Annotated in this window: 81 protein-coding genes and 5 pseudogenes; 34 read left to right on the top strand and 52 right to left on the bottom strand. The window is 69.4% G+C overall.

From position 1 onward, the window contains the following. Positions 1-51 precede the first annotated feature (51 nt). From ACYVO6_RS15635 to ACYVO6_RS15625, 3 genes are all read right to left on the bottom strand, one after another. Positions 52-1,023, bottom strand: a complete 972-nt coding sequence (locus ACYVO6_RS15635) for a pirin family protein (protein ID WP_461061559.1) — start codon at positions 1,021-1,023, stop codon at positions 52-54. 40 nt (positions 1,024-1,063) lie between these two features. Next, a complete protein-coding gene (locus ACYVO6_RS15630; protein ID WP_461061557.1) occupies positions 1,064-1,444 on the bottom strand; it encodes a DoxX family protein in 381 nt (126 codons plus the stop codon). Between the two features lie 140 nt (positions 1,445-1,584). After that, positions 1,585-2,529, bottom strand: a complete 945-nt coding sequence (locus ACYVO6_RS15625; RefSeq protein ID WP_461061555.1) for an NmrA/HSCARG family protein — start codon at positions 2,527-2,529, stop codon at positions 1,585-1,587. 156 nt (positions 2,530-2,685) lie between these two features. Here ACYVO6_RS15625 and ACYVO6_RS15620 point away from each other — a divergent pair, with 156 nt between their 5' ends. Continuing rightward, complete coding sequence (locus ACYVO6_RS15620) at positions 2,686-3,147, top strand: MarR family winged helix-turn-helix transcriptional regulator (protein ID WP_461061553.1); 462 nt, start codon at positions 2,686-2,688, stop codon at positions 3,145-3,147. A gap of 434 nt (positions 3,148-3,581) precedes the next feature. Here the strand turns inward: ACYVO6_RS15620 and ACYVO6_RS15615 are convergent. After that, positions 3,582-3,791, bottom strand: a pseudogene (locus tag ACYVO6_RS15615) (M55 family metallopeptidase); the annotation flags it as partial. Between the two features lie 662 nt (positions 3,792-4,453). Between ACYVO6_RS15615 and ACYVO6_RS15610 the strand changes: the two are divergent. Continuing rightward, a complete protein-coding gene (locus tag ACYVO6_RS15610; RefSeq protein WP_461061884.1) occupies positions 4,454-4,729 on the top strand; it encodes a MarR family winged helix-turn-helix transcriptional regulator in 276 nt (91 codons plus the stop codon). 303 nt (positions 4,730-5,032) lie between these two features. On the opposite strand, the gene ACYVO6_RS15605 is transcribed toward ACYVO6_RS15610, so the two are convergent. Further along, positions 5,033-6,157 carry an amidohydrolase family protein gene (locus ACYVO6_RS15605; protein WP_461061551.1) on the bottom strand — a complete coding sequence of 375 codons (1,125 nt, stop codon included), beginning with the start codon at positions 6,155-6,157 and terminating at the stop codon, positions 5,033-5,035. Between the two features lie 208 nt (positions 6,158-6,365). On the opposite strand from ACYVO6_RS15605, the gene ACYVO6_RS15600 reads away from it, so the two are divergent. After that, a complete protein-coding gene (locus ACYVO6_RS15600) occupies positions 6,366-6,842 on the top strand; it encodes a MarR family winged helix-turn-helix transcriptional regulator (protein ID WP_461061549.1) in 477 nt (158 codons plus the stop codon). Here ACYVO6_RS15600 and ACYVO6_RS15595 read toward each other — a convergent pair. The 3 genes from ACYVO6_RS15595 to ACYVO6_RS15585 form a co-directional block, all read right to left on the bottom strand. Continuing rightward, entirely contained in the window at positions 6,757-7,311 is a 555-nt protein-coding gene (locus tag ACYVO6_RS15595) for an alpha/beta hydrolase fold domain-containing protein (RefSeq protein WP_461061882.1), read from the bottom strand. The two genes, ACYVO6_RS15600 and ACYVO6_RS15595, sit on opposite strands and share 86 nt — an antisense overlap. Positions 7,312-7,452: 141 nt before the next feature. Continuing rightward, on the bottom strand, positions 7,453-7,626 hold the full coding sequence (locus ACYVO6_RS15590) for a hypothetical protein (protein WP_461061547.1): 174 nt from the start codon (positions 7,624-7,626) through the stop codon (positions 7,453-7,455). Between the two features lie 141 nt (positions 7,627-7,767). After that, positions 7,768-9,306 (bottom strand): carboxylesterase/lipase family protein, encoded by a 1,539-nt coding sequence (locus tag ACYVO6_RS15585; protein WP_461061545.1) that lies wholly within the window; start codon positions 9,304-9,306, stop codon positions 7,768-7,770. Positions 9,307-9,403: 97 nt separating this feature from the next. On the opposite strand from ACYVO6_RS15585, the pseudogene ACYVO6_RS15580 reads away from it, so the two are divergent. After that, positions 9,404-10,371: pseudogene (locus ACYVO6_RS15580) on the top strand (helix-turn-helix transcriptional regulator). 545 nt (positions 10,372-10,916) lie between these two features. Here the strand turns inward: ACYVO6_RS15580 and ACYVO6_RS15575 are convergent. The 3 genes from ACYVO6_RS15575 to ACYVO6_RS15565 all read right to left on the bottom strand — a co-directional run bounded on the left by ACYVO6_RS15575 (position 10,917) and on the right by ACYVO6_RS15565 (position 15,112). Continuing rightward, positions 10,917-12,377, bottom strand: coding sequence for an aldehyde dehydrogenase family protein (locus ACYVO6_RS15575; RefSeq protein WP_461061543.1), 1,461 nt, complete (start codon positions 12,375-12,377; stop codon positions 10,917-10,919). Then, on the bottom strand, positions 12,374-13,894 hold the full coding sequence (locus tag ACYVO6_RS15570; RefSeq protein WP_461061541.1) for a GMC family oxidoreductase: 1,521 nt from the start codon (positions 13,892-13,894) through the stop codon (positions 12,374-12,376). Before ACYVO6_RS15570 ends, ACYVO6_RS15575 begins: the two co-directional genes overlap by 4 nt. A 501-nt stretch (positions 13,895-14,395) precedes the next feature. Next, positions 14,396-15,112: an IclR family transcriptional regulator gene (locus tag ACYVO6_RS15565; RefSeq protein ID WP_461061539.1), complete on the bottom strand. Its 717-nt coding sequence runs from the start codon at positions 15,110-15,112 to the stop codon at positions 14,396-14,398. Positions 15,113-15,296: 184 nt separating this feature from the next. On the opposite strand from ACYVO6_RS15565, the gene ACYVO6_RS15560 reads away from it, so the two are divergent. The 6 genes from ACYVO6_RS15560 (at position 15,297) to ACYVO6_RS15535 (ending at position 20,984) form a co-directional block, all read left to right on the top strand. Beyond that, a complete protein-coding gene (locus tag ACYVO6_RS15560; protein ID WP_461061537.1) occupies positions 15,297-16,460 on the top strand; it encodes a homogentisate 1,2-dioxygenase in 1,164 nt (387 codons plus the stop codon). Further along, positions 16,457-17,599, top strand: coding sequence for an alpha/beta hydrolase (locus ACYVO6_RS15555; protein ID WP_461061535.1), 1,143 nt, complete (start codon positions 16,457-16,459; stop codon positions 17,597-17,599). The genes ACYVO6_RS15560 and ACYVO6_RS15555 overlap by 4 nt, the downstream gene beginning before the upstream one ends. Before the next feature lie 79 nt (positions 17,600-17,678). Then, complete coding sequence (locus ACYVO6_RS15550; RefSeq protein WP_461061533.1) at positions 17,679-19,364, top strand: FAD-dependent monooxygenase; 1,686 nt, start codon at positions 17,679-17,681, stop codon at positions 19,362-19,364. Next, positions 19,361-19,540, top strand: a complete 180-nt coding sequence (locus ACYVO6_RS15545; protein ID WP_351054851.1) for a hypothetical protein — start codon at positions 19,361-19,363, stop codon at positions 19,538-19,540. Before ACYVO6_RS15550 ends, ACYVO6_RS15545 begins: the two co-directional genes overlap by 4 nt. A gap of 32 nt (positions 19,541-19,572) precedes the next feature. After that, positions 19,573-20,355 carry a CoA transferase subunit A gene (locus ACYVO6_RS15540; protein WP_461061531.1) on the top strand — a complete coding sequence of 261 codons (783 nt, stop codon included), beginning with the start codon at positions 19,573-19,575 and terminating at the stop codon, positions 20,353-20,355. Then, the gene (locus ACYVO6_RS15535; protein WP_461061529.1) at positions 20,352-20,984 is read left to right on the top strand and encodes a CoA transferase subunit B; all 633 of its coding nucleotides are present in this window, start codon (positions 20,352-20,354) and stop codon (positions 20,982-20,984) included. Before ACYVO6_RS15540 ends, ACYVO6_RS15535 begins: the two co-directional genes overlap by 4 nt. Before the next feature lie 362 nt (positions 20,985-21,346). Here ACYVO6_RS15535 and ACYVO6_RS15530 read toward each other — a convergent pair. After that, positions 21,347-21,457 (bottom strand): annotated as a pseudogene (locus ACYVO6_RS15530) (purine-nucleoside phosphorylase); the annotation flags it as partial. A 1-nt stretch (position 21,458) separates the two neighbouring features. On the opposite strand from ACYVO6_RS15530, the gene ACYVO6_RS15525 reads away from it, so the two are divergent. Then, on the top strand, positions 21,459-22,034 hold the full coding sequence (locus ACYVO6_RS15525; RefSeq protein WP_461061900.1) for a hypothetical protein: 576 nt from the start codon (positions 21,459-21,461) through the stop codon (positions 22,032-22,034). 126 nt (positions 22,035-22,160) lie between these two features. On the opposite strand, the gene ACYVO6_RS15520 is transcribed toward ACYVO6_RS15525, so the two are convergent. After that, positions 22,161-22,379 carry a restriction endonuclease gene (locus tag ACYVO6_RS15520; protein WP_461061528.1) on the bottom strand — a complete coding sequence of 73 codons (219 nt, stop codon included), beginning with the start codon at positions 22,377-22,379 and terminating at the stop codon, positions 22,161-22,163. Beyond that, a complete protein-coding gene (locus ACYVO6_RS15515; protein WP_461061526.1) occupies positions 22,333-22,818 on the bottom strand; it encodes a restriction endonuclease in 486 nt (161 codons plus the stop codon). Before ACYVO6_RS15515 ends, ACYVO6_RS15520 begins: the two co-directional genes overlap by 47 nt. Between ACYVO6_RS15515 and ACYVO6_RS15510 the strand changes: the two genes are divergently transcribed. Further along, positions 22,790-23,170, top strand: a complete 381-nt coding sequence (locus tag ACYVO6_RS15510) for a glutamate ligase domain-containing protein (RefSeq protein WP_461061524.1) — start codon at positions 22,790-22,792, stop codon at positions 23,168-23,170. The two genes, ACYVO6_RS15515 and ACYVO6_RS15510, sit on opposite strands and share 29 nt — an antisense overlap. On the opposite strand, the gene ACYVO6_RS15505 is transcribed toward ACYVO6_RS15510, so the two are convergent. The 7 genes from ACYVO6_RS15505 to ACYVO6_RS15475 form a co-directional block, all read right to left on the bottom strand. Next, complete coding sequence (locus ACYVO6_RS15505; RefSeq protein WP_461061522.1) at positions 23,167-24,564, bottom strand: UDP-N-acetylmuramoyl-tripeptide--D-alanyl-D-alanine ligase; 1,398 nt, start codon at positions 24,562-24,564, stop codon at positions 23,167-23,169. The two genes, ACYVO6_RS15510 and ACYVO6_RS15505, sit on opposite strands and share 4 nt — an antisense overlap. A gap of 23 nt (positions 24,565-24,587) precedes the next feature. Beyond that, positions 24,588-25,268 (bottom strand): C39 family peptidase, encoded by a 681-nt coding sequence (locus ACYVO6_RS15500; protein ID WP_461061520.1) that lies wholly within the window; start codon positions 25,266-25,268, stop codon positions 24,588-24,590. 31 nt (positions 25,269-25,299) lie between these two features. Further along, complete coding sequence (locus ACYVO6_RS15495) at positions 25,300-26,298, bottom strand: pyridoxal-phosphate dependent enzyme (RefSeq protein ID WP_461061518.1); 999 nt, start codon at positions 26,296-26,298, stop codon at positions 25,300-25,302. Positions 26,299-26,321: 23 nt separating this feature from the next. Continuing rightward, a complete protein-coding gene (locus ACYVO6_RS15490; protein WP_461061517.1) occupies positions 26,322-27,410 on the bottom strand; it encodes a D-alanine--D-alanine ligase family protein in 1,089 nt (362 codons plus the stop codon). A 5-nt stretch (positions 27,411-27,415) separates the two neighbouring features. Next, positions 27,416-28,342 carry a zinc-dependent metalloprotease gene (locus ACYVO6_RS15485; RefSeq protein ID WP_461061515.1) on the bottom strand — a complete coding sequence of 309 codons (927 nt, stop codon included), beginning with the start codon at positions 28,340-28,342 and terminating at the stop codon, positions 27,416-27,418. Between the two features lie 213 nt (positions 28,343-28,555). After that, positions 28,556-28,933 carry a hypothetical protein gene (locus tag ACYVO6_RS15480; protein ID WP_461061513.1) on the bottom strand — a complete coding sequence of 126 codons (378 nt, stop codon included), beginning with the start codon at positions 28,931-28,933 and terminating at the stop codon, positions 28,556-28,558. Between the two features lie 109 nt (positions 28,934-29,042). Then, on the bottom strand, positions 29,043-29,738 hold the full coding sequence (locus ACYVO6_RS15475) for a LysR family transcriptional regulator (protein ID WP_461061511.1): 696 nt from the start codon (positions 29,736-29,738) through the stop codon (positions 29,043-29,045). Positions 29,739-30,151: 413 nt separating this feature from the next. Between ACYVO6_RS15475 and ACYVO6_RS15470 the strand changes: the two genes are divergently transcribed. The 5 genes from ACYVO6_RS15470 (at position 30,152) to ACYVO6_RS15450 (ending at position 34,962) form a co-directional block, all read left to right on the top strand. Next, complete coding sequence (locus ACYVO6_RS15470; RefSeq protein WP_461061509.1) at positions 30,152-31,237, top strand: S-(hydroxymethyl)mycothiol dehydrogenase; 1,086 nt, start codon at positions 30,152-30,154, stop codon at positions 31,235-31,237. Beyond that, positions 31,234-31,869, top strand: a complete 636-nt coding sequence (locus tag ACYVO6_RS15465) for an MBL fold metallo-hydrolase (RefSeq protein WP_461061507.1) — start codon at positions 31,234-31,236, stop codon at positions 31,867-31,869. Before ACYVO6_RS15470 ends, ACYVO6_RS15465 begins: the two co-directional genes overlap by 4 nt. A gap of 307 nt (positions 31,870-32,176) precedes the next feature. Then, the gene (locus ACYVO6_RS15460; protein WP_461061505.1) at positions 32,177-32,539 is read left to right on the top strand and encodes a bifunctional 3-phenylpropionate/cinnamic acid dioxygenase ferredoxin subunit; all 363 of its coding nucleotides are present in this window, start codon (positions 32,177-32,179) and stop codon (positions 32,537-32,539) included. Continuing rightward, on the top strand, positions 32,536-33,699 hold the full coding sequence (locus tag ACYVO6_RS15455) for an NAD(P)/FAD-dependent oxidoreductase (RefSeq protein ID WP_461061503.1): 1,164 nt from the start codon (positions 32,536-32,538) through the stop codon (positions 33,697-33,699). Before ACYVO6_RS15460 ends, ACYVO6_RS15455 begins: the two co-directional genes overlap by 4 nt. Positions 33,700-33,828: 129 nt before the next feature. Beyond that, positions 33,829-34,962, top strand: coding sequence for an aromatic ring-hydroxylating oxygenase subunit alpha (locus ACYVO6_RS15450; RefSeq protein ID WP_461061501.1), 1,134 nt, complete (start codon positions 33,829-33,831; stop codon positions 34,960-34,962). Between the two features lie 73 nt (positions 34,963-35,035). Here the strand turns inward: ACYVO6_RS15450 and ACYVO6_RS15445 are convergent, their stop codons facing one another. Then, positions 35,036-35,782, bottom strand: coding sequence for an IclR family transcriptional regulator (locus ACYVO6_RS15445; RefSeq protein ID WP_461061499.1), 747 nt, complete (start codon positions 35,780-35,782; stop codon positions 35,036-35,038). 201 nt (positions 35,783-35,983) lie between these two features. Between ACYVO6_RS15445 and betA the strand changes: the two genes are divergently transcribed. The 11 genes from betA (at position 35,984) to ACYVO6_RS15390 (ending at position 53,220) form a co-directional block, all read left to right on the top strand. Next, positions 35,984-37,654, top strand: coding sequence for a choline dehydrogenase (betA, locus tag ACYVO6_RS15440; protein ID WP_461061497.1), 1,671 nt, complete (start codon positions 35,984-35,986; stop codon positions 37,652-37,654). Positions 37,655-37,657: 3 nt separating this feature from the next. Further along, positions 37,658-38,494, top strand: a complete 837-nt coding sequence (locus tag ACYVO6_RS15435) for a methylenetetrahydrofolate reductase (RefSeq protein WP_461061495.1) — start codon at positions 37,658-37,660, stop codon at positions 38,492-38,494. Between the two features lie 405 nt (positions 38,495-38,899). After that, positions 38,900-40,369, top strand: coding sequence for an aldehyde dehydrogenase family protein (locus tag ACYVO6_RS15430; protein WP_461061493.1), 1,470 nt, complete (start codon positions 38,900-38,902; stop codon positions 40,367-40,369). A gap of 20 nt (positions 40,370-40,389) precedes the next feature. Next, entirely contained in the window at positions 40,390-41,478 is a 1,089-nt protein-coding gene (locus ACYVO6_RS15425; RefSeq protein WP_461061491.1) for a quaternary amine ABC transporter ATP-binding protein, read from the top strand. After that, positions 41,478-43,481: an ABC transporter permease gene (locus tag ACYVO6_RS15420; protein WP_461061489.1), complete on the top strand. Its 2,004-nt coding sequence runs from the start codon at positions 41,478-41,480 to the stop codon at positions 43,479-43,481. The genes ACYVO6_RS15425 and ACYVO6_RS15420 overlap by 1 nt, the downstream gene beginning before the upstream one ends. A 13-nt stretch (positions 43,482-43,494) precedes the next feature. After that, positions 43,495-44,472, top strand: coding sequence for an ABC transporter substrate-binding protein (locus ACYVO6_RS15415; protein ID WP_461061487.1), 978 nt, complete (start codon positions 43,495-43,497; stop codon positions 44,470-44,472). Between the two features lie 223 nt (positions 44,473-44,695). Then, entirely contained in the window at positions 44,696-47,134 is a 2,439-nt protein-coding gene (locus tag ACYVO6_RS15410; RefSeq protein WP_461061485.1) for a GcvT family protein, read from the top strand. A gap of 22 nt (positions 47,135-47,156) precedes the next feature. Further along, the gene (locus ACYVO6_RS15405; RefSeq protein WP_461061483.1) at positions 47,157-48,017 is read left to right on the top strand and encodes a bifunctional methylenetetrahydrofolate dehydrogenase/methenyltetrahydrofolate cyclohydrolase; all 861 of its coding nucleotides are present in this window, start codon (positions 47,157-47,159) and stop codon (positions 48,015-48,017) included. Between the two features lie 22 nt (positions 48,018-48,039). Then, entirely contained in the window at positions 48,040-49,272 is a 1,233-nt protein-coding gene (locus tag ACYVO6_RS15400) for a sarcosine oxidase subunit beta family protein (protein ID WP_461061481.1), read from the top strand. Between the two features lie 11 nt (positions 49,273-49,283). After that, positions 49,284-52,625 carry a sarcosine oxidase subunit alpha family protein gene (locus ACYVO6_RS15395; protein ID WP_461061479.1) on the top strand — a complete coding sequence of 1,114 codons (3,342 nt, stop codon included), beginning with the start codon at positions 49,284-49,286 and terminating at the stop codon, positions 52,623-52,625. Further along, complete coding sequence (locus tag ACYVO6_RS15390; RefSeq protein ID WP_461061477.1) at positions 52,618-53,220, top strand: sarcosine oxidase subunit gamma; 603 nt, start codon at positions 52,618-52,620, stop codon at positions 53,218-53,220. The genes ACYVO6_RS15395 and ACYVO6_RS15390 overlap by 8 nt, the downstream gene beginning before the upstream one ends. Positions 53,221-53,388: 168 nt before the next feature. On the opposite strand, the gene mshA is transcribed toward ACYVO6_RS15390, so the two are convergent. From mshA to purU, 5 genes are all read right to left on the bottom strand, one after another. After that, a complete protein-coding gene (gene mshA, locus ACYVO6_RS15385; protein WP_461061880.1) occupies positions 53,389-54,711 on the bottom strand; it encodes a D-inositol-3-phosphate glycosyltransferase in 1,323 nt (440 codons plus the stop codon). Positions 54,712-54,746: 35 nt separating this feature from the next. Beyond that, on the bottom strand, positions 54,747-55,670 hold the full coding sequence (gene fdhD, locus ACYVO6_RS15380) for a formate dehydrogenase accessory sulfurtransferase FdhD (protein ID WP_461061475.1): 924 nt from the start codon (positions 55,668-55,670) through the stop codon (positions 54,747-54,749). A gap of 13 nt (positions 55,671-55,683) precedes the next feature. Next, positions 55,684-57,066: an L-serine ammonia-lyase gene (locus ACYVO6_RS15375; protein WP_461061473.1), complete on the bottom strand. Its 1,383-nt coding sequence runs from the start codon at positions 57,064-57,066 to the stop codon at positions 55,684-55,686. 2 nt (positions 57,067-57,068) lie between these two features. Beyond that, positions 57,069-58,355 carry a serine hydroxymethyltransferase gene (glyA, locus tag ACYVO6_RS15370; protein ID WP_461061471.1) on the bottom strand — a complete coding sequence of 429 codons (1,287 nt, stop codon included), beginning with the start codon at positions 58,353-58,355 and terminating at the stop codon, positions 57,069-57,071. 142 nt (positions 58,356-58,497) lie between these two features. Next, entirely contained in the window at positions 58,498-59,370 is an 873-nt protein-coding gene (gene purU / locus ACYVO6_RS15365; protein WP_461061469.1) for a formyltetrahydrofolate deformylase, read from the bottom strand. Between the two features lie 275 nt (positions 59,371-59,645). Between purU and ACYVO6_RS15360 the strand changes: the two genes are divergently transcribed. Next, entirely contained in the window at positions 59,646-61,979 is a 2,334-nt protein-coding gene (locus ACYVO6_RS15360; RefSeq protein ID WP_461061467.1) for an FdhF/YdeP family oxidoreductase, read from the top strand. Between the two features lie 57 nt (positions 61,980-62,036). On the opposite strand, the gene ACYVO6_RS15355 is transcribed toward ACYVO6_RS15360, so the two are convergent. From ACYVO6_RS15355 to ACYVO6_RS15345, 3 genes are all read right to left on the bottom strand, one after another. Continuing rightward, the gene (locus tag ACYVO6_RS15355) at positions 62,037-62,747 is read right to left on the bottom strand and encodes an IclR family transcriptional regulator (RefSeq protein ID WP_461061465.1); all 711 of its coding nucleotides are present in this window, start codon (positions 62,745-62,747) and stop codon (positions 62,037-62,039) included. Between the two features lie 14 nt (positions 62,748-62,761). Then, on the bottom strand, positions 62,762-63,166 hold the full coding sequence (locus ACYVO6_RS15350; protein WP_461061463.1) for a hypothetical protein: 405 nt from the start codon (positions 63,164-63,166) through the stop codon (positions 62,762-62,764). A 2,032-nt stretch (positions 63,167-65,198) separates the two neighbouring features. Next, the gene (locus ACYVO6_RS15345; RefSeq protein WP_461061461.1) at positions 65,199-65,450 is read right to left on the bottom strand and encodes a hypothetical protein; all 252 of its coding nucleotides are present in this window, start codon (positions 65,448-65,450) and stop codon (positions 65,199-65,201) included. Positions 65,451-65,457: 7 nt separating this feature from the next. Here ACYVO6_RS15345 and ACYVO6_RS15340 point away from each other — a divergent pair, with 7 nt between their 5' ends. Continuing rightward, entirely contained in the window at positions 65,458-65,673 is a 216-nt protein-coding gene (locus ACYVO6_RS15340) for a hypothetical protein (protein ID WP_461061459.1), read from the top strand. A 209-nt stretch (positions 65,674-65,882) separates the two neighbouring features. Here the strand turns inward: ACYVO6_RS15340 and ACYVO6_RS15335 are convergent, their stop codons facing one another. From ACYVO6_RS15335 to ACYVO6_RS15320, 4 genes are all read right to left on the bottom strand, one after another. Then, positions 65,883-68,948, bottom strand: coding sequence for an alpha-mannosidase (locus ACYVO6_RS15335; RefSeq protein ID WP_461061457.1), 3,066 nt, complete (start codon positions 68,946-68,948; stop codon positions 65,883-65,885). Between the two features lie 79 nt (positions 68,949-69,027). Beyond that, positions 69,028-69,897 carry a carbohydrate ABC transporter permease gene (locus ACYVO6_RS15330; RefSeq protein WP_461061455.1) on the bottom strand — a complete coding sequence of 290 codons (870 nt, stop codon included), beginning with the start codon at positions 69,895-69,897 and terminating at the stop codon, positions 69,028-69,030. Between the two features lie 92 nt (positions 69,898-69,989). Then, the gene (locus ACYVO6_RS15325) at positions 69,990-70,826 is read right to left on the bottom strand and encodes a carbohydrate ABC transporter permease (protein WP_461061878.1); all 837 of its coding nucleotides are present in this window, start codon (positions 70,824-70,826) and stop codon (positions 69,990-69,992) included. Positions 70,827-70,936: 110 nt separating this feature from the next. After that, positions 70,937-72,313, bottom strand: coding sequence for an extracellular solute-binding protein (locus tag ACYVO6_RS15320; protein ID WP_461061453.1), 1,377 nt, complete (start codon positions 72,311-72,313; stop codon positions 70,937-70,939). Positions 72,314-72,555: 242 nt separating this feature from the next. Here ACYVO6_RS15320 and ACYVO6_RS15315 point away from each other — a divergent pair, with 242 nt between their 5' ends. Continuing rightward, on the top strand, positions 72,556-73,815 hold the full coding sequence (locus ACYVO6_RS15315; protein ID WP_461061451.1) for an ROK family transcriptional regulator: 1,260 nt from the start codon (positions 72,556-72,558) through the stop codon (positions 73,813-73,815). Positions 73,816-73,950: 135 nt separating this feature from the next. On the opposite strand, the pseudogene ACYVO6_RS15310 reads toward ACYVO6_RS15315, so the two are convergent. After that, positions 73,951-74,335: pseudogene (locus tag ACYVO6_RS15310) on the bottom strand (transposase); the annotation flags it as partial. Here ACYVO6_RS15310 and ACYVO6_RS15305 point away from each other — a divergent pair. Further along, positions 74,335-74,612 (top strand): annotated as a pseudogene (locus ACYVO6_RS15305) (helix-turn-helix transcriptional regulator); the annotation flags it as partial. The pseudogenes ACYVO6_RS15310 and ACYVO6_RS15305 sit on opposite strands and share 1 nt — an antisense overlap. 70 nt (positions 74,613-74,682) lie before the next feature. Continuing rightward, a complete protein-coding gene (locus ACYVO6_RS15300; RefSeq protein ID WP_033318157.1) occupies positions 74,683-74,958 on the top strand; it encodes a hypothetical protein in 276 nt (91 codons plus the stop codon). Positions 74,959-75,131: 173 nt separating this feature from the next. Here ACYVO6_RS15300 and ACYVO6_RS15295 read toward each other — a convergent pair whose 3' ends face one another. The 4 genes from ACYVO6_RS15295 to ACYVO6_RS15280 form a co-directional block, all read right to left on the bottom strand. Further along, entirely contained in the window at positions 75,132-75,383 is a 252-nt protein-coding gene (locus tag ACYVO6_RS15295; RefSeq protein WP_461061449.1) for a hypothetical protein, read from the bottom strand. A 144-nt stretch (positions 75,384-75,527) separates the two neighbouring features. Next, positions 75,528-75,698: a hypothetical protein gene (locus ACYVO6_RS15290; RefSeq protein ID WP_461061447.1), complete on the bottom strand. Its 171-nt coding sequence runs from the start codon at positions 75,696-75,698 to the stop codon at positions 75,528-75,530. Continuing rightward, complete coding sequence (locus tag ACYVO6_RS15285) at positions 75,695-78,370, bottom strand: discoidin domain-containing protein (RefSeq protein WP_461061445.1); 2,676 nt, start codon at positions 78,368-78,370, stop codon at positions 75,695-75,697. The genes ACYVO6_RS15290 and ACYVO6_RS15285 overlap by 4 nt, the downstream gene beginning before the upstream one ends. Next, positions 78,367-80,115 (bottom strand): DUF2264 domain-containing protein, encoded by a 1,749-nt coding sequence (locus ACYVO6_RS15280; protein WP_461061443.1) that lies wholly within the window; start codon positions 80,113-80,115, stop codon positions 78,367-78,369. The genes ACYVO6_RS15285 and ACYVO6_RS15280 overlap by 4 nt, the downstream gene beginning before the upstream one ends. An 86-nt stretch (positions 80,116-80,201) precedes the next feature. On the opposite strand from ACYVO6_RS15280, the gene ACYVO6_RS15275 reads away from it, so the two are divergent. Further along, positions 80,202-81,254, top strand: coding sequence for a LacI family DNA-binding transcriptional regulator (locus ACYVO6_RS15275; protein WP_461061441.1), 1,053 nt, complete (start codon positions 80,202-80,204; stop codon positions 81,252-81,254). Positions 81,255-81,460: 206 nt separating this feature from the next. Here the strand turns inward: ACYVO6_RS15275 and ACYVO6_RS15270 are convergent, their stop codons facing one another. The 13 genes from ACYVO6_RS15270 to ACYVO6_RS15210 all read right to left on the bottom strand — a co-directional run bounded on the left by ACYVO6_RS15270 (position 81,461) and on the right by ACYVO6_RS15210 (position 100,077). Continuing rightward, positions 81,461-82,300 (bottom strand): helix-turn-helix transcriptional regulator, encoded by an 840-nt coding sequence (locus tag ACYVO6_RS15270; RefSeq protein WP_461061439.1) that lies wholly within the window; start codon positions 82,298-82,300, stop codon positions 81,461-81,463. Positions 82,301-82,653: 353 nt separating this feature from the next. After that, positions 82,654-83,403, bottom strand: coding sequence for an SDR family oxidoreductase (locus ACYVO6_RS15265; protein ID WP_461061876.1), 750 nt, complete (start codon positions 83,401-83,403; stop codon positions 82,654-82,656). A gap of 824 nt (positions 83,404-84,227) precedes the next feature. After that, complete coding sequence (locus ACYVO6_RS15260; RefSeq protein WP_461061437.1) at positions 84,228-85,202, bottom strand: Lrp/AsnC family transcriptional regulator; 975 nt, start codon at positions 85,200-85,202, stop codon at positions 84,228-84,230. A 205-nt stretch (positions 85,203-85,407) separates the two neighbouring features. Beyond that, a complete protein-coding gene (locus ACYVO6_RS15255) occupies positions 85,408-87,051 on the bottom strand; it encodes an MFS transporter (protein ID WP_461061435.1) in 1,644 nt (547 codons plus the stop codon). Positions 87,052-87,709: 658 nt separating this feature from the next. Further along, positions 87,710-88,864, bottom strand: coding sequence for an XdhC family protein (locus ACYVO6_RS15250; RefSeq protein ID WP_461061433.1), 1,155 nt, complete (start codon positions 88,862-88,864; stop codon positions 87,710-87,712). 344 nt (positions 88,865-89,208) lie between these two features. Further along, complete coding sequence (locus tag ACYVO6_RS15245; protein ID WP_461061431.1) at positions 89,209-91,383, bottom strand: xanthine dehydrogenase family protein molybdopterin-binding subunit; 2,175 nt, start codon at positions 91,381-91,383, stop codon at positions 89,209-89,211. Continuing rightward, complete coding sequence (locus ACYVO6_RS15240) at positions 91,380-92,381, bottom strand: FAD binding domain-containing protein (protein ID WP_461061429.1); 1,002 nt, start codon at positions 92,379-92,381, stop codon at positions 91,380-91,382. The genes ACYVO6_RS15245 and ACYVO6_RS15240 overlap by 4 nt, the downstream gene beginning before the upstream one ends. A gap of 3 nt (positions 92,382-92,384) precedes the next feature. Continuing rightward, a complete protein-coding gene (locus tag ACYVO6_RS15235; RefSeq protein WP_461061427.1) occupies positions 92,385-92,903 on the bottom strand; it encodes a (2Fe-2S)-binding protein in 519 nt (172 codons plus the stop codon). A gap of 974 nt (positions 92,904-93,877) precedes the next feature. Further along, positions 93,878-94,567: a TetR/AcrR family transcriptional regulator gene (locus ACYVO6_RS15230; RefSeq protein WP_461061425.1), complete on the bottom strand. Its 690-nt coding sequence runs from the start codon at positions 94,565-94,567 to the stop codon at positions 93,878-93,880. A 578-nt stretch (positions 94,568-95,145) separates the two neighbouring features. After that, complete coding sequence (locus ACYVO6_RS15225) at positions 95,146-95,904, bottom strand: SDR family oxidoreductase (RefSeq protein ID WP_461061423.1); 759 nt, start codon at positions 95,902-95,904, stop codon at positions 95,146-95,148. Beyond that, positions 95,901-96,692 (bottom strand): enoyl-CoA hydratase/isomerase family protein, encoded by a 792-nt coding sequence (locus ACYVO6_RS15220; protein ID WP_461061421.1) that lies wholly within the window; start codon positions 96,690-96,692, stop codon positions 95,901-95,903. The genes ACYVO6_RS15225 and ACYVO6_RS15220 overlap by 4 nt, the downstream gene beginning before the upstream one ends. Beyond that, positions 96,689-98,335 (bottom strand): AMP-binding protein, encoded by a 1,647-nt coding sequence (locus ACYVO6_RS15215; protein WP_461061419.1) that lies wholly within the window; start codon positions 98,333-98,335, stop codon positions 96,689-96,691. Before ACYVO6_RS15215 ends, ACYVO6_RS15220 begins: the two co-directional genes overlap by 4 nt. After that, entirely contained in the window at positions 98,332-100,077 is a 1,746-nt protein-coding gene (locus ACYVO6_RS15210) for a CocE/NonD family hydrolase (RefSeq protein ID WP_461061417.1), read from the bottom strand. The genes ACYVO6_RS15215 and ACYVO6_RS15210 overlap by 4 nt, the downstream gene beginning before the upstream one ends. Positions 100,078-100,410: the final 333 nt, after the last annotated feature.

Here is a 100,410-nt window from a genome sequence, read left to right as displayed (position 1 = left end):
ACAGGACCCGGCGTGCGGTCGGAGCCGGGGCCCGGGAGATTCGGTGGCCGGCTATCCGGTGTGCGGCAGTCGGGTGGCGGGGATGACGCCGAGCCGGCCGGCCTGGTAGTCCTCGAAGGCCTGGACCAGTTCGTCGCGGGTGTTCATGACGAACGGGCCGTAGTGGGCGACCGGTTCACGAATCGGCTGCCCGCCCATGACATACAGCTCCAGCTTCGGGGTGTGTGAGGCCTGCCGCGGCGCGGCGGTGAGGCGCAGGCCGTCCCCGGGCCCGTGCACGACGAGTTGACCGACCTGGATCGGCCTGTTCTCGGCGCCGACGGTGCCGACGCCGGCCAGGGCGTAGACCAGCGCGTTGTGTCCGGGGTGCCAGGGCAGGTCGACCTGGGCGCCGGGCTCGACCGTGATGTGCGCCAGTGTGATCGGCGTGTGTGTGACCCCCGGTCCGGCGTGTCCGACGATGTCGCCGGCGATGACCCGGATGAGCGCGCCGCCGTCCGGTGTGGTCAGCAGCGCCGCCTGGCTGCCGCGGATGTCCTGGTATCGGGGCGGGACCAGCTTCTTCGCCCGGGGCAGGTTGACCCACAGCTGGGTGCCGTGGATCACGCCTCCGCTCATCACCAGGCTCTCCGGCGGCGCCTCGATGTGCAGGATGCCCGCCCCGGCGGTCATCCACTGGGTGTCGCCGTCGGCGATCCGCCCACGGCCACCGTTGGAGTCCTGGTGGTCCACGATGCCGTCGATGACGTACGTGACGGTCTCGAAGCCGCGGTGCGGATGCCACGGGGTCCCCTTGGGCTCACCGGGGCCCAGGTCCACTTCGCCGAGATGATCGAAGTGGACGAAAGGATCCAGTTCGGACAGGGGCACATCGGCGAACCCGCGGCGCACCGGGAAGCCCTCACCCTCGTAGCCGCGCGGTGCGGTGACCAGCCGGCGCACCGCGCGGATCCGGGTCCTGGCAGGGGCGAGTCCGGGCAGGCGGGGCAGGACGAGGACGTCCTCGACGGTGATGGCGGGCATGGTGCTCCTCCCTGGACGGACGCTGCCGGCGATCAGGCGATCAGGCGAAGGAGTACGGGCCGAAGCGGCCCCACACCACCGCACCGGCCAGCACGATCAGCACAAGGTTCGGCACGATCGCGCTGGACTCCTTGCGCCTGGCGTGGGTTGTCGCCGCCGCGGCCATCAGCAGCACGAGGCCGACGGCGGCCAGCGGCACCAGGACGGGGATGATGTCCAGCGCGGCGGGCAGGATCAACCCGACCGCGGCCAGCACCTCCAGGGCGCCGATCAGCTTGAGCATGCCGGGAGAGAAGTCCTCGGCCCACGCCATGTTCGGCGAGGCGGCGAGCTTCTCCTTCGGCTGGGCCAGCTTCGCGCCGCCGGCGGCCAGGAAGAGCGCGGCGAGCAGGCCGGCCAGAATCCACAAAGCGATGTTCATGAGTTGACCAATCAAGGGGGGCAGACAGGGCCCCGGCGTTCTCGTGATGCGTCCCGATGTGCGGGATGAAAGCGGCATTTCGCGAGAACGCCGGGGCCCTGGGGATTAGATGCGTGGAATAAGATCCGCCGGGTCGCCCGTCAGGAGCCGGCGAAGGCGGACTTGTGCGCGTTCAGCCACTGCTGGAACGTCTGGAGTTGCGGGTTCAGACCGCGGACGGCGTCGAGGTCGCGGACCGCGTTGAACTGCGGCACCTCCGCGTAGAACTGGAACATGTTCCCCGACTCGGCCGCGGCGGGGAACGGCTGCGCCCGCATCGCGTCGAAGGGCACCGGCACGTACGCCACGTCTTCACCCAGGGCCGCGCTGAGCTGCTCGGCCATCTGCTTGCCGGTCAGGTGCTCGCCGGCGATGGACACGGTGCGGCCCACGAGGTCACCGCCGCGGCGGAAGATGCCGTAAGCGGTCTTGCCGATGTCCTCGGCGGCGATGCCGGCGAGCGCACTGTCGGCCATCGGCATGGCCAGCACGAGCCGGCCGTCGTCTCCCCGTCGCGGCGCCATCGGGCCGAGCAGGTTCTCCCAGTAGAAAGTGGTCTGCAGGAAGGTGGTCGGCACCCCGGCATCGGTGAAGAACTGGTTGGCCTCGGCCTTGGCGTCGAAGTGCGGGACCTTGTAGCTGCCCATCAGCGTGGGCATGCGCTCGTCGTCGAGCGGGATGTAGTCGCGGGTGTCCTCCAGCGTCGACCAGATCACATGGGCCACGCCCGCGGCCTTGGCGGCCCGGGCCATGGTCGCCGCCTCCTGCTTCTCCCGCTCGGGCGACATGTCCGCCCAGAAGTTGGTCACCAGGAACGCCCCATGCGCCCCGTCGAACGCCTCCGTCAGGCTCCGCAGGTCGCCGATGTCGGCCTTCACCACCTCGGCGCTCAGCGCCGTGAGTTCGCGTGCGGTGTCCGAGTCGGGGCTGCGGGTCAGTGCACGTACCGCGAACTCACCACCGGCGTCGGCCAGGATCGCCCTGGCCAGCCCGCCGCCTTGGGCACCGGTCGCGCCGACCACCGCGATGACCTTCTTCTCCGCCACGGCCTTCTCCTTCTTGTTGGGTCAGGGGCAGCACACCCCCACTGCATGACGCATCATGTACCTCCACATCCGAAAGTGCATGACGTGTCATGTGATGTGTCATGGACGTTAGATGCAGGTGTATGACATGTCAAGCGCCCAGTAAACTCGTTGCGTATGAACGACACACCCGCGTGGCTGAGCCCCGCCGAGCAGCACGCCTGGCGTGCCTTCATCCGCCTGCACCAGAAGCTCTGGGCCACGCTGGAGCGTGACCTGAAGGCGCACAAGCTGTCCGGCGCCGACTTCCAGATCCTCGTCGCCCTCACCGACACCCCCGACGGTCGGCAACGATTCCAGGACCTCGCCAGCACCATCGAGTGGGAACAGAGCCGCCTGTCCCACCAGATCGCCAGGATGACCAAACGCGGCCTGGTGACCCGGGAAGAATGCGCCGAGGACGGACGCGGTGCCTTCGTCGCCATCACACCGGCCGGCCGCCAAATCATCGAGGCCGCCGCACCCCACCATGTCGCCATGGTCCGCCGCCTGGTCATCGACGCCCTCAGCGACGAACTCGACACCTTCGCACGGCTCTCCAACCGCATCCTGGAACAACTAGACAACGAGCCACGGTGACTCTCGCCGCGGTCCTCGCACTGGTGACACCGCCGACTCCTGACTTCGCTCGTCTCGGAGGGCCCATGGGGCAGTCGGAAATGCTTGCCCTGATGCAGCTGCTCCCAGTCGACCTCGGGGTGCGCGTCGACCGACGCCGTGGTGAAGATCGGCACGTCGACCGTCCCGGCCCGGAGGTGCCGTACCCCACCTCTCGCCACTCCGTGGGCTTGATCCATCCCCGGTCCGCATGTGGTCGAACTCAACTCGCCTCACCCCGAGACGTTCGGCGGCCTGGTCGGGACCGAGTGGGGTGGCGGCTGCGACCAGGTCGGCCGGGTCCTCGCGCCGGCCCGCGGCGTCGACCTGGGTGGGTTGAGGAGTGAGCCGTCCGGGTTGCCGCTGAGCTCGGTCAGCAGGCCGCGCGCGATGAGCCGGCGGACCACGAACGCGGTCACGTTCGCCCGCTCATCGAGCGGTTCGAGGAGCAGGTTGCGCATGGTCCAGTGGGGGCGCGCCGCCGTCGAAGAAACCGAGCACGGCGGCGTTGACGTTCGAGGTGAGCATCGCCCGGCACCGCTCCCACTGCGGGGTCCCGGCAGCACGCCGGCCGGTGAGGTCACCCTCGTGGCGCTCTCCGTGTCGCCGCCGATGAGGATCTTCATGCTGCCTCAGGTTGCGCGCCGGCGAGGGAACCTTGAAGGAGAGAGTGCTCATGCGGGGCCTCCTGGAGGCCTGAACACGTCAGTCACGGGCTGCCAGAACACCGCCCCGGTGCACGGACAGGCAGGGAAGCGGAAGATCCGGATATTGTCGTTGGATGCCGACGACATCACGTCCCGCGTGGCGGGCTTGATCCAGCAGCACTAGGGCGCACACCTTGGCCCACACCTGCCGGGTGATTCCGGACCCTGCCTCGTACCGAGCCGCCGCCCTACGCGTCGGTGGCGCCGGGGCGGCACAGTGCCATTCTCGTCGGCCCCGTCGGCGGCCGACTGAAGTGCCCTGCCCAGGGCGGTCGCCGCACCTTGGGCTCGGCGACTCCAGTGACTCCACCCGTGCAGGCGAAGCGAGAGCGGTGGGCCCTTCACATCGGCCCTGTTCGCGTCACCTTGACCCTGCCGGTCAGCGTGACGTCGAAACGGACGCCGTGGAGAGACGTCCGTCAGTACGTGACGGTGATGCGGTGACGGATCGCGGTGCTCTTCTCGGCCTCGTCGACCAGGGCGACCGCGTAGTCCTCGGCGCTGATGAAGCTGGTGCCGTCCCATGCGATGAGCAGGTCGTCGCCGCCGAGGCGGAAGGTGCCGGTGCGCTCGCCGGGGGCATGACGGACCTGGCGGAGGCCGTGTCCTTCAGCTCGGGCGGCTTCACCCCGCTCGCCGACCGCATGGCGAAGGATGAGTTGATCCGCCGCGATCCCGACCCTGTCGACCGACGAGCCGCACTCGCCGCATTGACCGACCAGGGCGCCGAGGCGCTCGACCGCGCCCTGACCGCCCACGTCTCCCAGCTCCGCAGCCACGTCACCGGACCGCTCTCATCCGAGGATCGCCGCCACCTCGAGCGCATCCTGCGCACGCTCCGCGACGCCAACGAATGAAGTTCCGCGCGGACGCGCAGACTCTCAGTGCCGGATGGGCGCCGTAACCGCATGGCCACCTGCAGCCAGTCGCCCGGACCGAAAGACAATCGCCCTCGCCGTCATCGCAGAGACCATGGGCCCGCCCCCTTCCGCCGGGACGGTACGGCGCGGGTGGTGCGCGTGCCCTGGCGCTCGCGGTCGCCGTCCGCCCCCTGGCGGTGGCCGGTGCCTTGCCTCTGGCTCAGGACCGAGCATCCGGTGCCGGTGCTCGCGGTGCTGGGCCGTCGGCCCAGCCGCATTCCCCACCTGCTGCTGTCTTGGTCAGAGGTTCAGCAGGTGTGCCGCGTTGCGGTGTGCGATGCGTTTGAGGTCGGCGCGGGAGAACGGCGCTGTGCGGAGGAACTCGACTGCCTCGGCCGTTGATTCGTAGGGGTAGTCGACGGCGAACAGCAGCCGGTCGACGCCGATGGCCTGGACGGCTCCGAGGAGGGCCGCGTGGGAGAAGACGCCGCTGGTGGTCGCGTAGAGGTTGTGCCGCAGGTAGTGGGAGGGCAGTTGTCGTGGCCTGCTCTTGGGGTCGGCCTGGTGGTAGCGGCTGTCGAGCCGGGCCAGCTGGAAAGGCAGCAGTTCTCCCATGTGCCCCAGCGTCACCGAGGCCCCGGGGAACTCGTCGAACACTCCACCGTAGATCAGGCGCAGTGCGTGGGCGCCGACCTGCGCTGTCCATCCCCAGGACGGCCCGCTCAGCACGGGATGCCCCTGGAACACCCGCCACTGATCGGCGGGGAAGAGCGCGGGATGGAGGTAGAGCGTCACGCCGAGCCGTTCAAGCTCGGCCCACACGGGCCGGAACTGCGGCTCGTCGAGGTAGTGGCCCTGGACGTGGTCGTTGTGCAGGACCCCCTTGAGGCCCAGTTGCTCCACCGCCCGGCGCAGCTCCACCACCGCGGCCTTCGGATCCTGCAACGGCAGGGCGGCGAAGCCGGCGAACCGTGTCGGGTGGGCGGCGACCACGTCGGCCAGGCGGTCGTTGACCCGGCGGGCCGTGGCCACGGCCTCGGAGGGGTCCTCGATGGCCTCCACGCCGGGTGAGGTGAGCGACAGGACTTGCACGTCCACCCCGTGCTCGTCCATGTCCGCCAGCCGCAGCTCCGTGAAGTCGGCGAGCCGGCGCCCCCACTCTTCCCCCCAGCCGGGGGGCATACGGGCCTCGCCCGGCCATGGGATCAGCTCCGGAACGGAGAACGCCTCTTCGACTGCGATCACCTTCATGCCGCGCCCCGGGCGGCCGACGGCGGTCCCGGCCGACGTGGAGGTGACGGCCTGGGCGGCGGCGGGCGGGGCCGTGAGGCCTGCTGTGCCTGCGGTGGCGCCGGCCGCGGCGGCCAGCAGGCGCCGCCGCGAGGTGCCCGCGGCGAGGGGGGATACAGACGATCCTGTCGTCATCGTCCTGCCTTCCATCGGTTTGACGGGAATCGGGGGCATGAGTCGGAGGGGTGGGATCGATCTGAGTCCACTATTAGGTAACCTAATCATAGGCTACCTAATGAATGCTGATCTCGGAAGCTCCCGGTGATGTGGGGCACCAGACCTGACCGGCCTACGATCGGCAGACCGCGCCGGACCGACCGCCTCACCGTGAAAGCAGAACCCCATGGCCTCCTCCCCGTCTGAATCCGAGCCGCTCATCCGGCTGCTGTGGCGCGCACACAACTGGTTCCGAGCCGCCCTGACCACTGCGTTCGAGGCCCAGGAAGACGGGCCGGCCGTCAGTGCGGCACACGTGACCCTGCTCAGTCAGCTCCCGTCAGAGGGGGCGAGCATCGCCGAGCTGGCCCGGCGTCTGGGCGTCAGCGCCCCGACCGCGCACCAATGGGTCCATGAACTTGTCGCCCTGGGCGTGGTGACCGTGGAGAGCGATCCGCACTCCGCCCGGTCGAAGCTCGTGCGCCTCACGGTGGCCGGTGTCCGGCGCCGCGCCGAGACGATGCAGATACTGGCCGGACTCGAAGCCGCAATCGCCGAACGCGTCGGCGCGGATACCGTCACCGCACTACGGGCCGCACTGGAGGAACCGTGGGGATCTCCGGAATCGGCAGCGGCGGACCTCCCCGACCTTTCCACCCGGTAACGCTGTTTGCTCCCGGGGGCAGTGGCCGACTTCCACGCCGACAAGGGCGACGAACTACGACCACCTGCGTCGTCGGCTCAGCAAACGCGGCCTGCGGCTGTCCGCCCGCCGTGGATTGGATTAGTGGCTCCAGCGGATCTCGGAGGTGGGGCGGTTCCACACCGGGGTGTCGGTGAAGCCCGCATCGACGGTGTCTCCAGCCGGTCGTCCAACATCGGAATGCCCAGGTACTGCATACGTAGCGCCGGGCCGCCGCGGTCCCGGACCAGCAGGGCCACGCCGTGGCGACGCCGCCGACGGCGCTGTCGCCGCCGACAGCCAGCCGTGCCGGGTCGATGCCCAGCTCCGCTGAGTGTCCGGCCGTCCAGGCCGGCGCAGCGTAGGAGTCCTCCAGTCCGGTCGGGAAGGGGTACTCGGGCGCGAGCCGGTAGTCCACCGAGACCCCCACCGCGCCGACCTGGTCGGCGATAGCAGCAGGTCGGAGTGGCAGAAGTCCGGACTGCCGAGCACATAGCCGCCGCCGTGCAGGTACACCAGGCCGGGCAGGCCGGTGTCCGCTGCCTCGGTGCCGGCCGGGGTGTAGATCCGGACCGGGACCTGCGGTGCGCCCTCAGGGGCCCGGAACAAGAGTGTCGCGGACGTCGACCTGCCGGGCCGGCTCGTAGACGGGCAGGTGCGCCGTCATCTCCTTCTCGGCCGCGCGGGCGGCGGCGATGTCGGTGAACGGCAGATCGTTGATCATCAGGACAACATGGGCCAGCTCGGGATCGAAGGCGTAGGACATGGGTGCTCTGCTCCTCGGAAGCGTCTCGCTCGCGCGATCTTCGGGACTGCAGACACCATTCCGCGCCATACGTGACATCCCGCGTCAGGGATCTCACGGCGCTTCCGTAAAGCAGGCCGGCCGCTTTCGATCCCGGGCGCGTCAGGATGGCCGGGTGGGCCAGAGTGCGGTGACGTCGTCGGCCGGGGGTTCGGTGATCATGCGGTCGGCTTCGGCGGGGGAGCCGCCGATGGCGCGGGAGTTGCCCGTGGCCTCCGGGGCGTACGGCGGCCAGCCTGGGGATCCGGTGGCGGCGAAGGCGGCCCAGGCGCCGACGAGGGTGTCGCGGGCGGTGAGGTGTTCGGGGGTGTCGGCGCCGACGAGGGACAGTTTGTCGAAGACGAGGAGCAGGTCGGCGCCGTGGAAGGCGCCCATGGCCGGTCCGCACGGTTCGTCGACGAGGAGGTAGTGGTAGGCGCGGCCTCCCGCCCCTGCCTGGGCCCGGGCCAGACGCGTGGCCGGGATCCGGTAGAGGGCGTCGGTGAGGAAGGCACCGCGCAGGGCCGACAGGTCGTCGGGGTCGGCGGTGCGGCTCCGGTAGGCGTCGAGGAGCTTCTCCGGTTCCGTGATACCGGCGCACCGCATCTCGGTGTATAGGGTGGTTTCGCCCTCGGGGCGGAAGGAGTCGCCGCCGATCATCTGGAAGACGCGGGCTTCGTCGCGGGTGGCGCCGACGAGCAGGGGGATGTCTGCGGCGGCGCCGTCGGCGACGGCCTGCTGCGGGGCGACGGGCAGCACGCCGCCGTCGAGTACGGCACCCCAGGAGCGGCCGCCGGGCAGGTTGCGCTGTCCGATGTCGCCGGTGACGACGGTGCTCTGCGCGTCCAGGATCCGCCGGCAGGTGACGGTGAGCAGGTCCTCTGGGCCGTCGAGGCGGAGTGCGGTGATCAGATCCTCGGCCATGGTGGTGGCGGTGGCCCGGTCGAAGATCCGGGACGTACTGCCGCTCTGCAGGATCGCCTTGTGGAAGAGGCCGGCGGCTGCGGGTGCGGCCAGCAGGGCTCCGACGGAGAAGGCACCGGCGGACTGCCCCGCCACGGTGATGTTGCCGTGGTCACCGCCGAAGGAGGTGATGTTGTCCCGTACCCAGCGCAGGGCGGCCATCTGGTCCTGGAGGGCGAGGTTGGTGGACCCGGCCCACTGGCTGCCGAGGTCGGCCAGGTGCAGGAAACCGAGGGCTCCCAGGCGGTAGTTGGCGGTGACGACGACCGTGCCGGTCTGCCGGGCGAGAGCGGCCCCGTCGCTGTACGGGGGTGCGGCGGAGCCGGCGTCGTATCCGCCGCCGTAGATCCACACGATGACAGGCCGGCGGGCGTCCTCGGCCGTCGTCGTGGGCGTCCAGACGTTGAGATACAGGCAGTCCTCGGACGTCTCCCGGATCTCCGCCGTGGGGAAGGCGGGGAAGGTGGACGTCTGGCTCGCCCCCGGCACCAGGGAGGACGCGCCCTGTGCGGGCGCCGGTGCGAAGCGGTCGGCCCGGCGGACACCCTGCCACGGCCGGGGCGGCTGGGGCGGACGGAACCGCAACTCCCCCACCGGGGGTGCGGCGAAGGGGATACCGGCGAAGAGACGACCCCCGCCGGGAAGTGCACATCCGCGAACGGTTCCCGCGGCGGTATCGGTCAGAAGTGCGTCTGTCATGGCGTGAGCCTGTCTTCCCATGGTGCGAGGTCAGCTGGGCGGAAGTGAGCATTCCACCCCTACGTGACACCGGCCGTCAGGATTTACGCTCACTCGTGTGAAAGCCGACCGACTGCTGTCCATCTGCTGCTCCTGCAGACCCGCGAACGGATCTCCCACGTCGAGCTCGCCGAGCACCTGGAGGTCTCCGTCCGCACCGTCTACCGCGACGTCGAAGCACTGTCCGCCGCCGGCGTCCCGGTGTGGAAGGAGCGCGGACGCAGCGGCGGGGTGCGGCTGCTGCCCGGCTACCGCACCGATGTCATCGGGCTGACCAACGACGAGGCACGCGCCCTGTTCGTCCTCGCCACCGAGGGCACGCACGATGCCCTCGGCCTCGGGGAGGCGTTCCGCTCGGCGCTACGGAAGGTCATGGCCGCGCTGCCCGCCCCGCACCGCGGCGACGCGGCACGCACCAGCGAGCGCGTCCTCGTCGACCCCGTCCGCTGGATGCACGGCACCGAAACGGCCTCCGACGCCCATCTCGCAGAGCTCCAGCACGCCGCCTTCACTGACCGCCGGCTCCGGCTGACCTACCGCAGCGGCGACGCCCGCGAGCCGCGCCGCTACACGGTGGACCCGTACGGGCTGGTCAGCAAGGCAGGTGTCTGGTATCTGGTCGCCGACCGGGACGGTGCGTCCCGGCTGTTCCGCGCCGACCGGGTCAAGGCCGCCGAGGTTACCGACGAACCCGTCCACCGTCGTCCCGGCCAGACCCTGGCAACCCTCTGGGCCCTGCTGCGCGAACGCTTCGAGAGCCTGCCGGACGGCATCCGGGTCCGCTGCCGGGTACGCCGCGAGCAACTGGAGATCTTCCAGCGTCTTTTCGCCTCCCAGATGGTCGCCCCGCCCCTCCCCGTGGATGACGGCTGGGCCCGTGCCGAACTCGCCTTCCGCGAACTTCCCGACGTACGCGGCCTGCTCTCCCTGGGCGCCGCTGTCGAGGTCCTCGACCCGCCCGAGGCCCGCGCCGAAATCGCCGCCGTGTCCGCCGAACTCACCGCGCTCTACGGTGCGCGGGCCTGACCGCACCTACCGACCTGTGCCGAATGGCAGGTCTGCATCGAGACCGCCATCGCATTCGTCGGGTTGCGCCAACCGGTCTTGCCGCCCGTCTGCCTGCCGGGCCGTCCTGTTCGCGGCGATCTACGTAACGGTCGAATGCGCCCTGCGGCCGCCCAGGCCGGTACCACAGGGCCTGGCTCTCCGGCCCGCGGGCGGTGACTGCGCCCGACAGGTCCAGGCCACGCTGGCGCACCACAAGGGACTGCCCGGTCGAGGCCAGCGCCATGATCGCGGCGAAGGGCAGCATGCCTGCGATCGCGCTCCGCGACAGGCTCCCCGGAGCCGGAGCCGGAGCCGGGCTCAGGGTGAACAAACGATCGTGGCCAGGCAGATCGTCATCGTCGGCCTACCGGCAAGCGCCCGCAGGCGGCCGTGCGGCGACCCGCCGGCCGTCTGCGTCTCCGCCCCTCGTCGCGGCTAGGGGCTTGCCGGATCTGTGCCGCGTGCTTCGGGAGTGGTCGGGCTGGACGGGCTGGCCCCGGACGTCGTCGGCTGGGGGCGGCCGGTCAAGATAGGTTCGTCCAGATGCCCTTGACTTCGGTGTAGGCCTCGATGGCCTGCCACCCCATCTCGCGGCCGATGCCGGAGGCCTTGCGTCCGCCCCACGGCGCTGCCGGATCCTGCACGGGCAGGGAGTTGATGTACACCGCGCCGGCCTTCAGCCGCCGCGCGAGCCGGTTGGCGCGGCCGACATCGCGGGTCCAGACGCTGGCCACCAGGCCGTACGGCGTGTCGTTGGCGCGTGCGACGACGTCGTCCTCGTCCTCGTAGGACAGGATCGACAGCACCGGGCCGAAGATCTCCTCCTTGGCGATCGTCATCGAGTCGGCCACGTCGGTGAAGATGGCCGGCCGGAGGAAGAACCCCTTCGCGAGGTCACCTGAGGTGGCCCGCTCACCACCCGTCAGCAAGGTCGCGCCTTGGTCGACGCCGAGTTGGACATAGCGCATCACGCGCTCCAGCTGCTCGGCGGAGACAAGCGGACCGAGCTGGGTGGCCGGGTCCATGCCGTTGCCCAGGCCCATGCCGGAGACGGCGGCAGTGATCTTCGTGGCGAACTCGTCGATGCGGCTGGCATGGACGTACATCCGCGCGTACTGCGCGCAGATCTGGCCGGCGTTGAACAGCCCGCCCAGCAGATTGCCCATGACCGCGGCGTCGATGTCCGCGTCTGCGGCGATGATGCTGGGCGCCTTGCCACCGAGCTCCAGCGACACGCGCGTCAGACGGTCCGCGCTGGCGCGGAGGATCTCCTTGCCGACCTCGGTGGAGCCGGTGAAGGAGATCTTCGCGACCCCGGGGTGCCGGACCAGGGCCGCCCCTGTCGAACCGTCGCCGGTGAGCACGTTGACCACCCCGGGCGGGAAGCCGGCTCTGGTTGCCAACCCGGCGAGGCGCAATGTGGACAGCGGTGCCTGTTCCGCGGGCTTGATCACCACGGTGTTGCCGGTGGCCAGCGCTGGGGCGAGTTTCCAGGCCAGGATCATCAGCGGCGCGTTCCACGGCGTGATCAGTCCACAGACACCCAGTGGCTCCCGCAGGGTGTGGTGGGCGAAGCCGGGCACCGACACCGGCGAGGTGACACCGGTGATCTTGGTGGTCCAACCGGCGTAGTACCGCAGGACGCTGATCACGTTGGGGAGGACGAACTGTTCGTTGAGCGTGACCGGCATCCCGTTGTCGAGGGTCTCGACCTCGGCCAGCTCGCGCGCGTTCTCTTCGACCAGGTCGGCCAGCCGCCACAAGAGCCGGCCCCGCTCGTCGGGCATCATGTCGGCCCACTCCGCGGATTCGAACGCACGTCCCGCCGCGTCAACCGCCGCGTCGACCTCAGAGGAGCCCGCGAGCGCGAGGTCACCGATGGTCTCACCGGTCGCCGGATTGATCGTCTCGAATCGCTCGCCGGAGGAGCCGACCCATTCCCCGCCGATGAGCAGTTGGCCCTTCTCGTACATGTCGGTACTCACTTCCCGATGAGCAGGTCAGCGGCCCGCTCGGCGATCATGACGGTGGGGGCATGGGTGTTCCCGGACGGGATGTCAGGCATGACGGAGGCGTCCACCACTCGCAGCCCCTCGACGCCGTGGACGCGCAGTTGCGGATCCACGACCGCCTCCCGGTCGACGCCCATCCGGCAGGTACCGACCTGGTGGTGATAGGTCTGCACGCGGTTGCGGACGTAGTCGCGCACGGCATCCCGGCTGGTGACGTGGGTGCCCGGAGCCCACTCGTCCTTGCGCCACTCGCCCAGAGCAGGCTGGCGGCCGATCTCGCGGACCAGTTCGACGGAGTCGACCATCACTTCGAGGTCGTGGGGCTCGGCGAACACCTGCGGGTCCAGCGCGGGCGGCGTCGTCGGGTCGGCCGACCGCAGCCACAGGCGCCCCCGGCTGAGCGGGCGTACGAGCCCGCCCAAGCACGTGAACCCGTTCTGCGGCACGTTCGGGTCATCTCCGAGGTAGGGCGCATGAACCAGCAACGGCTGGGTGTCCGGTGCGGTCAGATCGGGGTGGCTCTTCCAGAAGATGTTCACCTCAAGGCCCTGCGCCGAAGGCTGCGGCAGCGGCTGCGTGGTCTCCCACAGGACCGGGCAGATCAGGTGGTCGTGCAGATTGCCACCGACACCGGGAAGATCCGCGAGCACGTCGATGCCCAGAGCCCGCAACTGATCGGCCGGCCCGATGCCGGAGAGCAGCAGGAGCTGAGGCGACCCGATCGCACCGCCGCTGACCACGACCTCGTTCTCCGCCCGCGCCTGCTCGGTACGCCCGTCGAGGACGTACTCCACCCCCACGCAGCGCTCGCCGTCGAACAGCAGACGCGACACGACGGCGCCGGTCACCACGGTCAGCGCGGGGTTGCCGAGGACAGGCTCGACGAAACTCGCCCAGGCGCTGCGGCGACGTCCGTCCCGCACGTTGAGCTGGGTATAGCTCACTCCGAGGTATTCGGGGCTGTTCGGGTCGGAGATGAAGGGCAGCCCGGCCTGGGTCGCCGCCGCGACGAATGCTGCGGCCAGGGGGTTCGGGTTCTTGATCCGGCCGACCGGCAGCGGTCCGCCGTGGCCGTGCAGCTCCGACGCGCCCTCCTCGTGGTCCTCGGACCGCTTGAAGTAGGGAAGAACCGAGTCCCAGTCCCAGCCGTAGCAGCCGCGGTACGCCCAGCTGTTGTAGTCCTCGGGAACCCCGCGGGCGTAGATCATGCCGTTGATCGAGCTGCATCCGCCCACGACCTTGCCCCGCGGCCATCCCAGACGTCGTCCGGCGGCATGCTCCTGCGGTTCGGTCACGTAGGCGTAGTCGACCTCGGTGTGCCACAGCGCGAGCGAGCTCGCGGGGTCATGGATCTCGGGCCGTGTATCCAGCGGGCCGGCTTCGACGAGCAGGACACGTCGGCCCGCGTCGACGAGCCGACGAGCGAGCACCGAGCCCGCTGAACCGGCGCCGACGACTACGTCGTCATAGGTGGATGTTCCCTCGGTCATGCGTACTCCCGTACCGATCAAGACGGCTTCCCGCCCTGGAGAACCATTGGGATAGCGTTCGTTTGTCGAACTTGCGTGTTCGGAATATTGCGGCGTGGTTGCAGCGGTGTCAAGAGTCGCAACGCGGACGGATCTCCCCGCCGAGAACGCGCTGCCCCATCCGCCAGGGCAGTCACAGGGCACCGGTATTCGGTCAGGTTGATTCGAGGTGGTTCGATTCGGTGCGGCAGGACCCATTTGCTGGCGGACGGTCAGCGGATCGAACTCACGGCGACCGAAAAGTGCGACGCACTCGTGCGACGGCAGGGCGGCGCGATGGGAAAGAACTGCGGCAGGCAGCCGCGCGGCAGCGGTTCCTTGGGACGCCCTGACGTCCGACCTTGCCGGTGGAGTTGCTGAGCCGACTGCTTGGCTCGACATCCATGGGGCCCTCGCTGGGGACGGCGCGCCGCAGGCACCGTGAACTGCGCCCCGGGAGCCGGTCTGCGAACGATCCCCGTTCTACTCGTCCGCCGTTCCGGCGAGCAGCTCGGTGATCCGTTCGGCGGCCGTGGTCAGCGGATGCGCGTAGTCGGCGAAGCCCGGCGTTCGGGTGGTCGGCACGATGACCGCCAGGCTGGCGATCACCGAACCGTCGCCGTCGCGGACCGGCACCGCCAGCCCGTAGGCGCCGACCCGGAGTTCGTCGTGGGTGACCGCGTAGCCCAGCGTCTGGACCTCCGACAGGCGCCGGTGGATCCGCTCCGGTTCCTCGACGCGAGCGAGGACGGCCTCGCGCTCCGGCGCGTCGAGGAAGGCGAGCAGTGCCAGCCCGCTGGCGCCGAGTGTGATCGGATGGCGGTAGCCGAGGTCGTACTGGACGCGTACGAGGTGGTGCGAGCCGGTCACCTGCTCGACGATCACCACCTGGTCGTCCTCGCGGACGGCGAGCACCAGCGTTTCCTTCAGTTTGTCGGCGAGAGCGGTCATGACCTCCCGCGCCACCGCCCGGAACTCGGGTTCGAACTGACCCGCCATGCGCATCAGTACGGCGCCGAGAGCGTAGCGGTCGCCGCGCTTGAGCACGAACCCCCGCCCCTGCAGCGTGGCCAGCAGGCGGTGCACGACGGTGCGGTTCAGGCCCGTTGCCCGGGCGAGTTCGACCGGGGTCTGTGCACCCTGATCGGCGATCCGCAGCAACAGGACCAATGCCTGGTCGGCGGTCTTGGAGATCTCCACCCTAGCCCCCTCGAACTTGGTGAGTCGCAAAACGAACGATAGCGCGGAGCATCATCTCGCCCTGCGCCAGAAGCTCTTGCGCCTGGGCCATGTGCGTTGACAAAGCCTTGGTTGCAGAGCCACGATGAGTCAAGAATCGAACTTGTATGTTCGTTTAACGAACCATAGGGGAGAGTTGGATCACGTGCCTTACTTCCTGCACCTGGGCGAGACACCCCGCACCCGGCACACCCAGTTCCGTCGGCCTGACGGTGTTCTCTACCGCGAGGAGCTGATGGGCGAGGAGGGCTTCGTCTCGGATTCCTCGCTCCTGTACCACCGGGAGGCACCGACCGACGTGGTCACGGTGGAGGCGGTCGAAGGAGCCCGGCCACCGCTGGTCGCGAACTTCCCGCTCAAGCCGTGGCACCTGCGCCCGCACAACCTCGCCGGCAAGGGCGACCTGGTCCGTGACCGGCACGTGCTGCTGGGCAATGACGACGTGGTCATGACCTACGCGGTCGCGAACGTACCGTCCCTGCTCTACCGCAACGCCATCGGCGACGAGCTGGTGTACATCGAGGCGGGCAGCGGACGGCTGGAGTCGGTGTTCGGCACCCTGGATGTCGGCAGGGGCGACTACGTGATCGTGCCCACCGCCACCACCCACCGCTGGGTCCCGGCCGACGGCGACGCACTGCACGCGGTGGTGTTCGAAGCCTCCGGACACGTGCGGCCGCCCAAGCGCTTCCTCTCCGAAACCGGGCAGTTCCTGGAGAGCGCGCCCTACTGCGAGATGGACCTGCGGCGCCCCGAAGGCCCGTTGCTCGCCGAAGGCACCGACATCGAGGTCCTGGTGCGCAACCGGGACGGCGTCACCCGCTACGTGCACGCGACGCATCCGTTCGACGTGGTGGGCTGGTTCGGCTGCCTGTACCCGTACGCCTTCAACATCGCCGACTTCTCGCCCGTCACCGGCTCCCTGCACCGGCCGCCGCCGGTGCACCAGACCTTCGAGGGCCCGGGCTTCGTCATCTGCTCCTTCGTGCCCCGCCTGTTCGACTACCACCCCGACGCGGTGCCCGTCCCGCCGTTCCACGCCAACGTCGACTCCGACGAGGTGCTGTTCTACGCCGACGGCAGCTTCATGAGCCGCAAGGGCACGGGCATCGGCCAGGGCTCGGTCTCACTGCACCCCGCCGGATTCATCCACGGCCCGCACCCGGGCAGCATCGAGGCCGCGCTCGGCGCCCGGCGGACCGAGGAGACCGCCGTCATGCTCGACACCTACCGGCCACTGCGCCTCGGCACGGCCGCCATGGACTGTGAGGACCCCGAATACCTGAGCAGCTGGCGGGTCCGGCGATGAACACACCCGACCGGGAGCTGCTGGCGGTGCCCATGCGCACCCCCGCCTCCGCGAACGAGATCTACTCCGGCGTGGCCCGGATGGCGGGGACGCTGTGGTGCACCCGGCACCGGGCACGGCCGGGGAAGATCGCCCCCACCGCGGTGGTCGCCGTCCACCCGTCCTCGAACTTCCTCGGGCACTACGCGCTGGGCGCCTTCGCCCGCGCGGGCGTGGACGCGATCGGCATGACCACCCGTTACATCGGCAACGACACCGCCCTGTTGCTGGAGAACTGTGTCGTCGACATCGGGTCGGTCGTCCGGCACCTGCGGGAGGAGGGCTACGAGCGGGTCGTGCTCTTCGGCAACTCGGGGGGCGGGGGCCTCGTCTCGCTGTACCAGAACCAGGCCGAACACCCCACGATCACGGCGGCCCCGGCAGGCGGAGGACCCGACCTGACCCAGGCCGACCTGCCCCCCGCCGACGCGCTCGTCCTCGCGATGGCCCACCCCGGCCGGGCCCAGTTGCTCGCCGAGTGGCTCGACCCGGCGGTCCGCAGCGAGCAGGACCCGTTCGACCGCGACCCCGACCTGGACCTGTTCGACGCCCGGAACGGACCGCCGTACACACCGGAGTTCCTGCACCGCTACCGCGCCGCGCAGGTCGCACGCAGCGAGGCGATCACCGCCTGGGCCGAGAAGAAGCTGGCCCACCTGGACGAGCGCGGGATCGCGGACATGCCGTTCCTGGTGCACGGCGTCTGCGCGGACCCCCGGTTCCTGGACCTGTCGCTGGACCCGTCCGACCGCGAGCCGGGGACGCTGTGGGGCGACGCGTGGAACGCGAACTTCCAGCCGGCCGCGCTCGGGCACTACACGACCCTGCGCTCATGGCTGTCCCAATGGTCCCTGAGCCGTTCCCGCGGCGACGGCCCGGCCAGGCTGCGCACCGTCGACACCCCCGTGCACGTCGTGTACGGCACCGCCGACCAGGGCTGTTTCCCCTCCCACGCCCGGGCCCTGTACGACGCGGTCCAGCACGACCGCAAGGCGCTGACACCCATCAAGGGCGGCAAGCACTACCTGGTCGGCCAGCCGGAGCTCACCGCCCTCATGGTGGACACGCTCCTGGACTGGCTGGACGACGTGCCGGCATGACCTCCACGTCACCCCTTCCACCACACTGGGCGACGGGACGGCCGACGTCCCGGGGCGTACGCAGGAAAGGCCCTCACCGATGTACTTCGACTACGTCACCCATCCCGTCCACCTCCCTGGACCGACCGGCGGGAAAGACCCCGTGCGCCATCGAGTCGTCATCGCCGGCGGCGGCCCCACCGGTCTGGCCCTCGCCCTGGGACTGGCCCGGTACGGAGTGCCCTCGGTGGTGCTGGAGTCCGACCGTACCGTCTGCGTCGGCAGCCGGGCCGCGTGCCTGTCGCGGCGCACGCTGGAGATCATGGAACAGCTCGGCGCGGCGGACGCCTACCTGGCCAAGGGTCTGGCCTGGTCCGGTGGCGTGAGCTACTACCGCGACACCGAGGTGCTGCGGTTCGCCATGCCGCACGACGAGAACCAGAAGTTCCCGCCGATGATCAACCTTCAGCAGTGCTACGCCGAGCAGTACCTGCTCGACGCCGCCGACCGGTACGGCGACGGCCTGGTCGAGGTCCGCTGGGGCAGTCGCGTCGAGGCCCTGCGGCAAAACCCGGACGGGGTCGACCTGGAGGTGCGCACCGATGACGGCGACACCTACACGATGACCGCCGACTGGCTGGTGGGCTGCGACGGCGCCCGCAGCACCGTGCGCGAGCAGCTCGGCCTGCGCCTCGCGGGGACCGCGTACGAGGGCCGGTACGTCATCGTCGACGTCGAGCTGAAGACCGACCGGCCCGCGCTGCGCTACGCCTGGTTCGACCCGCCGTCCAACCCCGGTTCCACGCTGCTCATGCACCGGCAGCCCGACGACATCTGGCGCCTGGACTACCAGCTGCGGCCGGACGAGGATCCCCAAGAGGCGGTGCGGCCGGAGAACGTGATGCCGCGGGTGCGCAGCCACCTGCGGATGATCGGCGAACGCGACGACGTCGAACCGGTGTGGATCTCGGTCTACAAGGCCAACGCCCTCACGCTCGACTCCTACCGGCACGGCCGTGTCCTGTTCGCCGGGGACGCCGCGCACCTGGTCCCGATCTTCGGCGTGCGGGGCATGAACTCCGCCATCGACGACACCCACAACCTCGCCTGGAAGCTGGCGTTCGTGGTGAGCGGCCACTCGCCGGTCGAACTGCTGGACACCTACTCGACGGAGCGGGTGCACGCGGGGCGGGAGAACATCCGGTACGCCTCCAAGAGCACCGAGTTCATGGCGCCGCCCTCCTTCGCGTTCGACACCATGCGCACGGCCGTACTCGGCCTGACCGCCGAGGGACACACCTGGGCCTCCTCGCTGATCAACCCGCGGCAGACACAGCCGATCTCCTACGGGGGCTGCGGATTCACGGGGCCCGCCGACGCTTTCGACGACAGCCCGCGCCCAGGCGACGTACTGCCCGAATGCCCACTCACCCTCACGGGCGGCAAGACGGGCCACCTCACCGACCTGCTCGGCTCGCGGATCACGGTGCTCGCCTTCACCGCCGACGGCGAACTCGCCCCCGGCCTGCGGGCGGAGCTGGACGCGCTGGCCGCCGGACCAGTGCCGCTGACCACGGCCGTGATCTCCGCCGCGCCGACGCGGATCGCGTCCCACGACCACACCGGGCGCCTGTTCCCCCTCTACGGCGCCCAGCCGGGAACCGTCTGTCTGATCCGCCCGGACGGGCACCTGTACGCACGCCGACAGCACCCGAGGCCCGGCGAGGTCCGGGCCTGGACGGAGGCCATGACCGCCGGACGCGGCATCGGAAGGGACACGCGGTGAACGCCGAACAACTGGACGAGATCTACTCGGAGATCTGCCACCGGATGACCGCGGCGGGCGAGGACGGGGCGCTGCTCTACCTGAGCCGGCTCGCCCTGCTGCTCGCCCACGAGGTGGACGACGCCGAACGCGTCCGCACGGCCGTCGAGGCGGCCGCGACACCCGACGGCCGGTAACCCCCTGTCCGCTGCGCGCTTCTGGAGGAAACGTGCGAATCGACAAGACCATCGACGACTCCGCACTCGCACAGGTGCTCGCCGCGATACGCCCGGGATCGACGCTCGCCGTCGGCGGTTTCGGCCTCTGCGGCACCCCCATGTCCCTGATCCAGGCGCTGCACGCCACGGGCGTGGACGACCTGCGTGTGGTGTCCAACAACTGCGGCGTGGACGACTGGGGCCTGGGCATCCTGCTGCGCGACCGTCGGCTCTCCCGCGTCACCGCCTCCTACGTCGGCGAGAACAAGGAGTTCGCCCGCCAGTACCTCACCGGCGAGTTGGAGGTCGAACTCATCCCGCAGGGCACCCTCGCGGAGAAACTCCGCGCCGGAGGCTGCGGCATTCCCGCCTTCTACACACCCGCCGGCGTCGGAACTCCGCTCGCCGACGGCGGCCTGCCCTGGCGCCACCACCCCGACGGCACGGTCGCCGTCGCCTCACCTCCCAAGGAGACACGCACCTTCGGCGAACGGGAGCACATCCTGGAGGAGGCCCTCACCGCCGACGTCGCCCTGGTGCACGCCGCGCGGGGGGACCGGCACGGCAACCTCGTCTACGCGTCCTCGGCGCACAACTTCAACCCCCTGTGCGCGATGGCGGCCAGGGTCACCATCGCGCAGGTCGAGGAGCTCGTCGAGCCTGGGGAGCTGGACCCAGCCCGCATTCACACCCCCGGCATCTTCGTCGACCACGTCCTGCCCCTGCACGGCCCGGCCGCCAAGCGAATCGAGCGCCTCACCGTCCGCCCCCGACCCGGAAGCGTGCCCGCATGAGCCTGACCCGCGACCAGCTCGCCGCCCGTGCCGCCCGGGAACTGTGCCCCGGCGACCACGTGAACCTCGGCATCGGCCTGCCCACCCTGGTGCCCGGCCACCTGCCGGACGGCGTCGAGGTCGTCCTGCACTCCGAGAACGGCATCCTGGGCGTCGGCCCCTATCCGTACCAGGGCGGGGAGGACCCCGACCTGATCAACGCCGGCAAGGAGACGGTGACGGTCCGCCCAGGCGCCTCGTTCTTCGACTCCGCCCTGAGCTTCGGCATGATCCGCGGCGGCCACATCGACGTCGCTCTCCTGGGCGCCATGCAGGTATCCGCCCACGGCGACCTGGCCAACTGGATGATCCCCGGCAGGATGGTCAAGGGGATGGGCGGCGCCATGGACCTCGTGCACGGCGCCCGGCGCGTCATCGTCGTCATGGAGCACACCACCCGGGACGGCGACCCCAAGATCCTCCAGGACTGCTCGTTGCCGCTGACCGGGCGCGCGGTCGTCGACCGGATCATCACCGACCTGGCCGTCATCGATGTCACCGACGACGGCCTCGTCCTGCGCGAACTCGCGCCCGACGTCACGTTCGAGCAGGTCCAGCGGGCAACCGAACCGGCCCTGACGGCCGGTTGACCGGGTCAGCGAGGCAGATTCGGGGAACGTCATGGACGCTCGGGCCCGGGCATAAGCCCCGACGCCCGGCCGTCCCCATCCCACTGCACATCCAGGACGCGCTCGACGGCGTCGCGGTTGATCGGTCCGACTACGAGCGGAAACAGACACCCCCGGTGGCCCCGGAGGCGGGGCGGGAACCGCGGCCTCGAAGACGCACTTCGCGGTGATCCAGTCCCCGTCGATGAGCACCGTCGGCAGCGCCTCGGCAGAAGGCGTTGACGACGGCCGGCGTGGTCGTCCTGTCGGTGAAGCAGTGGACGCACCCGTCCTCGGCGAGGGAAGCGGGCCATGCGTGAATGGCGGGGCGGCAGAGTAATTCTCTACTCTGCGGCCCGGCCAAGTACGCCGGCCAACAGGGATCCGATCCTCGCGGCGGAATCCCGCCCCGGCTGGAGAACCTCTTCGTGATTGAGGGGCTCGCCCGATGAACCCGTGCACCGCCGTCCCGGCCAGAACCTGGCAACCGCCTGGGCCCTACTGCGAGAACGCTTCGAGAGCCTGCCGGACGGCATCCGCGTCCACCGCGAGCAACAGGAGATCTTCCAGCGTCTCTTCGCCTCCCAGATGGTCGCCCCACCCCGCCCCATGGATGACGGCTGGGCCCGTGCCGAACTCGTCTTCCACGAACTTTCCGACGTACGCGGCCTGCTCTCCCTGGAAAAGCTCTTCTTCATCCACCTCGTTCTCGCCGCTCTCCTGGCAGCTCCTCACACCCAAGGCCGAGTGCTCGTCCTGGACGAACTAGGCGACTCCCTGGGCCAAGAACACCGCCGCGAAGTGCTCAGCGCGATCACCAAAGTCGCCACGGCCCACGGCATCACCGTCCTGGGCACGTGCCAAGGCACACTGATGCGAGACGTAGCCCCCGTGCGCGGGCAGATCCTCTACTTCCATTACCCGTCACAGTCCGAGTACCTCAACCGACCCACACGCATGTTCGGATATGACCCGCAAACCGGCCGAGTGGAGCTCACCGCCGACCAGCTGCCCCGGCGACTGACCTGCTGAGACCGACCGGCAGCAACACAACACTGCTGCCGGGCACAGCGAAGACCGCTCCGCCCCGCGTGGAGCCAGGTTGGGCGCGTGGTGGTGCTATCCACCCGTGCCAGAGCAGCGTGATCAGGCTGAGCCTCAAGGGCGCTTCCCCGAGAGGCCCACGACCTCGTACAGGGAGTCTCCCCACGTAGCCCAGTGCTCCAGTTCCGTTGCACCGATCAAGTGGATCGCGTGATCGTTGGCGAAGTCGCGCGCCGGTTCGGAGAAAGTGCCGTTGGTGACCATCAGAGCGATGTCGGCCTTGTGCTCAAGGCGAGCGGTTCCATTGAATGTCTGGACGTTCGTACTGGTCACAGTCTGCTTGGCTGCCCTGCTGGCACTGCACCACCACACGTCGGCCGTCTGGCGTCTGAGAGATGACGTCCGCACCCCGGTCTCCGGTACCGCCATGCTGCCGGATCACCTTCAGTCCGTCGCGCTGGGTGAGCCACGCGACGAGAACCTCGAAGTCCTTGCCATCGAACTCCCGGATGTGCCGGAGGGTGTAGCTACGCTGGCTCTGGGCGAAGATGTTCCTTCGGTCGTCAACGGCTGCGAGACGTTCGATCTCTGCGAGTGCCCGGTCATTCATTGCCGCGAAGCGTTCTGTGCTGGGGGCGATCTCGTCCCACTGTTCGGCGATGGTGTTCAGCGGAGAGTCGACACGGCCGGCAGCGTAGCGTGTGGGCAGGTCCTCTACGGGCAGCGTGCTGAGCCCCGACGAGGTGACCGCGGATGTCGCGGCCGCGCGCACCCTCGTCGGCGGGCAGGGCCGGGTGCTCGCGGTGTTCCAGCCCTCCGGCGAGGCCCGGCTCGACGCGTTCGGGGCCGAGTTCGGGACGGCGCTGGCCGGCTGCGACGAGGTGGTGCTGACGGGCAGCGCCCGCAGCGTCCGGGAGAGGTCGCTGCGGGCGCTGTCCGGGTTCGTCAGCGAGGCCGGGGGCACGGTCCGGGCGGTGGAGATGGCGCGGGCCGAGGCGGCGGTGTGGGCGGCTGACGCGGCACGGCCGGGTGACGTGGTGGTGCTCATCGGCACCGGTGACCTGATCGAGTCCGGTCCGGTGCTCAGAGCCGCGCTGGTAGAGCTGGCCGCCGCGGCTGTCTAGGCGCCCGCGGTCCCGGGGTCCGGTTGCAGCAGTGCTTGGGCGAGCTGCTGCAACTGGACCCCGCGGCTTGCCTTGACGAGGACGACGTCGCCGGGCTGGAGGGTGGAGTGCAGTAGTTGCAGCGCGGTCTCCTGGTCGGGCAGGTGTACGGCGTGAGCCCCGGCATCGCTGGCGGCCTGCTGCATCCATCCGGCCTCGTCCCCTCCCACCACGATGACCTGGTCCAGGTTGAGCGTGGCCGCGTGGCGGCCGATGTCCTCGTGCGCGGTCCGTGCGTCGTCGCCGAGCTCGTTCATCCGGCCAAGCACGGCGATCGCGCGTTGGTCGCGGCCGCGGGCCATGGCGGCGAGGGCGTCGAGTGAGGAGCGCATCGAGTCGGGGTTGGCGTTGTAGGCGTCGTTGACGATGGTGACGTGGTCGGCCCGGGTGTGGGTCTCCATCCGCCAGGGTGACTGGGTGGTGGCGGCGGAGAGGAGTTCGGCGATCTGGCTTACAGGGAGTCCGGCGTCGCGGGCGACGGCGGCTGCGGCGAGGCTGTTGTGGACCTGCGGTCGGCCGACGAACTTCAGGTGCACGTCGGCGGTGCCCTCGGGGGTGTGCAGGGTGTAGGTGGGTTGTCCTTGCTCGTTGAGGGTGACGTCGGCGGCCCGGACGGTCGCTTCCGGGGCCAGGCCGTAGGTGACGATGCGGGCGCGGGTGCGGTTGGCCATCGCGCGCACCAGCGGGTCGTCAGCGTTGAGGACGGCAAGCCCACCTGCGGGGAGGGCTTCGATGATCTCGCCCTTGGCCTGGGCGATGTTGTCGCGGCTGCCGAACTCGCCGACGTGGGCGGTGCCGACGTTGGTGACCACGCTGATGTGGGGCGGGGTGATGCGGGTGAGGTCGCGGATGTGGCCGATGCCGCGTGCGCCCATTTCCAGGACCAGGTAGCGGGTGGTGGGGTCGGCCATGGTGATGGTCAGCGGCAGGCCGATCTCGTTGTTGAAGGACTGCGGCGTGGCCACCGTCGGCCCCGCGGCGGGAAGGAGCTGGGCGATGAGGTCCTTGGTGGAGGTCTTGCCCGCGGACCCGGTGATCGCCACAACCTGTGTGTTCGTGAGGGTGTGGCGCACGAGGTAGCGGCCCAGCCGCCCGAAGGCGGCCAGGACGTCGCCGTCGACGACGACGGCGGGGACGCCGACCGGGCGGGTGGTCAGCGCCGCGACGGCGCCGTTCTTGACGGCGGCATGCGCGTAGTCGTGGCCGTCGGCGGTGTTTCCCGACAAGGCGATGAACAGCGCCCCTGGCCGCGCTTCGCGCGAGTCGAACACGGCAGGCTGGTCGACGACCACATGAGGGTCGGGGGCGTCCGCGAGCCGTCCCTCGACGGCCTCGGCGATGGTCGACAAGAGCATGGGCTGCACAGTGTTCTCCCTGGTCAAGTGATCTGTGTGGACGCTACCGGTCCGGTGGACGCAATGCCGGTTACGGCCGGGGCGTGTGCCGAGGCGTGCCATGGGGAGCGGCGCACGTCGAGCGAGAGGCCACGGCCGCCGAAGAAGTCACCGAACCGGCCCAGGGGCAGGGTGGCTTCGCGGGCTAGCGGGGTGTGGCCGGAGGGGTTGCGGAAGGCGATCCCGTCCTTCTGGCGGCCGATGGCGAGGACGAGGTGGCCGCCGCGCCGTGCGGGTTCGTACTGGGGGCGGCGGATCTCCTTGGAGACCGAGGCCATCACCATGCGCCCGGAATCGAGCAGGTCGACGAGTTCGCCCATGTCGAGCGTGCCGTGCACGGTCACCGGCAGGTTGTGGGTGTCGTGCGCGTACGTCGCGAACGGCGCGTAGATCAGACCCTTCACCGTGCCGTCGTCTTGCTTGACGTACGCGCCGTACTGGCGGGCGCCGGCCAGGAGTTGGAAGAGGTTCGGTGCCTGGCCATCGCGATGCAGGAGTGCCATGCGCAGGCAGGCGATACCGCACATGTGGCGGCACCAGCGGCCATACGCAGGCTGGGAGGGTGCGCCGGTCGTCTGCCAGTTCGGGTCATCGGCGGGGTCGTACCCGTCGTAGGCGATCGGGCCGATCAAATCGGCGGTGGCGTACTGGGTGACGATCGGCACCGGATCGTGGATGGGAGCGGGGGTGTGCGGGTCAGCGCAGCACAGCGGCGGCATGGGGCGGGGTCTCCATTCGGTTCATGGCGATGTCCAACAGGGTGCGGTACGTGGTCCAGCCGACGTTGCCACCGGAGACGACCACGCCGATCGAGCCATCCGGAAAGCGGTCGGTGGCCTGAAACAGTCCGGCGAGCGCGACCGCACCGGACGGCTCGGCCACCAGGCGGAAGTGGTGCCACAGGTACGCCATCGCCTCGGATATCGCGTCCTCGGGGACGGTGATGATGTCGGTGAGCAGGCGCTGGTTGACCTCGAAGGGGATGCGGGCGGGCTCCGCGTGGCCGAGCCCGTCGGCGATGGTGACCGGCGGCGGGATGGGGATGCGGCGGCCGACGCGCAGGGAGCGGTGGGTGTCGTCGGCGACGGCCGGCTCGACCCCGAACACCTGGAGGTGCGGGTCGTGGCCGGTTGCGGCGAGCGCGGTGCCCGCCGCGAGTCCGCCCCCGCCCACGGGTACGAGAATCGCCACCAGGTTGGGGACTTCCTGGAGCATCTCCCAGGCGACCGTGCCCGCCCCGGCGATGACCCGTTCGTCGTTTGCGGAGGGCACGATCGCCAGGCCGTGACGGCGGGCGAGCTCGTGGACCAGGGCTTCCCGACGGCCGGTGTACCGGTTGTAGGTGACGATGCGCGCGCCGAGGGCCTCGATCGCCTGCCTCTTCACGGCGGGCACGTCCTCGGGGACGACCACGGTGGCCGGCACCTCGTACAGGTGGGCAGCCATCGCGAGGGCGGCGGCGTGGTTGCCGGAGGAGGCGCCGATGACACCGCGACGCCGGTCCTTGGCGCCCAGGGCAGTCAGCGCGTTGTACGCGCCACGCACCTTGAAACTGCCGGTGAGCTGTTGGTTTTCCGCCTTCACCCACACCCTGCGGCCCACCTGCTGGTCCAGGGCCGTCGAGGTGAGCATGGGCGTGCGTACGGTCACACCGCGCAGGGACTCAACGGCGTACAGGACGTGAGTGAGCGTCATCGTCACGGAAGGGGCCTCGTCTTCTACGGGCGCGCGCGGCGGTCGATGTTCGCGCCGCGCAGGATGTGAAGCAGCAGTTCCTCGTACGAGATGCCGTCGGCGAGCGCCATGCGGGCCAAGTTCCCTTCACGCGACAGGCCGGGCAGGGTGTTGACCTCCAGCCACCACGCCTGACCGTCATCGCTGACGACGAAGTCGTGCCGCGAGTGCGAGGAGCAGTGCAGTCCTCGGTGAGCAGTCTCGGCCTGGCGCTGTAGATCCTTCAGAGCCTCGGGGCTGACCCGCGCCGGGCAGTGGTAGTCGCACGCGGTGGTGCCACGTTTCGCGGCGTACGAGTACACGCCGTTGGGTGTCTGGGCCTCCAGGGGCGGCAGCACGTGGACAGCCCCGAGGGGATCCTCCAGCACGCCGACGCTCACGGACCGCCCCGGGTGGAACGCTTCCGCCATCAGCTCTCCCTCGGCGACGTCCAGGAGCGCGACGGCGAGACTTTCCACGGTCGTGGCCACCTGCAGCCCGATCGAGCCGCCTTCACTGACCGGTTTCACGATCACTGGCAGGCCGACGAGTTGCTCGATGCGTGCGGCTTCGTCTTCGGCCGTAGCCGTAGGGGCGATCCTGACCCCTCTGGGGACACGGACACCGGCGGCCGCGGCTAACGTCTTCGAGTGGAGCTTGTTCATGCCGACGGCGGAGGCCAGAACCCCGGAGCCGGTGTAGGGGACGCCGAGCGTCTCCAACAGCCCTTGCAGACGGCCGTCTTCCGCTCCGCGGCCTGCAATGGCGAGGAACGCCACGCCGACGCTGTCCAGACCGTCGAGCAGTTCCTCGCGTTCCGCGAGGTCGAGGGAGCGGGTCTTGATGCCCATGTCCGTCAGGGCGTCGGTGACCGTGGTGCCGGACAGGAGAGAACGATCGCGCTCCTGTGACCAGCCACCGGTGACCACTGCGACGGGTTGGGCGAACTCGTCTGGGCGAAGGGGGGCGATGCACATGGTGATCTCCAGGTTCTGTTCGGCGAACGCTGCCGCGTCGGGGCCGAGATAGCGGCTGAGGGGGTCGATCTGCCGTCCGGCAGGCTCGACGCAGAGCCCCGGGTCCGGGCGGGACACACGACTTACATCAGGCCGTGGCGATTCGGGTCGGTACAGCCACCCGTGGTGGTGCCACAGTGGACACAGCCCTGACCACCGGATCCGTTTTGCTCCGTCCCGATGCGTTCCTGTCGTCCGGAGAGGCGGTCGGTCCAGGCATCGGGGTCGGCGATCTCCCCGTCGGTGGGCAGCAGCGTTGCGTCCTTCCACACCCGATTGACCAGGTCGGTGCCGCCCACTTCGACGGTGCGTGCGATGAGGCGGGCTCCCTGCTCGTACAGTGCGCGGGGCGGGCCGAGTCGGCGGACGCGCGGGATGCGCTCGTGGAGCCGGTAGCGCAAGGACCGCCGGGCCTGCTTGTGGTGATCGGCCGGCTCACCGAATAACCGCTCCGTGACCTGCTGGTCGGTCCATTGAGCGTGTCCCTCGGCGATGGCTACGACGGCGTTCGGCCTGATCTCCCTCAGGTGGGGGAAGTAGGTCCGCCACACCACGCCGCTGCGGGCCTCGGCCTGCAACTGGTGGACCAGCTCATGAGCAACCACCTGGTGGAGAAAGGGCTCGTCAGCCACCCCGCCGTGGCGCAGGGCCCGGGGCGCGAGGATCGTCTCGCTCTGGCCGTCGGCAGCCTCCACGGTGATGGCGAGCATCAAGGGCCAGACTAGGACCGGGACAACACTGGTGACCTTGAGCGCGGCACGTACGCGGCCGATCTCCTCGGGCTTGAGGTCCACCAGGTCGGCGATGTCACGAGCCAGGATGCGTTCCCGGTTCTGCCGGAACTCGTCCCGCCACATCGTCGGGGGCAGCAGGCGGAAACGGACCTCCGGCGGGAGGTAGAGGCTGGTGGTCTTCTCCACTATCGGGGCCACCGTATGCAGGATCTCGGAGATCCGTTCGCCCAGGTCGGAGTGGCGGCGGGTGCCGTCGAGAACGGTGAATGCGGTCACTGGTGGTCCTGTCCAGAATTGATTGGTCCGGTCGGTGTGGTCGGGCCCTTCGCTCCCCGGGCCACCGTCATGCCCCGGGGAGCGAAGGGGGTCTTGTGCTGCATGTCCCGCCCCCGCCGCCGAGAGGGGAGCCAGGACTTGGCCTCGACGGCGGGGTGTGGCGCCCGCGCGCGACGGCGGGTCCGAGGCGATCACCGCCGTCGCGCGCGGAGATCAGAGGGTCGCGCTCGACGCCGCCCCGAAGAGCCTGTCGTGAGGCACGGGCCCGGGCCGGAAATGGTCGAGCAGCTCCCGCAGGGAAGCCGGAGGCACAATCCGGTCGCTCCGAAACGGCCGCAGCCAGTACCCGCCGGGCGGTCTCGTCTTGTCCAGCGGCGGCAACACGATCTGGCGAGGCCGGCCCAGACACGCGGCGTACCGGTGCGGCTGCCACCGGTCACTCGTGCCAGGCGCGACCAGCCATACAAACAACGACCGTGCGGGGTCCTCGAAGACCGGGCCGCAGGCATCGACCGGGCCGCCGTCTTCGCGCTGCACTTCGTCCAGAACGTTCACGACCGAGCACGCGTCGGGGCCGTTCGCGGTGATCACAGCATCGAACAGGTTCCCGCCCAGCGGGAGTTGAAGGGGGCGCCCATGCTGCAGGTCCTGGAGGCCTCTGACACGAGTGCCGAGATCAGCGAATTCGTGGTTGACCTCGTCAGGCCGGATCGTGAAGGCGCGAGGCTCGAACCGAGCTGCCTCCGCGGGCGGTATCTCCCGGCCTGGGCCAACGTCGCGGCGGGGGAGCTGTGTCGCCATCACTCCGGCACCGCCTGAGTGGGCGGGAGCAGGGCTGTGACGGACTTGCCCGGGAGCGTCCCTCCGTCGTTGTCCGTTGCGGGGGCGGTACGACGTGCATCTCCTGCTCCGGCAGGTCGAGCCCGCGGAGGTCCGCTGTGGCTACCGAAGCGTCCACCAGTCCGAGTTCGCACTGGCCGGCCGCGACCATGAGCGCCACGTCAGGTCCCCGCTCCGGGTCGACCACGCGCACGGAAACCTTCGGATGCTCGCGATGAAAGCGCCCCAGCATGCCGGCGAGCGGATCGACCGAAAGGGTTGTCTGCGCAACGATGTCGAGCCGGCCACCACTGAGCCCGAGGACTTCACGGACCAGGGAACTGGCCGTGGACAGATCCCGCAGGACCTGCTGCGTCGGCTGGACCAGCGCCTCACCCGCCGCGGTGAGTGCGACGCCGTGTGGGAGGCGGTGAAACAGGCTTCCGCCGAATTTACGCTCCAGAGCCCGGATCGCATGGGACAGCGAGGGCTGTGCAACATGGAGCGCAATGGCCGCGGCTGTGAATCCGCCGTGCTCGACCACGACGATGAAATGTTCCAGCTGGCGTCGTTCCATCGGATCTCCGTTAATTCCAGGTGACACTATCGTCGGTCGGTCGGTCGGAATCTCGGGATCGCAGGGCTGCCGACCCGCGGCCCGTGGGGAACTGACGAGTACTGCCGACAGGAAGTGCACCGTGCGGCACGTCGACGACGCTCACCACGGCGCCGGCACCGCGCACAGCGACGACATCTTCGAGCACGGTGGGTTCGTCGTGCACTCCCTCCCCTGAGACCTGGTGGATTTCCTGGCCGAGGGCTGGCCAGGCGGTCTCGGTCGGAGGTATCAGCCGCGGTGCTCGATGGGGGATCCCTGTCGAAGCCGAGATCCTTGACCCCCCGGTCGGCATTCCACGATGCTGTGTTGCGGCACATGAAGTGTGTGCCGTAATGGGCAACACATGATTCAGTACCAGCCAAGGAGTGGCCATGACTCACCAGGTACGTGCTGTCGTCGCGCGGGGGAAGGGCGCCCCCGTCAGCCTGGAAACGATCACCGTGCCCGACCCGGGCCCGGGAGAGGCGCTGGTGAAGATCGAAGCCTGCGGGGTCTGTCACACCGATCTGCACTATCGCGAGGGCGGTATCAACGACGACTTCCCCTTCCTGCTGGGCCACGAAGCCGCGGGTGTCGTGGAGTCGGTGGGAGAAGGGGTCACCGACGTCGCCCCCGGTGACTTCGTCATCCTCAACTGGCGTGCGGTGTGCGGGCAGTGCCGGGCCTGCCTGCGCGGACGGCCCTGGTACTGCTTCAGCACCCACAACGCGAAGCAGAAGATGACCTTGGCCGATGGCACGGAGCTGTCGCCTGCGCTGGGCATTGGTGCGTTCGCGGAGAAGACGCTGGTGGCGGCGGGGCAGTGCACAAAGGTGGACCGGGCCGCGTCGGCGGCCGCCGCCGGTCTGCTGGGGTGTGGCGTGATGGCGGGTATCGGCGCGGCCATCAACACCGGCAATGTCGGGCGCGGTGACAGCGTGGCGGTCATCGGCTGTGGCGGCGTCGGGGCCGCGGCGGTCGTCGGGTCGAACCTGGCGGGCGCGGCGAAGATCATCGCGGTGGACATCGACGACCTCAAGCTGGACAACGCCAAGAAGCTGGGCGCGACCCACACCGTCAACTCCAAGGACGCCGACCCGGTCGAGGCGATCCGTGACCTGACCGGCGGCTTCGGCGCCGACGTGGTCATCGAGGCGGTAGGCCGCCCGGAGACGTACAAGCAGGCCTTCTACGCCCGCGACCTGGCAGGCACGGTCGTCCTCGTCGGCGTGCCGACCCCGGAGATGAAGCTGGAACTGCCACTGCTGGACGTCTTCGGCCGGGGTGGCGCGCTGAAGTCCTCCTGGTACGGCGACTGCCTGCCGAGCCGGGACTTCCCGATGCTCATCGACCTCTATCTGCAGGGCCGTCTGGACCTGGACGCCTTCGTCACGGAGACCATCGCGCTGGACGAGGTCGAGAAGGCATTCGAGCGGATGCACCGTGGTGACGTGCTGCGCTCGGTGGTGATCCTGTGACGTCCGTCGCCCGCATTGAACATCTCGTCACTTCGGGCCAGTTCACGCTCGACGGCGGCACCTGGGATGTCGACAACAACGTGTGGATCATCGGCGACGACAGCGAGGCGGTCGTCATCGACGCCGCCCACGACGCCGAGGCGATCGCCGAAGCCCTCGGTGGGCGCACCCTGCGCGCCATCGTGTGCACCCACGCCCACAACGACCACATCGACGCCGCGCCCGAACTCGCGGCGCGCACCGGCGCCCCGATCCTGCTCCACGGCGACGACCTGCCGCTGTGGAAGCAGACCCACCCGGACCGGATGCCCGACGGCGACCTGGCCCACGGCCAGATCCTCACGGTGGCCGGTGTCGAGCTGACCGTGCTGCACACCCCCGGCCATGCCCCCGGTGCGGTGTGCCTGTACGCGCCGGCCCTCGCGGCCCTCTTCAGCGGTGACACTCTCTTCGCGGGCGGCCCGGGGGCAACGGGAAGGTCGTACAGCGACTTCCCGACCATCGTCGATTCCATCCGGTACCGGCTGCTGCCTCTGCCGGACGCCACCGTCGTGCACACCGGCCACGGGGAGACGACGACCATCGTCGCCGAGGCCCCGCACCTTCAGGAGTGGATCGACCGCGGGTTCTGACCACCGCCCGTCGAACGGCGCACGCCCGCTCTCGGCCATCCCGGCCGAGAGCGGGCGTGCGTGCATCTGTCCAACGCGGGAGGGGATCCGACGGCTGGGCCACCCCCCCTTTGACCGGGGCGAAGGCGGTGGTTCCGGCGTTGCGCCCCTTCTCGCGCTTGTTTCTTATCGCGTGTGAAGTTGTGTGATGGGCAACTCAGATCGGCGGCTCAAACGGCCCTCGGAACGCCTTGACAAGGGTTCTGGCCGACTTCAGACTGATGTTGCGCTTACCGCAATCCGTTTCGCTATACGCACCGAGGTGGTCATGATGATTCCCGTGTGCCGTCTCGCGGATCTCCCGCGAGGAGAGGCCTTCCGGCTCGACATCGACCCGCCGGTCTCGGTGTTCCACACCGATGACGGCGAGCTCTTCGCCATCGACGACACGTGCACCCACCAGGACGCCTCGCTCGCCGACGGCTGGCTGGAGGGCTGCGAGGTGGAATGCCCGCTGCACGCCTCGAAGTTCAATCTGAAGACCGGTGCCGTCGATGCCCCGCCGGCCAAGCGTCCCGTCCGGACCCATGAGGTCCTCGTCGAGGACGGCATGATCTACGTCCGGCTGTCCACGGCTGCCCCGAACCTGCCGCCCTGTGTCGCAGCCCGGCTCGCCGGGGCTCCCGCGTGAGGACGGTGGCCGTGGTGGGCGCCTCGCTGGCCGGGCTGTCAGCGGCGCGCTCGCTGCGGAAACAGGGCTACGACGGGCGGCTGGTCGTCATCGGAGACGAACTCCACCGCCCGTACGACAGGCCACCGCTGTCCAAGGAGTTCCTGGCCGGAACCATCGGCGAAGCGGAACTCGTGCTGGAGGCGGACGACGAGGACCTGCGGGCGGAGTGGCTGCTCGGCGTCCGCGCCACCGGACTCGACCGCACGAACCGCGCCATCCGGCTCGCCGACGGCCGGGAGGTCCGCGCCGACGGCATCGTCGTCGCGACCGGCGCCGCCGCGTGCACCCTGCCCGGCTCCGAGGGCCTGGCCGGAGTGCACGTCCTGCGCACCCTGGACGACGCCCGCTCGCTACGGGACGAACTGGCCGGCGGCGGACGGCTGGTGGTGATCGGCGGCGGATTCGTCGGTGCCGAGGTCGCCTCCACCGCCTACGCCCTCGGACTCGACGTGACGGTCATCGAGGCGGCCTCGACGCCGCTCGCCGGACCGCTCGGCGAGACCATGGGTGCCATCGTCTCCGCTCTCCACGCGGACCACGGCGTACGGCTGTTGTGCGGCGTGGGCGTCAAGGGGCTGAGCGGGGAGCGCCGTGTGGATGCCGTCCTGCTTGAGGACGGCCGCAGCGTCTCCGCCGACATCGTCGTGGTCGGTGTGGGCGCACGGCCGTGCGTCGAGTGGCTGGAAGGATCCGGCATCGAACTCGACAACGGCGTCAAGTGCGGTGCGGACGGCCGCACCAGCCTGGCCGGTGTGGTCGCGGTCGGTGACTGCGCCAACTGGTACGACCCCCGTGCGGGTGTCCATCGTCGCGTCGAACACTGGACCGGTGCCAGGGAGCGCCCCGACGCCGCCGTCGCCACGCTGCTGGCGGGCGGCGCGGTGGAACCGGGCGTGCCCCGGCCGCCGTACTTCTGGTCGGACCAGTACGGCGTGAAGATCCAGTTCGCCGGTCATGCGGCCGGAGCCGACAGCGTGACGATCGAGGAAGGCGCGGCGGACGAGCGCAACGTCCTGGCCGTCTACCGGCGTGCCGGTCAGCCGGTCGCCGCGCTCGGGATGAACCAGCCGCGGCTGTTCACCCGCTGGCGCAAGGAACTCGCCCGCACCACCTCTTGACACCGCCCCTGAGGCATCCCATGCTGCGGTTTCACATGGCACGCAGCGTTGCTCCATACACAACGCCGTCCGGAGTGGCTCTTCCCGGCGCGTGAATGACCCCTCCACGACGTCCCCGAGGAGTGCACCGTGACCTCGACCAGCCTGCCAAACAGCCTGATCGCCACCCTCCCCGGCTCCGCCTACACCGATCCCGAGGTCTTCGCCCAAGAGCAGGAGCACATCTTCGAGACCATGTGGTTCTGCGTCGCGCGCGCGTCAGACCTGGCGAAGCCCGGCGCCTTCCGGACCGTCGACGTGGGCCGCGAGAGCATCCTGGTCACCCGCGCCAGGGACCTCTCCATCCGGGCCTACTTCAACGTCTGCCGGCACCGCGGAGCCAGGCTCTGCACGGAGCAGAGCGGCGAGGTCAAGCGGGCCTTCCAGTGCCCGTACCACGCCTGGACCTACGGCCTCGACGGCAAGCTCGTCGCGGCGCCCAACCTCACCAAGATGCCCGACATAGGCCGTACCGAGTACGGCCTGGTGAGCGTCGCCGTCCGTGAATGGCTCGGCTACGTCTGGGTCTGCCTGGCGGAGAACCCGCCCTCCTTCGAGGAGGACGTCATCGGTGATGTCGTCAGCCGCCTCGGCGACGCCGAGGCGATCGGGCGCTACGACATCGCGGCCCTCTCGGTCGGCAAGCGGATCGTGTACGACGTCAAGGCCAACTGGAAGCTCATCATCGAGAACTTCATGGAGTGCTACCACTGCGCCACCATCCACCCCGAACTGACCGAGGTGCTCCCCGAGTTCGCCGACGGCTTCGCCGCTCAGTACTACGTCGGTCACGGCGCCGAGTTCGGTGCGGAGGTCCAGGGTTTCACCGTCGACGGCAGCGAGGGCCTGGACCGCATTCCGGGCGTCGCCGAGGACCAGGACCGCCGCTACTACGCGATCACCGTCAGGCCGCAGGTCTTCATCAACCTCGTCCCCGACCATGTGATCTTCCACCGCATGTACCCGGTGGCCGTCGACCGCACCATCGTGGAGTGCGACTGGCTCTACCTCCCCCATGTCGTCGAGAGCGGCAAGGACGTCAGCCGGTCCGTGGAGCTCTTCGACCGGGTCAACCGGCAGGACTTCGACGCCTGCGAGCGCACCCAGCCCGCGATGAACTCCCGGATGTACGCCAAGGGGGGCGTGCTGGTGCCCAGCGAGCACCACATCGGTGCCTTCCACGACTGGGTGCACGAGCGACTGGGTACCCAGCAGTCGCAGTAGCGGCGGTCGCATGCGCGGCCCGCGTCTGACCGTACGTCAGCGATGCGGGCGGTGCCGGTGGCGGACGGGCCGCTCAGCCCAGGTACCCCATGCGGTGGCTGATCTCGTCCGCGCCCTTCATCAGCACGGGAGCGAGCTCGTGCAGGCGCTCCTTGGTGAGCCGGTACCCGGGCCCGGAGGCGCTCAGTGCCGCGACGACCTCTCCGTCCCGGTTGCGGATCGGAGCGGCCATGGCGTGGAGGCCGAGCTCCAGCTCCTCCAGGGCCCAGGCGTAGCCACTCTCCCGGATGTCGGTGAGGTTCTTCTCGAGCTTCGTCTTCGCGGTGATGGTGTGCTTGGTGACCTTCTTCAGGCCGGAGGTGGCCAGCACCGCGGCGCGTTCCTTGGCGGGGAGGTAGGCCAGCAGGATCTTGCCGCTCGAGGTGGCGTGCAGCGGGGTCAGTTGGCCGACCCAGTTCTGTGCGGTGACGGCCCCCGGGCCGCGCACCTGGTAGAGGTTGACGGCGTAATGCTCCTGCAGCACGGCGATGTTGACGGTCTCGCCGATCTCCTCGGCCAGGTCCTCGCAGACCGGGCGGCCCTGCTGGGTGATGTCGATGCGTCCCGTGACCGCTCCGGCCAGCCGTACGATGCCGAAGCCGAGACGGTACTTGCCACGCTCGCCCGCCTGCTCCACCAGGCCGCGCGCCTCCAGGGCGCCGAGCAGGCGGAACGCGGTGGACTTGTGAACATCGATCTCGGCCGCCACCTCGCTCACTCCTGTCTCGCCGCGGCGGGCCAGGATCTCTAGGACGCTGATGGCGCGGTCGACCGACTGCACTCCGCCAGCATGTGAATTTGAGGTTCCGGTATCAATGTCGTAGTTGCTCACAACGCAACTATACCCAGAGTAAACAACGCTACTGCAAGTAATGACGGCGAAACAAAGTCCTTGCAAGTTGCGCTCAGCGCAACCTGGTGCGTATAGCGATACTGAGGCTAGCATGCTCGCGTATCTATGGCGCGAGCGAGACGAGGCACCATGGCTCCCTTCCACTACGACTTCGTCATCGTCGGCGGCGGATCGGCCGGCAGCGCACTGGCGAACAGACTCTCCGCGGACCCGGCGAACCGGGTGCTGGTTCTGGAGGCCGGCCGGTCTGACTACCCGTGGGATGTCTTCATTCAGATGCCCGCGGCGCTGACCTACCCGATCGGCAGCCGGTTCTACGACTGGAAGTACGAGTCCGAGCCCGAACCTCACATGGGCGGCAGGCGCGTCTATCACGCGCGAGGCAAGGTGCTGGGCGGCTCCAGCAGCATCAACGGCATGATCTTCCAGCGCGGCAACCCCATGGACTACGAACGCTGGGCGGCCGACCCCGGGATGGAGTCCTGGGACTACGCGCACTGTCTGCCGTACTTCCAGCGGATGGAGAACTGCCTTGCCGCCGACCCGGACGACGAGTTCCGTGGTCACAGCGGGCCGCTCGTCCTCGAACGCGGCCCGGCGACCAACCCGCTCTTCGGCGCCTTCCTCAAGGCCACCGAGGAGGCGGGCTACGCGCCCACGGACGACGTCAACGGCTACCGGCAGGAAGGCTTCGCCAAGTTCGACCGCAACGTCCACCGCGGACGTCGTCTGTCGGCCTCGAAGGCGTACCTCAAGCCCGCGATGAAGCGAACCAACCTCACGGTCAGGACCCGCGCCCTCGTCACCCGCGTCCTCTTCGAGGGCAAGCGCGCCGTCGGCGTCGAGTACCGGCGCGGCCGGGGCGCGCTCCAGCTGGTCCGCGCCAAGGAAGTCATCCTGTGCGGCGGCGCGATCAACTCCCCGCAGCTGCTGCAGCTTTCCGGCGTCGGCAACGCCGAGGAGCTGTCGGCCCTCGACATCGACATCGTGCACGACCTCCCGGGCGTCGGCGAGAACATGCAGGACCACCTGGAGGTCTACATCCAGTACGGCTGCAAGCAGCCGGTGTCCATGCAGCCGTACATGGCGAAGTGGCGCGCCCCCTTCATCGGGCTGCAGTGGCTCTTCCGTAAGGGTCCGGCCGCCACCAACCACTTCGAGGCCGGCGGCTTCGCCCGCAGCAACGAGGACGTGGACTACCCCAACCTGATGTTCCACTTCCTGCCCGTCGCGGTCCGCTACGACGGCTCATCCCCCTCGGGCGGTCACGGCTATCAGGTGCACGTGGGCCCGATGTACTCCGACGCCATCGGCTCGGTGAAGATCAAGAGCGGGGACCCGCGCGAGCACCCCGCCCTGCGCTTCAACTACCTGTCCACCGAGCAGGACCGCCGCGAGTGGGTCGAGGCGATCCGCGTGGCGCGCAGGCTCCTCAACCAGCCCGCGCTCGCTCCCTACAACGCCGGTGAGATCTCGCCCGGTCCGACGGTGGAGACGGACGAGGAGATCCTCGCCTGGGTCGCGAAGGAGGGCGAGACCGCCCTGCACCCCTCCTGCACCTGCAAGATGGGCACCGACGAGATGTCCGTCGTCGACCCGGCCAGCATGCGGGTGCACGGGTTGGAGGGCCTGCGGGTGGTGGACGCCTCCGTCATGCCCTACGTCACCAACGGCAACATCTACGCGCCGGTGATGATGATCGCCGAGAAGGCCGCCGACCTGATCCTCGGCAAGGAACCGCCGGCGCCGTCCAAGGCCGCGTACTACCGCCACCGCGACGCACAGAAGCAGGCGGGGTAGACGTTGGGTACCGCAGGACTTCGGACGCTGCTGCGCAGCGTCCGCTACGAGGTGCTGCCCGCGAAGGCGACCGAGGACAAGGTCCTCGCCAATGTCCCGCGCGATGTCGTCGTCACCGTGACGGCGTCGCCGGGCAAGGGCCTGGAACCGACGCTCGGCCTCGCTACCCGGCTCGCGGCATACGGCTACCGTGTGGTCCCGCACGTCCCGGCGCGCCTGGTCCGGGACGACGGGCATCTGAAGGAAGTCGTCGACCGGCTCCGCGAGGCGGGTGTGGACGACGTCTTCGTGCCGGCGGGCGACGCGGACCCGCCCGCCGGGGCCTACGACGGGTCGCTGCCGGTGCTGCGCAGGCTGGGCGAGCTGGGCAGGCCTTTCACACACGTCGGGGTCACCGGTTATCCCGAGAGCCATCCGCTCATCCATGACGACGTCACCGTCCAGGCGATGTGGGACAAGCGCGAACACGCCACCTACATCGTGAGCAACCTGTGCTTCGACTCGCGTGTGCTGGGGGAGTGGATCGCCCGGATACGGCGTCGGGACGTCACCCTGCCGGTCCATGTGGGCATTGCGGGGCCTGTACAGCGGGCGAAGCTGCTGTCGATGGCCACGAAGATCGGGGTGGGGGAGTCGACGCGCTTCTTGACGAAGCACGCCTCGTGGTTCGTGCGTTTCGCGGCACCCGGAGGGTATTCCCCCGAGAGGCTGCTGGCCCGCACGGAGGAGGCCCTCACCGCACCCTCGGCGGGGGTGGCCGGTCTGCACCTGTTCACGTTCAACCAGATCGCCGAAACGGAGCGGTGGCGCCGCGTGCTGCTGGACCGGCTGGGCGGCTGAAGGCTCCTCGTATGTCTGGCGTGCCGTCGCCCGCTCGCCAGCGGGCCAGGATGCGTCCCTGGCCGCCCAATCCGCTCTGACCGAGGGACAGTGCGCCGGAGGCCGTATACGGCAACAGCGGTCGACTGCGGTGGGTCTGGTCGACGGGACGCAACCGGTAACGCAGATTTTCCATATCCGCGTTCGGATCGGAAACCATCGGTGCGTTTTGTGCAACTTGGTGAGCGATGTGCAACCTGACGCAGGTTGGCAGGGGGCCTCGGCCAAGAGAGAAGGGCCTGGTGGCCCCTTGCAGAATCGTCATCCGTCAGCCCCTTGACGCGTGTGTGCGCATTCGCCATGGTGTTCCATCACGAGCAATTGGATGCATGATGCGCAACGATTTGCGGCTGAAGGGCTGGGCGCGTGGCAGATCTGTACGTGGACGGTGAGTGGCGGGAACCCCTGGCCGGAGGCCACCGCGAGATCCGCTGTCCCGCTGACGGCACGCTCACCGCGACCGTTTCGGAAGGGAGTCGTCCCGACACCGAGGAGGCTGTCGCCGCGGCCCGCTGTGCCTTCGACGAGGGGCCCTGGCCGCGTACCCCGGAGCGGGAGCGCGGCGCGCTGCTGCTGCGCACCGCCGACCTCATCGAGCGCGACGCCAAGGAGTTCGCCCGCGCCGAATCGCTGGACACCGGCAAGCGGCTGGTGGAGAGCGAGTACGACATCGCCGACGTCGTCTCCTGTTTCCGCTACTACGGCGGGCTCGGGGGCACCGATGCCGGCCGCGTGATCGACACCGGCCGCGACGACGCCGTAAGTCGCGTCGTATACGAGCCGATCGGCGTGTGCGGACTGATCACTCCCTGGAACTACCCATTGCTGCAGGCTAGTTGGAAGGTCGCCCCGGCCCTCCTCGCGGGCAACACCATCGTCCTCAAACCCAGCGAGCTCACCCCATCCACCTCGATCCTGCTGATGAAGGCACTTCAGGAGGCCGGTCTCCCCGCCGGCGCCGCCAACCTCGTTCTGGGCGCCGGGCCCGAAGTGGGCGCACCACTCTCCGAAGACCCCGCTGTCGACATGGTCTCCTTCACCGGAGGCCTGCAGACCGGGAAGCGGATCATGGCCACGGCCGCGGCGACCGTGAAAAAGGTGGCGCTGGAGCTGGGTGGCAAGAACCCCAACGTCGTCTTCGCCGACGCCGACTTCGAGACGGCCGTGGACTTTGCCCTCACGGCCGTCTTTCTGCACTCCGGACAGGTCTGCTCGGCCGGTGCCCGCCTGATTGTCGAGGACTCCCTGCACGACGCCTTCGTCGACGAGGTCGTCCGCCGCGCCCGGCAGATCCGCCTCGGTGGCCCCTTCGACCCCGAGGCCGAGACCGGAGCGCTGATCTCCGCCCAGCATCTGGGGAAGGTCGAGGCGTACGTGGCGGCAGGCCTCGCCGAGGGCGCCGTACTGCGCTGCGGCGGTGAACGGCCGGACGACCCCGCCCTGGCGAACGGCTACTACTACCCGCCGACCGTCCTCGACGAGTGCCGACAGGGCATGCGCGTGGTGCACGAGGAGTCCTTCGGGCCCGTGCTCACCGTGGAGCGCTTCACCGACGAGGACGACGCCGTACGCATCGCCAACGACACCGAGTACGGACTCGCGGGAGCCGTCTGGACGCAGGACGGCGGCAAGGCCCAGCGGGTCGCCCGGCGGTTGCGTCACGGCACGGTGTGGATCAACGACTACCACCCCTATGTGCCGCAAGCGGAATGGGGTGGCTTCGGGCACTCGGGCGTGGGCCGGGAGCTGGGACCGACCGGCCTGGACGAGTACCGAGAGCCCAAGCACATCTGGCAGAACATCCAACCCCGGCCGCAGCACTGGTTCCGCGGCTGAACGCCGAAGAGAGGTCGATCGTGACCCCAACACAGACCGAGGCGCCGCAGCGGCGCGGCACGCCCCAGGACTCGGACAGCACGCCGGTCATATCCGTGCGCAAGCTGTGGAAGGTGTTCGGACCGAAAGCCGAGCAGGTACCGGAGTCGGAGGAGCTGTGCGGGCTCACCCGCCGCGAGCTCATGGACCGCACCGGAAACACGGCCGCCGTACGCGACGTGAACTTCGAGGTCTCGCCCGGCGAGGTCTTCGTCGTCATGGGCCTGTCCGGCTCCGGCAAGTCCACGCTGGTGCGATGTCTGACCCGGTTGATCGAACCCACTGCCGGTGAGGTCGTCTTCGAGGGCGAGGACATCCGCGGCGCGGACGACAAGCGTCTGCGCGAGCTGCGCCGCCGCAAGTTTTCCATGGTCTTCCAGCACTTCGGTCTGCTGCCCCACCGTCGCGTCGTCGACAACGTGGCGTTCGGGCTGGAGATCCGCGGCATGGGCAAGGCCGAGCGCACCAAGCGGGCCCTGGAGGTCGTCGAATTGGTCGGCCTTGCCGGCTACGAGCACTCCTACCCCGACCAGCTCTCCGGCGGTATGCAGCAGCGCGTGGGCCTCGCCCGGGCCCTGGCCGGCGATCCAGACGTGCTCTTCTTCGACGAGCCGTTCTCTGCACTCGACCCGCTGATCCGCCGTGACATGCAGAACGAGGTCATCCGTCTGCATCACGAGGTCGGCAAGACGATGGTGTTCATCACCCACGACCTCTCCGAGGCGCTCAAGCTGGGTGACCGCATCCTGATCATGCGCGACGGCAAGACGGTCCAGTGCGGCACGGGCGACGAACTGGTCGGCGCCCCTGCCGACGACTACGTGCGCGAGTTCGTCAAGGACGTGCCGCGCGGCGATGTGCTCACCCTGCGATGGATCATGCGGCCGCCGGCGGACGGCGACGCCCTGGACGGCCCCGAGATGGGCCCGGACGTCGTGGTGAAGGAGGCCACCCGGGCAGTGCTGGTGGCCGAGAAGCCGGTCAAGGTCGTCGAGAACGGCAAGCTGCTCGGCATCGTCGGCGACGAGGAGATCCTCGCGGTGGTCGCCGGGCAGGAAGGCGACATGTGATGACCGTCGTCGTGGAGAAACCCGAGAAGACGGAGGCCGTGGAATCCACCGCGCCCGTCGTGGCCGTACGCAGGGTCAGCCGGCGCATGGTGGTCGCCGCGATCCTGGTCGTCTGGCTGGTGCTGTTCGCCGTGCTGCGCGGCAAGCACACCCTGACCCTGGCGGCGGCGGACCTCACCGATCTGCACCGCTGGTTCAACGACGTCAACGACTCGATCGGCGCCAACCGCAACTCCAACCCCCTGTTCCTCTACTTCTTCAACGAGATCCGCCTGGTCATCGACAACCTGGTGACCTTCATCCAGGGGCTGATCTCCCAGCCGCCCGAGGGCCGCCCGGTTCCGCAGATCGGCTGGCTGGGCGTCGTAGGCATCGCCGGCTATGTCTCCTGGGCCGTCGGCAACTGGCGGGTCGCACTGCTGGCCGTGGCCGGCTTCACCTTCCTCGGGCTGCAGGGCCTGTGGCAGGAGAGCATGGACACCCTGGCGCTCACCCTCTCCGCGGTGTTCGTGGCGCTGCTGTTCGCGATCCCGCTGGGCGTGTGGGCGGGGCTGTCCGACCGGGTCAACCGGATCATCACGCCCTTCCTGGACTTCATGCAGACGATGCCGACCTTCGTCTACCTGGCGCCCCTGACCCTGTTCTTCCTCATCGGTCCGGCCTCCGCCACCATCGCCACCCTGATCTACGCGGCACCGCCGGCCATCCGCATCACCGCGCACGCCATCCGCTCCGTACCGGAGACGACCGTCGAGGCGGCCGACTCGCTGGGTGCGACACGATGGCAGGCGCTGCTCAAGGTCCTGCTGCCGATGTCCAAGCGGACCGTGGTGATGGGCGTCAACCAGACCATCATGGCCGCCCTGGCCATGGTGACCATCGCGGCCCTGATCGACGCGCCCGGCCTCGGCAAGACCGTCGTCCAAGCCTTGCAGTCGCTCGACGTCGGTACGGCCTTCAACGCGGGGCTCGCCATCGTCGTCATGGCCATCGTCCTGGACCGGGTCACGACCGCGGCGAGCGGACGAGAGGATCCGGCCCGGCGCTCCGGCAGCCGCTTCCTCACCTGGCGGCGGCCACTGCTGGGAGCGGGAGCGGTGGCCACCGCAGTCCTGATCTACATGTCGCACACCTATCTGTGGGCGGCGGAGTTCCCCGGCGAGGGCGACATCGGCAGCTCCATCGCCCGGGCCGCCGACACCGCGACCACCTGGACGCAGGACAACCTGTCAGGCCTCACCAACGCCTTCCGCGACGTCCTCACCAACGGCCTGCTCAACCCCTTCCAGACACTGCTCACCGACTCCCCGTGGTGGCTGGTCGGCGCGGCGCTGATCGGGCTCGGAGTGGTTCTCGGCGGCTGGCGCGCCGGGCTCACCGCGGCGATCTGTGTGGGCCTGCTGGTCGGCACGGGCCTGTGGTCGGACAGCATGACCACGCTGGCGTCGACCGTCGTCGCCACCGTGCTGGTGATGGCGTTCGGCATCGGCTTCGGGGTGTGGATGGGACGCAGCCTGCGGGTGGACCGGGTACTGCGGCCCACGCTCGACGCGGCCCAGGTCATGCCGCCGTTCGTCTATCTGGTGCCGTTCCTCGCGCTGTTCGGCGCCACCCGCTTCACCGCGATCGTCGCCGCAGTGGTCTACGCGACACCCGTCGCGATCAAGATCGTCGCGGACGGGGTGCGGAACGTCCCCGAGACCACCGTGGAGGCGGCCACCTCCGCCGGGTGCAACACCTGGCAGATCATTACCAAGGTTCAACTCCCGATGGCACGCAGCGCCCTGACCCTCGCCACCAACCAGGGCCTGATCTATGTGCTGTCGATGGTTGTTGTGGGCGGCCTGGTAGGCGCGGGCGCCCTCGGCTACGACGTCGTGGCCGGCTTCTCGCAGGGACAGCTGTACGGGAAAGGGCTCGCCGCAGGGCTGGCCATCGTCCTTCTCGGAGTCATGTTCGACCGGATCACTCAGGCAGCGGCGCGGCGTACCAGCGGCGCATAAGGAGCAACTGACCATGGCAAGGCAAGCAAGCAAGTGGAGAGTCGGCGCGGCCGGCATAGCGGCCCTCGGCCTCACCCTCACCGCCTGCGGCGGTGCGACGGTCGAGGACAGCTCCTCGGGGTCCGACAGTTCTGGCGGCTCCGGCAAGTGCGGCACCTTCAACCTCGCGGTCAACCCGTGGGTGGGTTACGAGGCGAACGCGGCGGTCGTCGCCTACGTCGCGGAGCAGGACCTCGGCTGCAAGGTGGTCCAGAAGGACCTGAAGGAAGAGATCGCCTGGCAGGGCTTCGGGACGGGCGAGGTCGACGCCGTCATCGAGAACTGGGGTCACGACGACCTGAAGAAGAAGTACATCACCGACCAGAAGACCGCCGTCGACGCCGGCCCGACCGGCAACGAAGGCCTCATCGGCTGGTACGTGCCGCCATGGCTGGCCAAGGAGCACCCGGAAGTCACCGACTGGAAGAACCTCAACAAGTACGCGGCCGAGTTCAAGACCTCCGAGTCGGGAGGCAAGGGGCAACTCCTCGACGGTGACCCGTCGTTCGTCACCAACGACGAGGCCCTGGTGAAGAACCTGAAGCTGGACTTCAAGGTCGTGTACGCGGGCAGCGAGACCGCGCTCATCCAGGCCTTCCGCAAGGCGGAGAAGGACAAGGAATGGATGATCGGCTACTTCTACGAGCCGCAGTGGTTCATGTCCGAGGTGCCGCTCGTCAAGGTCAAGCTGCCCGAGTACAAGGAGGGCTGCGACGCCGACGCGGAGAAGGTCGCATGCGACTACCCCGTGTACAAGCTCGACAAGATCGTCAGCAAGAAGTTCGCCGAGTCGGGCAGCCCGGCCTATGACCTGGTGAAGAACTTCACCTGGACGAACGATGACCAGAACGTCGTGGCGAAGTACATCGCGGTGGACAAGATGACCCCCGAGGCGGCGGCGAAGAAGTGGGTCGAGGCCAACCGCGACAAGGTGGATACCTGGCTCAAGTAACCCCGGAAGGCGGAGTCGGAAGCCGGTCGAACGTGCCCGGTGGGCGGAGCGCACCTGTGTGCTCCGCCCACCGGGCATTGCCGTGTTCCGGCCCGTTTTCCGACGTCCCGGACCCTCTTGACACCCACCTGCACGCCAGGCACATTGAGTTGCGCAACTTGGAGCATGTTGCGTAGACAGCAACTAAACCGGCTGGACTGGTTTTCACACCGGAGGTGCGGCGATGGCGGGACCCCGAGTGGTCATCATCGGAGCGGGCGTCGTTGGCGCGGCACTCGCGGACGAGATCTCCGCGCGAGGCTGGACCGAAGTGACCGTGGTCGACCAGGGCCCGCTGCCCGTCACCGGGGGCTCCAGCTCGCACGCCCCGGGCCTGGTCTTCCAGACGAACGCCTCCAAGACCATGACCGAACTGGCCCGCTACACCGTCGAGAAGTTCTGCTCCCTCGACGTCGACGGCAAGCCCTGCTTCCTGCAGGTCGGCGGCCTCGAAGTGGCGACCACCCCCGAGCGCCTCGCGGAACTGCGCCGCCGCCACGGCTGGATCACCGCCTGGGGCATCAACGCCCGGCTGCTGAGCGCCGACGAGTGCGTCGAACAGCACCCATTGGTGAACCGGGACAGGGTCCTCGGCGGCCTCCTGGTCCCCACGGACGGCCTCGCCAAGGCCGTCCTCGCCGTCGAGGCGCAGATCCGCCGGGCCACCGAGCGCGGCGTGCGCTTCCTCGCCCGCCACGAGGTCCTGGACGTCCAGCAGAGCGAGGGCCGCGTCACCGGCGTCCTGACCGACCAGGGCGAGATCCCCGCCGACATCGTCGTGTGCTGCGCCGGCATCTGGGGCCCGAAGATCGCCCGCATGGCCGGCATGAACCTCCCGCTCACCCCGCTCGCCCACCAGCTCGCCTGGACCGGCCCGGTACCGGCCCTCGCCGGCCAGACCGAGGAGGCGGTGCGCCCGATCCTGCGTCACCAGGACGCCGACCTCTACTACCGCGACCGCTTCGACGGCATCGGCATCGGCTACTACGGCCACCGCCCGTTGCCCATCTCGGCCGACGACATCCTCTCCGTCGACGAGGCCGAGGAGATGCCCTCGGTCCTGAAGTTCACGGAAGAGGACTTCGAGGACGCCTGGATCGAGACCCAGTCGCTGCTCCCCGTGACGAAGGAGGCCAAGGTCGAGGAGGGCATCAACGGCCTGTTCTCCTTCACCACCGACGGCAATCCGCTCCTCGGTGAGTCCCCCGATGTCAAGGGCTTCTGGGTCGCCGAGGCGGTCTGGGTCACCCACTCCGCGGGTGTGGGCCGGGCCATGGCCGAATGGCTGGTCGACGGCTACTGCTCCTCCTTCGACCTGCACGAGTGCGACGTCAATCGCTTCGAGCCGCACCAGCTGTCCCCGGAGTACGTCCTGGCCCGCGACTGCCAGAACTTCGTCGAGGTCTACGACATCCTGCACCCGCTGCAGCCGTCGGGGGACCCACGCCCGATCCGCACCAGCCCGTTCTATGCCCGCCAGCAGGAGCTGGGTGCCTTCTTCCTGGAGGCGAACGGCTGGGAGCGCCCGCAGTGGTACGAGGCCAACGCGGGGCTGGTCGAAGGCCGTTCCATCGCCACCCCCAACGACTGGGCGGCGCAGTACTGGTCGCCCATTGTCGGTGCCGAGGCGCAGGTCACCCGCGAGACCGTCGCGATGTACGACATGACGGCCCTCAAGCGGCTGGAGGTCAGCGGCCCTGGTGCCGCCGCGTTCCTGGAGCGGCTGGTCACCGGCAAGGTGGCCAAGTCCGTCGGCTCGGTGACGTACACCCTGCTCCTCGACCACGACGGCGGCATCCGCAGCGATATCACCGTCGCCCGCCTCGCCCGCGACCTCTTCCAGGTCGGCGCCAACGGCAACCTGGACCTCGACTGGTTCACCCGCCACCTCCCCGCCGACGGCACGGTCCAGGTACGCGACATCACCCCCGGCACCTGCTGCGTCGGCCTGTGGGGACCGCTCGCCCGCGAGGTCCTGCAGCCCCTGACCGACCAGGACTTCTCGAACGACGGCCTGAAATACTTCCGCGCCAAGCGCGCCCACATCGGGAGCGTCCCCGTCACCGCCATGCGCCTGTCGTACGTCGGTGAACTCGGCTGGGAGCTGTACACCACCGCCGACCTCGGCCAGAAGCTGTGGGACACGCTGTGGCGGGCGGCCGAGCCGCTCGGCGGCATCATCGCCGGCCGCGGCGCCTTCAGCAGCCTCCGCCTGGAGAAGGGTTACCGCTCCTTCGGCACCGACATGACCTACGAGCACGACCCCTACGAGGCCGGCGTCGGCTTCGCCGTCAAGCTCGACAAGGACGACTTCATCGGCAAGGCCGCGCTGGAACGCCGAAAGGCCGACGTACGGCGGAAGCTGACCTGCCTCACCATCGACGACCCCCAGTCGGTCGTCATGGGCAAGGAACCGGTGTACGACGGCGACCGCGCGGTCGGCTACGTCACCAGCGCCGCCTACGGCTACACGATCGGCAAGGGCATCGCCTACGCGTGGCTCCCCGCGGAGCTCGCCACCCCCGGCACCACCGTGCACATCGGCTACTTCGACCAGCGCGTCGAGGCGGTCGTCGCCGAGGAGCCCCTGTTCGACCCGACCATGTCCCGCCTCCGTGGCTGACTGTGGAGAAGAGGTACCGCCGGTGACCGCACAACTCCTCGACGGCAAGGCCACCGCCGCCGAGATCCGCCGCGAACTCGCGGAGCGCGTGGCCAAGTTGACCGCAAACGGCGGCCGCCCGCCGGGGCTCGGCACGGTCCTCGTCGGCGACGACCCCGGCAGTCGTGCCTACGTGGCAGGCAAGCACAGGGACTGCGCGCAGGTGGGCATCGCCTCGCTCCGCCGGGAACTGCCCGCCGACGCCACCCAGCGGCAGGTCGAGGACGTCATCGACGAACTCAACGCCGCCCCGGCCTGCACCGGCTACATCGTCCAGCTCCCGCTCCCGCGCCACCTGGACGCGGGCGCCGTACTGGAACGCATGGACCCGGCCAAGGACGCCGACGGCCTGCATCCCGTCAACCTCGGCCGACTCGTCCTCGGCGTCGATGCCCCACTGCCGTGCACCCCGCGCGGAGTCGTCGAACTGCTCCGCCGCCACGACGTGCCCCTCGCCGGAGCACGGGTGTGCGTGATCGGCCGCGGCATCACCGTCGGACGTCCCATCGGACTGCTGCTCACCCGCAGGTCCGAGAACGCCACTGTCACCCTGTGCCATACCGGCACCAAGGGCCTGGCCTGGCACGTACGCGAGGCGGAGATTGTGGTCGCGGCCGCCGGTTCGCCGGGGCTGATCACCAAGGACATGCTGCGCCCCGGCGCGGCGGTCCTGGACGTCGGCATCACCCGCACCGGCCACGGGCTGGTCGGCGACGTGCACCCTGACGCCGCCCAGGTCGCCGGATGGCTCGCGCCCATGCCCGGGGGCGTGGGACCCATGACGCGGGCCATGCTGCTCGCCAATGTCGTCGAGGCCGCCGAGAGAAACGCGAACACCGTATGAACGCGCTGAACGGAGACATCCGATGAGCCCCCGCATCCCCGGCGCCGAGCTCCCCGAGCACCCCGACTGGCTATGGCGCACGCCCGAGCCGAAGCGGTCGTACGACGTCGTCATCGTGGGCGGCGGCGGACACGGCCTCGCCACCGCCCACTACCTGGCGAAGAACCACGGCATTACCAACGTCGCCGTACTGGAGAAGGGCTGGCTCGCGGGCGGCAACATGGCCCGCAACACCACCATCATCCGCTCCAACTACCTGTGGGACGAGAGCGCCGGCATCTACGAGCACGCCCTCAAGCTGTGGGAGGGACTGGCGGACGAACTCGACTACCCGATCCTGTTCTCCCAGCGCGGCGTGCTGAACCTGGCCCACAGCCTCCAGGACGTCCGCGACAGCGTGCGCCGGGTGGAGGCGAACCGCCTGAACGGCGTGGACGCGGAGTGGCTGGACGCGGATGGCGTCAAGGAAGTCTGCCCGATCGTCAACATCTCCCCGGACGTGCGCTATCCGGTCCTGGGCGCCACCTACCAGCCACGGGCCGGCATCGCCAAGCACGACCACGTGGCGTGGGGCCTGGCCCGCTCAGCGGACGCCGCCGGCATCGACATCATCCAGAACTGCGAGGTCACCGGACTGGATCTGGTCGGCGGCCGGGTGGTCGGCGTACAGACCACGCTCGGCCCGATCGCCGCCGGCAAGGTGGCGCTCTGCTCGGCAGGCCACACCTCGGTCCTCGCCGCCATGGCAGGTATCGAACTGCCGCTGCAGAGCCACCCGTTGCAGGCCCTGGTCTCCGAACTCCTGGAGCCGGTGCACCCGACGGTCGTCATGTCCAACGCGGTCCATGTGTACGTCAGCCAGGCGCACAAGGGCGAGTTGGTGATGGGCGCAGGCATCGACGCGTACAACTCCTACACCCAGCGCGGTGCCTTCCACATCATCGAAGAGCAGATGTCGGCCGCCCTGGAGCTCTTCCCGGTCTTCGCCCGCGCCCACGTGCTGCGCACCTGGGGCGGCATCGTCGACGTCAGCCCTGACGCCTCGCCGATCGTCGGACTCACTCCCGTCGACAACCTCTACCTCAACTGCGGCTGGGGCACGGGCGGGTTCAAGGCCACCCCGGGCGTCGGCTGGGTCTACGCCCACACCATCGCCCACGACACCCCTCACCCCCTCAATGCCCCCTTCTCGCTCGATCGTTTCACCACCGGCGCGCTCGTCGATGAGCACGGCGCGGCCGCGGTGGCCCACTAGGGAGCCGAACCATGTTGCTGATCCCCTGTCCGTGGTGCGGGCCCCGCGACGAGGCCGAGTTTCACTACGGCGGCCAGGCCCACGTGCCGTATCCGGAGGACCCGTCGGCTCTGACCGACGAGGAGTGGGCCCGGTATTTGTTCTTCCGCGACAACCCGAAGGGCCCGTTCGCCGAGCGGTGGAGCCATGCGGCGGGCTGCCGCAAGTGGTTCAACGCGGTGCGGGACACGGCGACGAACGAGATCCTGGCGGTGTACCGGACGGGGGAGGAACGCCCGGAAACGGTCGAGTCACGTCCGGTCACTTCTCATCCGCGCACTTTTCAGCCGAGTCCGGCACAACCAGCCCGTCGTGGGGGTCCCCCCGCTCATGGGGGTCCCCCCGCTCGAGCGAAGCCGAGAGTGGGGGAGAAGCCGAGAGTGGGGGAGTTTGAGGACGAGGCCGTTCAGGCCGATACGGGGGGTCTGGGGGCGGAGCCCCCAGCGGGGTCCAGGGGCGGGCCCCTGGTTACGGGAAGGGGCGGGGTGGGGAAGGAAACCCAGCCGTTCCGCCACCCCACCCGCGGCCGAGTCCACCGCGACGCCCCCCTCACCTTCACCTTCGACGGCACCAAGTACGAGGGCTACAAGGGCGACACCCTCGCCTCCGCCCTCCTCGCCAACGGCGCCATCCAGGCCGGCACCAGCATCAAGCTCGGCCGCCCCCGCGGCATCTTCTCGGCCGGCGTCGAGGAACCCAACGCGGTCGTCCAGATCGAGGCCCCGTTCCCCGAGCCGATGCTCCCCGCGACAACGGTCGAGCTCTACGACGGCCTGGTCGCGAGCAGCCTGCCCGGCCAGGGCCGTCTCGCCAACGAGCCGGACCCGGCCCGCTACGACGCCGTACACGCGCACTGCGACCTGCTCGTGGTCGGCGCAGGCCCGGCCGGCCTCGCGGCCGCAGCGGCGGCAGCGAAAAGCGGCGCACGCGTCATCCTCGCCGACGACCAACCGGAGCCGGGCGGTAGCCTCCTCGGCACGGGCGAACAGTTCGACTGGGTGCAGGAGGCCACCGGGCGACTGGAAGCCGGACCCGAGGTGCGCGTGCTGCGCCGGACCACCGTCTTCGGCTACTACGACGACAACCACCTCCTCGCCGTCGAGCGCCGTACCAACCACCTCGGCGCCGAGGCCCCCGAGAACGTCTCCCGCGAACGTGTCTGGCGCATCCGGGCCCGTCGCGTCGTCCTTGCCACCGGCGCCCACGAGCGCTCGCTGGCCTTCGCGGACAACGACCGCCCCGGAGTGATGCTGGCCGCCTCGGCCCGCACCTACGTCAACCGCCACGGTGTCCTGCCCGGCCGCCACGCGGTCGTCTTCACCACCAATGACAGCGCCTACGCGGCAGCGCTGGACCTCCACGCCGCGGGCGTGGACATCACGGCGATCGTCGACACGCGCCCCGAACCGGGGGAGTGGGCGGAGCGTGCCCGGGCGGCCGGCATCGAGGTGCTGGCCGGGCATGCCGTCACCGGCACGGAAGGCGACGCGCGCCTCACCACCGTGACCGTCGCCCCGTACAGAGAGTCCACAGGACAGCGGGAGTTCGCCGCCGACCTCCTGCTGGTCTCCGGCGGCTGGAACCCGGTGGCACACCTGTTCAGCCAGGCGGGCGGCAAACTGCGCTACGACGAGGCGCTGGGCTCCTTCGTCCCCGACACCTGCCGCCAGGCGGTCGAGGTCGTGGGCAGCGCGAGCGGCGTCCTCGACCTGGCCGCGGTCCTGGCACAGGGCGCGGCCGCCGGTGCCCGCGCCATCGAGGCCGAGGGCTACACCCCCGAGGCACCTCGCCTCCCAGAGGTGGCCGCACAGCCGCAGACGCCACCCATGCACGTGTACGTCGTGCCCGGCGCCCCGGACGCCCCCCGTTTCGTCGACCTCCAACGAGATGTCACCGTCGACGATCTGGCCCGCGCGACCGGTGCCGGTATGCGCTCGGTCGAGCACACCAAGCGCTACACCACGGCTGGCACCGCCAACGACCAGGGCAAGACCTCCGGCGTCCTGGCCAGTGGTGTCGTCGCCGAACTGCTCGGCGTGGACATCTCGGCGCTCGGCACGACGACCTTCCGGCCGCCCTACACACCCGTCTCCTTCGCCTCCCTCGCGGGCCGCGACCGCGGAGCGCTGCACGACCCGATCCGGACGACCGCCCTGCACGAGTGGCATGTCGAGCACGGCGCCCTGTTCGAGAACGTCGGCCAGTGGAAGCGGCCCTGGTACTACCCGCAGGACGGCGAGGACATGGAGGCCGCGGTGCTGCGCGAGTGCCGGGCGGCCCGCGAGAGCGTGGCCTTCATGGACGCCTCCACCCTCGGCAAGATTGACGTACAGGGCCCCGACGCCGCCATCTTCCTCGACCGGCTCTACACCAACATGATGAGCACCCTGAAGGTCGGCATGATCCGCTACGGCGTCATGTGCCGCCCGGACGGCATGCTCTTCGACGACGGCACCGTCATCCGCCTCGCCCAGGACCGCTTCCTGGTCACCACGACGACGGGCAACGCCGCCGCCGTACTCGACTGGATGGAGGAGTGGCTGCAGACCGAGTGGCCCGAACTGCGCGTCCGCTGCACCTCGGTCACCGAGCAGTGGGCGACCGTCGCCCTGGTGGGCCCCCGTTCCCGCGACGTCCTGGGCGCACTCGCGCCCCAACTGGCCGTCACCAACGACGACTTCCCGTTCATGGCGTGGCGGGAGACGACCGTCGCGGGCATCGAGGCCAGGGTGTGCCGGATCAGCTTCTCCGGCGAACTGGCCTACGAGATCAACGTGTCACCCTGGGAGGCCCTCGCCCTGTGGGAGGCCCTGTACGAGGCCGGCGCTCCGTACGGCATCGCCCCGTACGGCACGGAGACCATGCACGTCCTGCGCGCGGAGAAGGGCTACCCGATCATCGGGCAGGACACGGACGGCACCGTCACTCCTCAGGACCTCGGGATGGGCTGGGCGGTGTCGAAGAAGAAGCCCGACTTCATCGGCAAGCGTTCGTACGCGCGTGCCGACAGCGTCCGCCCCGACCGCAAGCACCTGGTGGGCCTGCTCCCCGAGGACCCGGGAACCTTCCTCCCCGAGGGCACCCACCTGGTCGCCGACGGCGTGCTGCCCGCGCCGCCCGTCCCGATGCTCGGCCATGTCACCTCCAGCTACCGCAGCGCCGCCCTCGGCCGGACCTTCGCGCTCGCCCTGATCAAGGGCGGCCGGGACCGTGTCGGCGAGAGGCTGTATGCCCCCTTGGGCGACCGGCTGGTTCCGGTGACCGTGGCAAGCCCCGTCCTCTACGACCCCGAGGGAGCCCGCCGCGATGGCTGACACCGCCCTTACCGCCCCGCTCCGTAGCCCCTTGTCGCACGCCGCCGACCGCCTGGCCGCCGCGACGCGTACGTCCGGGGGCGCGATCCGGCTGGCCGAACTCCCCTTCCTGACTCAGATCAACGTGCGCCTCGACGCCAAGGGAACAGCGGCGGACGCCGTCGGGCTCGCGCTGGACCTCCCACTGCCCCTCGAACCGAACACCGTCGTACGTGCCGGGGAGCTGACCGCGTTGTGGCTGGGCCCGGACGAATGGCTGCTGGTGGGCCCGCCCGGCAGCGAACGGGACCTGGAAAGCCGGATCCGGGAGGCCGCGGGGGACGAGCCCGTCTCCGTCACCGACGTCTCCGCCCAGCGCACCACGCTCCTCATCACGGGCCGTCGCGCCCGCGACCTGCTGGCCCACGGCTGTTCGCTGGACCTGCATCCGCGTGCCTTCGGCCCCGGACGCTGCGCCCAGACGACCCTGGGCCGCACCCAGATCGTCCTGGTCGCCCGGGACGAGCCCAGGGCCGGGTTCTGGGTACTGGTCCGCTCGTCCTTCGCCGGCTATCTGGCGGACTGGCTGCTTGACGCGGCGACGGAATACGTCTGAACCCTCACCTCGACGGGGGTGGGCACCGTCCATGCTGTGGGCGCTGCTCGGGGGCTCCCACAGCGCTCTGTGCGCTCGCCCGGGAACAGGGGCCGAGTGACCGGGGGTACTTTGTGCGGCCGACCAGACCTCTGGCAGGTCGCATCGCGCCTCAACGGTCCGGCAGGTTCACACCGCGTGCGCATGCCCGGTACCGCGGCCGGTGACACCGGCATGCGGGTCGCCGGTGGCATCGAACAGCGGGCGTGAACGCGGTCGTTGATACATCGCCGCTGTATACACGTCCACGGTCGCGGAGGCCGCCGCGTCCCAGCCGAAGGATCCGGCGTGCCGGACGGCCGCCTCACCCATACGGGCCGAGATCGCCGGATCGGCAGCGAAGCGGCCCAGGGCCCGCGCGTAGTCGGCGGGGTGGTGCCCTGAAACGAGCACACCGCTCACCTCGTTCCGCACGGCCACCGGCAGACCTCCCACCTCGGCCGCGATCACCGGCGTGCCGCAGGCCTGAGCCTCCAGGGCCACCAGGCCGAAGGATTCGCTGTAGGACGGCATGACGAGGACGGACGCCGCCCGGTACCAGTCCACGAGTCGGCCCTGTCCGACCGGCGGACGGAACAGGACGACGTCACAGATGCCGAGCCGTGCCGCCAGCTTCTGCAGGCTCTCCGGCTCGGTCACACCTGATCCGCTGGGTCCGCCCACCACCGGCACGACGAGCCGCTCGCGCAGCTGTGGACGCTCTTCCAGGAGCCGGGCGACCGCGAGCAGCAGGACGTCCGGCGCCTTCAGGGGCTGAATACGGCCCGCGAACAGCGGGATCAGCGCGTCGGGCGGCAGCCCGAGGCGCATACGGGCCGCGGCCCGGCCGGCCTCGACGCCAGCGGCGTCCGGCCGGAAGCGGTCCAGGTTCACGCCCGGTTGGACGACGGTGACCCGCGCGGGGTCGGCGTCGTAGTGGCGGATCAGCTCGGCCGCCTCGTTGCCGGTATTGGCGATGAGCCGATCGGCGGCCCTTACGATCTGCGCCTCGCCTGTCACGCGGGCCGCCGGCTCGGGGCTGTCGCCCACGGCAAGGGAGGCGTTCTTGACCTTGGCCATGGTGTGCATGGTGTGCACGAGCGGGACGCCGCAGCGCGCGGCAGCGAGCCGGCCGACGTGGCCGGACAGCCAGTAGTGCGAGTGGAGCAGGTCGTAGTGCCCGGGGCGCCGGTTGGCCCACGCCCGCATCAGACCGTCCATGAAGGCGCACAGGTGCGCGGGCAGGTCTTCCTTGGCCAAGCCCTCGTAAGGGCCCGCGTCCACATGCCGGACGAGAACGCCGGGCGCGAGATCGACGACGGACGGGAGCGCGGCGGAGGTGGCCCGGGTGAAGATCTCCACCTCGACGTCGGCGGCGGCCAGGCGCTTGGCCAGCTCGACGACATAGACGTTCATCCCGCCCGCATCGCCGGTGCCGGGCAGGTGCAGCGGCGAGGTGTGCACGCTGAGCATCGCCACGCGGCGGGGACAGCGTCGGCGGTACTGGCTCACCTCGCGAGTCCCTCCTGTGCTCGCAGGACCAGGCGATGCTCGCCCGCGTAGACGTTCATGGACGTGCCGCGCAGGAAGCCGACGAGCGTGAGTCCGGTCTCCGCCGCCAGGTCCACGGCGAGGGAGGATGGAGCCGAGACCGCGGCCAGCACCGGGATGCCCGCCATGACCGCCTTCTGGGCCAGCTCGAACGACGCCCGTCCGGACACCATCAGGATGGTCTGAGACAGGGGCAGTTCGCCGGACTGGAGCGCGCGTCCGATCAGCTTGTCCACGGCGTTGTGTCGGCCGACGTCCTCACGCAGGTCCAGCAGTTCGCCGTCAGGTGAGAACAGTCCGGCGGCATGCAGACCCCCAGTCCGGTCGAACACCCGCTGCGCGGACCGCAGCCGGTCGGGGAGGGCAGCCAGCAGATCGGGTCCGACCCGCACCGGCGGAGTGTCGACGATCGGCCAGCGGGCGGTGGTCCGCACGGCGTCCAGGCTCGCTTTGCCGCACAGACCGCAGGAGGACGTGGTGTACACGTTCCGCTCGAGCGTGATGTCGGGCACCACCACACCGGGGGCGAGCCGCACGTCGACGACGTTGTAGGTGTTCGATCCTCCCCCACTCTCGGCTCCTCCCCCACTCTCGGCTTCGCTCAAGCGGGGGGACCCCCATGAGCGGGCGGTGCCCCCACCCGTTGCACCCGCGCAATACACGATGCCCGCGAGCTCCTCGGCCCGGCCGAGGACACCCTCACTCACCAGGAAACCGGCCGCCAACGCGAAGTCGTCACCGGGCGTCCGCATGGTGATGGCCAGCGGTCTGCCGCCAAGCCGGATCTCCAGCGGTTCCTCGGCGACCAGCGTGTCCGGTCGGGCGCTGACAGCACCCTCCCGGATCCGCAGCACACGCCGACGCTCGGTGACTCGTCCCATGCCGGGGCTCCGCTCAGCACTCGATGATGTTGACGGCGAGCCCGCCCCGCGCGGTCTCCTTGTACTTCACGCTCATGTCGGCGCCGGTGTCCTTCATGGTCTTGATGACCTTGTCGAGGGACACCTTGTGGGAGCCGTCCCCGCGCATGGCCATCTTTGCCGCTGTGACGGCCTTCACCGCGGCCATGCCGTTGCGTTCGATGCAGGGGATCTGGACTAGGCCGCCGACGGGGTCGCAGGTGAGGCCGAGGTTGTGTTCCATGCCGATCTCGGCGGCGTTCTCGACCTGTTCGGGGGAGCCGCCCAGGACCTCGGCGAGTGCGCCCGCCGCCATGGAACAGGCGGAGCCGACCTCGCCCTGGCAGCCGACCTCGGCGCCGGAGATGGAGGCGTTCTCCTTGAAGAGCATGCCGATGGCTCCGGCGGCGAGCAGGAAGCGGACCACCCCGTCCTCGTCGGCGCCCGGCACGAAGTTGATGTAGTAGTGCAGGACCGCCGGGATGATGCCGGCCGCGCCGTTGGTCGGGGCGGTCACGACTCGGCCGCCTGCCGCGTTCTCCTCGTTCACGGCCATCGCGTACAGCGTGATCCACTCCATCGCGTGGGCCAACGGGTCGCCCTCCGCCCGGAGTTGGCGTGCGGAGACGGCGGCCCTGCGGCGGACCTTCAGGCCGCCGGGCAGGATGCCCTCGCGGGACATGCCGCGTGCGACGCACGCCTGCATCACCCGCCAGATGGCGAGAAGCCCCTCGCGGATCTCCTCCTCCGTGCGCCACGCCCGCTCGTTCTCCAGCATCAGCGCGGAGATCGACAGGCCCGTCTCCCGCGTCAGGCGCAGCAGCTCGTCGCCCGTGCGGAAGGGGTACTTGAGCGCCGTGTCGTCGAGCTTGATCCGGTCCGCGCCGACCGCGTCCTCGTCGACGACGAAGCCGCCGCCGACGGAGTAGTACGTCTTGGAGAGGAGTTCGGCGCCGGACGCGTCGTACGCCCAGAGCGTCATGCCGTTCGCGTGGTACGGCAGCGTCTTGCGGCGGTGCAGGACGAGGTCCTTGTCGAAGTCGAAGGCGATCTCCTGAGCATCGCCGATCTCGACGCCCAACAGCCACAGCCTTCCGGTCGACTTGATCCGCTCGACCTCGTGCTCGGCCTGGAGGACGTCGACGGTGTGCGGCTCGTTGCCCTCCAGGCCGAGCAGTACAGCCTTCGGGGTGCCGTGGCCGTGGCCGGTCGCGCCCAGGGAGCCGTACAACTCGGCGTGGACCGTGGTGGTCTCGGCGAGTACGCCGTCCTCCTTCAGCCGGGCGGCGAACATGCGTGCCGCGCGCATCGGGCCGACCGTGTGGGAGCTGGACGGGCCGATGCCGATCGAGAACAGGTCGAAGACCGAGATGGCCACGGTCACTCCTTACTGTTCAGACCGGGGTACAGCGGGTGCTTGTCCGCGAGCGCCTTGACTCGGGCCTTCAGCGCCTCCGCGTCGGCCTCCCCGAAGGGAGAAGCCGCCTTGAGCGCCTGCGCGATGACGTCCGCGACCTCGGCGAAGTCCTCGGCCTGGAAGCCTCGGGTGGCCAGGGCGGGCGTGCCGATGCGCAGGCCCGAGGTGACCATCGGCGGACGCGGGTCGTTCGGGACGGCGTTGCGGTTGACCGTGATGCCGACCTCGTGGAGACGGTCTTCGGCCTGCTGCCCGTCCAGTTCGCTCTCGCGCAGGTCGACCAGGATCAGGTGCACATCCGTGCCGCCCGACAGGACGTTGACTCCGGCCTCGCGGGCGTCCGGTGCGGTGAGCCGCTCGGCGAGGATCTTCGCGCCCTCGGCCGTACGGCGCTGACGCTCCTTGAACTCCTCGGAGGCGGCGACCTTGAAGCAGACCGCCTTGGCCGCGATCACGTGCTCCAGCGGGCCGCCCTGGAAGCCGGGGAAGACGGAGGAGTTGAGCTTCTTGGCGAAGTTCTTCTTGGCCAGGATGATGCCGCCGCGCGGGCCGCCCAGCGTCTTGTGAGTGGTGGAGGTGACCACGTCCGCGTACTGGACCGGGTTCGGGTGCAGGCCCGCCGCGACCAGGCCCGCGAAGTGCGCCATGTCGACCCACAGGTACGCCTCGACCTCGTCGGCGATCCGGCGGAACTCCGCGAAGTCCAGCTGCCGCGGGTATGCCGACCAGCCCGCGATGATCACCTTCGGGCGGTGCTCCTTGGCCAGCCGCTCCAGCTCGGCCATGTCGACCAGGCCGGTGGCGGCGTCCACGTGGTAGGCGACCACGTTGAACTGCTTGCCGGAGAAGTTCAGCCGCATCCCGTGGGTGAGGTGGCCGCCGTGGGCCAGGTCCAGGCCGAGGATGGTGTCGCCGGGCTGGGCCAGTGCGAAGAGCGCGGCCTGGTTGGCGGAGGCGCCGGAGTGCGGCTGGACGTTGGCGTACTCGGCGCCGAACAGCTCCTTGAGTCGGTCGATCGCGATCTGCTCGGTGATGTCGACGTGCTCGCAGCCGCCGTAGTAGCGGCGGCCCGGGTAGCCCTCGGCGTACTTGTTGGTCAGGACCGAGCCCTGGGCCTCCATGACCGCGACCGGAGCGAAGTTCTCCGAGGCGATCATCTCCAGGGTGGACTGCTGACGGTTCAGCTCGGCGTCGACCGCGGCGGCGACCTCGGGGTCGAGCTCGTGCAGGGACGTGTTCAGAACGGTCATCTGCGGCTTCCTAGTGTTGGGGCGCAGGGTGCGCCGTACGCTTCGGCGGGGGAGTTGTCGGCGGCGGCTTCGACAGTGGGGGATCGTGCGGCGGAGCCGGCTGAAGAGGTGCGGGTTGTGCCGGACGACGCACCTCGGCTCCTCAGCGGAAGACCACGGTGTGGTGGCCGTTGAGCAGGATGCGGCTCTCGCTGTGCCACTGCACGGCCCGCGCCAGTACCCGGGCCTCGACGTCCCGGCCCATGGTGACCAGATCGTCTGGGTCGTGGGAGTGGTCCACGCGGACGACGTCCTGCTCGATGATGGGCCCCTCGTCCAGGTCGGGAGTGACGTAGTGGGCGGTGGCCCCGACCAGCTTGACTCCTCGTTGGTGGGCCTGGAGGTAGGGGCGGGCTCCTTTGAAGCTGGGGAGGAAGGAGTGGTGGATGTTGATGGCCCGGCCCTCGAGTCGCTTGCACAGGTCGTCCGAGAGGATCTGCATGTAGCGGGCGAGGACCACGAGGTCGATCTCGAACCGCTGCACCAGCTCCAGCAGTTCCGCCTCCGCCTCCGCCTTGGTCTGCGGTGTGACGGGGATGTGGTGGAAGGGAATGCCGTGGCTGTGTGCGAGCGGCTCGAAGTCCCGGTGGTTGGAGACGATCGCCGCCACCTCGATGTTGAGGGCGCCGGTGCTCTTGCGGAACAGCAGGTCGTTCAGGCAGTGGCCGTACTTGGAGACCATGATCAGGGTGCGCGTGGGGGCGGCCGCGTCCCACAGCCGCCAGTCGATCCGGTACGCCTCGGCCACTGGAGCGAAATCGGTGCGCAGGCGCTCCAGTGACGTCTCGGGGTCGGAGACGTCGAAGTGGACGCGCATGAAGAAGCGGCCCTGCAGGCGGTCGTCGAACTGCTGGCTTTCCAGGATGTTCCCGGAGTGGTCGACAAGGAAGCCGCTGACGGCGTGGACCAGGCCGGCCTGGTCGGGGCAGGAGAGGTTGAGGACGAACTCGCGACCGGGGTCGGGACGAGGTGGCATGGCATCCTCCAGCGGTGCGTAATGAGCAACAAGGCGAGCAATACGCAACATGGTCCAAGGGGGAGGGTGTCCGGTCAAGGGTGTGTCTTGACAGAAGTCCGCCAGGCGGGCTTTCTTGGTCCTGTTGTGTAATGAGAAATTCTCAGCGTAATGAGCAACGCGCTGTCGTGGTCGCGCCACCGTCGCCCGGGCAGCGACGCCTGATGCGGCGTGGCCCGTGAAGCCCGACGGCGGGCCGGCTTCCACCGATTCCCACACACCGCGGAGCGCCATCGATGACCCGCAAGGCACCTGCTGAGGATCCCGGCGACGCCCGACTGTGGGTGGGCCCACCGAAGGACTACGCCGCCGGAATTCCGGCGGTCACCTCCTCGCTGCGCCACGCGGGCGCCCAGATGGGCGCGCGTCGCAGCCTGCTCACCCTGCTCCGGGTCAACCAGGCGGAGGGCTTCGACTGTCCGGGCTGCGCCTGGCCCGAACCGGAACACCGGCATCGTGCGGAGTTCTGCGAGAACGGGGCCAAGGCCGTGGCGGAGGAGGCCACGCTGCGCCGGGTGACCCCGGAGTTCTTCGCCGAGCACGGTCTGGAGGAACTCGCCGGCCGCAGCGATTACTGGCTCGGACAGCAGGGGCGCCTCACCCGACCCATGTACCGTCCCGCGGGCAGCGACCACTACCGCCCGATTTCGTGGGAGGACGCGTTCACGGTCGTCGCCCGGGAGCTCACCGTCCTCGACCACCCCGACCAGGCCGCCTTCTACACCTCCGGCCGGGCGAGCAACGAGGCCGCCTTCGTCTATCAGCTGTTCGTCCGGCTGCTGGGCACCAACAACCTGCCGGACTGCTCCAACATGTGCCACGAGTCCAGCGGTTCGGCCCTGGTCGAGACGATCGGCATCGGCAAGGGCAGCGTCAGCCTGGAGGACCTCTACGAGGCGGACTTGATCCTCGTCGTCGGCCAGAACCCCGGCACCAACCACCCGCGGATGCTCTCCGCCCTGGAGCGGGCCAAGCAGCGCGGCGCCCGCGTCATCGCGGTCAACCCGCTCCCCGAGGCCGGCCTGCTCCGGTTCAAGAACCCCCAGCGGCCGTCCGGCATCGTCGGCGGCGGCACCCAGCTGGCCGACCTCTTCCTGCAGATCAGGCTGGGCGGTGATCAGGCCCTGTTCCAGGCCGTCAACCGACTGCTGCTGGAAGCCGAGGACGACGCACCCGGCACGGTCCTCGATACCGCCTTCATCACCTCGCACACGCACGGCTTCGAGGAGTTCACCGAGCAAGCCCGCAAGACCTCCTGGGAGGACGTCCTGGAGGCCACCGGGCTGTCCGAGGCGGAGATCAGGGCCGCGTTCCGGGAGGTACTCGCCGCCGAGAAGATCGTCGTCTGCTGGGCGATGGGCCTCACCCAGCACCGCCATTCCGTCCCGACCATCCGCGAGGTCGTCAACTTCCTCCTCCTGCGCGGCAACATCGGCCGTCCCGGCGCCGGGCTCTGCCCGGTGCGCGGCCACTCCAACGTGCAGGGCGACAGGACGATGGGCATCCACGAGAAGCCGAGCGAGGACTTCCTCGACGCACTCGGCGCCGAATTCGGTTTCGAACCGCCACGTCACCACGGTCACGACGCGGTCGAGACCATCCGTGCCATGCGCGACGGCCGGGTGAAGGTCTTCGTGGGGCTGGGCGGCAACTTCGTCGCCGCCGCCCCCGACACCGAGGTGACGGAGCAGGCGCTGCGCGGCTGCCGGCTCACCGTGCAGATCTCCACCAAGCTCAACCGGTCACACGCGGTCACCGGAGAACAGGCGCTCATCCTGCCCTGCCTGGGCCGCACCGAGGCCGATCTGAGGCCCTCGGGGCCCCAACTGGTGACGGTGGAAGACTCCATGGGCATGGTGCACCTCTCGCGAGGACGGCTCGCCCCCGCCTCCGATCACCTCCTCAGCGAGGTGGCGATCATCTGCAGGATGGCCCGGGCCGCCCTCGGAGCCCGCGCGGCAACATCAGCCGTTCCGGCGCGGCGGGTGCCCTGGGAGGACTTCGAGACCGACTACGACCGCATCCGTGACCGCATCGCTCGGGTGATCCCCGGCTTCGAGGAATTCAACGACCGGGTGCGGCAACCCGGCGGCTTCGCTCTGCCCCACCCGCCCCGCGACGAGCGCCGCTTCACCACCGCCACCGGCCGGGCCAACTTCACCGTGAACCCACTGGAGACCCTGCGCGTACCGGAAGGCCGGCTGCTGCTGCAGACGCTGCGTTCGCACGACCAGTACAACACCACCATCTACGGATTGGACGACCGCTACCGCGGCATACACCAGGGACGCCGCGTGCTGTTCGTGCACCGGGACGACCTCGGCGCCCGCGGTCTGGCCGACGGAGACCTCGTCGACATCGTCAGTGAGTACGAGGACGGGGTGGAGCGGCGGGCACCGGGCTTCCGTACCGTTGTCTTCCCGACGCCCCGCGGCTGCTGCGCGGCGTACTTCCCGGAGACCAACGTCCTGGTGCCCCTGGATTCCACGGCGGCCATCAGCAACACCCCCACCTCCAAGTCCATCGTGGTGCGGCTGGAACCGGCCGCCGGGATGCCCGCGAGCCAGTGAGTCCTTCGCGCTCCCGAGCCGGGACGCGCGCGGCGGCGCGGCGGTCGGCTGCGGGCGTCAATCCCCGCCGAGGTGGCCGAGCCGGGCCGAGACCTCCTCGGCCGCGGCTCGCACCAGGGCGGAAACCTCCTGCAGCCGCTGCTCGGTCAACCGGAAGGACGGCCCCGACGCGCTGAGCGCGGCCACCACCTGCCCGTGGGAGGCGAAAACCGGCGCGGCCACCGCGTTCAGACCTGGTTCGAGCTCCTCGACGGTGTAGGCGCAGCCGTCCGCATGCGCGCGCCTCAGCTGCGCCCGAAGGATCTCGGGGTCGGTCACGGTGTGCGGTGTGCAGCTCTCCAGCGGTGCCGTGAGTCTGCTCTCCAGCTCATGATCGGTCAGCTGCGCGAGCAGCACCTTTCCGCTGGAGGTGGCGTGCAACGGCGTACGTCGCCCCAGCCAGTTGTGCGTGGTGATGACCGAGGGGCCGAGAACGTGGTCGATGTTGATGGCGGCGTCCCCGTCGGGGATGGCCAGGTTGACGGTCTCCGCGACCTGGGTCGCCAAACGCTCGCACGCCGGGCGGCTCTGCCGGGACAGGTTCAGGCGGACCGTGGCCGCACTGGCCAGGCGGACCAGGCCGAGGCCCAGACGGTACTTTCCGCGCTCGTCCGTCTGCTCGACGAGCCCGCCCGCCTCCAGCGCGCCGGCGAGGCGGGATGCCGTCGACGTGTGCACGCCGAGCTCGGCGGCGATCTCCGTGATGCCTGCCTCTGCGTGGCGACCCAAGAACTCGAGGATGGTCACCGCCCGGTCGACCGACTGCACCGGAGACGCTGCCCGGTGCGAGGAGCCTGCGTTCCCAGGAGGTCGACGACCGTCACCCGGGACTGGAGGCGTTTGTAGTCCAGGGCCGTACCCTTGCCTTCCTCCGACAACTGCAGGAAGGTGCCCGAGACCGGATCCAGCGCCTGGCTGTACTTAAGGCTTCCCCAGTGTTCCGCCAGGCCGCGGCCCGCTCCTTGGCGAGACAGGGCCATGGCCTGGGCGAGATCGTGCAGCACGTGCCACGGGGTCAGCTGCAGCGACTGCCCGGCCTCCGCGCTCGGCAGGGCCCTCAAGTCGCCCTTCCGGCGCAGCCAGTCGCCCTTCCTCTCCCGCTTCTTGTCGTCCTTCGCCGCTGCCCTCTCTACGCTGCCGGCCAGCATCGAATTGGAGTGAACAGCTACGTTCGACAGCTGCACGAGATCCTGTAGGACCTCTTCGGTCGTCTTCCTTGCCGGTTTCAATGCGCCCCCTGCCGCTCGCGCGATCTTTACACGTCAATTCCGGAAGCTACGTGGCGGGGACAGGGCGCACACAAGGTCGCACGCATGCCCAATTGGGGCATGGGTGGTCGAATCCCGGCGCTGGCTCGGTAGGTGTCGCGGTAGATCGAGGATCCCGATTGTCGGGCGCATCTTGAACGTGCTCAGGGCCTGAAGAAGTTGCCAGCAGGTTGTCCAAAACGGCCCCGAACTCCGGCCTTTTGGGGTGTCTACGCACCGCATGGAGGAGGGGGATGACAAGACGGCATCATCGGGACCGGGCCTTCGCAGGCTGGCGCGTGCCCAGCCTGCTCGCGCCGTTCGCTCCACCGTGCAGCGCCGGAATTGGTACATGTCGGCGCCGTGTCAGGTGTCGGCATCCTCAACGGCTCGCGTCCGTCTGGTCGGTTTCCCAACGGGGCCACCCGGAGGTAGGGCCGATCGAGGGCTGGCCGCTGGTCACCATCGTCGTGATCGCTGCCACCTGCACCCGGGCAGGCCATTGCGTGCTGTTGTTCGGCCTGCCGCGCCGCATCGGTGAGATGACTCCCGTGGGGCCGGCCCCGGCCATGATGCCGTCAGCGGAGGGTCTGTTTGCCGGACTGATCGAAGTGGCGGGGGCGGCAACCCGACTCGATCGAACAGTTGAGGCGCGTGCCGCCGAGCCGGGCTTCTGTCGTCACGCGACTGCGGACAAGACACCGGTCGGCCCGGGGTCCGAACACCGACTGATCCCCAAGTCGGCTCGTGAGATGCCGTCCGGACACGGACCGGAGGGCCGGCGACAGATGCCGACCGCGATCGGTGTGGGCCGCTTCAGCGCTGTGATCGTCCTGGTCGATCCGTATGATGCCACTTGGATGCCTGACGTCACGTGGAGTGACTTTCTTGCTCAGTCCGGGTGTAGCAGCAGGGGCCGCGGCAGGTCCGAGAAGGCCAGGTAGTTACGGGGATGGTGGTCGTAGCAAGGAGTCAGCCGACGAGAGCCGGGCGGTCAGGAAACGGCCCACTCGATCACCCACCTGCGGCGGCCCGGTCGTTGACCGGACTCGATGACCTCGCGGGTGATCCAGACTCCAACGCGCTCACAGCGCAACCATCTTCAATAGGTCCCGGTAGTCGTGGGCCGTGTCGGCGTGCAGGCGTCGGCCTGTTCGAGATCGAGGGTGGCCCGGCGCTTGCGCGCTCGATCTTGCTGAGTGCCGATCGGCCGGATCAGCTGGTTCGCCGCGGTAACCGCTTTGGGGAACAGCTTTGCGCTGCGCACGGAAGGAGCTCGCCGAAGTCACGCTCGTCACTGCGTAATGGGTCGTCTGGTTTCAACAGCAGCGTCTGCCCGCGGCGATCGGTGATATCCGTCTGCCGAACACGCAGCCGATGACTACGTCCAGCAACCCCAACTCGGGGCTGGAGTCAACGCGTAGAGTGTCCACCAATTGGGGATCGCTTCACCTCGGAGGGTTGTCGAGGGCGCTCGGCGCTGTGAGAGGCCAGGGCGCTCGACGAAGGCGTTCCTTTCAACGATTCGACCGCCAGGTGGGTCTCGATGGCACGTCGGCCAGCGTCGCCTCAGAGCGCAAAGACCGTATACATGTTCCGACTTGCTGGCTCTTGGCCGAAGCGCGACGATGGAAAAGCAGAGTTCGTTGCGGTTCCCCACGAGGAGCGGAAGGCGGTGCGTGAGTCGACGAGGCGGTCCGGCGAAGGCCTGAGTACACAGACTCCTTTACTCGGCCGAGTACGCTGAACACTGACCTCGAAGAACGACCCGTCGCACGCCGCTCACCGACCACCCAACTGGGGGTCAAGGGGTCGCAGGTTCAAATCCTGTCGTCCCGACGGTGTTCACCAGCGGGTCTGCCGAATATGGCAGACCCGCTGGTTGCGTTCGTGTGACACGTGATGGCAGCCCGTGATCGCCCGGCGGCCGGTCTCAGGCCGCCTGGTCTTCTGATGCCGGGCCGGTCTGGTGGCGGTGCTTGCGGTCGGCGCGGGTCAGGGCCTTGTCGATGGCGGTGACGGCGTCGCGGGCGGCGTAGGGCAGCAGGTGGCCGTAGATATTGACGGTGGTGGACAGCGTCGAGTGGCGCAGGTCGTGGACGCCGATTCGGGGCGGGCCCATCTCCTCAGCGCGCTGGCGCAGCTCGGTCAGCATCGCCCTGCAGGCCGCGCGCGACCAGGTCATCCAAGCCGTGGGCGTGATCGCCGACCTCACCATCGACCTCGTGGGCGCCATCGGCCGGGCAGTCCTGGACAACTTCACGCCCGCCCGCCGCCTGCGACTCAGCCCCCGCGCCGTGAAGCGCCCAATGTCCCGCTACGCCTACAAGAGCCTGCGCGTCGACCGCCACACCTACAAGGCCACCACCAGCATCGACATCCTGTTGACAAGACCCATCAGCCCATAACTTCACCGCCTTGGCCTGAAGCGCGCCATCTGCCGTCAGCTCTTCAAGATGCTCGAACGCTCGGACGGAACGACGGAAGGAAGAATCTTCCCCAAGCTGCTTGACGCGATATAGCAGTCTCGGGGGGGGCATGATCGATCCGTTCTGGGGCCCGCACCGCACCGCCCGAAGCGTGTCTGCCACAGCCCACCCGTGGCCGTCCCGCCGGTTCAGCCCCGGTGCGGTGTCAGACGCAGGGTCAGGATTTGGAACGGCCGCAGCCGCAGGCGTAGGTCACCGGACTCGGTGACCTCGCAGCTGTCCTGGTCGGTTACCGGCCGCTCCAGCAGGTCTGTGACGACCGCCGACTCCAGCGCAAAACCAGGAGTCAGCGACGCTCGTACCCGGCCGCCGTGCGCCTCGTAGAGACGGACGACGACATCGCCCGAGCGGTCGTCGGCCAGCTTGACCGCCTCCACGACCACCGCCTCCGAGTCCACCGCGACCAGCGGTGCCACCTCGGCGGAGCCCGGTACCACCCGCTCCGGCAGGTTCATCCGGTAGCCCTCGCGCACCGCGTCCGTGACCTCCGCGCCGATCACGAAGCCGTACCGCAGCCGGTGCGTGCCCTGGTCGGAGTCGGGGTCGGGGAAGCGCGGCGCGCGGATCAGCGAGAGCCGGACCGTGGTGGTCGTCCCCCCGTCGGGGCGGACGTCCCGCGTGACGTCGTGCCCATAGGTCGAGTCGTTGACCAGCGCCGCACCCCAGCCGCGCTCGCCCACGTGCAGGAAGCGGTGCGCGCAGATCTCGAACTTCGCCGCGTCCCAGCTGGTGTTGGTGTGCGTGGGACGGTCGACGTGCCCGAACGGGATCTCGGCCGTGGAGTGCGCGGCGCGCACGTCCAGCGGGAAGGCCGCTTTGAGCAGCTTCTCCTTCTCGTGCCAGTCGACGACGGTGTCGATGTCCAGCCGCCGGGTCCCCTCGCGCAGCGACAGCGTCTGCATGATCCGCGAGTCCCCGAAGGACCGCACCACCCGTACACCCTCGCCGGTCGCGGTGACCTCGTCCGCGTTGGTGAGGTCGCGGACGGTGTTGCGGTAGAAGGCGTCGATGTCCCAGGCGTCCCACTCGTTGGGGAAGTCCTGGTGCAGTTGGAGGAGGTTGGCCGCCGCGCCGGGCGCCAGGGCCTCGCGGTCCGCGTCGCGGTCATACGCCGAGGTGACCAGACCGCGCCCGTCGACGACCACCCGGACCAGCCCGTTGTCCAGCACGAAGCCGTCGCCCTCGGTGACCGGCGCGAGGGGCGCGGCGGACGTGCTGCGCGGGGAGCCGCCCAGCGCGGGCACGCCGGCTCGCGCGTGCGGTGCCGCGTTGAAGACGACCTCGCCGCCGCCTGCCGGCCCGGCCAGCGCCGTCTGCGCGTGCCCGATCAGCGCCGCCAGTTCCTCGGCCAGCTCCGCGTACGTCTCCTCCGCCTCCCGGTGCACCCATGCGATGGAGGAGCCGGGCAGGATGTCGTGGAACTGGTGCAGCAGCACCGTCTTCCACAGCCGGTCCAGCTCCTCGTACGGGTAGGAGTACCGGTTGGAGATACCCTCACGGACCGCCGCCGTGGCCGCCCACAGTTCCGCCTCGCGCAGCAGGTGCTCGCTGCGCCGGTTGCCCTGCTTGCCGGCGAGCTGGCTGGTGAGCGTGCCCCGGTGGAACTCCAGATACAGCTCGCCCGACCACACCGGGGCGTCGGGGTATTCGGCGTGCGCCTTCTCGAAGAAGTCGGCGGGCCTTTCGATCTCGACCCGCGCCGAGCCCTCCAGGTCCTTCAGCCGCGCCGCCCGCGAGAGCATCTCCCGGGTGGGGCCGCCGCCCCCGTCGCCGTAGCCGAACGGGACCATGGAGCGGTTGGCCGCCCCCTTGTCCTGGAAGTTGCGGACGCTGTGCGCGAGTTCACCGCCGGACAGGTCGGCGTTGTAGGTGTCGACGGGCGGGAAGTGGCTGAAGATCCGGGTGCCGTCGATGCCCTCCCACCAGAAGGTGTGGTGCGGGAACTTGTTGGTGGTGTTCCAGGAGATCTTCTGCGTGAGGAACCAGCGGACCCCGGCCAGCTTCATCAGCTGTGGCAGCGCCGCGTTGTAGCCGAAGGTGTCAGGCAGCCACATCTCCTCGGTCTCCACGCCGAACTCGTCGAGGTAGAACCGCTTGCCGTGCACGAACTGCCGGGCCAGCGCCTCACCGCCGGTGATGTTGGTGTCGGGCTCCACCCACAGGCTTCCGGTGGGCAGGAACTGGCCGCTCTTGACCTTCTCCTGGGCCCGCGCCCATACCTCCGGCCGCTGCACCTTCAGCCAGGCGAGTTGTTGGGCCTGGGACATCACGAACTTGAACTCCGGGTGGTCGTCCATGAGTTGCGTGACGTTGGAGACCGTGCGCGCCACCTTGCGGACCGTCTCGCGCAGCGGCCACAGCCAGGCCGTGTCGATGTGGGCGTGACCGACGGCGGAGATCCGGTGGGCGCTGGCGGTCGCGGGCGCGGTGAGGGCGGGGGCGAGCACGGCCCGTGCGGTGCTCGCGCTGCCGCCGATGTCCTGGAGGTCGATGGCGTCCAGGGAGCGGCCGATGGTCTTCAGCAACTGCCAGCGGCGGGGCGACTCCAAGGGGAGTTCCCGCATGAGCTGGCCCAGCACCTCCAGGTCCTGGACGAGTTCGTAGACCTCGGTGTCGAAGACGGCCAGGTCCATCCGGCGCAGCCGGTAACGGGGTTCGCCGGCCGGGGCGTTCTCGTCGTGCAGCCAGGCGGCGCGGGCGCCCACCGGGGTGGGCCCGAAGGACAGTTCGCCGGGGCTGGTGTGCATGACGACCGGGTTGGCGGCGGCCTCGATGTACGCGGTGAACTCCTCGCCGCCCTCGGCGCTCCGGATCACGGGCAGCCAGGTGTTGCGCGGGTTGAGGGCCTTCACGGCGGTGCCGTCGGGCCGGTAGACGAGGCCCTCGGTGGAGAAGCCGGGCTCGGTGGTGCCGAAGCCAAGGTCGAGGACGGCCTCGACGGTGAGTCCGGCCCACTCGCTGGGTACGGTCCCGCTGATCCGGAACCAGCTGGTGGACCAGGCGGGCCCCCAGTGGTCGCCGACCCGGGCGGGCCGGTAGTCGGCGGCCAGGCCCTCGGCGACCGGGACCGGCTCGCCGGGGACGTTCCATATCCCGACCGTCAGCGGGACCGACCGGGCGTGTACGGCCGGCTTGACGCGCTGGTTGAGCACCCTGTCGAGCCGCTTCTCGATCACTTCGCGGTCGCTGTGCATAGCTGTCTTCTCCGTTTACGGGGAGTGGGGGGGGGAGAGCCCGGTCGGTGCGTCGGTCGTAGAAGCGCGGGCGGCGGGTTCAGCCCTTCACGGCGCCCCCGAGTGCGAATCCGCCGCCGAGCTTGCGGGCCAGCAGCAGGTAGAGCATGACGACGGGGATGGAGTAGATGATCGAGAACGCGGAGAGCTGACCGTACTGGGTCTGATCGTGCGCGCTCAGAAAGTTGAAGACGCTGACCGAGGCGGGCAGCTTGGCCGGGTCGAGCAGCAGGATGAAGGGGACGAAGAAGTTCCCCCACATTCCGATGAAGGTGAAGATCGTCACCACGGTCACGCCCGGTCCCATCAGCGGGAGGATGACCCGCCACAGCACAGTCATGGTGCCGGCGCCGTCGATCCGGGCCGCCTCCTCCAGCACGATCGGTACCCCGTCCATGAAGTTCTTCATCAGCCAGATGCCGAACGGCAGCGCGGAAGCGGCCAGGAACAGGGTGGTGCCGAGCATCGAGTCGATCAGGTTGACCTGCACGAACATGCTGTAGACGGGGATCATCACGGCCGTGATGGGCAGTCCGGTGGCGAAGAGGATCGTGTAGAGGAAGGGCCGCCGCAGCCGGGAGCGGTAGCGCGACAGCGGATAGGCCGCCAGGATCGAGCAGACCACGCAGATCAGCGTGCCGCCGCCGGACAGGAGCAGCCCGTTGACCATCGGCAGGTAGGTGGTGTCCCAGTTGAGCACCCGGTCGAAGTTGTCGAATGTCGGCGTGCCGACGGACAGTTTGAAGCTGGCGTGCGAGTTGACCGAGGCGAGCAGCATCCACAGCAGGGGGACGACGTAGAGCACCGAGATCACCAGCAGGACGACGTTCACCGCAGCCCTGCTCCCGGCAGCCCTGCCCTCGCGGGACCCGCTGAAGGTGCCGCGCCGGGCGGTGCTCGTGCTCTTCACGGGAACGGATGTAGGGCGTGCGGACCGGTCGGCAGGGACTGATGCGTCGGCCGGCCGGTCCGCGGAGCCGGCGGCGGTGTCGGTGGTGGCCATCAGTCCTTCTCCAGCTTCAGCATCCGGATGTACACGACGGAGAAGAGCGCGCCCACCACCAGCAGCACCAGCGCGATGGCGGTTCCGTAGCCGATCAGGCTGTTCTGGAAGGCCTGCTGGTACATGAAGATGGGCAGGGTCTGGCTCTTGTTGCCCGGTCCGCCCCGGGTCATCGCGTAGATCAGCCCGAAGACCGACAGGGTCTGAAGGGTGATCAACATCAGGTTGGTCATGATGGAGCCGCGGATCACCGGCAGGGTCACCCGCCACAGCCGCTGCCAGGCGTTGGCGCCGTCCATCTCCGCGGCCTCCACCAGTTCCTGGGGCACGTCGTTGAGCGCGGCGGAGTAGACCATCATCGAGAACGCAGTGCCGCGCCACACGTTGGCGAGACACGAGGCCAGGATCGGCAGGGTGTACAGCCAGTTCTGCTGCGGCAGGTGCAGCGCGGACAGCAGGGCGTTGAGGGAGCCCTGCTGGAAGAAGAAGGCGTACATCAGATAGCCCGCGACGATCTCCGGCAGCACCCAGGCGGCGATGACGACGGTGCTGGCCAGGGACCGCACCGGTTTGGCGGCCTTTTGGAGCAGCACGGCCAGGGCAAGCCCGAGGGTGTTCTGCCCGATGACCGCCGAGCCGACCACGAACACCAGGGTCAGTACGACCGCGTTGACGAAGTCGGGGTCGGCGAAGGCACGAGTGAAGTTGTCGAAGCCGACGAAGTCCGTTCCGGCCGCGCCGGTCAACTGCATGTTGGTGAACGCGTAGTACACGCAGTAGGCGATGGGCCCCGCCAGGAAGACGGCGAGCAGCACGGCCGAGGGCAGTAGGGGCATGCCGCGCAGCAGCCCCTGCGCCCTGCGGATGCCGCCGGTCCTGGCACCGGTGGGGCGGCGCCCGCCGCCGTGCTTGCGGAGGGCGCCCGGGCCGGCTTCGGTCAGTCCGCTCACTGCGAGCCCTTGACCGTCTCGTCGCCGCCGACCGCGGTCTTGACATCGTTGTCGTACGTCTCTGCCGCCTCGGACACCGATGCCTGGTTGGTGGTGACCGACTCCATCGCCTTCTGGATGGCGGTGGACACCTGCGTGTAGGCGGGCAGTCCGGGCCGGTAGTGGGTATCGGCGACCAGCGAGGTCATGAACTCGTTGGTGGGAAGCGCCTTCAGGTACTTCTCGTCGGCGGCCACGTCCTTGCGCACGGCGATCGTCGCGTTCATCGCGTTCCACTCGGCGGAGGCGGTCTTCGTCTCCAGCGACTGGATGAACTTCCATGCCAGGTCGGGGTTCTTGGCCTTCGCCGGGATCGACCAGGCCCAGCCGCCCGACATGCTGACCCTTCCGGGTGCCTGGCCGTTCTGGGTGGGCATGGCGGCGGTGGCCATGGTCGACTCCCACTCGGTCCACGGCTTGCTGCCGGTGCGGATCCAGTTGTTGGGCATCCATGAGCCGTCGATGTCGATGGCGAGCTTGCCTGCGGGAATCATCTCGGTGCCCACCGTGGCGCCGATGTTCGCGCCGAGTGCCTGCTCGGGGGCGGGGCCGAGCTTCTCGTCGTAGACGGTGTGCACGAACTGGAGCGCGTCCTTGAAGCCCGCGCTGCCGACGACCCACTTCTTCTTGTCGCTGTCGTACAGCGAGTTGCCGGCCGCCGGGGTGCCGTAGAGCAGCATCTCGAAGCCCTGCATGCTGGACTGTTCGCCGCCGGCGGTTCCGGTGTAGAGGTTCATCGGGGTGACGCCGGGCAGCTCGGTCTTGATCGTGCGGGCCGCCTTCAGGACGTCGTCCCACGTCTTGGGCTGCCACGGCACGGAGATCCCGGCCTTGGCGAACAGCTTTTTGTTGTACCAGATGCCACGGGTGTCGGTGTTGTCGGGAACGCCGTACGTCTTGCCATCGCTCGCGGAGGTGACCGCGGCCTTCGCGGCGTCCGCGAACTGACTCCAGTCCGACCACTTGGCGGTGTACTTGTCGAGCGGCTGGAGGTATCCGCTGGCGATGTCCGAGTTGATGGTGGCGGTGTCCTCGTAGACCAGGTCAGGGGCGGTCGAAGGGGAGCGCATCATCAACTGGAGCTTGGTGTAGTAGTCGTTGGACGACGCCGTCACCGGCACCAGCTCGACCTTCGTACCCGGGTTGGCCTTCTCGAACGCCTTGACCATCGGGGTCAGAAAGGTCTGCTGGACCTTGTTGCTGTTGTTGAGTTGCTGCTGGTAGACGACCTTGATCGTCTTGCTGGAGCTGCCCGACGAGGAGCCGCCGCAGGCGGTCGCCACGAGGGCGATCGCGGCGACGCCGACACCGGTGACGAGAAATCTGTTGCGCACAGTGATCCTCCGTGGAGAAACCCGATCCGGACGCGTGAGGGGCACGGAGATGACCAATGTGGACATTCTTGCCCAACCGGGCTCTTTTGCCTCGGCTCGCCGGAGCTCAGCTAAATCCATTGGATTGACTAAGTCAACGCTTCAGGCATGTAAACTTCCGCCACGACCGGGGAATTCTCATGGAGGAGGCGGTACGCGGTGAGCGTGATGCGTCACGGACGGCAGCGCGCGGTGGGTACGTCATGAACCGGCGCTCAGCCGAGGGACAGCCTCAGGGCGGCACCAACCTCCCGCGGGTGGGCGGTTACAACCAGGCCGTCGTCCTTGACGCGATCCGCACCCGAGGTCCGGTGAGCCGCGTCGAACTCTCCCCGCTGACCGGGCTCACCAATCAGACCGTCTCCAACGTGGTCCGCCGTCTCCTCGACGCCGGACTCGTCACCGAGACCGGTCACGCCCCCTCCAGCGGCGGCAAACGCCGTACGCTCCTGTCGCCGCGCGCGGACGGGGCGTACGCCATCGGCATTCACCTCGACCCCGACGGCGCCATGATCGTCGTGGTGGACCTGATCGGCACCGTCCAGGCCAGCCGTACCGTGCGGCTCGCCGACCCCGGAGACCCGGCCGCCGTCGTCGAGCAGACCGTCCGCGCCGCGCGCCGCCTCACCGTCCGGGCGGAGATCGATCCGGCTCGACTCCTGGGCACCGGCATCGCCGCACCCGGCCCCATCGACGGCCGCACCGGCGAGGTGCTCTCTCCGCCCAACCTGCCCGACTGGGGCGACGTACCGCTGCGTACGATGTACGAGACCGCCGCCGGCATGCCCGTCGCCCTCGACAACGACGCCACGGCCGCCGCGATCGGGGAGCGCTGGATCGGCGGAAAGGCGCGGGCCGGCAGCTTCCTCTTCCTCTACATGGGGACCGGCATCGGCGCGGGGATCGTGCTCAACAACACAGTCCTGCACGGCGATTCGGGCAACGCCGGGGAGTTCGCGCACATGGCCGTCGAACCCGGCGACCGGGTCTGCCCCTGCGGCAGCCACAGCTGTCTCGGCCCGTACGTCCATCCGAGCGCCATCATCGACGACCTGCTCCAGCGGTACGGGCAGGCCGCCGCGGCCCTCGGCATCACCGGAGCCGCCGACGACCTGCACACCGACTGGAAGCTCCTGCGCCGTGCGGTCCGCGGCCGATCCCCCGACCCGTCCGCGCTCGACGTCGTCCGCACCGCCGCCCGCCGTCTGGGCCAGGCCGCCCGAGGCGCGGTGAGCATGCTAGACGTCCCCCTCGTCGTCCTCGGCGGCGAGGCCCTGCACGGCATCGAGCATGCCCTCCGCGAGGAGATCGACCTGGCCGTCAACAGCGTCACGATCGGGCGGGGGCTGCGTGGGGTCGCCGTCGAGTCCAGCGTCATCGGTGACACGGTGGGTGCGGTGGGCGCCGCGTCGCTGGTCCTGCACGGGAACTACGCGCCGGGGTGGGGCATGCTCACCGACTGATCCCGGCACCGGGTGTGTCCTCGACCGCTCGAATCCGCCCCTGCTCGCCGCCGTGGTCGACAGAGTAGCTGTCCTTGCCGCCTGGTAACCGTCCGGCTGGCCTTGATAAAAGTCGTGGGGGTGTAAGACGGTGTCCTATGTGGTGAGGCGGACCAGTCGCTTGTAGCAGCACAGGGCTGCGGCAAGGCCGAGAAAGGCCAGGTAGTTGCGGGAGTGGCGTTCGTAGCGGGGGGCTGAGTCGGCGGTAGCCGGACAGCCACGAGATCGTCCGCTCGATCACCCACCTGCGGCGGCCCAACCGTTCGCTGGACTCGATGCCTTTGCGGGCGATGCGCACGCCGATGCGCTTGCCTCGCACCCATTTCCGCAGGTGGGGAATGTCGTAGGCCTTGTCGGCGTGCAGGCGTTGGGGTTTGAAGTGGCGGCCGCGGTGGGGGTCGTGTCTCGTTTGGTGACCCTCGAGCATGGGCTTCAGTGCTTCGCTGTCGTGGGTGTTGGCGGCCGAGACGCCGACGACCAGGAATGTCGCGGACTGCGTTCACCAAACGATTTACTGCGCTGGTCGGAAAACCGCCCATGACGTACCTGACCGGCTGGCGCCTGCGCTACGGGGCCCGGCTGCTCCGGGAACCAATGCGCCGCTGGCGACGATCGCCCGTCAGGTCGGCTACTCGACGGAATTCGCGTTCGGAGCCGCTTTCCGCCGCGAGTACGGCATTGCGTCCGGCCGCTTCCGCGATCTCGAGTCCCGCCAGGCTCGTAGCGCACAGGGCAAGGCGGCCGGGAACCGTTCATAGGCCGGAGACACGACGAGTAGGTCCGTCATCACCGGCCTCGTTGTCAGTGGCGGCTGGAAGCCTGGCTCGTATGGACAGGGATGAGGAACTGTTGCGCGGCCGGGTCTACGGTGCGGATCACGACGACCCCCGGCAGGGCCGGCGGCCCGGCCGCACCTATGCCGAACTGGTCGGCGGGCCGCTGGACGGCCTGCTGCTCGACATCACCGGCTGGACGGCGCACGAGATCGACAGCGGTGTAGCCCTCCCCACGGAGCTCGGGCAGTTCGGTGCCGGCGGGCGCGCACTGTATGACCACCGCCCCGGCGATCCGTCCCGCTGGGACTGGTCCGGCGACACTCCCTGACCGCGGGCTGCCTCGCTCGACCGCGAGCCCGACCATCGTTCGAGCACCCCGACCATGGATCCATCCACCGCAGGTCAGCGTCCGCGCCGCTGACGGTGGTGGGCAGGGCTGGGCGGGCGATGGCCGCACTGGCGGTCGGCTGATCAAAGCGGACAACACCCGCATCAGAACCGTTAACCGGATGTCGTTGTCGGGGCCATGCGGGCGTGTCGCGACGCCTTGAGCGTTTCTGGCATGAAGCGGTGCTTGAGGGCGGTGCGCCGGGTGGCGGCGTCGCCTCCGACGACTTCGGCCCGTCCGTCCATCATGGCCAGGAAGCCCTGGCGTGCGACGCCCTTGCGGCTGTTCTTCTTCATACCGGGGCCGAAGGCTGTGTTGTTCATGCCGGCACGGGCGTGGAAGTCGCTGTCGGTGGCGCCGGGCATGAGAGGGGCAACGGTGATGCTGTGTTCGTGAGCGACGATCGAGTTCGAACGTCCACCTGCTGATCACTCCAGACGCCGTTCGACAAGGGGAAGTCGCGCTGATCACGCGCCTTTCCGCAGTCCCCTCCGGCGGCCCGCCGGGCGTCATTCCCCGTAGCTGTCTCTCGCTTGGTGCGTACGGACCAGACGCACCATTTCCTGGTGCGTGCGCACGAGTTGTGTCGAGACATCGCCGACCACGACGGGGAGAGGCCGGGCGGCGGCCTCTGCCATGCCGCCCGGCGCCATGCCCCCGCCCCGGTCGGTGCTGCTCACCCCCTGATCGTCAGCCAGTCAAGCGCGGCGACCTGCCGGCCGCCCTTCGCCACGAGGTAGAGGTCGTGGGTACCGGTGACCTCGCGCTTCAGGCGCACCGGTTGCTCCCGCCACTCGTCGTCGTCGTCGGCCCGCACAGGCACCACCCCGACCAGCGGACCGTCCGGCGCGTCCAGGCGCAGCTGGAGCGAACAGGTGCGTGCGCAGGAGGACGCGCTGCGCACGGTGAGCTGCCTGCCGTCGACGTTCACCTTGCGGAAGCCCACCCGGTCGCCGGAACCGAGCACCCCGGTGGCGGCCGTGCCGCGCTCCACGCCCTGTACGACCGTGGCCTGTTCGGCCTGGAGGGTGGTGGAGGCGTCGGGCCCGTCGCCGTACAGGCGCAGGTCGTTGACGACCCAGGGGACCGGTCCGCTCGCGGTGAGCGTGATCCTGAGGTAGCGGGCCGTGGTCTGCCGGGGGAACACCGCGTCCTGTGTGAAGGAGCGGCCCGAGACCCGGGCGAGCGGCTCGCCCCAGTGAGTGCCGTCGCGGCTGACCGAGACGGAGAAGCCGTACGGCTGGCCGCTGGTGTCGCGGCCGGCGTCGAGCGAGATCCGGTCGAAGGTCTTGGCCCGGCCGAGGTCCACGGTCAGGTGCTGGCCCGGGGACTGCGGACTCGCCGCTGTCCAGCGGGTGTTGATGTCACCGTCGGTGACGGCGGTGGCGTCCGTGCCGTCACTGGCCGTCGTGGTCCAGGTGCCGTGCCGCACCCGTTGCCGGCAGTCCGGCAGATTGCAGCCCGTCGACCAGATCGGCGCGCCGTACTCGTACGCGCCCTGGTCGGGGCCCGCGCCCCGGACGTCCGTCGTGATGCCGTCGATCGTCTCGCCCGCGTCGATGGCGGGGGAGTCGGGCGTCAGCCACAGTTCGCCGTTCACGGCGTCCGTGTAGCCGGGCTTGTCGCTGATCAGGTTGGAGCGGACCACGGGCAGTGGGTCGCCGGTCTGGGTGGCGCTGATCGGCTTCGGGCCGATGATGTTGCTGATGTACGAGCCGGAGGCGTCCGTCGCACCGCTCAGCAGCACCGAGTTCTCGCTGATGCCCACGCCGTAGCTGGAGTTGTGGTCCTCGTTGGCGATGCTCGGCCCGGTGTGGCCGTTGAAGAAGGTGCCTCGTCTGCCTGTGTTCCAGGCGACGTTGTGGTGCAGCCGGAAGTGGCCGGAGTAGTTGTCGACGTAGAAGCCGACCTGGCCGTCGGCGTCGTGCGAGGTGTTGTGGTCGATGGAGGTGCCGGTGCCGTTCAGGCTGCAGCAGACGTAGAAGGGAGAGCCGTCGCGCGAGGTGCGCATGGCTTCGGACATGTCGTTGTAGGCGATGTGGTTGTCGTGGAACTCCGGGCCGTTCAGCTGCCAAGCCGTGTCGATGGCGGCTCGTCCCGTGCGCCTGATCGTGTTGTGGGTGACCGTGTGGCCGTTGCCGTTGACCTCGATGCCCGGTGTGTAGCTGCCCATCCAGCCGACGTCGTGGATGTAGTTGTTGGTGACGGTGTTGCCGGTGCCGCGCAGCAGGACGCCGTCCCCGGCGGACTGGGAGATCTCGCTGTTCTTCAGGGTGTTGCCGGAGCCGAGGATCTGCACGCCCGAGTCGAGGATCCGGGACGCGACGATATGGCCTTCGAAGGGCGGGATCGCGAGATCGCTGTCGGGCGGCATGGGGAGGGTGGAGAACTCCGAGATGTAGGTGGCGCGCAGCCGGTCGACCACAACTCCCGTGCTCTCACCGCCCGTTCGGAGTGACGTGCCCCACAGATTCAGGCCGCGCACGGTGACGTACGAGCTCCTGCTCAGGTCGACGCCCCACAGCCGGTGCTTCGCGGTCACCGTGTGCCCGGTCATACCGCCCTTCGGCGACACCATGTAGAGCCGCTGTGCGGCCTCGTCGTAGTACCACTCCCCGGGCTGGTCGAGGGCGGCCTTGGAGCCGACAAGGTAGTAGTTGCGATAGTTCTGGTTGCCCATGCACAGCGGCGGGCAGCGGTAGTTGCCGCCCTTGAAGTCCAGCTTGCCGGGTGCGGTCGCCGTGACCGTGCCAGTCTGCTGGGCCCATGGGTTGGAGCCCGCCCAGAGGTGCACGGTGGCGCCGGTCCAGTCGGCGTCCGGCAGGTCGGTGTCGTCGATGTGCTGGTCGGTGGAGGTCGCGTCGGCCTCGGCCCAGGTGGTGTTCAGCGGATCCGAGCCCGAGTTGGGCCAACGGCCCTCCTGCGCACGGGCGTTGTCCAGGAAGACCGCGTTGAAGTCGGGGTCGGGGGGAAGGCCGGTGTCGGCGGCGACCAGGCCGTCGCCCGCGTCCTTCCAGCCGGTCACCGGTTCGGTCCCGTCGACAGTCACGGGGCCGTCGCCGTATGCCGCGACGGTGATGGGGGCGTCCTCGGTTCCGGAGGGCGGGGTGAGCTGCTCGCGGTAGGTTCCGCGGTGGATCAGGCAGGTGTCGCCCGGGCGGACGCGGGAGAGGCAGTCGCCGATGGTGCGCAGCGGTCTCGCCACCGAGCCGTAGGCGTTGTCACTGCCCGAGGGGGCGACGTGGTAGGTGCGGCCGGGGCCTGCCGCCTGCGCGGGTCCCTGGACCGGGAGGGCCAGCAGTCCCGTGACGGCAGCCAGTACTAATAGGTTTCTGAGCCTTCTGGTTCTCATGTCCCGCCTCCACTCGTCGAGGATTCCGGGGGGTTCGTCGGGGGATCCGGGGGTTGTCGCCATGCCTCCTCGGCCTCCGGATCGTCCGGAGCGCCCAGCACCGCGCATCTCAACCAGTGTGCGCCCGGCGGAAGTTGGCCGGTCAGCATGGGCAGTGCGGTGCGCCGGGCAAGGACGTTGGTGCCGGGCAGGCAGTCGACGATCTCACCCTCGCGTCCGTCGTCGAGGTCCCGCAGGCCGGTGAACCCTGCCGGGGCCGACGCCCGGGCGTAACCGGTTCCGGCCGCGCTCGCAACGCCCGTATCGCGGTCGACGGCGAAGGCGCCCTCGGCGGTGTGCAGCGCACGCTCGGTCCGGAGGTGGTGCGTGCGCAGCTGCCACGGAGGAGCGGCGGTCCGCCAGGTGGTGATCTCGACGTCCGGCCAGGGCCGCCAGGTGCTGCGGACCGTGTCGCCCTCGACGTCCGGGGCGGTGGGCTCCTCGCGCACCCGGTAGTGGGACCCGCCGTCGTCACTCAGGGCCAGCATCGAGTCGTACGCTCCCTGCGTGAGCCCCAGCGAGCCGTTCGGCAGGCTGAAGCCGAAGCGCGACGAGTACGCGAACTTCGCGTACTTCTCCTCGCCGTACCGCACCCAGGGGTGGTGCTGGCGCCCGGCGAGCAGGGTGACGTCGCCGGAGGCGCGCATCAGCACCGCCCCTGCGTGCCGTTGGGCATGGACGGCCGGCAGCGCCGGCGCCGGCTCCTCGGCCGAGGTCCAGAAGGCGTGGTCCTCCGGCAGCGCGAGCGGCAGGAACGCCTTCAGCGACCAGTACGGCGAACCCGGGGCGTTGTACTGCTCCGCGAGGGCGGGCTGCGGATAGCCGTACCCGATGGACAGCAACCCGTCGGGTCCGGTGACCGGTCGCCCTTCCCACCAGCGCAGATGACGGAGCAGATAGCCCTTGACGACACCCCAGGGCAGCGCGTCCACCCCGGCGAAGGGCAGCGCGCCCCAGAAGGCGGCCTGCGCCCAACGGTAGGCGAGGCTGCGGCCGTAGGGGACCGCGGCGCCGTCGTCCGCGAACCAGTGCCGGAAGTCGAGGGCGAACCGCGCCGCCCGCTCCTTGAAGCGGTCCCCGCCGGTGAGCGTGTCGTACAGCAGTCCGTAGAAGTGCATCGCCCACGGCACGTAGTAGTCGCGCCGCTCGGTGGGTCCATCGGAGTACCAGCCGTCGCCGAGCCAGAAGCTCTCCAGGCGGGTCAGCCGGGCGGTGACGAGCGAGCGGTCGTACGGCACACCCACCCGGCCGAGCCCGAGACCGATGAGCACCGGGAAGAAGTGCCAGTTGTTGTCGGCCGTCTCGCGCGGCAGGGCGGCGCACAACCAGCGTGCCAGCCGGTCGCGTTCGCGGCCGCTCAGCGGATCCCACCACTGCTCGGGGGCGAGGGCCAGCGCGAAGCCGATCGCGGCCATCTCGACGATGCGCTGGTCGCGGTCGCGGGGTTCGCCCCAGTACTCGCCGTGGTCGGGGTCGCTGCCGTGGGCGAGGCCTCGAAGCCACAACTCGGCATGCGGTACGGCTCCCTTGCCCGCCGCCAGGGGAGCGAGTCCCCACAACGGCCGGGCGAACGACTCGAGTTCGGCGGCGGTGTCGTCATGGATCGCGGTGTTCACACCGAGCCGTACGCGAGCCCCGCCGACGCTGAAGTGCGACACGAGAGGGGCCACCAAGTTCCGTACCTGATCCTGTAGGTGTGCGCGCATGAGCCGCGTCAGCCCTTCTCCACCCAGCGTAATTGCGATAGTTTTCGCAACTCGTGACCGCCCCGGAAACGTAGGAGATTCATCCGATGACGTCAACGGTTCGGACAGGATTTGACCCCGGGAGGCGGCGCACCCTGGCCGAAATCGCCGAACAAGCTGGCGTTTCGGTCTCCACCGTCTCCAAGGTGCTGCACGACAGATCCGATGTCTCGGCGGAAACCCGGGCCAAGGTGCAGCGCATCCTCGAGCAGCACGGCTATCTGGCGAAACACCGTCCCGCGGCCACCGCGGCACCGCCTGGTGGCCTGATCGACTTCGTCATCAACGAACTGGACAGCCCCTGGGCCGTGGAGCTGATCCGTGGTGCGGAGGGCGTCCTGCACGACGCGAACATGGGGCTGGTCGTCTCGGCCACGCACGGCCGTACCAAGCGTGCCCGGCAGTGGCTGGACTCGCTGGCCACCCGGTCCACCCGCGGCGCGATCCTCGTCGTTCCCGAACTGACACCGGAACAGCACGAGGAGCTGGGCCGGCTCGGCATCCCGTACACGCTGGTGGCACCGATCGACGAACCCGCGCCCGGGACGCCGTGGGTGGGTGCGACCAACTGGCCTGGCGGTCTTGCCGCCACCCGCCATCTCATCGAGCTGGGCCATCGACGGATCGCGATCATCAGCGGTCCCGAGCGCCGGCTCACCTCGCGCGCTCGGGTCGACGGCTACCGTTCGGCGCTGGCGGAGGCGGGGCTCCCCTTCGACCCGGCGCTGGTGCGCTACGGCGACTTCACCCACAACCTCGCGCACCAGCACGCGTTGGAGCTGCTGGCGCTGCCCGAGCGCCCGACCGCGGTCTTCGCGGGCAGCGACCATCAGGCGCTGGGTACCTACCGGGCCGCCGCCGAGCTCGGGCTGCGGATCCCGGCCGACGTCAGTGTGGTCGGCTTCGACGACCTGCCGTTCGCCGACTGGGTGACCCCGCGGCTGACGACGGTCCGTACCCCGCTGGCCGACATGACCGCGCTCGCGGCCCGGATGGTGCTGCGGCTGCTGTCCGGTGAGCAGCCGGAGACCACCCGGGTGGAGGTGGCGACGGAACTGGTGGTGCGGGAGAGCAGCGCGCCGCCACCGGGCCATGGGTAAGTCATCGTTGGTCAGTCATCGGATGAATAGCCGAGTGAGTCATCCATATTGACGCACCATTGGCCTCTTCCTACCCTCCCGTCTAAACCAAATCGTCGGATCAATCGGACGGGAGATCGATGATGGGAGTCAGTAGACGGGGGTTCCTGGGCCGCGTCACCGGGAGCGCCGCCGCCGAGCCTTGACCCGTCCCCCGGCCCAGGACGTCAGGGGGTGAGCTGCTGGTGCCCTATGACGGAGAGCAGTTCGAGCTTGCTGTGGCTCTCCGTGCCGGGCCGGGTGGTCAGCACCACCAGGGTCTGGGCGCGGTTCTCGGTGAACAGGACTTGGGCGTCGACGTCGATGCGGCCGAGTTCGGGATGGAGGACGGTCTTGCAGTCGTCGTAGCGTTGGGCGACCTCCTGAAGTTCCCACATGCGGACGAACTCGGGGCTGTGTTCCTGGAGTTCGGCGAGGATCCGGGCGGCTCGGGGGGTGTCGCTGCCGGCTGTCAGCGCGGCCCGCAGGCGTGCTGCATGGGCGCGGCCGTGGTGTTCGTGGGTCTCCTCGGGATACACCAGACGCTCGGCCGGGTCCATGAACCAGCGGTAGTAGCCGCTGCGGGCCAGACCGGTGTGGCGGGTCAGGTCGCCGACCAGCGCGACGGCCAACGGGTTCATCGCGAGGGTGTCGAACAAGTCGGTCTGCACCAGGGCCGGGGAGTCGTCCAGGCGGTCCAGGACCCGCATCAGCGTCGGGCTGACATGTTCGCAGCGGTGGAAGCGGGCCGGGGCGTTGTGGCCGATGAGGACGAAGAGGTGGTCGCGTTCGTCCAGGGTCAGCCGCAGTGCCCGGGCGAGAGCCGTGGTGATCTGGACGGAGGGCTGCGGAGCACGCTGCTGTTCCAGCCGGGCGTAGTAGTCGGTGGACATGCCGGCGAGCTGCGCGACCTCCTCGCGGCGCAGCCCCTGCGTACGCCTGCGCGGCCCCTCGACCAGCCCGACGTCGCGGGGGCGCAGCATCTCACGCCGGTGGCGCAGGAATTCCGCCAGTTCCTTCTTGTTCATGCCCCCATCCTCGCCGCATCCCGCCCGGCTATCCAGAGACCAGCGATCCATGGCTGAGCCCTCCTCTTCCACCCGCGCGAAGCCGCTCATACGGCCGACGCCGAGGGCGCGCGCCGCCAGACGACCATGGTCACCTGAGCTCCATGAGCCGCTGGGACATTCGCCGGCTGTCGGCGGTGCGCCGCAGGCCGTCGGTCTGGAAGACGGCCTGCGGCGACGGTCCACCGTCGAGGACGCCCAACGCTTGGGACCGGCCGACCACCCCGAGGCGGGTCGAGCTCGCGTTCGTCCATGATGTGGCCCCACAGGGCCCGCCCGCGTGCTGTTGTTCCGCGTCGGTCATTACAGGTCGGTCAACTGCCGCTGATCATGGCGAGGACGTCGTCGTAGGAGCCGGTGGCCACCGCGTCGCGGATGAACCTGGCGCGCTCGACGACAATCTCCTTCGCGTCGGGCTGCTCGCGCAGGAGGCCGAGGGTCTCGGTGAGGAAGTCGTCCAACGGCATGGACTGGTCGCTGTCCTGCTGGCCCATCAGCGACGTGCGCACGCCCGCCGGGACCACCTCGATCACCTGGACGCCGGCGTCGGCACCGGCGAGCTGGATGCGCAGGCTCTCGGAGAAGGAGTGCAGCGCGGCCTTGGTCGCGCTGTAGGTCGGGGTGCTCTGGTACGGGACGAACGCCAGCGCCGAGGTGACGTTCATGACGACCGCGTCGTCCTTACCCACCAGCAGCGGCAGGAAGGCATACGTCATCCGGATCGTGCCGAGCAGATTGACCGTGACGTGGTCCTCGGCGACCGGGAGTCCGGCCGGGTCGAGGAGGTTCTCCCGCAGCATGATGCCGGCATTGTTGACCAGGACGTTCAGCCCCGGGTGGCTCGCCGCCACCGTCTCACGGGCCCGGGCGATCGAGTCGGGGTCCGCCACATCGAGGACGAGCCCGTCGATGCCCGGGTGCTCGGCCGTGATCTCGTCGAGGAGTTCCTTGCGCCGGCCGGCGACGACCACCTTGTTGCCGGCCTCGTGCAGACGCAGGGCCAGGCCGAGGCCGATGCCCGAGGTGCCGCCGGTGATCAGGATCGTGTTGCCGGTCATCTTCATGGGGGTCTGGCTCCTTCGGTACGGCGGGCCGGTGAGCGCCCGCGGCCTCGACCGTAGAGGCGCCCGCTCAGGGGCGGGAGAGGACGGCTTATCCATGGATCGGCGGTCCCTGGCTGAGCCGTAGAAGACGCCCCACAGCCGGTCAGCGCGTCCAGACCAGGCACAGCGAGCCGCCGGTAGGAGACCCCGGTGGCCAGGATCACAGTCTGTGCGGTAACGGCGGATCCGTCGTTGAACCGCAGCACCCGCGCGGACCCGGCCGGCTCCAGCGTCCGCGAGCCTCCGCAGCAGCACTGCTCCCGCGTGCCCAACCAGGGTCTTCCCATCAGCCGCCACCGACAGCCCATGGCCCCACCCGGTACGCCAGACCACCAGAAAGGATTCCTGACCCTGAACCGGTACGAACTCGACACTCGCATCCTTGCAGCTCAGCGGCACCTTCCGCTGTCAGGACGTCAGCTCACCCCATTCCGCTGAATAGCCGGGGTTGGCCCAGGGAGCGGGCAACCGCGGACGGTCCTGCGGTCTTCCCTCCAGCCCGATGCTGGTGGTGGCCCGGACGACGGTCGGCACCGTGCTCCGGTTGTGGACCTCGCTGCACGGCATACGGGCATGAGCACCGTTTGGTCGCCGATGAGAAAGCGGTCGTAGGGCTGCTGGAAAGCAACGCGGGCTGCCGGGCCGCCTGCCCTGTACCCCGAGTCGGCGAGACGAAGAGGTAACGAGCGCGTCCGTCGACTGTGCAGCACCCAACCACGGTCGCTCCGTCGGTTCGTACGCGAGGGTCCATGTGCGATCTCAGTCGCCTGATGGCCGTTCGGCGGTCAGCGGCTCGGCTCGTAGGTGAGTTGCTTGACATGCCGCAGGGTCAGGGCGGTTTCCACGGCCTGCACGCCGTCGAGGCCGCCGATCTTCTCGCTGAGGTATGTGTAGAGCTCGCTCGTGCTCGAGGTGGCGACGGTGGCGACGAGGTTGGCCTGGCCAGTGGTGGCGCCGGCGAAGCGGACCTCGTGGTGTTCTGCCAGCTTCCGTCCGGCGGCATCGAGTGCGGAGGGGGCGACGCTGAGCCAGAGCATCGCGCTGATGCCGTGTCCGAGGGACTCGCGGTCATGCTGCACTTTGAAGTAGAGGATGCCCGTGGAGCGCAGACGCTCCAGGCGCCGCTTGACAGCGGACTCCGACTGGCCGGTGCTGGTCTGCAGCTCGCTGAAGGTTGCTCGGCCGTCGCGCCGTAGCACGGCGAGCAGCGCCTCGTCCGCTCCTTCGAGAGCGATGGGGGCGGCTATCGGCTCGCTGTACGGGAGACGCAGTGCCGCCTCCTGGTCGGGTTCGAGCGCTTGAGTCTTGTCGAGCCAGCCGAGGGGACCGCCGTAGAAGGTGTGCAGCAGGCAGTGGGCGCTGACCGAAATGACCTGAGGCGTGCGTTGCAGGCGGTCGAAGAGCAGTTCGTCGCGGGCCTGTCGGCTGAGGGGTTTCATGGCACACAGCACTTCGGTGCCGCCGGAGATGAGATCGACGTGCGAGGTGTCGGGGCGCCGGGCCAGCGCGTTGGCGAGTTGTTCGGCCACGTCGGGAGTGCAGCGCAGCCGGACGATCCAGCTCTGGCGGCCCAGCAGGCTCTCGTCGGTCATACCGACGATCCTGAGTCCGGCGGTGGTGCGCAGTTTGCGGAAGCGGCGGGCGACGGTCTGGTCGGACACTCCGAGGATCTCGGCGATACGGCTGAACGGCGCCCGCCCGTCCACCTGGAGCGCGTGCAGCAGCTTCAGATCAAGCGCGTCGGGCGAAGGGGACTGCATCGATGGCTCCTGTTTCGAGCGGGTGATGTTCACGTCATGTCGTACGTACGACAGCGCTGTGTGGCCTGGGACCGGAAGGGTCCGGTCCCAGGCCACTGAGCGGCGCCGTGCCCGTCCCCACGGACGGCGCCTGTACCAGCGCGGTGGCTATCCGCTCCTGAGCCGTGCCGGTACGTCGGGTGTTACCTCGGTGCAGGGCCGGCGCTCACTGAGGGGCGGCGGCTGACTGCGGCCGGGCTGCCGTCCGAGTGTCGGCGGTGGGCAGGTCGGGGGTGCGAGGCCCTTGGTCGGAGGCAGCCGGGCCTGCGGCCGGTAGGGCCGACTGCTGCGGCCGGCGCAGCAGGACGAATCCCACCGCGGCTGCCAGCAGGGTGAGGGCGGCGGCGACGACCAGGCAGAGCTGAAGACCGTCGACGAATGCCTGCGACAGGGCGCCGAGGACACGCGGGGCGTCCGCGCCCATGCGAAGCCCGCCGACCGCACTCAGTCCGCCGGCGTCCGCGGCCTCGGTGACGCGCCGGACCGTCGCCCCGTCCAGCCCCGCGGCGGTGAGATGTCCGGGCAGAGCGTCCACGGCCCGAGCGGACAGCAGCGCTCCCAGGACAGCGGGGCCGAGGGCGGCGCCGAGCTGACGGAAGGCGTTGTTGGTGGCAGCGGCCATACCGGCCTGGTGGAACGGCACCGAACTGACGGCGGTGGCGGTCATCGGGGTGATGACGAAAGACACGCCCAGGCCGAGCAGGGCCAGCCGCCAGGCCAGTGAACCGAACGAGGTGTTGGCGCCGATCGTGGTCAGCGACAGCAGCGCGACCGCCGCGAGCAGCAGGCCGCCGGGAATCAGCACCCGAGAGGGCACCCGGTGCACCAGGCGCCCCATGGGGACACCGAGGACCAGCGGCACTATGCACACCATCAGCAGCCGCCAGGCCGATTCGAGGGTGCTGAGCTGCTGGACCATGCCGAAGTAGAGGCTGAGGGCGAAGAAGAACCCGATGAGCCCGAGAAAGCTGATCATGGCGATCAGTGCGGTGGCGGTGAAGGAGGGGCTGCGGAACAGTGTCAGGTCCAGCATCGGGCTGGAGCTGCGCCGCTCCACCAGGACGAAAGCGACCGATGCGACGACGGCGGTGGACAGGGCAAGCATCACCTTGGTGTCGGTGAAGGAGTTGGCGCCGCCTTCGATGATCCCGTAGACCAGAGCGGTGATGGCCAGCGCGGAGGTGAGCTGGCCGGGCCAGTCCAGTCGGCGCGTGCCTGGGGCACGGGAGTCGGTGAGCAGCTTCGTCGAGACGACCAGCGCGAGCAGCGAGGCGGGGACGGGCAGCAGGTAGAGCCAGCGCCACGCGAAGTGGTCGAGGATCACGCCGGCGATGACGGGGCCGAGTGCGAGGGCGGCTATCAGGGAGGTCGCCCACAGGCCGATGAACTTCCCGCGCTCGCGCGGGTCGGGGACGGCGTGGCTGATCAGGGCCAGGGTCGTGGGCAGCAACGCGGCCGCGCCCAGACCGGCGAAGGCCTGCCCGGCCCAGACGACCTCGATCGACTGGGCGCACAGTGCGGTCAGGGCACCCAGACCGCTGAAGGCCAGGCCCGCCTGGAAGACCTTCTTGCGGCCGTGCACGTCACCGAAGACGCCCGCGGTGAGGATGAGCGCGGCCATGGGCAGCACGAACGCGACGCTCACCCAGGACAGCTGCGAGGTCGATGTGTCCAGCGCCCGCTGAATGGCGGGCAGGCTCGCCGAGACGGTGGTCACCGGCAGATAGGCGACGAACACGCCGACGCAGGCCATGACGAGTGTGGGCACCCGCCGGTCCTGCGGCGCGTTCGCCGTGGTCGTGACGTTCACGAAAGACTCTCTCCCTTAGGCGCCAGGCGCTGTGATCGGCTGGCTTCCGCCGCAACGTTCCGCCCCGCCGGAAAGCCGAAGCCAGCCACGACCGCCGGATCCCGGAAAACCGACATCCGAGCCTTCGGTCCGGAGAAAGTCCGACACCGCAAAGAACAACGGCCAACAGCTCCCTGCCCCACACTGCGAAGACGGCGCCGACCAGCGGTGCCCGACCACCCGGACGTCGGACGCGGCGGGATCCGGCGTCGTCGGCCACGCCTCCAGGAGGCTGCCGACGACTGCGTACGGATGCTCCTCCGGCGGGTTCCACGGCTTGAGAAGACAGTGGTCGAGGTCGACCACGTATGGCATCGATAGGCCGTCGCAGCATGGGCTCGTCGATGTAGCAGCAGCGCCGGTCCTCGCCGGACGCGAAGGACCGGATCACCGGATGGACGGATGGACGGTCCCGCTGAAGTGGGCCGTGGCGTGTTTGCCGGGTGAGCAGTCGCATCACCCGACGTGCCCGAAGGTCTGACAGAGCGGCGGGTGCAGCCGTCCCGGCCGCGCTGGAATGCGGGCCCGGCGCCGGCGCCGGCGAGGGCGAAGGTCGTCATGATCAGTCCTTGTGTGGGAGGGGGCGGTTGCGTCCCGGAGGGCGTGCCCGGTCACGGGGTCAGTAGGGGGCGTTGAGGGCGCGACGCTCGTCGACTGCCTGGTGACCCGGCCGGTGGATCGGGCCCGTGCCCAGGGTCAGGGGCAGGCCCGTGCCGTGGTTGGTGTGAGAGATGATCTCCGCGGTGATGGAGATCGCCGTCTCCTCAGGCGTGCGCGCACCGAGGTCGAGACCGATCGGGGAGCGCAGCCGAGCCAATCGGTCCTGCGCGACGCCCGCCTCGCGCAGGAGACGCAGGCGTTCATCGTGAGTCCGACGGGATCCCATCGCGCCCACGTAACCGACGGGCAGATCGAGTGCCAGCCGCAGCAGGGGGATGTCGAACTTGGAGTCGTGGGTGAGGACGCAGACGGCGGTACGGCCGTCCACCTCGGTGCGTTCCAGGTAGCGGTGCGGCCAGTCGACCACGACCTCGTCCGCGTGCGGGAAGCGTGCCGCGGTGGCGAAGACGGGGCGGGCGTCGCACACGGTGACCCGGTAGCCGAGGAAGCGGCCGGCCTGGCTGAGCGCGGTGGCGAAGTCGACCGCGCCGAAGATCAGCATGCGGGGGCGGGTCGCGGCCACGTGGACGAGGACGGAGAGCCGGTCGGGGCATGTGTCCGCGTCCCCGCCGAGCGAGACGAGCGCGGTGCGTCCCGCCCGCAGCTGGGCTGTGGCCCGGTCCGCCACCGCCTGGCCTGTTGGCCCTGCGGCCAGCGTCCCGTCGGCGATCCAGCTGTCACCGAGAACGCTCAGGGTGGCGCCGATCAGTCCGTCGGGCCCGTCGACGACCTGGGCCACGGCGGTGGGTCGGCCCCCGGCAACCTCGGCGAGGGCCGCGCCGAGATGCGGCCGGGTCGCGGGGTCGATGCGCTGGACGAGGACGTCGAGTTCGCCGCCGCAGGTCAGGCCGACTGCGAAGGCGTCGTCGTCGGAATAGCCGAACCAGGCGCGCTGGGGTGGACCCTGGTCGTGGAGGACCTGTCGGCACAGTTCGTAGACGGCTCCCTCGACGCAGCCGCCGGAGATGCTGCCGACGGCGTTGCCGTCCTCGTCCACCGCGACCGACGTACCGACGGGCAGGGGTGCGCTTCCGGTGACGTCGACGACGGTGGCCAGGGCGAAGGGGCGTGCCTCGCGGCACCAGCGGTGCAGTGTGTCCGCGATGTTCAGCATGGGTCGTTCTCCGGGTTCGCCGTGGGGAGGGAGGGCGGGTTGCCGCCACGCGCGGACGCTGAGCGCATACGCGGGGCGACCCTGGTAGGTCCGGCGGTCGGACGGGGACCGACGGCCGGAAAGGCCGGTGGCATTGAAGACCGCGTTGGCGAACGGGGCCTGCGCCGTGCAGAACAACACCCGGGCAAGCCCCGGATGTGCATTTCCGGGGAGGCTGAATTTCCAGTGATCCCGGTCGACTCGTCCTGCGTCGACAACGAGCCTCCGTCGCTTGGGTGGTGCGACGTCGGTCGCACCACCCAGGCACTCCTGCCCGGAGTGATCCTGACAAGTTGACGGCCTGCCTACATCACGTGCTCGATCCGGATGGGCAGCCGGTTCTGTCGCTGTCCGGTGGCGTGGAAGACCGCGTTCGCGACAGCGGCTGCCGCGCCGATCATCGTGACCTCGCCGAGGCCCTTCACCCCGACGTCGTTGAGGAGCAGGTCGGGCTCGTCGATGAAGTCGAAGTCGATCTCCTGTATGTCGGCGTTGACCGCGAAGGGGTACTCCTCCAGCGTTGTGTTGAGGAATCCGCCGAAGCGCGGGTCGACCTCGCTCGACTCCCGGAGCGCCTGGCTGATGCCCCAGATCACGCCCCCGCGGACCTGACTGGCCGCGGTGACCGGGCTGGCGACCCTGCCGCAGTCGGCCACACACAGCGCCCTGGGCACACTGATGCGCCGTGTCGTGGCCTCGATGCGGACCTCGACGAAGTGAGCGGTCCAGCTGAAGGCCGTGAAGTCCGGGAAGACCGGACCTGCGGCGGAGAACAGGCCGGCCCGTGAACGGTCGAGCATCTCGGGGGGCTGGCCCTGTCCCACGGAGGTCACCTCCACCTCCGGCGACCCGTGTCCGGTGGCTCGAACCGCGGCTGCCACATCCACGGTCCCGGTGTCGCCCGTGCCGAGCTGCTTGCGCAGCTCGCGCAGTGCCTTGTGCACCGCGGGCAACGCGGTCGTGGTGCCCCACGCACCGGCGGTGAGATGCTGCGGCGCGAAGCGCGTGTCACCGACCCGTACGACGACGTCCCGCACGGGAACACCGAGGTCCTCCGCGACCAGGAGAGCGATGGCCGAGCGGATGCCCTGCCCCATCTCGTGGCCGTCGACGCCGACGGTCACCCGGCCATCGGCTGCCGCGGACATACGGGCCACGGCCGGAGCGACCATGACCGGGTGGGCGCCGACAGCGACGCCCAGGCCCACGAACGATCCGTCAGCGGCACGCATCGACCCCGGCCGCGGATCGCGTTTGCCCCATCCGAACCGCTCCGCACCCCGCGTCAGACACTGCGCCAGGTGGCGGGAGGAGAAAGGCAGACCGGTGACCGGGTCCGTGGCGGTGTCGTTGGCCAACCGCAGCTCGACCGGGTCTTGGCCGGTGGCGTAGGCCAGTGCGTCGATGGCCGACTCGAACGCGAAGCTGGCCGGGCCCTCCATCGGAGCCCTCATGTATCCCGGTGTCTGGACGTCGGTCTGAACCAGGCGCTGACGTCCCCCGAAGTTGGGTACGGCGTACAGTCTCGACGTCATCTCCGTGAACATGGCGGGGTACAGGTCGTGGCGGGACGTCTGGTGCTCCGCGTCGTGGAGGGCGGCCAGGAGCCGTCCCGACGGGTCGGCGCCGAGCCGGATGCGATGACGACTGACCGGCCGGAAGCTGCCGGTGTGGAACGTCTGCGGGCGCGGAATGACCAGCTTGACCGGACGCATCAGCCGGCGTGCGGCGAGCGCCAGTGGCCCGATGTGCGGCTGCAGTGCGTTGCGGGATCCGAAGCCGCCTCCGATGTAGGGCGAGATCACTTCGACGTCGGCCGGATCGAGGTTCAGTTGCGTGGCGACTCCGTGGCGGAGTGCGCCGGCGTTCTGGGTGCTCTCGTGCACTACGAGCCTGTCGCCCTGCCATTCCACGACTGAGCTGATCAGTTCCATCGGGACCTGGTGCTGGGCCGGGTGCAGGTAGGTCTCGTCGATCTGCACCGGGCTCGCCGCGTACGCGGTCTCGGCGTCGCCCACCTTGACGTCGGGAAACCAGGACAGGGCTTCTTCCTGGAGGACGGAAGTGGCGCCTTCGTCGTCGATTCCGACGGCGAACGGCTCGGTCTCGTAGCGTGCCCGGACGAGTTCCGCCGCCTCGGTGGCGGCGACCAGGGTGTCGGCGACGATCAACGCGATCGGCTGTCCTCGGTAGGCGACGACATCGCTGAGCAGCGGCTGCAGGCTCTGGAAGGCGAAGCCTCCGCCCATCAGGAACCCGGGGCCACGCAGTTCGTCCTCGTTGAACCGGGTCAGGACCAGACGGACACCGGGGACCGCCTCGGCCGCGGCGGTGTCGATGGCCACGGTGCGGCCCTTGCCGATCGTGGCCAAGGCGAACATGGCATACGCCAGGTCGTCCGGGACGCGGTCGGCGCCGTAGCGTGCGGTGCCGGTGACCTTTTCGTGGGCGTCGACGCGGCGCAGGTCTGGGTTCTTCATCGGGCGGCTCGCTTCCCGGCGGTGAGCAGTGCGTCGGTAACGGTGCGGATGCCCAGTTCAACTCGGAACGCGCCGGTGCGAGGAGGGCGGGCGTCGGCGAAGGCGACTTTCCCCGCGTGGCGGGCGGTTTCCATGGTGAGTTGTTCGCCGATCAGTGAGCGTTCCGCTGCCGTCGCTCGCCAGGGGCGCGTGGCGACCCCTCCCAAACCGATCCGGCAGTCCGTGACCATTCCCTGTGCGTCCAGCGTCACGGCGGTGGCGGCCGAGGTGAGGGCGAAGGCGTAGGACTCCCGGTCACGGATCTTGTGGTAGGTGGAGCCGCGACCGGCGGGTGTCGCGGGAATGCGGATCCGCAGGATCAACTCATTGGGAGCCAGGGTGTGTTCGAGCAGGGGGTTGTCTCCCGGTTCGACGTGCAGTTCGCCGAGCGGTAGCGTCCGCTCGCCGCCTGGGCCGACCACGTCGAGTTCGGCGTCGAACGCGATCAGGGCTACGGCCCAGTCGCCCGGGTAGGTGGCGATGCAGGTGTCGCTGGTGCCCAGCAGCGCGTGGGTGCGGTCGAGTCCCTCGAGAGCCGCACAGCCGCTGCCGGGATTCCTCTTGTTGCAGGGGAACTCCGCTCCGCCGCGGAAGTAGCCGCATCGCGTGCGTTGCAGCAGGTTCCCGCCGACCGTCGCCATGTTGCGCAGTTGCTGGGACGCCGCCCGCCACAAGGATTCCGACAGCGCCGGATAGTCGCGGCGTACGACCGGATGGTCGGCGACCTCGGCCATTTTCGCTCCCGCACCGAACGACAGTTCGCCCTCACCCGTGCTGATCTCGGTCAGCTCGGCGAGACGGTGAATGTCGATGACGGCCGGCGGAGCCTCGATGCCGAGCTTCATCAGGTCGTACAGGGTCGTGCCACCGGCCAGGAGCTTGGTGCCCGGCTCGGCGGCGGCCAGGGCATCGACGGCCCCGGCGACGCTGTCGGGCACTACATAGGCGAATGAGCGCACCGTCTACACCTCGGTCTGCTTGGTCTGGTCGGCCACCCGGCGGATGGCGGCGGTGATGCCGACATACGCGCCGCATCGGCACAGGTTGCCGCTCATGTACTCACGGATGTCGCCGTCGGTCTCGGTGTGGCCTTCGGCCAGGCAGGCCAGGCCGGACATCACCTGCCCAGGTGTGCAGTAGCCGCACTGCAGGGCGTCGCAGTCGACGAACGCCTGCTGCAACGGGTGCAGCGTGCCGTCGGGGGCCGCGACGCCTTCGATGGTCATCACGTGCTGTCCCGCGACCTGGACCGCCGGAGTCAGACAGGACACGACGCGACGGCCGTCGATGTGCACCGTGCAGGCGCCGCACTGGCCCTGATCGCACCCCTTCTTGGTTCCGGTCAGCACGAGACGCTCGCGCAGCACGTCGAGCAAAGACTCGCGAGGATCCAAAGCGAGGCACACCTCCTCGCCGTTGACGGTGAAGGCCGTCTCGACAAGGTCAGTCGGCGGCCTCGTGGTCGTCGATGTCTTCATCATGGCTTCCCAATCCTTTGTGACAGGGCCCCGACGAGGGGGGAGCAGGGGAGACTGGGGTCTCGCTCCTTCGTTGCGGCGGGCCGGTGAGCGCCTGCGGCCTCGACCGTAGGGGCGCCCGCGCAGGGGCGGGAGAGGACGGTTTATCCATGGATCGGCGGTCTCTGCCTGGTGGAGTGGTCCCACCCAGCGGATCCGGTGTCGCTTCTGCGTCGCGGCATCCGAGGACAGCCCTGGACGCGCCCACACTGGCTCCCCTTCTGACACAGGGAAAAGAACGGTCCAACCGCCCTGGGGCCCAAGCCCCTCAGACAACCCACACAGGACACATCCGCCAGGGTGGTGCGCAGTGCTCCTGATGGCCTGTGCATCCTTGGTGCGGCTGAGTATCACGGGGTGGTGCTCCATGCGGTGCGATCAGACTTTTGTGGCACTTTCCAGTGGCTGTGCGCCTGTGAGGTGCAGAAGCATGATGGTGCGCCCGGTAGCGTGCGTGTCACTGCGAGGCCGCTGGGAGCAGCAATCACGATTCCGGTCTCCTTGAGAACCCGCCCCGTGCCCAGGAAAGCGACGCGGGGTCCCCGCCCCGCCCGGGTCCACACCAGGCGGAAAGCGTCCGGCGGGGCGGATACCGCAGCCTCCGAATCGCCGCAGCCGGCAGCGCCACAGGCGGCAGGTACCGCACACGATGAGCACCCGCACCGCACCCGGCGGCGACGGCCCACGGTCCACCGGCAGGCCTCCAAACCCCGCCCAGCACGACGGACCGCTTCCCAGCATCCAGGAAAACCCAGGGAACCTCAGCTCATCAGCGACGCTGTCCCTGGTCGGTCGTCGGTACGTCGCGTTGCCTGCTCAAGTGACATCGCGGAGGGCTTCGCACCATGTCTGACCAGCGGGCGCCTTCGGGGGATGTGGGCTCGATGGGGGTGGTGCCTGCCAGAGACGATCCGCGGGGTGCGCCCCTTCCCCGGGCTTTACCTGGGCGCCGAGACCTGGTCCCTGGGCGAGCGCACAGCTGTGGAAGGAGGCTCGAATGCGCCCTGCTCCGAACTGAGCCCGTCCAACAGGAGGTCACCGAGCTCGGAGAAGGCGTCGCCAGCGGTCAGGCCGGTCCTCTCCAGGAGGACCCCCGACTGAACCGCGTCGATGGTGACCGCCACGACCTGGGCTGCGAAATGACCGTTGAGCGCGCGGAAAGCGCCGGTCTGCACGCCCTCCTCGATCAGTTCGTGGACCCGGCGCGCCGCTGCGGCGGAGTTCGTGCGGTAGATCTGCGCCGTCGGTTCGTAGCCCACCATGTCGTCGTAGAAGGCGTGGGAATGCCGGCGCATGGCCGTGCCGACGCCGGCGAGATAGACCCGGATCCGCTGCCTGGGGTCGGGCTCGGCCTGGACAGCCCGTTCGATCTCGGCTGTCGCATCCCGGAAGAAAGCGCGGGTGACCGCCAGGACCAGCTGTTCCTTCGTGGAGGCGAGGCTGTACAGCGTCGCCTTGGAGCACCCCAGTCGCTGGGCGAGCTCATCCATGGTCACCGCGGTGAAGCCTTCGGTCAGGATGATCGCCTCGGCCTGGCGCAGCAGTTCGTCCCGCCGACGAGTATCGACGACCCGCCTGCGCGCCGTGCGGCGCGGGCGTCGGTCGCGTGAGTCAGGTTGGGCCGTCACCGCAGCAGTCTCCCATGAGCTTCTCCGCCGGAAGCGGCGGGTGGTCGTCCGGGCCGGAAGGCCGACCATTACAAATGGGTACCAACGTACCGTCTAACGTACCCATGTGGAGTGTCCCCGTGAGTGACGTTCAGACAACGGTGTCGGAACTCGCAGGCGATGTCCGCAGCAGCAGCGGACCGCCGTCGACATCGATGAGGACCTAGCCCTCTTGAGCCTCCGGATCCGCAAGCTCTCGTACGACCAGGGTGCCAGGACCCTCGAACGCGGCGACGAGTACACCCTGCATCAGTACCTCCGGTCCCAAGGACCATGACGAGACGATCACGGCTTGCACAATTGCTGACCGGGTCGGCGGCGTCACTGTTCTCGACGATCACCTCGCACGCAGCAGCTGGGCGTGGGTGTCTACCACTACGGGGGTCCACCGGGCTCGATGTCACCACCGCGGTGGTGGTGACCCGGAGCATCGCTCGATATCAGTGGTGCGCGTTGTCGCTACGGCCCGGTCAGTGGGTGGGCCGGACGACGAAGGCTCATGCAGCGGCTGATCACCTGCTCGTCCGCCCGGTTCGCGGTTACCGGATCGAGGATCCGATGGAGATGCCGCCGTCCACGTCCAGGACGATGCCGGTGATGTAGCCGGCGGCTTCGCTGGCGAGGAAGGCTGCGGCTTCGGCGATGTCCTCGGGCGTGCCGGTGTGGCGCATCGGGACCTTGTTGGTGAGTTTGTCGCGTGCTGGGCCGTTCATGGAGGCGAGCATGGGGGTGTCGATGAGGCCGGGGGCGATGGCGTTGGCGGTGATGCCGTGGCGGGCGCCCTCCAACGCGAGGGTGCGGGTCATGCCGACGATGCCGGCCTTGGCGGCCACGTAGTTGGTCTGGCCGAAGTTCCCGCGCCATGACATGGAGGAGAAGCTGATGATGCGTCCGTAGCCCTGGCGTTTCATGGGTCCGAACGCGGCGCGGGCGCAGTGGAAGCCGCCGGTGAGGCTGACGTCGATGACCGCGTGCCAGTCGTCGTCGGTGATGTCCTCGACGCGGTTGTCGCGGATGATGCCGGCGTTGTTGACCAGCACGTCGAGGCGGTCGAGATCAACGGTGACACCGGTGATCCAGGCATCGACCTGGGCCGAGTCGGTCACGTCCACCACGTCGGTGCGGAGTTTCGCGGCATGGGCGTCGGTAATGGTCCCGGTGGCGTCGGTGAGGGCCTGTTCGTTGACGTCGGCCAGCGCGACCGTGGCGCCCTCGGCGGCGAACCGGGTCGCCATGGCGAGGCCGAGACCTTGTGCGGCCCCGGTGATGGCGACGACCCGTCCGTGGTAGCGATTCACTCGTTGTCCGCTTTCGTGGTGGTGTGGGGTGCGAGGAAGGCCCGCAGGGCGTCGGCCACGGAGCTCGCCGACCAGTTGTCGGCGAAGGTGGCCAGTTCCTCGCGCAGGGCCTGCTCGGGGGCAAGGCCGTCGATCTGGTGCAGCAGCGTCTTGAGCCGTTGCTGGGCGGGGCTGTTGCGGTCGGCCAGTTGCCGGCAGATGCGGGTGGCGGTGGCGTCGAGGTCGGCCTCGGGCACGATCGCGTGGATCCAGCCGGTGTTCGTGAAGGCGGTCGCGGGCAGCAGTTCGCCGGTGAGCAGGAGCCAGCGTGACAGTCCGCGTCCGACCGCACCGGGCAGCCGGACGCTTGAGCCGGCGGCCGGTACGAGCCGCCGGTTGAGGTGCCCGTCGCCGATGAGGGTGGTGTCGGCGGCGACGACGACATCGCAGGCCAGCGCGAGTTCGAGGCCCCCGGCGACGGCGTGACCGTGCAGCACGGCGACCCAGGGTTTCGGGCTGGCCGCGATGCGGCTGAAGCAGGCCGATACGTCGGTCAGGAAGTCGACCGGGTTGTCGCCCCGCTCGTGCAGCTGAAGGAACTGGTGGAAGTCCCCGCCGGCGCAGAAGCTCGGTCCCCGGCCTGCCACGGCGATGACCGCGGTGCCGGGGTCGGCCTCGGCGCTGGTGATCTGTTTGTCCAGGGCTTCTACCAGGGTGACGTCGAGGGCGTTGCGCCGCTCGGGGCGGTTGAGCAGCAGCCAGCGGACGGTGCCGCGTTGCTCGACGAGCAGAGGTTCGGTGTCGGTCAACGGGGCTCCGGGGTGGAGAGTTCGGTGCGCCGGCGGCGGTTGCGCAGCAGGTAGCGCTGGGTCTTGCCGCTGGGTGTCTTGGGCAGGGCGTCGATGAAGTGGATCGTGCGCGGGTAGGCGTGGGCGGCGTAGCGGGTCTTGACCAGCAGCTGGAGTTCGGCGGCCAGTTCCGGCGAGGCGTCGTGGCCGTCGCGCAGGACGACGTACGCCTCGATGACCTCGCCGCGGACGTCGTCGGGTGCGCCGATGACGCTGCACTCGGCGACGGCGGGGTGCTGGGCGAGGACGCTCTCGATCTCGAACGGCCCGATCCGGTAGCCGGCCATGATGATGACGTCGTCGTCGCGGGAGGCGAAGAAGAAGTCGCCGTCGGCGTCAATGCGCCCCGCGTCGCCGGTGAGGTACCAGCGGCCGTCGGCGGTGAACTTGGCGTCGCTCTGCCCCGGGATCTGGTAGCCGCGGAAGGTCATCAGCGGGCTGGCGGCGACATCGATTGCGACCCGGCCGAGCACGCCTGGTTCGGCGGGCTCGTCCTTCTCGTCGGCCAGGACGGTGACGCTCCAGCCGGGCAGCGGCCGGCCCATCGATCCGGCCTTGAGGGGACGTGCGAGTTCGGGATGGTGGTGGTTGGCCAGGGGCATGCCGACCTCGGTCTGGCCGAAGTGATCGTGCACGGCCAGGCCGAGCGCCGAGTCGGCCCACTCGTTGACCTCGGGAGTCAGTGGCTCGCCCGCGCTGGACGCCCGTTCCAGGCGCAGCCCCCGCGGCACGGGCACCGGCGAGGAGCGCAGTCCCCGGTACACCGTCGGGGCGGCGGTGAAGTCGGTGACCTGGTGGTCGACGAGGGTGCGCCAGGTCGTCTCGGCGGAGAACCCGCCGGCCAGCAGCAGGCTGGGGATGCCGGCGGCCATCGGGGCGACGATGGCCGCGTACAGCCCGTAGGCCCAGCCAGGGTCGGCGGCGCACCAGTAGCTGCCGTCCCGGGTGACACCCAGGCCGTACTCCAGGTAGACCTGCCATCCGGCGACGTAGGAGACGGGGTGGATGACCCCCTTGGGCTTGCCGGTGGTGCCGGAGGTGAACATGTGTACCAGTGGTCCGTCCCCGCTGGTGGGGAGGGCGGGTACCGGCTCCGGCGACGCGGCCGCAATGAGGTCGGCCAGCGACACGTCACCGTGCTGCGCGCCGCTTCCGGTGACGACGAGGCGGCGCTGGGGGTCGTCCGGCATGTCGGGGCCCGGGTCGAGTTTGTGGCGCTGGTCCGGGTCGACGACCACCACACGGGCACCTGCGCCTTCCAGGCGCAGCGCGATGGCCTGGGGTGCGAAGGCGGTGAACAGCGGGACGTAGACCGCACCGAGCCGCCAGATCGCGAGGATGACGGTGACCAGGTCGGTGCTCTTGCCCATCAGGGTCGCCACCCTGTCACCCGGACCGACGCCAAGCCCCTGCAGCGCCCTGGCACAGCGGTGCGATTCCGCGGCGAGCTCTCCGAAGGTGAGCGTGGAAGGCTCACCGGTGCCGTCGACGACGGTGAACGCGACGCGGTTGTCGGGATGCTGGTCGCACAGCAGCCAGGCCACGTCGACGGAAGGAGCCGCGAAGGTCGCGGTCAGTTCGGCGACCCGGTCGGCGGCGCTCATCGCTGGTCCTCCCGATCGATGACCGGCAGCACCAGACGGCTGGGGTGGTCGGGGCCGTGATGGATGTGGTTGACCGCGGGAATCATCTGCTCCTCGCCCTCACGGGCGATGACGCCGCCGGTGTTGGTATTGCGGTCGTAGCGCGGGAAGTTGCTGCTGGAGACGTCCACGCGGATGCGGTGACCGGGAAGGAACACGTTGGAGGTGGCGGTCATGTCGACGGTGATCTCGTAGACCGTGCCGGGCTCCATCAGTTCTTCCGTGGCGAGGCCGCCTCGGTAGCGGGCGCGCAGGATCCCGTCGCACAGGTTGATCGCCCTGCCGTCGGGGAAGACGTCGACGAGCTTGGCGGTGAAGTCGGTGTCCACCGCCGACGAGGAGACGAACAGGGTCAGGCTGACCGGACCGGTGACCTCGACGGGCTCCTCCAGCACGGGGCCGGCGAAGCACAGGACGTCCTCGCGGCCGGCGACGGTCCGCTGGTCGACCGGGCCGCAGAGTTCCAGCGTCACCGGCATGGACGCCCCGCCGGCCGTGGGAACCGGGCGGCGCGGGTCGTAGAGGTAGGTGTCGTGCCCGGCGCCGGCCGGCGGCTCGGTCGTCAGCACGCCGTCGCCGCCCGCCGTGTTGGCGTGGCCGGCGCTCGTGAGGTGGAAGTCGGTCCACCTCGTGTCGGGCAGCGGCCACTCCTGCTCGTCGCGCCACTGGTCGATGCCCATGACGAAGATCTTCACGGGTGCCACGTCGTCGAGAGCGGTGGTGTCGCCGCGGAGCCAGCGGTCGAAGAACTTCACATGCAGGCCGGTCAGGCCCAGCATCTGGGCACTGGCCAGTGGACCGAAGGAGCGGTCGGGATAGACGCCGGTTGAGGAGATGTGGTCCCACGGGCCGATGATCAGCCGTTGCCCCTCGCGCGCCTGCGCACTGCCGGCCTGCCGGCGGGCGGTGGTGTAGGTGCGGACGGTCTGGCCGATGTAGAGGTCGTACCAGCCGCCGATGTTGAGCGCCGGGGCGGTGACGTTCTTGAGCTCGGGCGTGAGCTCCATGGCGTCCCAGTACCCGTCGTGGGAGGGGTGTGCCATCCAGTCGTCCCACCACTTTCCGTACGCCGCCAGGACCGGAACCTCGGCCGTCGGCAGCACCTCGTTCAGCGGCTCCGGGAACAGGGCCGCCTGACCGAGCTGCTGCAGCTGCGACAGGGTGTCCTCGCCGGCCGCCAGGGACCGCTGCGCGTCGGCCGCGTACATGATGGCGTTCCACATCGTGACCAGGCTCAGTGAGAGCGCACCGCCCGCGGAGTACCAGGGCGCCTCATAGTTGTCGATCGAGGTGAAGGCCGGCGCGATCGCTTTGAGGGCGGGGGCGCCGGTGGCGGCGGTTTCCCACTGGACCATCCCGAGGTAGGACGGCCCGTACATGCCCACCGTGCCGTCCGACCACGGCTGGTCGGCGATCCAGCCGACGGTGTCCTCGCCGTCGGCCCGGTCGGCCATATGCGGAACGAACTCGCCTTCCGAGCGGTGGGTGCCCCGGCAGTCCTGCACCACCACCGCGTACCCGGCCTCCACCAGAGCCAGGAGGTCGGGGATGGCTGACTGGCCGAAGCCCATCACGTCCTTGCCGTACGGCAGGCGCACGAGCAGCGTCGGAGCCTCCCCCTCGGCCGGATGCCACACATTGGCGGCAAGAGCTACGCCGTCACGCATCGGAACCTGAACATCTATGTCGTATAGGTGCTGCATCGGTGCTCCTCGTTGAGCTGCCGGCGTCGTCCTGGATTTGGGTACGTTAAGAGGTACGTTCGTACCCTGTCAATTACCGGAGTATTGCCGGAGAGGAGACCTCCCGCGATTCACCTGCGCGGCCTCCCCCGCCTGAGCTGGCGACAGATCGCCCGACGGCGGGAACAGCCCGGCGAGGGCCCCAAGGCCCGCGAGGCACAGGTACCCGGTGCGGCCCGAGGCCCCCGGCAAGCCGTCGACTGGGCGGAGACCCTGCTGCCCACCACCCCGGGACGGAGCTGGCCCGTGACATCGCCCGCACCGATGAGCTGAAGAAGGCGGTGGCGACCGAGA

This window comes from Streptomyces pseudoechinosporeus (genome assembly GCF_054783935.1).
The sequence above is the reverse complement of the archived record's forward strand: the minus strand, read 5'-3'. Positions and strand labels throughout refer to the sequence as shown.

Coding starts and splice junctions, on each gene's coding strand:
- ACYVO6_RS15635 (WP_461061559.1), bottom strand. CDS start 1,023: ATGCCCGCCATCACCGTCGAGGACGTCCTCGTCCTGCCCCGCCTGCCC.
- ACYVO6_RS15630 (WP_461061557.1), bottom strand. CDS start 1,444: ATGAACATCGCTTTGTGGATTCTGGCCGGCCTGCTCGCCGCGCTCTTC.
- ACYVO6_RS15620 (WP_461061553.1), top strand. CDS start 2,686: ATGAACGACACACCCGCGTGGCTGAGCCCCGCCGAGCAGCACGCCTGG.
- ACYVO6_RS15610 (WP_461061884.1), top strand. CDS start 4,454: ATGACGGACCTGGCGGAGGCCGTGTCCTTCAGCTCGGGCGGCTTCACC.
- ACYVO6_RS15605 (WP_461061551.1), bottom strand. CDS start 6,157: ATGACGACAGGATCGTCTGTATCCCCCCTCGCCGCGGGCACCTCGCGG.
- ACYVO6_RS15600 (WP_461061549.1), top strand. CDS start 6,366: ATGGCCTCCTCCCCGTCTGAATCCGAGCCGCTCATCCGGCTGCTGTGG.
- ACYVO6_RS15590 (WP_461061547.1), bottom strand. CDS start 7,626: ATGTCCTACGCCTTCGATCCCGAGCTGGCCCATGTTGTCCTGATGATC.
- ACYVO6_RS15585 (WP_461061545.1), bottom strand. CDS start 9,306: ATGACAGACGCACTTCTGACCGATACCGCCGCGGGAACCGTTCGCGGA.
- ACYVO6_RS15570 (WP_461061541.1), bottom strand. CDS start 13,894: ATGACCGAGGGAACATCCACCTATGACGACGTAGTCGTCGGCGCCGGT.
- ACYVO6_RS15555 (WP_461061535.1), top strand. CDS start 16,457: ATGAACACACCCGACCGGGAGCTGCTGGCGGTGCCCATGCGCACCCCC.
- ACYVO6_RS15550 (WP_461061533.1), top strand. CDS start 17,679: ATGTACTTCGACTACGTCACCCATCCCGTCCACCTCCCTGGACCGACC.
- ACYVO6_RS15535 (WP_461061529.1), top strand. CDS start 20,352: ATGAGCCTGACCCGCGACCAGCTCGCCGCCCGTGCCGCCCGGGAACTG.
- ACYVO6_RS15505 (WP_461061522.1), bottom strand. CDS start 24,564: ATGCTCTTGTCGACCATCGCCGAGGCCGTCGAGGGACGGCTCGCGGAC.
- ACYVO6_RS15495 (WP_461061518.1), bottom strand. CDS start 26,298: ATGACGCTCACTCACGTCCTGTACGCCGTTGAGTCCCTGCGCGGTGTG.
- ACYVO6_RS15475 (WP_461061511.1), bottom strand. CDS start 29,738: ATGGAACGACGCCAGCTGGAACATTTCATCGTCGTGGTCGAGCACGGC.
- ACYVO6_RS15470 (WP_461061509.1), top strand. CDS start 30,152: ATGACTCACCAGGTACGTGCTGTCGTCGCGCGGGGGAAGGGCGCCCCC.
- ACYVO6_RS15460 (WP_461061505.1), top strand. CDS start 32,177: ATGATGATTCCCGTGTGCCGTCTCGCGGATCTCCCGCGAGGAGAGGCC.
- betA (WP_461061497.1), top strand. CDS start 35,984: ATGGCTCCCTTCCACTACGACTTCGTCATCGTCGGCGGCGGATCGGCC.
- ACYVO6_RS15420 (WP_461061489.1), top strand. CDS start 41,478: ATGACCGTCGTCGTGGAGAAACCCGAGAAGACGGAGGCCGTGGAATCC.
- ACYVO6_RS15415 (WP_461061487.1), top strand. CDS start 43,495: ATGGCAAGGCAAGCAAGCAAGTGGAGAGTCGGCGCGGCCGGCATAGCG.
- ACYVO6_RS15410 (WP_461061485.1), top strand. CDS start 44,696: ATGGCGGGACCCCGAGTGGTCATCATCGGAGCGGGCGTCGTTGGCGCG.
- ACYVO6_RS15400 (WP_461061481.1), top strand. CDS start 48,040: ATGAGCCCCCGCATCCCCGGCGCCGAGCTCCCCGAGCACCCCGACTGG.
- ACYVO6_RS15395 (WP_461061479.1), top strand. CDS start 49,284: ATGTTGCTGATCCCCTGTCCGTGGTGCGGGCCCCGCGACGAGGCCGAG.
- ACYVO6_RS15390 (WP_461061477.1), top strand. CDS start 52,618: ATGGCTGACACCGCCCTTACCGCCCCGCTCCGTAGCCCCTTGTCGCAC.
- mshA (WP_461061880.1), bottom strand. CDS start 54,711: ATGCTCAGCGTGCACACCTCGCCGCTGCACCTGCCCGGCACCGGCGAT.
- fdhD (WP_461061475.1), bottom strand. CDS start 55,670: ATGGGACGAGTCACCGAGCGTCGGCGTGTGCTGCGGATCCGGGAGGGT.
- glyA (WP_461061471.1), bottom strand. CDS start 58,355: ATGACCGTTCTGAACACGTCCCTGCACGAGCTCGACCCCGAGGTCGCC.
- purU (WP_461061469.1), bottom strand. CDS start 59,370: ATGCCACCTCGTCCCGACCCCGGTCGCGAGTTCGTCCTCAACCTCTCC.
- ACYVO6_RS15360 (WP_461061467.1), top strand. CDS start 59,646: ATGACCCGCAAGGCACCTGCTGAGGATCCCGGCGACGCCCGACTGTGG.
- ACYVO6_RS15350 (WP_461061463.1), bottom strand. CDS start 63,166: ATGCTGGCCGGCAGCGTAGAGAGGGCAGCGGCGAAGGACGACAAGAAG.
- ACYVO6_RS15345 (WP_461061461.1), bottom strand. CDS start 65,450: ATGACCTGGTCGCGCGCGGCCTGCAGGGCGATGCTGACCGAGCTGCGC.
- ACYVO6_RS15335 (WP_461061457.1), bottom strand. CDS start 68,948: ATGCACAGCGACCGCGAAGTGATCGAGAAGCGGCTCGACAGGGTGCTC.
- ACYVO6_RS15325 (WP_461061878.1), bottom strand. CDS start 70,826: ATGCCCCTACTGCCCTCGGCCGTGCTGCTCGCCGTCTTCCTGGCGGGG.
- ACYVO6_RS15315 (WP_461061451.1), top strand. CDS start 72,556: ATGAACCGGCGCTCAGCCGAGGGACAGCCTCAGGGCGGCACCAACCTC.
- ACYVO6_RS15300 (WP_033318157.1), top strand. CDS start 74,683: ATGGACAGGGATGAGGAACTGTTGCGCGGCCGGGTCTACGGTGCGGAT.
- ACYVO6_RS15295 (WP_461061449.1), bottom strand. CDS start 75,383: ATGCCCGGCGCCACCGACAGCGACTTCCACGCCCGTGCCGGCATGAAC.
- ACYVO6_RS15285 (WP_461061445.1), bottom strand. CDS start 78,370: ATGAGAACCAGAAGGCTCAGAAACCTATTAGTACTGGCTGCCGTCACG.
- ACYVO6_RS15280 (WP_461061443.1), bottom strand. CDS start 80,115: ATGCGCGCACACCTACAGGATCAGGTACGGAACTTGGTGGCCCCTCTC.
- ACYVO6_RS15275 (WP_461061441.1), top strand. CDS start 80,202: ATGACGTCAACGGTTCGGACAGGATTTGACCCCGGGAGGCGGCGCACC.
- ACYVO6_RS15270 (WP_461061439.1), bottom strand. CDS start 82,300: ATGAACAAGAAGGAACTGGCGGAATTCCTGCGCCACCGGCGTGAGATG.
- ACYVO6_RS15265 (WP_461061876.1), bottom strand. CDS start 83,403: ATGAAGATGACCGGCAACACGATCCTGATCACCGGCGGCACCTCGGGC.
- ACYVO6_RS15260 (WP_461061437.1), bottom strand. CDS start 85,202: ATGCAGTCCCCTTCGCCCGACGCGCTTGATCTGAAGCTGCTGCACGCG.
- ACYVO6_RS15250 (WP_461061433.1), bottom strand. CDS start 88,864: ATGCTGAACATCGCGGACACACTGCACCGCTGGTGCCGCGAGGCACGC.
- ACYVO6_RS15245 (WP_461061431.1), bottom strand. CDS start 91,383: ATGAAGAACCCAGACCTGCGCCGCGTCGACGCCCACGAAAAGGTCACC.
- ACYVO6_RS15235 (WP_461061427.1), bottom strand. CDS start 92,903: ATGATGAAGACATCGACGACCACGAGGCCGCCGACTGACCTTGTCGAG.
- ACYVO6_RS15215 (WP_461061419.1), bottom strand. CDS start 98,335: ATGAGCGCCGCCGACCGGGTCGCCGAACTGACCGCGACCTTCGCGGCT.
- ACYVO6_RS15210 (WP_461061417.1), bottom strand. CDS start 100,077: ATGCAGCACCTATACGACATAGATGTTCAGGTTCCGATGCGTGACGGC.